Annotated in this window: 102 protein-coding genes and 1 pseudogene (1 of these 103 running past the window's edge); 46 read left to right on the top strand and 57 right to left on the bottom strand. The window is 58.7% G+C overall.

Annotated elements, in window-relative coordinates; all coding sequences use genetic code 11:
* The 8 genes from K5E40_RS18795 to K5E40_RS18760 form a co-directional block, all read left to right on the top strand.
* A protein-coding gene (locus K5E40_RS18795) for a GtrA family protein (RefSeq protein ID WP_221732135.1) crosses the window boundary here: on the top strand, positions 1–277 show its 3' portion. The gene continues 86 nt to the left of window position 1, outside the view; the window shows 277 of its 363 coding nt (coding positions 87–363); its start codon lies off the left edge, out of view; the stop codon is at positions 275–277.
* Complete coding sequence (locus K5E40_RS18790) at positions 274–1743, top strand: UbiA family prenyltransferase (protein ID WP_221732134.1); 1470 nt, start codon at positions 274–276, stop codon at positions 1741–1743. Before K5E40_RS18795 ends, K5E40_RS18790 begins: the two co-directional genes overlap by 4 nt.
* A gap of 87 nt (positions 1744–1830) precedes the next feature.
* Positions 1831–2247, top strand: coding sequence for a hypothetical protein (locus K5E40_RS18785; protein ID WP_221732133.1), 417 nt, complete (start codon positions 1831–1833; stop codon positions 2245–2247).
* Positions 2202–3338, top strand: coding sequence for a hypothetical protein (locus K5E40_RS18780; RefSeq protein WP_221732132.1), 1137 nt, complete (start codon positions 2202–2204; stop codon positions 3336–3338). Before K5E40_RS18785 ends, K5E40_RS18780 begins: the two co-directional genes overlap by 46 nt.
* A 31-nt stretch (positions 3339–3369) precedes the next feature.
* Positions 3370–4686 carry an FAD-binding oxidoreductase gene (locus K5E40_RS18775; protein WP_311775958.1) on the top strand — a complete coding sequence of 439 codons (1317 nt, stop codon included), beginning with the start codon at positions 3370–3372 and terminating at the stop codon, positions 4684–4686.
* Entirely contained in the window at positions 4683–5423 is a 741-nt protein-coding gene (locus tag K5E40_RS18770; RefSeq protein ID WP_221732130.1) for an SDR family oxidoreductase, read from the top strand. Before K5E40_RS18775 ends, K5E40_RS18770 begins: the two co-directional genes overlap by 4 nt.
* Positions 5420–6367 (top strand): lysylphosphatidylglycerol synthase transmembrane domain-containing protein, encoded by a 948-nt coding sequence (locus tag K5E40_RS18765; protein ID WP_221732129.1) that lies wholly within the window; start codon positions 5420–5422, stop codon positions 6365–6367. The genes K5E40_RS18770 and K5E40_RS18765 overlap by 4 nt, the downstream gene beginning before the upstream one ends.
* Positions 6368–6408: 41 nt before the next feature.
* Positions 6409–7830, top strand: a complete 1422-nt coding sequence (locus tag K5E40_RS18760; RefSeq protein WP_221732128.1) for a glycosyltransferase family 39 protein — start codon at positions 6409–6411, stop codon at positions 7828–7830.
* Between the two features lie 50 nt (positions 7831–7880).
* Here K5E40_RS18760 and K5E40_RS18755 read toward each other — a convergent pair whose 3' ends face one another.
* The 7 genes and pseudogenes from K5E40_RS18755 to K5E40_RS18725 form a co-directional block, all read right to left on the bottom strand.
* The gene (locus tag K5E40_RS18755) at positions 7881–9500 is read right to left on the bottom strand and encodes an FMN-binding glutamate synthase family protein (RefSeq protein ID WP_221732127.1); all 1620 of its coding nucleotides are present in this window, start codon (positions 9498–9500) and stop codon (positions 7881–7883) included.
* A gap of 83 nt (positions 9501–9583) precedes the next feature.
* Positions 9584–9748 (bottom strand): annotated as a pseudogene (locus K5E40_RS18750) (response regulator transcription factor); the annotation flags it as partial.
* Positions 9749–9810: 62 nt separating this feature from the next.
* On the bottom strand, positions 9811–11211 hold the full coding sequence (locus K5E40_RS18745; protein WP_221732126.1) for an ATP-binding protein: 1401 nt from the start codon (positions 11209–11211) through the stop codon (positions 9811–9813).
* Entirely contained in the window at positions 11208–13022 is a 1815-nt protein-coding gene (locus K5E40_RS18740) for a DAHL domain-containing protein (protein ID WP_221732125.1), read from the bottom strand. Before K5E40_RS18740 ends, K5E40_RS18745 begins: the two co-directional genes overlap by 4 nt.
* Entirely contained in the window at positions 13019–13972 is a 954-nt protein-coding gene (locus K5E40_RS18735) for a cytochrome-c peroxidase (protein ID WP_221732124.1), read from the bottom strand. Before K5E40_RS18735 ends, K5E40_RS18740 begins: the two co-directional genes overlap by 4 nt.
* A gap of 45 nt (positions 13973–14017) precedes the next feature.
* Positions 14018–15889, bottom strand: coding sequence for an EAL domain-containing protein (locus K5E40_RS18730; protein WP_221732123.1), 1872 nt, complete (start codon positions 15887–15889; stop codon positions 14018–14020).
* On the bottom strand, positions 15886–18150 hold the full coding sequence (locus tag K5E40_RS18725) for an EAL domain-containing protein (protein ID WP_221732122.1): 2265 nt from the start codon (positions 18148–18150) through the stop codon (positions 15886–15888). The genes K5E40_RS18730 and K5E40_RS18725 overlap by 4 nt, the downstream gene beginning before the upstream one ends.
* A 252-nt stretch (positions 18151–18402) precedes the next feature.
* On the opposite strand from K5E40_RS18725, the gene K5E40_RS18720 reads away from it, so the two are divergent.
* The 4 genes from K5E40_RS18720 (at position 18403) to K5E40_RS18705 (ending at position 21426) form a co-directional block, all read left to right on the top strand.
* The gene (locus K5E40_RS18720; protein WP_221732121.1) at positions 18403–19761 is read left to right on the top strand and encodes an HD domain-containing phosphohydrolase; all 1359 of its coding nucleotides are present in this window, start codon (positions 18403–18405) and stop codon (positions 19759–19761) included.
* Positions 19762–19830: 69 nt separating this feature from the next.
* Positions 19831–20265: an NUDIX domain-containing protein gene (locus K5E40_RS18715; protein ID WP_221732120.1), complete on the top strand. Its 435-nt coding sequence runs from the start codon at positions 19831–19833 to the stop codon at positions 20263–20265.
* A 23-nt stretch (positions 20266–20288) separates the two neighbouring features.
* The gene (locus K5E40_RS18710) at positions 20289–20927 is read left to right on the top strand and encodes a LysE family translocator (protein WP_221732119.1); all 639 of its coding nucleotides are present in this window, start codon (positions 20289–20291) and stop codon (positions 20925–20927) included.
* Between the two features lies 1 nt (position 20928).
* The gene (locus K5E40_RS18705; protein ID WP_221732118.1) at positions 20929–21426 is read left to right on the top strand and encodes a GNAT family N-acetyltransferase; all 498 of its coding nucleotides are present in this window, start codon (positions 20929–20931) and stop codon (positions 21424–21426) included.
* Between the two features lie 120 nt (positions 21427–21546).
* Here K5E40_RS18705 and K5E40_RS18700 read toward each other — a convergent pair whose 3' ends face one another.
* Both K5E40_RS18700 and metR read right to left on the bottom strand, forming a co-directional pair.
* A complete protein-coding gene (locus tag K5E40_RS18700) occupies positions 21547–21795 on the bottom strand; it encodes a DUF6124 family protein (protein ID WP_221732117.1) in 249 nt (82 codons plus the stop codon).
* Between the two features lie 489 nt (positions 21796–22284).
* Positions 22285–23202: a transcriptional regulator MetR gene (gene metR, locus K5E40_RS18695; RefSeq protein ID WP_221732116.1), complete on the bottom strand. Its 918-nt coding sequence runs from the start codon at positions 23200–23202 to the stop codon at positions 22285–22287.
* A gap of 111 nt (positions 23203–23313) precedes the next feature.
* Between metR and metE the strand changes: the two genes are divergently transcribed.
* Complete coding sequence (metE, locus tag K5E40_RS18690) at positions 23314–25626, top strand: 5-methyltetrahydropteroyltriglutamate--homocysteine S-methyltransferase (protein ID WP_221732115.1); 2313 nt, start codon at positions 23314–23316, stop codon at positions 25624–25626.
* Between the two features lie 72 nt (positions 25627–25698).
* Here metE and K5E40_RS18685 read toward each other — a convergent pair whose 3' ends face one another.
* The gene (locus K5E40_RS18685; RefSeq protein ID WP_221732114.1) at positions 25699–31269 is read right to left on the bottom strand and encodes a dermonecrotic toxin domain-containing protein; all 5571 of its coding nucleotides are present in this window, start codon (positions 31267–31269) and stop codon (positions 25699–25701) included.
* 206 nt (positions 31270–31475) lie between these two features.
* On the opposite strand from K5E40_RS18685, the gene K5E40_RS18680 reads away from it, so the two are divergent.
* Positions 31476–32510 carry an alpha/beta fold hydrolase gene (locus tag K5E40_RS18680; protein ID WP_221732113.1) on the top strand — a complete coding sequence of 345 codons (1035 nt, stop codon included), beginning with the start codon at positions 31476–31478 and terminating at the stop codon, positions 32508–32510.
* Positions 32511–32663: 153 nt separating this feature from the next.
* Positions 32664–33329, top strand: coding sequence for a DsbA family oxidoreductase (locus K5E40_RS18675; protein WP_221732112.1), 666 nt, complete (start codon positions 32664–32666; stop codon positions 33327–33329).
* 62 nt (positions 33330–33391) lie between these two features.
* On the opposite strand, the gene K5E40_RS18670 is transcribed toward K5E40_RS18675, so the two are convergent.
* The 9 genes from K5E40_RS18670 to K5E40_RS18630 all read right to left on the bottom strand — a co-directional run bounded on the left by K5E40_RS18670 (position 33392) and on the right by K5E40_RS18630 (position 42411).
* Positions 33392–33730, bottom strand: coding sequence for a GlpM family protein (locus K5E40_RS18670; RefSeq protein ID WP_221732111.1), 339 nt, complete (start codon positions 33728–33730; stop codon positions 33392–33394).
* The gene (locus tag K5E40_RS18665; RefSeq protein ID WP_221732110.1) at positions 33730–35058 is read right to left on the bottom strand and encodes a sigma-54 dependent transcriptional regulator; all 1329 of its coding nucleotides are present in this window, start codon (positions 35056–35058) and stop codon (positions 33730–33732) included. Before K5E40_RS18665 ends, K5E40_RS18670 begins: the two co-directional genes overlap by 1 nt.
* Positions 35055–36956 (bottom strand): ATP-binding protein, encoded by a 1902-nt coding sequence (locus K5E40_RS18660; protein WP_221732109.1) that lies wholly within the window; start codon positions 36954–36956, stop codon positions 35055–35057. Before K5E40_RS18660 ends, K5E40_RS18665 begins: the two co-directional genes overlap by 4 nt.
* Before the next feature lie 166 nt (positions 36957–37122).
* A complete protein-coding gene (locus K5E40_RS18655; protein WP_007927141.1) occupies positions 37123–37857 on the bottom strand; it encodes an amino acid ABC transporter ATP-binding protein in 735 nt (244 codons plus the stop codon).
* Positions 37854–38525 carry an amino acid ABC transporter permease gene (locus K5E40_RS18650; RefSeq protein ID WP_221732108.1) on the bottom strand — a complete coding sequence of 224 codons (672 nt, stop codon included), beginning with the start codon at positions 38523–38525 and terminating at the stop codon, positions 37854–37856. The genes K5E40_RS18655 and K5E40_RS18650 overlap by 4 nt, the downstream gene beginning before the upstream one ends.
* Positions 38525–39271, bottom strand: a complete 747-nt coding sequence (locus tag K5E40_RS18645; protein WP_221732107.1) for an amino acid ABC transporter permease — start codon at positions 39269–39271, stop codon at positions 38525–38527. The genes K5E40_RS18650 and K5E40_RS18645 overlap by 1 nt, the downstream gene beginning before the upstream one ends.
* A gap of 194 nt (positions 39272–39465) precedes the next feature.
* Positions 39466–40380 carry a glutamate/aspartate ABC transporter substrate-binding protein gene (locus tag K5E40_RS18640; RefSeq protein ID WP_221732106.1) on the bottom strand — a complete coding sequence of 305 codons (915 nt, stop codon included), beginning with the start codon at positions 40378–40380 and terminating at the stop codon, positions 39466–39468.
* 260 nt (positions 40381–40640) lie between these two features.
* Positions 40641–41063: a DUF4440 domain-containing protein gene (locus K5E40_RS18635; RefSeq protein WP_221732105.1), complete on the bottom strand. Its 423-nt coding sequence runs from the start codon at positions 41061–41063 to the stop codon at positions 40641–40643.
* The gene (locus K5E40_RS18630) at positions 41044–42411 is read right to left on the bottom strand and encodes an MFS transporter (RefSeq protein ID WP_221732104.1); all 1368 of its coding nucleotides are present in this window, start codon (positions 42409–42411) and stop codon (positions 41044–41046) included. Before K5E40_RS18630 ends, K5E40_RS18635 begins: the two co-directional genes overlap by 20 nt.
* Positions 42412–42516: 105 nt before the next feature.
* Here K5E40_RS18630 and K5E40_RS18625 point away from each other — a divergent pair, with 105 nt between their 5' ends.
* Positions 42517–43404 (top strand): LysR family transcriptional regulator, encoded by an 888-nt coding sequence (locus K5E40_RS18625; protein WP_221732155.1) that lies wholly within the window; start codon positions 42517–42519, stop codon positions 43402–43404.
* A gap of 75 nt (positions 43405–43479) precedes the next feature.
* Here K5E40_RS18625 and glpD read toward each other — a convergent pair whose 3' ends face one another.
* The 4 genes from glpD to K5E40_RS18605 form a co-directional block, all read right to left on the bottom strand.
* Positions 43480–45015, bottom strand: coding sequence for a glycerol-3-phosphate dehydrogenase (gene glpD / locus K5E40_RS18620; protein WP_221732103.1), 1536 nt, complete (start codon positions 45013–45015; stop codon positions 43480–43482).
* A 292-nt stretch (positions 45016–45307) separates the two neighbouring features.
* On the bottom strand, positions 45308–46063 hold the full coding sequence (locus K5E40_RS18615) for a DeoR/GlpR family transcriptional regulator (protein WP_007916700.1): 756 nt from the start codon (positions 46061–46063) through the stop codon (positions 45308–45310).
* A 95-nt stretch (positions 46064–46158) separates the two neighbouring features.
* Positions 46159–47661 (bottom strand): glycerol kinase GlpK, encoded by a 1503-nt coding sequence (gene glpK, locus K5E40_RS18610; protein WP_221732102.1) that lies wholly within the window; start codon positions 47659–47661, stop codon positions 46159–46161.
* Positions 47662–47738: 77 nt separating this feature from the next.
* The gene (locus tag K5E40_RS18605) at positions 47739–48590 is read right to left on the bottom strand and encodes an MIP/aquaporin family protein (RefSeq protein ID WP_221732101.1); all 852 of its coding nucleotides are present in this window, start codon (positions 48588–48590) and stop codon (positions 47739–47741) included.
* A 361-nt stretch (positions 48591–48951) separates the two neighbouring features.
* Here K5E40_RS18605 and ybaK point away from each other — a divergent pair, with 361 nt between their 5' ends.
* Positions 48952–49422 (top strand): Cys-tRNA(Pro) deacylase, encoded by a 471-nt coding sequence (gene ybaK / locus K5E40_RS18600; protein WP_221732100.1) that lies wholly within the window; start codon positions 48952–48954, stop codon positions 49420–49422.
* 95 nt (positions 49423–49517) lie between these two features.
* A complete protein-coding gene (locus K5E40_RS18595; RefSeq protein ID WP_221732099.1) occupies positions 49518–50300 on the top strand; it encodes a PhzF family phenazine biosynthesis protein in 783 nt (260 codons plus the stop codon).
* Positions 50301–50414: 114 nt separating this feature from the next.
* Here the strand turns inward: K5E40_RS18595 and K5E40_RS18590 are convergent, their stop codons facing one another.
* Positions 50415–51524 carry an ABC transporter ATP-binding protein gene (locus K5E40_RS18590; RefSeq protein WP_221732098.1) on the bottom strand — a complete coding sequence of 370 codons (1110 nt, stop codon included), beginning with the start codon at positions 51522–51524 and terminating at the stop codon, positions 50415–50417.
* The gene (gene argF, locus K5E40_RS18585) at positions 51521–52441 is read right to left on the bottom strand and encodes an ornithine carbamoyltransferase (RefSeq protein ID WP_221732097.1); all 921 of its coding nucleotides are present in this window, start codon (positions 52439–52441) and stop codon (positions 51521–51523) included. Before argF ends, K5E40_RS18590 begins: the two co-directional genes overlap by 4 nt.
* 402 nt (positions 52442–52843) lie before the next feature.
* Here argF and K5E40_RS18580 point away from each other — a divergent pair, with 402 nt between their 5' ends.
* The 3 genes from K5E40_RS18580 to grxD all read left to right on the top strand — a co-directional run bounded on the left by K5E40_RS18580 (position 52844) and on the right by grxD (position 55813).
* A complete protein-coding gene (locus K5E40_RS18580; protein ID WP_221732096.1) occupies positions 52844–53134 on the top strand; it encodes a hypothetical protein in 291 nt (96 codons plus the stop codon).
* A 134-nt stretch (positions 53135–53268) separates the two neighbouring features.
* On the top strand, positions 53269–55374 hold the full coding sequence (locus K5E40_RS18575; protein WP_221732095.1) for a molybdopterin oxidoreductase family protein: 2106 nt from the start codon (positions 53269–53271) through the stop codon (positions 55372–55374).
* Positions 55375–55471: 97 nt separating this feature from the next.
* On the top strand, positions 55472–55813 hold the full coding sequence (grxD, locus tag K5E40_RS18570; protein ID WP_221732094.1) for a Grx4 family monothiol glutaredoxin: 342 nt from the start codon (positions 55472–55474) through the stop codon (positions 55811–55813).
* A 106-nt stretch (positions 55814–55919) separates the two neighbouring features.
* Here the strand turns inward: grxD and bfr are convergent, their stop codons facing one another.
* Positions 55920–56393, bottom strand: coding sequence for a bacterioferritin (bfr, locus tag K5E40_RS18565; protein ID WP_003227727.1), 474 nt, complete (start codon positions 56391–56393; stop codon positions 55920–55922).
* A 200-nt stretch (positions 56394–56593) separates the two neighbouring features.
* Positions 56594–56812 carry a bacterioferritin-associated ferredoxin gene (locus tag K5E40_RS18560; RefSeq protein WP_003227725.1) on the bottom strand — a complete coding sequence of 73 codons (219 nt, stop codon included), beginning with the start codon at positions 56810–56812 and terminating at the stop codon, positions 56594–56596.
* A gap of 313 nt (positions 56813–57125) precedes the next feature.
* On the opposite strand from K5E40_RS18560, the gene K5E40_RS18555 reads away from it, so the two are divergent.
* Positions 57126–57728, top strand: a complete 603-nt coding sequence (locus K5E40_RS18555) for a peroxiredoxin (protein WP_003227723.1) — start codon at positions 57126–57128, stop codon at positions 57726–57728.
* Positions 57729–57802: 74 nt separating this feature from the next.
* Here the strand turns inward: K5E40_RS18555 and rnt are convergent, their stop codons facing one another.
* Both rnt and pyrC read right to left on the bottom strand, forming a co-directional pair.
* On the bottom strand, positions 57803–58480 hold the full coding sequence (gene rnt, locus K5E40_RS18550) for a ribonuclease T (RefSeq protein ID WP_095190452.1): 678 nt from the start codon (positions 58478–58480) through the stop codon (positions 57803–57805).
* Positions 58477–59523 carry a dihydroorotase gene (pyrC, locus tag K5E40_RS18545; RefSeq protein WP_221732093.1) on the bottom strand — a complete coding sequence of 349 codons (1047 nt, stop codon included), beginning with the start codon at positions 59521–59523 and terminating at the stop codon, positions 58477–58479. Before pyrC ends, rnt begins: the two co-directional genes overlap by 4 nt.
* A 159-nt stretch (positions 59524–59682) precedes the next feature.
* On the opposite strand from pyrC, the gene K5E40_RS18540 reads away from it, so the two are divergent.
* Complete coding sequence (locus K5E40_RS18540; protein WP_221732092.1) at positions 59683–60591, top strand: OmpA family protein; 909 nt, start codon at positions 59683–59685, stop codon at positions 60589–60591.
* Between the two features lie 129 nt (positions 60592–60720).
* The gene (locus K5E40_RS18535) at positions 60721–61938 is read left to right on the top strand and encodes an argininosuccinate synthase (RefSeq protein WP_186622245.1); all 1218 of its coding nucleotides are present in this window, start codon (positions 60721–60723) and stop codon (positions 61936–61938) included.
* 133 nt (positions 61939–62071) lie between these two features.
* On the opposite strand, the gene K5E40_RS18530 is transcribed toward K5E40_RS18535, so the two are convergent.
* Positions 62072–62785 (bottom strand): hypothetical protein, encoded by a 714-nt coding sequence (locus K5E40_RS18530; RefSeq protein WP_221732091.1) that lies wholly within the window; start codon positions 62783–62785, stop codon positions 62072–62074.
* A 517-nt stretch (positions 62786–63302) separates the two neighbouring features.
* Here K5E40_RS18530 and K5E40_RS18525 point away from each other — a divergent pair.
* Positions 63303–63929, top strand: coding sequence for a response regulator transcription factor (locus K5E40_RS18525; RefSeq protein WP_042560733.1), 627 nt, complete (start codon positions 63303–63305; stop codon positions 63927–63929).
* A gap of 90 nt (positions 63930–64019) precedes the next feature.
* Here K5E40_RS18525 and K5E40_RS18520 read toward each other — a convergent pair whose 3' ends face one another.
* The 8 genes from K5E40_RS18520 to metG form a co-directional block, all read right to left on the bottom strand.
* Positions 64020–64199 (bottom strand): PA3496 family putative envelope integrity protein, encoded by a 180-nt coding sequence (locus K5E40_RS18520; protein ID WP_221732090.1) that lies wholly within the window; start codon positions 64197–64199, stop codon positions 64020–64022.
* Positions 64200–64305: 106 nt separating this feature from the next.
* Positions 64306–64944, bottom strand: a complete 639-nt coding sequence (nth, locus tag K5E40_RS18515) for an endonuclease III (protein ID WP_221732089.1) — start codon at positions 64942–64944, stop codon at positions 64306–64308.
* Positions 64941–65510 (bottom strand): Rnf-Nqr domain containing protein, encoded by a 570-nt coding sequence (locus K5E40_RS18510; RefSeq protein WP_221732088.1) that lies wholly within the window; start codon positions 65508–65510, stop codon positions 64941–64943. The genes nth and K5E40_RS18510 overlap by 4 nt, the downstream gene beginning before the upstream one ends.
* Complete coding sequence (locus K5E40_RS18505) at positions 65507–66112, bottom strand: RnfABCDGE type electron transport complex subunit G (protein ID WP_221732087.1); 606 nt, start codon at positions 66110–66112, stop codon at positions 65507–65509. The genes K5E40_RS18510 and K5E40_RS18505 overlap by 4 nt, the downstream gene beginning before the upstream one ends.
* A complete protein-coding gene (locus K5E40_RS18500; RefSeq protein WP_221732086.1) occupies positions 66109–67092 on the bottom strand; it encodes an RnfABCDGE type electron transport complex subunit D in 984 nt (327 codons plus the stop codon). The genes K5E40_RS18505 and K5E40_RS18500 overlap by 4 nt, the downstream gene beginning before the upstream one ends.
* A complete protein-coding gene (rsxB, locus tag K5E40_RS18495) occupies positions 67079–68287 on the bottom strand; it encodes an electron transport complex subunit RsxB (RefSeq protein ID WP_221732085.1) in 1209 nt (402 codons plus the stop codon). The genes K5E40_RS18500 and rsxB overlap by 14 nt, the downstream gene beginning before the upstream one ends.
* Positions 68284–68853 (bottom strand): electron transport complex protein RnfA, encoded by a 570-nt coding sequence (locus tag K5E40_RS18490; protein ID WP_221732084.1) that lies wholly within the window; start codon positions 68851–68853, stop codon positions 68284–68286. Before K5E40_RS18490 ends, rsxB begins: the two co-directional genes overlap by 4 nt.
* A 131-nt stretch (positions 68854–68984) precedes the next feature.
* Entirely contained in the window at positions 68985–71036 is a 2052-nt protein-coding gene (gene metG, locus K5E40_RS18485) for a methionine--tRNA ligase (RefSeq protein ID WP_221732083.1), read from the bottom strand.
* 155 nt (positions 71037–71191) lie between these two features.
* Between metG and apbC the strand changes: the two genes are divergently transcribed.
* On the top strand, positions 71192–72286 hold the full coding sequence (gene apbC, locus K5E40_RS18480; RefSeq protein ID WP_221732082.1) for an iron-sulfur cluster carrier protein ApbC: 1095 nt from the start codon (positions 71192–71194) through the stop codon (positions 72284–72286).
* A 127-nt stretch (positions 72287–72413) separates the two neighbouring features.
* Here the strand turns inward: apbC and K5E40_RS18475 are convergent, their stop codons facing one another.
* Positions 72414–73172 (bottom strand): SDR family oxidoreductase, encoded by a 759-nt coding sequence (locus tag K5E40_RS18475; protein WP_221732081.1) that lies wholly within the window; start codon positions 73170–73172, stop codon positions 72414–72416.
* Between the two features lie 162 nt (positions 73173–73334).
* Here K5E40_RS18475 and K5E40_RS18470 point away from each other — a divergent pair, with 162 nt between their 5' ends.
* The 4 genes from K5E40_RS18470 to groL all read left to right on the top strand — a co-directional run bounded on the left by K5E40_RS18470 (position 73335) and on the right by groL (position 76858).
* The gene (locus K5E40_RS18470) at positions 73335–74066 is read left to right on the top strand and encodes a HugZ family protein (protein WP_221732080.1); all 732 of its coding nucleotides are present in this window, start codon (positions 73335–73337) and stop codon (positions 74064–74066) included.
* A gap of 65 nt (positions 74067–74131) precedes the next feature.
* Entirely contained in the window at positions 74132–74608 is a 477-nt protein-coding gene (locus K5E40_RS18465) for an FxsA family protein (RefSeq protein ID WP_034153496.1), read from the top strand.
* A 259-nt stretch (positions 74609–74867) separates the two neighbouring features.
* Positions 74868–75161 (top strand): co-chaperone GroES, encoded by a 294-nt coding sequence (locus K5E40_RS18460; protein ID WP_007916610.1) that lies wholly within the window; start codon positions 74868–74870, stop codon positions 75159–75161.
* Between the two features lie 50 nt (positions 75162–75211).
* On the top strand, positions 75212–76858 hold the full coding sequence (gene groL, locus K5E40_RS18455; protein WP_221732079.1) for a chaperonin GroEL: 1647 nt from the start codon (positions 75212–75214) through the stop codon (positions 76856–76858).
* A 109-nt stretch (positions 76859–76967) separates the two neighbouring features.
* Here groL and K5E40_RS18450 read toward each other — a convergent pair whose 3' ends face one another.
* Positions 76968–77711, bottom strand: coding sequence for a phosphatase PAP2 family protein (locus tag K5E40_RS18450; RefSeq protein ID WP_221732078.1), 744 nt, complete (start codon positions 77709–77711; stop codon positions 76968–76970).
* Between the two features lie 218 nt (positions 77712–77929).
* Here K5E40_RS18450 and colR point away from each other — a divergent pair, with 218 nt between their 5' ends.
* The 5 genes from colR to K5E40_RS18425 all read left to right on the top strand — a co-directional run bounded on the left by colR (position 77930) and on the right by K5E40_RS18425 (position 81658).
* Entirely contained in the window at positions 77930–78613 is a 684-nt protein-coding gene (colR, locus tag K5E40_RS18445) for a two-component system response regulator ColR (RefSeq protein WP_221732077.1), read from the top strand.
* The gene (locus tag K5E40_RS18440; protein WP_221732076.1) at positions 78603–79877 is read left to right on the top strand and encodes a HAMP domain-containing sensor histidine kinase; all 1275 of its coding nucleotides are present in this window, start codon (positions 78603–78605) and stop codon (positions 79875–79877) included. The genes colR and K5E40_RS18440 overlap by 11 nt, the downstream gene beginning before the upstream one ends.
* 161 nt (positions 79878–80038) lie before the next feature.
* On the top strand, positions 80039–80707 hold the full coding sequence (locus K5E40_RS18435; protein ID WP_221732075.1) for a class I SAM-dependent methyltransferase: 669 nt from the start codon (positions 80039–80041) through the stop codon (positions 80705–80707).
* A gap of 4 nt (positions 80708–80711) precedes the next feature.
* The gene (locus tag K5E40_RS18430) at positions 80712–81428 is read left to right on the top strand and encodes a lipopolysaccharide kinase InaA family protein (protein ID WP_221732074.1); all 717 of its coding nucleotides are present in this window, start codon (positions 80712–80714) and stop codon (positions 81426–81428) included.
* Between the two features lie 2 nt (positions 81429–81430).
* On the top strand, positions 81431–81658 hold the full coding sequence (locus K5E40_RS18425; RefSeq protein WP_221732073.1) for a hypothetical protein: 228 nt from the start codon (positions 81431–81433) through the stop codon (positions 81656–81658).
* An 84-nt stretch (positions 81659–81742) separates the two neighbouring features.
* On the opposite strand, the gene K5E40_RS18420 is transcribed toward K5E40_RS18425, so the two are convergent.
* From K5E40_RS18420 to K5E40_RS18375, 10 genes are all read right to left on the bottom strand, one after another.
* Complete coding sequence (locus K5E40_RS18420; RefSeq protein ID WP_221732072.1) at positions 81743–84778, bottom strand: multidrug efflux RND transporter permease subunit; 3036 nt, start codon at positions 84776–84778, stop codon at positions 81743–81745.
* Positions 84779–84791: 13 nt separating this feature from the next.
* The gene (locus K5E40_RS18415; protein ID WP_221732071.1) at positions 84792–85940 is read right to left on the bottom strand and encodes an efflux RND transporter periplasmic adaptor subunit; all 1149 of its coding nucleotides are present in this window, start codon (positions 85938–85940) and stop codon (positions 84792–84794) included.
* A 101-nt stretch (positions 85941–86041) separates the two neighbouring features.
* Positions 86042–87142: a DUF1513 domain-containing protein gene (locus tag K5E40_RS18410; protein WP_221732070.1), complete on the bottom strand. Its 1101-nt coding sequence runs from the start codon at positions 87140–87142 to the stop codon at positions 86042–86044.
* Between the two features lie 14 nt (positions 87143–87156).
* The gene (locus K5E40_RS18405) at positions 87157–88221 is read right to left on the bottom strand and encodes an imelysin family protein (RefSeq protein ID WP_221732069.1); all 1065 of its coding nucleotides are present in this window, start codon (positions 88219–88221) and stop codon (positions 87157–87159) included.
* A gap of 26 nt (positions 88222–88247) precedes the next feature.
* The gene (locus K5E40_RS18400) at positions 88248–89675 is read right to left on the bottom strand and encodes a di-heme oxidoredictase family protein (protein ID WP_221732068.1); all 1428 of its coding nucleotides are present in this window, start codon (positions 89673–89675) and stop codon (positions 88248–88250) included.
* Positions 89676–89951: 276 nt separating this feature from the next.
* A complete protein-coding gene (locus K5E40_RS18395) occupies positions 89952–91298 on the bottom strand; it encodes an imelysin family protein (protein WP_221732067.1) in 1347 nt (448 codons plus the stop codon).
* Positions 91299–91499: 201 nt separating this feature from the next.
* Positions 91500–93551 (bottom strand): bifunctional diguanylate cyclase/phosphodiesterase, encoded by a 2052-nt coding sequence (locus K5E40_RS18390; RefSeq protein ID WP_221732066.1) that lies wholly within the window; start codon positions 93549–93551, stop codon positions 91500–91502.
* A gap of 340 nt (positions 93552–93891) precedes the next feature.
* The gene (locus tag K5E40_RS18385; protein WP_016779807.1) at positions 93892–94488 is read right to left on the bottom strand and encodes a superoxide dismutase; all 597 of its coding nucleotides are present in this window, start codon (positions 94486–94488) and stop codon (positions 93892–93894) included.
* A gap of 176 nt (positions 94489–94664) precedes the next feature.
* Positions 94665–95267, bottom strand: coding sequence for a LysE/ArgO family amino acid transporter (locus K5E40_RS18380; RefSeq protein ID WP_221732065.1), 603 nt, complete (start codon positions 95265–95267; stop codon positions 94665–94667).
* Positions 95268–95272: 5 nt separating this feature from the next.
* On the bottom strand, positions 95273–95674 hold the full coding sequence (locus tag K5E40_RS18375) for an ACT domain-containing protein (protein ID WP_221732064.1): 402 nt from the start codon (positions 95672–95674) through the stop codon (positions 95273–95275).
* A 95-nt stretch (positions 95675–95769) separates the two neighbouring features.
* On the opposite strand from K5E40_RS18375, the gene K5E40_RS18370 reads away from it, so the two are divergent.
* The 4 genes from K5E40_RS18370 to K5E40_RS18355 all read left to right on the top strand — a co-directional run bounded on the left by K5E40_RS18370 (position 95770) and on the right by K5E40_RS18355 (position 99667).
* On the top strand, positions 95770–96663 hold the full coding sequence (locus K5E40_RS18370) for a LysR family transcriptional regulator ArgP (protein ID WP_221732063.1): 894 nt from the start codon (positions 95770–95772) through the stop codon (positions 96661–96663).
* Between the two features lie 54 nt (positions 96664–96717).
* Positions 96718–97710 (top strand): NAD(P)-dependent oxidoreductase, encoded by a 993-nt coding sequence (locus K5E40_RS18365; protein WP_221732062.1) that lies wholly within the window; start codon positions 96718–96720, stop codon positions 97708–97710.
* A gap of 116 nt (positions 97711–97826) precedes the next feature.
* Complete coding sequence (locus K5E40_RS18360; RefSeq protein ID WP_221732061.1) at positions 97827–98681, top strand: ATPase; 855 nt, start codon at positions 97827–97829, stop codon at positions 98679–98681.
* Between the two features lie 137 nt (positions 98682–98818).
* Entirely contained in the window at positions 98819–99667 is an 849-nt protein-coding gene (locus tag K5E40_RS18355; RefSeq protein WP_221732060.1) for a cache domain-containing protein, read from the top strand.
* A 120-nt stretch (positions 99668–99787) separates the two neighbouring features.
* Here K5E40_RS18355 and K5E40_RS18350 read toward each other — a convergent pair whose 3' ends face one another.
* The gene (locus tag K5E40_RS18350; RefSeq protein WP_221732059.1) at positions 99788–101305 is read right to left on the bottom strand and encodes an MDR family MFS transporter; all 1518 of its coding nucleotides are present in this window, start codon (positions 101303–101305) and stop codon (positions 99788–99790) included.
* A gap of 79 nt (positions 101306–101384) precedes the next feature.
* Positions 101385–102578 (bottom strand): 4-hydroxybenzoate 3-monooxygenase, encoded by a 1194-nt coding sequence (gene pobA, locus K5E40_RS18345; RefSeq protein WP_221732058.1) that lies wholly within the window; start codon positions 102576–102578, stop codon positions 101385–101387.
* 177 nt (positions 102579–102755) lie between these two features.
* Here pobA and K5E40_RS18340 point away from each other — a divergent pair, with 177 nt between their 5' ends.
* Positions 102756–103640 carry a helix-turn-helix domain-containing protein gene (locus K5E40_RS18340; RefSeq protein WP_221732057.1) on the top strand — a complete coding sequence of 295 codons (885 nt, stop codon included), beginning with the start codon at positions 102756–102758 and terminating at the stop codon, positions 103638–103640.
* Positions 103641–103696: 56 nt separating this feature from the next.
* Here the strand turns inward: K5E40_RS18340 and K5E40_RS18335 are convergent, their stop codons facing one another.
* Together K5E40_RS18335 and K5E40_RS18330 are read right to left on the bottom strand one after the other, a co-directional pair.
* Positions 103697–103873: a hypothetical protein gene (locus K5E40_RS18335; RefSeq protein ID WP_221732056.1), complete on the bottom strand. Its 177-nt coding sequence runs from the start codon at positions 103871–103873 to the stop codon at positions 103697–103699.
* Between the two features lie 120 nt (positions 103874–103993).
* Positions 103994–104899: a LysR family transcriptional regulator gene (locus K5E40_RS18330; RefSeq protein ID WP_221732055.1), complete on the bottom strand. Its 906-nt coding sequence runs from the start codon at positions 104897–104899 to the stop codon at positions 103994–103996.
* A 114-nt stretch (positions 104900–105013) separates the two neighbouring features.
* Between K5E40_RS18330 and K5E40_RS18325 the strand changes: the two genes are divergently transcribed.
* The gene (locus K5E40_RS18325; protein ID WP_221732054.1) at positions 105014–105892 is read left to right on the top strand and encodes an MBL fold metallo-hydrolase; all 879 of its coding nucleotides are present in this window, start codon (positions 105014–105016) and stop codon (positions 105890–105892) included.
* A gap of 45 nt (positions 105893–105937) precedes the next feature.
* A complete protein-coding gene (locus K5E40_RS18320; protein WP_221732053.1) occupies positions 105938–106552 on the top strand; it encodes an NAD(P)-dependent oxidoreductase in 615 nt (204 codons plus the stop codon).
* Between the two features lie 122 nt (positions 106553–106674).
* Here K5E40_RS18320 and K5E40_RS18315 read toward each other — a convergent pair whose 3' ends face one another.
* Positions 106675–107556 carry a LysR substrate-binding domain-containing protein gene (locus tag K5E40_RS18315; protein WP_221732052.1) on the bottom strand — a complete coding sequence of 294 codons (882 nt, stop codon included), beginning with the start codon at positions 107554–107556 and terminating at the stop codon, positions 106675–106677.
* Between the two features lie 146 nt (positions 107557–107702).
* Between K5E40_RS18315 and K5E40_RS18310 the strand changes: the two genes are divergently transcribed.
* Both K5E40_RS18310 and K5E40_RS18305 read left to right on the top strand, forming a co-directional pair.
* Positions 107703–109340, top strand: coding sequence for a 5-guanidino-2-oxopentanoate decarboxylase (locus tag K5E40_RS18310; RefSeq protein WP_221732051.1), 1638 nt, complete (start codon positions 107703–107705; stop codon positions 109338–109340).
* A complete protein-coding gene (locus K5E40_RS18305; protein ID WP_221732154.1) occupies positions 109340–110788 on the top strand; it encodes an aldehyde dehydrogenase family protein in 1449 nt (482 codons plus the stop codon). The genes K5E40_RS18310 and K5E40_RS18305 overlap by 1 nt, the downstream gene beginning before the upstream one ends.
* A gap of 141 nt (positions 110789–110929) precedes the next feature.
* Here K5E40_RS18305 and K5E40_RS18300 read toward each other — a convergent pair whose 3' ends face one another.
* Positions 110930–111859, bottom strand: a complete 930-nt coding sequence (locus K5E40_RS18300) for an AraC family transcriptional regulator (protein WP_221732050.1) — start codon at positions 111857–111859, stop codon at positions 110930–110932.
* Positions 111860–112195: 336 nt separating this feature from the next.
* Here K5E40_RS18300 and K5E40_RS18295 point away from each other — a divergent pair, with 336 nt between their 5' ends.
* A complete protein-coding gene (locus K5E40_RS18295; protein ID WP_221732049.1) occupies positions 112196–112549 on the top strand; it encodes an antibiotic biosynthesis monooxygenase family protein in 354 nt (117 codons plus the stop codon).
* A 43-nt stretch (positions 112550–112592) separates the two neighbouring features.
* Entirely contained in the window at positions 112593–112835 is a 243-nt protein-coding gene (locus K5E40_RS18290; RefSeq protein WP_221732048.1) for a hypothetical protein, read from the top strand.
* A gap of 4 nt (positions 112836–112839) precedes the next feature.
* On the opposite strand, the gene K5E40_RS18285 is transcribed toward K5E40_RS18290, so the two are convergent.
* Positions 112840–113469 carry a flavin reductase family protein gene (locus tag K5E40_RS18285; protein WP_221732047.1) on the bottom strand — a complete coding sequence of 210 codons (630 nt, stop codon included), beginning with the start codon at positions 113467–113469 and terminating at the stop codon, positions 112840–112842.
* Between the last annotated feature and the right edge of the window lie 389 nt (positions 113470–113858).

Genomic DNA, 113858 nt, shown 5'->3' with positions numbered 1-113858 from the left:
CGGCCTCGATCAGGCATCCAGCAATTTTGCGGCGTTTTGCGTGGCCGCTGCGTTCTCGTTTTACGTGAACGCGCTTTACACGTTCGAGAGAGAAACGTCGGTGTTCGCTTACCTGATGTTTGTCGGCGCAATGGGCGCGGTGAGTTTCGGCGTGGGCGTGATTGCCGATGCCTGTCATCTTCCCGGCTTGGTGACGGTGGCTTTTTTTTCACTGATGAATATTTTGTTGGGGTGCTGCTTTTTCCGGTTTGTGCTCTTTCGGGAGCGTCGGATATGAACGTATCAGTGACTGATTGCCTTCCAGCGTCCGAGTCTCGTGTGACTTCACAACCTTTCGTGGTCGACCTGGACGGCACTCTCCTCAAGTCCGATTTGCTGTTCGAATGCGCAATGGCCTTTGTGCGCAGCAAGCCTTTGCAATGTCTGAAACCGCTGGCCTGGCTCACTCATGGCAAAGCGTATTTGAAAGAGCAGTTGGCGCAATCAACGGACATCGATGTCGCGACCTTGCCCTACGATCCCGACGTACTCTGGATGATTGAGGCGCAACGCAACAGCGGCCGAAAAATAGTCCTCGCTACGGCCAGCCACTACTCATTGGCAGTGCGCATTGCCGAGCACCTTCAGGTGTTTGATGAGGTGTTGGGGACGACGCTTGAGCGCAACCTGTCAGGGGCGCACAAACGTGATGTGCTGGTGACGTTGTACGGTGAGGAAGGGTTCGACTACGTCGGTAATTCATTCGACGATCTGCCGATATGGCGCTCCGCCAGGCATGCCTATGTCGTCAATCCGTTCCCGGGCGTCGAGCGTGCCATTCGGCACCTGGGCAACATTGCTCAGGTGATCCGCTCTGACGCGACGACATTCAGGAGTTGGTATAAAGCCTTGCGCATTCATCAATGGGTGAAGAACGCGCTGATTTTTGTCCCTCTGCTCGCCGCCCATCAACTGGCCAATCCACTGCCGCTTTGGCACGGCGTGCTGGCTTTCGTGTTTTTCGGATTGTGTGCATCGGGTGTCTACGTCCTCAATGACCTGCTCGATCTTGCCGATGATCGCAAGCATCCAACCAAGCGCCATCGACCCTTCGCCAGTGGATCTTTGTCGATCAAGTCCGGGTTGATGGTTTTTCCTTTGCTCTTGCTGGTGTCCTTCACGGGCGCCTGGGTTTGGCTGCCTCGCTCATTCGTGGCGGTGCTCGCCTGCTATTACGTGCTGACACTGATTTATTCACTGGTGTTGAAGCGGCTGATGGCGCTCGACGTGATTACCCTGGCGCTGCTGTACACCCTGCGCATCATTGCCGGTGGCGCCGCTTTTGAACTGGAATTGACTGGCTGGATGCTGGCCTTCTCCATGTTCATGTTTTTGAGTCTGGCGCTGGTCAAACGCTATGCCGAACTGCTGGTCGCCCTGCACAGTGGCATCACCGGGAAAACCGGTGGCCGGGATTACTTTCCCGCCGATCTGGCCATGCTTTCATCATTGGGCGCTGCGTCCGGTTATCTCACCGTCATGGTGCTGGCGCTGTACATCCATGACAGCGCGACCATCGCGCTCTATGCGCATCCACGATGGATCTGGCTTGCCTGCCCTGTGTTGCTGCTGTGGATCACCCGGATCTGGCTGCTGACCCATCGCGGCCGAATGAATGACGACCCGGTGGTGTTCGCACTGCGCGATCGCTTGAGTCTGGCGATGGGGGCGGTGTTCTGCCTGATTTTCTGGGCGGCGGCATGAAACGGATCAACCAACGAACAAAGTGCCTAAGGCGATTGACAGGTCTGTTTGGGGATTCATTAATCGGGTTCGAAAAGGACTTCGCCAATGAGTGAAATAAACACCCATGTTTGCGCACGCTCACTTGTGAGCGCTTCAGGGCTATCGACTGCCCTATTGGTTTTTTTTGTACCGACAGGTTTGTTGTTTCTATCGATCCTGGTCATGAACCATGGTGTGATGATTTATACGCTGGATGATCCTTATATCCATATGGCGCTGGCCAAACATATATGGGCTGGGCATTACGGCATAAACGCTGGAGAGTATTCCGCTCCATCCTCAAGTATTATATGGCCTTTTATGCTCGCGCCTTTTTCAATGTGGGGGCGTGCGTTTTTTTATGTACCGTTGGTGATCAATGTTGTTTTTGCGTTTCTGACATTTCTGTTGGTGGTTGATTTGTTGAAGCGTCTGAGATGTCAGTTTCCTCTGGTGGTGACGTGTGGGCTTTTTTTTCAATAAATATTTTCGGGCTGATTTTTAACGGGATGGAGCATAGCCTGCAAGTTTATCTGACGAGCTTGATTGCCGCCGGCATGGTGCGCAAGGAGTTTATTGAAGAGACAAAGTTGCCAAATATTCTCTACCTGGCGATTTTTTTACTGCCATTGGTACGCTACGAAGGTTTGGCGATTTCATTGCCCACATTGGTTTATCTCTTGTTGAATGGTGAACGCAGCAGACCATTGTATTGCGGTATCGCGATACTGCTGGCCCTGGCATCCTTCAGCTTTTTCCTGAACAGCCTGGGGCTGGGGTTATTACCCTCTTCGGTACTGGCAAAGTCGGATATTTCTGGCCTGCAATCCCTTGCCGAACATGCGCTGGATCAATGCAGGCAAGGTGGGTGGGTTATCTTCGCCGTCTTGATGTTCTGCTGGTATTACTCAGGTAGAACGTCGCTGATCATGCTGCTGTTAAGTGTCACTCTATGTCATACACTATTTGGCAAGACGGGGTGGTACGGTCGATATGAGATTTATTGGCTTGCTTTTATTGCCATGTTTTTTCTAGCGGCCTGTAGCAGGCATCTCAGTGATCGCTGCATGGTGATGGTTTTCAGTTGTTTGCCATTGGCCTTTACTGGGCTTTTTTACGTGACGTTGAGTACCCCATGGGCGTCGGCGAATATCAATAACCAGCAATACGTAATGTCAAAAATTGCCTCTCGGTTGAATGAGCCGTTGGCAGTTAATGATCTCGGGCTTGTTTCATTGGCGACCGATCAATATGTATTGGATCTTGGCGGTCTGGCGAGTTATGAGGCGTTGCAATTGAAGCGCGCGGAAAGCAACTCGCTTTGGATTGGCGCTTTGATGAAGCAACACAATGTTAAATACGCTTTTATTTATGATGGCTGGTTCCGTCAGCGGCCCGCGAATTTTATAAAGATTGCCCGTCTGAAACTGGCTGTTCCGAATATCACTTCAGCGCAGGACTCTGTCTCTCTTTATGCCGTGGACGCTGCATCCGCTGACAAGCTTAAGTCGGTGCTGACGGAGTTTCGTGCGCTGAATTCGAGCGATAAGTTTGAGATCAACTATGTCGAGTAATTCAGCGAAAGCCGGTTATGAACGAGCGCGCGTGGCCTTGTCACTCTCGTCATGGGGCAATTTCCCCTTTGCCCCGCAAACCGGCCACCCCTGCCACTGGCAAACTGACGTCGGATCGCAGTGGCAGCGGTTGATCGAAACCCACGGCACAACGTTGCCGTTCGGCAATGGCCGCAGCTATGGCGACAGCTGTCTGGCCGTCAGTGATCATGTGTTGCAGTTACGTCCCTTGAGTCGCTTCATCGAGGCTGACTGGGAGAACGGTGAGATTTGCGCCGAGGCCGGAGTGACCTTGGGCGAGATTTTGCTGCTGTCTATCCCCCATGGCTGGTTTTTGCAGGTCACACCCGGGACGCGGCATGTCACGCTGGGCGGAGCCGTGGCCAATGATGTACACGGCAAGAACCATCACCGGTGCGGTACGTTTGCCCATTCGGTGGTGAGTTTTGGTTTACACCGATCCATGCAACCGCCGATGGTCTGTTCCCCAAAAGAGAATCCCCAGTGGTTTGCCGCCACCCTGGGTGGCCTGGGCCTGACGGGCGTCATCACTTGGGTGAAGATCCGTCTACGCAAGATCCAGTCCAGTCTGATCGACACCACGCGGGTTCGTTTTGAGGGGCTGAATGACTTCTTTGCCTTATCCGCCGAGATGGATGCCCGCCACGAATACAGCGTTGCATGGATCGACTGTCTGGCCACTGGCAATGCGCGAGGGCGCGGTGTTTTTACCGCTGGCGATCATCGCGAAACGGGTGCACTTCAGGCCGCAGTACCGCGTTCGCTGCACATGCCGATTCGGCCACCGGTGTCGCTGATCAATCCGCTCACTTTGAAACTGTTCAACCGTCATTACTGGCAGCGACAACCGGCCAGCAGACAATATCGGACGGTCGCCTACAGTCCGTTTTTCTATCCACTGGATGGCATCGAACACTGGAACCGCATCTACGGACGCAAGGGCTTCCAGCAGTTTCAGTGTGTTTTGCCAAGCTCGGTGGCGCAAGCAGCCTTGTCCGAGCTACTCAATTCCATCGCCCGCAGCGGTTCCGGCTCCTTTCTCGCTGTACTCAAGCGCTGCGGCGATATGGCGTCCCCCGGGCTGCTGTCCTTTCCAATGCCGGGCACTTCACTGGCATTGGATTTTGCGCAGAACAATGCCCTGACGAAAAAGCTCTTGCCGCGTCTGGATGCCATCGTCCGCGAAGCGCATGGCCGTTTGTACCCAGCGAAAGACGCCCACATGAGCGGCAGTGATTTTCGCCAAGCCTATCCCGCCTGGGAGCAAGTGGAAGCACTGCGCGACCCGGCCCTGATTTCCCGTTTCTGGCAGCGAGTTCTGCGATGAAAAAAATATTGATTGTGGGCGCCACATCGGCCATTGCCAGCGCCTGCGCGCGACTGTGGGCGGCTGAACGGAGCGAGTTTTTTCTCGTCGCCAGGGATGGGCAAAAGCTGCAGCAAACCTGCGCTGATCTGCAGGCCCGAGGTGCGCGAGCGGTGACACCGCATGTGATGGACGTCAGCAATACCGCCGAACACACCGTCATGTTCGAGCGCTGCCTGACGACGTTGCAGACAGTGGATATCTGCCTGATTGCCTACGGCACCTTGCCGAATCAACGTGAGTGCGAACAATCCGTTGAGATGACTGCGAAGGCATTTGCCAATAACGCCACTTCAGTGATTACCCTGCTGACGCTGTTGGCTAATGGCATGGCCGTTCAGCGCCGTGGCACGTTAGCCGTCATTTCATCCGTTGCCGGCGATCGCGGACGCCCTTCCAATTATGTGTATGGCGCAGCCAAAGCGGCGGTTACCGCGTTTTGCGAGGGGTTGCGCGCACGCTTGTTCAAATCGGGAGTGCACGTGATCACTATCAAACCCGGTTTTGTCGATACGCCGATGACTCAAGGGCTGGCGATACCGGCGCTGCTGATTGCGCAACCGGATGCCGTTGCCCGACGAATCGTTTCAGGTATTGAACGCAAGAGGACGGTGCTTTATGTACCCGGATTCTGGGCGTGGATCATGTGGTTGATTCGGGCCATACCGCAGCCGATTTTCAAGAGGCTGAATCTATGAACCAGGCGCTGATGCTCTCCGGGTGGCGCTATCGGGTGCTGATCGGTTCGGTGGTCTGCTCCGCCCTCGCGTACCTGGCTGTTTCCCTGTGGGGTGGGTGGTCGGCCGTGAGCGCGGCCGTCAGTCGAGTGGGGTGGTGGCAGGGTGGGCAAATCGTCGGGCTGGTTCTACTTGGCTACGGTTTGCGATTTTTGCGTTGGCAGATCTATCTCAATGCCCTGCGCCATCCACTGCCTTGGTGGCCGAGTCTGAAAATCTATCTGGCAGGATTCGCCTTGACCACCACCCCCGGCAAGGCTGGCGAGGCGTTGCGCGGGGTTTTGCTCAGGCGGTGGGACGTGCCTTATCCACACAGTTTTGCCGCGCTGTTCAGTGAGCGCCTGTCGGATTTGCTGGCGATGGTGGCATTGGCCTTGTTCGGCCTGAGCGCGCATCCCGAATGGTTGTCGATGATCGTCGCCTGTCTGGTGCTATTGGCGTGCAGCGTCTTGCTGGTGTCCCGACCAGGTCTTGTCAGTGCCCTTGATCGGCGGGTCGAACAAAGGAGCGGCTGGTTTCCCCGCCTGTTGCGTCATGTCGTTCATGTGTTGCACCAGTCCCACAGTTGCCACACCCCACGTCGCCAGATCGGCGCGACGTTGTTGAGTCTTCTGACCTGGGGGCTGGAAGCGCTGGCGTTTTACTGGATTCTCAATGCCATGGGCGCGGGTATACCTCTGACATTCGCGATGTTCATTTATGCCGTTTCCATGTTGGCCGGGGCATTAAGTTTTATGCCCGGCGGGTTGGGCAGTGCCGAAGCGGTGATGGTGACGTTACTGGTGTCGGGTGACGTGGCGTTGCCGGATGCGATTGCGGCGACGATGTTGTTGCGGTTGGCGACGTTGTGGCTCGCGGTTGGGGTAGGCGCTGTGGCGTTGTCGAGAATAAAGGTCGATATATAGGGAATGATCAAGTCGCGTGACTAATCAGGAGCAATAAGGGAATGAAGTTTAAACTTGAGAGCAGACCGCTAGCGGTTTATATGTCACTGGTAGCAGCGATGTTGGTAGGGGTTTATTTGCGATTGCGTCATATTGATTCTGGAGGTCTCTGGCTTGATGAGGCCTTTAGCGTTTCGGTCAGTGATCCTGATCATCATTTTGTTGATGTTTATCGCGCGACTTTAAGTGACGTTCATCCCCCGTGTTATCAGGTTTTGCTATGGGTCTATTATCATTGCTTTGGCTTTGGGGAGTTTACAGGGCGATATCTGTCAGCTTCCCTCGGTGTGTTATTGATTCCGAGTGTGTTTTTTTTGGGGCGCAAACTGTTTGATCAACAGGTAGGTGTTCTGTTTGCCTGGCTTGTGGCAGTTAATTATTTCCTGATTCGATACTCTAATGAAACTCGCTCTTATGCGCTTTTGGTGTTTTTAACGGTTGTGTCCTTTTGGCTATTTATACGTTGTGTCAGGCAGTCCGGATTTATTGATTTTTTGGGTTATTTTGTTGTTTCTGCCATGTTGGTAAATACCCATTATTTTGGTTATCTGGCGGTGTTTTCTCAGGCGTGTCTTGCACTCTACATGTTGCTGAAAAAAGACCTTGCCCTCGATATTTTTTATAGGTTTTTGGGCGCAGGTTTTTTTACCGTTTTAACCGTCCTTCCGGGGCTGTCGTATACGGAAATGGCCTTCGGTCGCCAAGACTTCTGGATTCGCCCCCCGGGCGAAACTTTTTTCTTTGTGGTTTTTTCTGAATATTTTGGCAATGCATTTTTGGCATTCATGGCGGCAATAATGTTCATTGCCGGATTCGTGTCGCTGACAGTAAGTGAGCGAAAAAAAGAAGCCTTTCGGCTGCTGGCGTTCTGGTTGATGTTAGGTGTGGTGGTGCCGTATGTATGCTCTGTTTATTTTACGCCTGTGACAACCGTTCGAAATTTTATTGTTTTACTGCCGGTTGTATTGTTGTTGATTGCTTTTGCTATCGAGGGTATCGAAGATAAAGCAGTCAGGATGTTAGTGCTTGTTGTGTTTTTATGCTTTTCTGCAACACCGGTGTTTAAGGGCGGCAGTAAATTTGTGCAGGGGCAGAACCCGGCTTTTAATAGTATGCAAATGCGTGAAATTGTCGAGTCGGCTATCAGTAAAGGTCATGGTGTTCCGGTTTATTCGAGTGATGATATTCAGTTTGGAGTGTATTTCAAGTTGCTAGGGTCCCCTGTGCATGTTGGAGATTTCAAAAAAATTGCGTCCGACCTGAACGCTATGCGGTCGCCGGAAAAATTTTATGTTCTGGAAACAACATATATTCCAAGCCTGGAGTCGGATGAGGTTTTTTTAAAGCAGTTCAACGCTGTACTTATCAGCAAGGAAGAACTGAATGAGGTGCGCTTGTTGGAGTTTCGCTCACTGAAACCATAGGCTCGGAGAGGGGCGTACCTACTCAATAGCGTAGGTACGCCAAAGTGCAATTACGGCACTGCCACTTCCATCGGCTCAAAACTGTCTGCCCGCGCCATCTGCCACATCCGCGAGTAAAACTCGCCGTTCACTTCCCCGGTGAGCAATTCCCCCGGCTTCAAAAACACATGCAGTTGCGAGAACAGTTTGATCTCGGTCGCCGACATGCGTCGTACCAGGTGCTTGGCCGACAGTTGCGAAGGGTGTTCCAGTCCGGCCGCTGCGAGCATTTCCGCCAAAGCCTTCAACGTGTTGCGATGGAAGTTGAACACACGCTGCGCCTTGTCCGGCACGACCAGTGCGCGTTGGCGCAAGGCATCCTGAGTGGCGACGCCGGTCGGGCATTTATTGGTGTGGCAGCTTTGCGACTGGATGCAGCCGATGGCGAACATGAAGCCGCGCGCGGAGTTGGCCCAATCGGCGCCGATGGCCAGCACGCTGGCGATGTCGAAGGCGCTGACGATCTTGCCGCTGGCGCCGAGTTTGATCTTGTCGCGCAGGTTCAGGCCGACCAGGGTGTTGTGGACGAACAGCAGACCTTCGCGCATCGGCACGCCGATGTGGTCGGTGAATTCCACAGGGGCCGCGCCGGTGCCGCCTTCCTTGCCGTCGACGACGATGAAGTCGGGAAGGATGCCGGTTTCGAGCATGGCTTTGGCGATGCCCATGAACTCCCACGGGTGGCCGAGGCAGAACTTGAAGCCCACCGGTTTGCCGCCGGACAGTTCACGCAGTTGCTGGATGAAATGCATCATTTCGATTGGCGTGGAAAACGCACTGTGGCGTGACGGCGAGACGCAGTCTTCGCCCATCATGATGCCGCGAGTCTCGGCGATTTCCCGGGTGACTTTGTGCTTGGGCAGAATCCCGCCGTGGCCGGGTTTGGCGCCTTGGCTCATCTTGATTTCGATCATCCGCACTTGCGGGTTTTGCGCTTGCGTGGCGAAGCGTTCCGGGTCGAAACGGCCGTCGCTGGTGCGGCAACCGAAGTAGCCGCTGCCCAGTTCCCAGGTCAGGTCGCCGCCGTTTTCGCGGTGATACGGGCTGATGCTGCCTTCACCGGTGTCGTGGGCGAAGTTGCCGAGTTTCGCGCCCTGATTGAGTGCGCGAATCGCGTTGGCGCTGAGCGAGCCGAAGCTCATCGCCGAGATGTTGAACACCGACGCCGAGTACGGTTGAGTGCACTGCGGGCCGCCGACGGTGACGCGGAAACTGCTGGGGTCGCTCAACGGCGCCGGGCGCATCGAGTGGCCGATGAATTCGAAACCCGATTGATACACGTCGATCAGCGTGCCGAACGGTTTGTCGGCGCTTTCATTCTTCGCCCGCGAGTACACCAGCGAACGCTGGGCGCGGGAGAAGGGCAGGGCGTCGCTGTCGGACTCGAGCAGGTATTGGCGAATTTCCGGGCGGATGCCTTCGACCAGGTATCGAATGTTGCCCAGGATCGGGTAATTGCGGCGTACCGCGTGCGGGCTCTGCATCAAGTCGAACAGGCCGACCAGGCTCAATACGCCGGTCACGGCAGTGATCGGCCAAAGCCAGTCGTGTTCGAGGAAAGGCAGGCTGGCGAGAGTGAATATCACGCAGACGGCAAAGAAGGCGTAGCGGCTCAGGAGGGACAGGCTCATACGGGTTCCTTGGTTCGGACTCAATGGATGTGGCCCGCCGCAGATTCTCTGTGGCTGCGGGCTTGCTCGTGAAAGCGCTGCAATCAGGCGTTCTGCGCCTGAAGAGCAATCGAAAACAGCTCGGCCCGGGAGGTGATCCCCGGTTTGCTGTACCGGTGTTTCTTATGGGCTTTCACGGTTTATACGGCGATTTCCAGCTTACGGGCGAATTCTTTGCTGGAGCAACCGCTGAGCATCAAACGCCCGACGGCGCGGTGGCAGGTGATGGTGTCAATCGAAAGTGTCACGCCTAGGCCCTTTCCCGCAGGGATCAGGCGGCAGACGGGGTCTGGCGCATCGGCAGTTCGATGCGAAAGGTTGTACCTACGCCCAACTCGCTGCGCACCGAAATGTCTCCGCCATGCTTTTTCACAATGCCGTAGGACAGGGATAAACCGAGACCAGTCCCCTGGCCGACCGGTTTGGTGGTGAAGAAGGGGTCGAAGATTTTTTGCAGGGTGTCCGGTGCGATACCTGATCCGGTATCGGCCACTTCAACCCAGGCGATGTCGGCCTGCTGCCCGGTGCGCAGGGTGATGATGCCGCGTTCCTGCCCCATGGCCTGAGCCGCGTTGACCACCAGGTTCATGATGACCTGATTGATTTGCGACGGCAGGCACTCGATGTCTGGCAACGGCTGATACTCCTTGATCACGTCGGCCTTGTATTTGAGTTCGCTGGCGACGATGTTCAGGGTCGACTCGATGCCTTGTTGCAGATTGGCCCACTGCCATTGCTGGTTGGAGTCGACCCGGGAGAAATCTTTCAGGTCCTTGACGATCTGCCCGACCCGGCCGATACCGTCCTTGGATTCGCGGATCAGCACGGGAATGTCCTCGAGCAGAAAATCCAGTTCGACGTCTTTGCGCAATTGCTCCAGCCGTGCCGCCGATTCGCTGTCCGTGGCGTGCCCGAGCGTCTGGTAGGCGTCGAGCATGGTCAGCAATTGTTTGAAGTAGCCGTCCAGTGTGCCGAGGTTGGAGGTGATGAAGCCGATCGGGTTATTGATTTCATGGGCCACGCCCGCCGCCAGTTGCCCCAGTGAAGCGAGTTTTTCCGATTGCACCAGTTGTCCTTCCAATTGCTTGCGTTCGTCGACTTCTCTCTGCAGTTCTTCGCTGGCCTGCTTGAACTGGGCGGTGCGCTGATCCACCAGATGTTCCAGATTGTGCATATGCAGGGAGGCCCGTTCAGTCATCTGCCATTTGGTGAGCAGGGTGTTGGCCATCTGTTGCACTTCGATGTTGTCGAACGGTTTTTTCAGGATCAGCAATCGATCATGAGCGTGCAGGCGTTCCAGCAGTTCGTCCCAGGAGTAATCCGAGTACGCGGTACACACCACCACCTGCAACTGCGGATCCTCTTTCCACAGGTGTTCGATGGTTTTCGCACCGTCCCAGCCATCGGGCATGCGCATATCGACGAAAGCCAGCGCGTAGGGGCGCTGCTCTTGCATGGCCTGAACCAGTTTGCCCAGACCTTCCTCGCCGCCATAGGCCGAATCCAGCTCGAACCGAGGACGCTCGGTTCGGGCCGGGGTGCCGAACAGTGCGGCCTCCATTTCGTCCAGTTCCACCGACTGTGCCGCCGGAGCGAGGATCTTGCGAAAGTCTTCATGAATCGAAGGCATGTCGTCGATCAGTAGAATGCGGCGATTCGAAAGCTCACTCATGCGTTCTCCGTTACGTTGATCAGGGGGATCTGCAGGGTGAATAACGCACCCTTGCCCGGCCCGTCGCTGTGGGCGGTGAGATGGCCGTTCATCTCGATGGCCGCCAGGGCGCAGCTGTGCAGGCCGAACCCGTGGCCTTCCTTGCGGGTGGTGAAACCATGGGCAAAGATGCGCGTCATGTTCTGCGGCTCTATGCCCTCGCCATCGTCCCGGACGCTGATTTCGAGGAAGTTTTCATCCGCGATTCTGACCCCCAGGGTCATGGTGCGTGGGCGGTTGCTGAGGTCCGACATCGCGTATTTGGCATTGCTGATGAGGTTGATCAGGATCAGTAGCAAGCGATGTTTGTCGCCCATCACTTGCGGCACTTCGGCGTATTCCTTGACCACCGTGACGTGATGCCGGGTCAGGGCTCCGGCGTTCATGCGCAGGGCGTCTTCGAGCAGTTCGTTGATGAACAGCGGCTCGGTCATGCTGTTGGCCCCGGCATAGGACTGCTGGGTGGCGACGATGTCCTTGATGTGGTCGACGCTTTTGTTCATCTGGTTCAATTCGTCGACCATTTCCTGCTGTTCCTGAGAGATCGCGCCGACCAGTTGATTGAGGTAACCGGGCAGCAATTTGCCCTTGGCGTCCTCGCTGAGGAAATAACCGAGGTCGTGCGGATGTTCGTTGATCAATTGCATGGCCTTGCCCAATCCCAGTGACTTGCTGGCGCGCAGCTTTCGCGCGATCAGATCGCTAGAGATGTTCACACTGTTGAGCACATTGCCGACGTTGTGCAGCACGTTGGTCGCGATCTCCGCCATACCGGCCTGGCGCGCGGCGTCGAGCAATTCGCTCTGGGCGTTCTTGAGCTCGCGGGTGCGCTCCTCGACCCGGTGCTCGAGCGCATCGTTGGCCGTCTGCAAGGCGCTATTGACCCGATTGATTTCGGCGAAACTGCGGATCAGGCGAACGGCCAGCCATATCAGCGACATCATCAACAGCACGGAAAACAGCAGCAGGTAGAAGTGGTATTTCCTTTCGATGACTTCGACCCGTTGCTGATCCAGGTCAAGCATGGTGGTGATGTTGTCCAGACGTTCGGCCACTGGAATGGCTTCGATGTTTTCGAGCAACTGATTGACCCGTGGTTGCTCGCGCGCAATCAGGGCGATGTGATTGCTCATGATCCTGATCGGGCTTTGAAACTCCGCGGGCAGGCGTTGTGCATTCACTGCCAGTTTGTTCAACCCTAACTCGATGTCGGCAGCTTTGTCGGCGGAGGTGACTTGGGCGAACTCCAGGGCACTGAGTAGCAGGTCGTAGGTATCGGTGGTGATGTTCTGCAACTGCAACTTGTCGAAATCAGGCAGATTGGCCAGTTGCGCCTGGATGTCGTCTTCGGCGGTTGGCAAAAAGGCCAGAGAGTTGCGCAACAGGGCGTTGTGCGACTTGAACTGTTCGACCAGGCTGATTTTTTCCTGCATGGCGTGCAGGAATCCCTCATGGGCGTCGTTCCATTGTGCGGAGTCGTTGCGACCATGCCCGGACTCCAGGGAGTCGAAGCGCTCCCAGAGCCGGGTCATCTCGTTCATTGGCGATACCAGGGGGTCGTAGTTGTGCGAGATCGCCACCCTGGCTTTGAGAATCTCGTTTTCCCACAGAGCGTTCTGCTGTTTGATCTGCCGGACCAGGTCCCTTGACTCGGTGTACGTCATGGTTTGTTCGGAGCTTGACTTGAAATAAAGAAACAGCAGGATCGAGGCCAGCACCACCGCAACCAGTGTGAGCAACAGCAGGCTGGTGTGGCGTGAGATGTTCTTCATGGCTTGCCCTCCCATTGGCCGGTCAGGGTCTTGAGAAACAGGATGATCAGGGTCTTGTCTTCGTCGCTCGGCATGCGCCCCAGTTGGTACTGGAACATCACGTCCACCGCCCGTTCGAGGGTGGGCGCCGAGCCGTCGTGAAAGTACGGCGCGGTCATTGCGACATTGCGCAGGCTCGGCACTTTGAACACGGCACGATCCGCTTCGTCGCCAGTGACATTGAAACGTCCCTGGTCGGCCACTGTCGGGTTGCCGCGATCGGCAATGTAGTCGCCGAACACACCGAATTTCTGGAACATGTTGCCGCCGATGTTCACCCCTTGGTGGCAGGCAATGCAGCCGTATTCCTTGAAGCGCTGGTAGCCGTACTTCTCCTCCAGAGTCAGGATGTCCGTGTTGCCCAGCAGGTATTGATCGAAGCGGGAATTGCGGGTTAGCAAGGTGCGTTCATAGGTGGACAGCGCTTGCTGGATATTGGCCTTGGTCACGCCGCCCGGGAAGGTCGCGGCGAAGTCCCGGCGGTAGTCGGCGTCGTTGGCGATGCGTTCGACGACGGTGCTCCAGTCGTTGCCCATTTCATGGGGGCTGGTAATGACTACGTCGCTTTGTTCCTCGAGCGTCTCGACGCGGCCGTCCCAGAACTGGCGGAAGTTCAGGCTGGCGTTGAACACCGTCGGTGTGTTGACGGCCACCGGTTTGCCGTCGAAACCCAGTGACAAGGCACGATTGTCGGCACCGTTCTTGTCCAATTGGTGGCAACTGGTGCAGGACAGGCTGTTGTTGATCGATAACCGTGGCTCGTGGAATAACCGGCGACCAAGTTCAACGCGCCGGGCATCCTGCAACGGCGCTGCGGGCAGGGGGATGAGCGGTTCGTCCAGCGGCTCGGCGTGGGCACCGATACAGAGTCCACAAAGCAGCAACGCCATGGCAGGGGGGTAAAGGCTCATCGGCAATCGTCTCCTTGACTCTCGTGGCCGGTTTCGGGGCGTGGATCAAACTGTCCAGGGCGGTGGGGACGTGGCGGCCAGCAAGTGCGCAAAAGCGTCGGCGGGCAGGGCTTTGCTGAAGTAGTAGCCTTGGCCTTCTTCGCAGTGGTGGGCCTTGAGAAAGGCCAGTTGTTCTGCGGTTTCGATGCCTTCGGCGATGACGTTCAATCCCAGACTTTTTCCCAGGCTGATGATGGCGCTGACGAGGGCGGCATCATTGCTGTCGTTGCTCAGACCGCGAATGAACGATTGATCGATCTTCAGCACATCAATGGGAAACCGGCGCAGGTAGCTCAGGCTTGAATAACCGGTGCCGAAGTCGTCGATGGACAGTCGTGTACCCAGTGCCTGCAGGCGATTGAGTGCGGTCATCGTCGCTTCGACGTTTTGCATCAGTACACCTTCAGTGATTTCCAGCTCCAGCCAGTCGGCGTCCAGCCCGGTCTGCTTGAGCACTTGCTCGACGCCTTCGACGAAGTCGCGCTGGCGAATATCGATGGGCGAGATGTTCACCGACATGCGGATCGGCGGCAGTCCCGCCACTTGCCACGCCCGAGTCTGACGACAGGCCTCGGCCAGCACCCATTGGGTCAGTGGCACGATCAGTCCGCTGTCCTCGGCCACCGGAATGAAGTCGCAGGGATAGACCCAGCCATGCCCCGGTTTCTGCCAGCGCACCAGCGCCTCGGCACCGACCACTCTGGCGCTGCGCAGGTCGATTTTCGGTTGGTAGTGCAGGACGAACTCTTGCCGTTTCAACGCCCGACGAATGCCCGATTCGATGCTTTGCTGTTCGCGTGCGCGCTGGTTCATCGCGTCGATGAAAAAACCGATGTCGTTGGGGCCGTTTTCCTTGACGTTACGCATCGCGGTTTCGGCCTTCTTGATCAACTCGATGGCATCCAGTCCGTCTTCGGGATAGACGCTGATGCCCAGGCTGGCGGTGACGCTGACGTCATGGCCGGCAATCGTCTGCGGCAGGCGAATGGCCGCGAGTACTTTTTCGGCGATGCCGTGGGTCTGCTGTGGATGGCTGATGTCGGTGAGGATCACCACGAATTCGTCGGAACCGTAGCGAAAGACCGAGTCTGATCCGCGTATACACAGCAACAGTTGCTGTCCGACGCGTTTGAGCATTTCGTCGCCCGCCGGATGGCCCAACGCATTATTGATGCGCTTGAACCGGTCCAGTCCGAGGAACATCACCACCAGTTGCTTGTCATGGCGCCGGCAGACGGCCAGGGCCTGGCTCAGGCGATCACCGAGCAAGGTGCTGTTGGGCAAACCGGTGAGGGTGTCGTATTGCAGCAGGCGCGACACCTTCAACAACTCGTGAACCCGCGCCTCGATGGTTCGCTCAAGGCTGAGCATTTTCAGTGCCGCGTCCTGGGCCAGTTGCCATTTCCAGGTCAGGGCATTGGCCATCTGGCGGATTTCCAGGCTGTCGAACGGTTTTTTGAGAATCAGTAACTGGTCGCCGAACTCTAGCCGCTCGGCCATGGCCTCCCAGCTGTAATCGCTATGCGCGGTGCACAAGGCAATTTGCAGGTTCGGATCGGCCTGCCACAGTTGCTCGATGGTTTCCAGACCATCCCATCCCGGCGGCATGCGCATATCGATGAATGCAAGGGCATAAGGGTTGCCATCGGCCAGCGCGCGCAGGACCAAAGCCAAGGCTTCCTGGCCCTGGTAGGCGGAGTCTAGCTGGAAGTTCAGGGGCGGCGACTGACGGGTACCGAACAGCGTCTGTTCGAGGTGATTCAAATCGGCCTCTTCTGGCGCCTTCGGGGCGAGGATCTTGCGGAAGTCGTCGTGAATCGCCGGTGTGTCATCGATGATCAGGATGCGCCGGTTGGATTGCGGGAATGGTGTTTTCATTCCTCATCCTCCTCCGGGGACAGGGCCACCTTGAGTCCGTCCCTCAGCAGTTGGCCTGCCTGCTCGGCGCTGACCGCCTCACTGAAATAGAGCCCCTGTGCGCTGGGCAAGGCGGCTGCGGCGGACGGCGCGGGATGCCGCCCCGGCGTCTGGTGGCCTTCGGCAATGATGCCGATGTCCAGATCCCGGGCGAAATTGACGATCGCCCGCAGTGCGCTGGCACCGGCTGCATCTTGAGTCGCGCTATCGATGACGCTTTGAGCAAGCTTGAGGTGATTGACGCGGTAGGTTTTCAGGTAATCGAACGATGAATATTCGGTGCCGAAATCATCGATGGCGATGGTCACGCCCAGTTCACGCAGGCGTGGCAATACATCGTTGTGGGTCCACTTGGTCTGGGCCAGCGTCGCCTCGGTGACATCGAAGCGCAAATCCCAGGGCGCAAGCTGCCAGCGTGCGGTGGTGCGCAGAACGTCGTAGATCAGTTCGGGACCGCTCTTGAGTTGCGCCAGAGAGAGCTTGATTGCCATCATCGGCGGTGCCACGCCTTCGTCGCGCCAGATCTGCATCTGGTGGCAGGCGCGATCCAGCACCCAACGCCCCAGAGGAATGATCGCGCCGGTTCTTTCCGCCGCCGGTACGAAGGCGGATGCCGGCAGCAGACCGCGCCGCGGATGCTGCCAGAGGATTTGCGCCTCCATGCCTAGAATCCTGTCGTTGTGCAGATCCATTTCCGGCGCGTAATGCAGTCTCAGCTCATCGCCCTCGAGCGCGGTCATCAACTCGCTGACGATGGTCATGCGTTCGGCGACTTCCCGAGAGATCTCCTCCGAGTGGAAGTGATACTGGTTGCGCCCCATTTCCTTGGCGCGGTACAGCGCCATGTCGGCCTGTCCCAGCAGGCTGTCAGCGTCGAGGCTGGTCGCGCTGTAACTGCTGATGCCGATACTGACCGAAATATGCAGCGCATTACCGGCCAGGGTGTAGGGCGCCATCAGTGCGTCGCGGATATGGGTCGCCAGCGCGGCCGATTGGGTCGGGTCGCTGACGTCCAGTTGCAGGATCGCGAACTCGTCGCCGCCCAGGCGCGCCACCACATCGTTTTCTCGCACGCGCGCCTTGATGCGTTGGGCGACTTCCTGCAACAGCAGGTCGCCGACCGGGTGCCCCAGGGTGTCATTGATTCGCTTGAAGTGATCCAGGTCGAGGTAAAACACCGCGAACGGCATGGCGTCACGACGCGCGGCCGCAAACGCCTGGTGCAGGCGCTCGATCAATGTGGCGCGGTTGGCCAGCCCCGTCAGGCTGTCGGAACGGGCCATTAACGCCAGTTTCTCCTCGACCAGACGACGTTCGGTGATGTCCAGAATGATGCCTTCGACTTCCTGCAGCCGCCCGTCATGATCGCGCACCGGTATATAGCGGTTTTCCACCCAGCGCCAAGTGCCCTGGCCGGTGCGCAGGCGAAATTCGATCGAAGCGCCCGACGCATGCCGATCCAGCACCCTGGCCATGGCCGTATCGACGTTCGCTTGGTCGTCCGGGTGAATCAGCTCCTGAGCCCAGTTCGACGAGCGCACCAGATCCGCGGCGACATGACCATAGCGAGTGATGTTGTGGGAGATGTACATCAGTGCAAACGAGGGGTCGCCGCGCAGCCGATAAAGGATGGTCGGGCTGTTCTGCACGATGATATTGGCGTCGGACAATTCCCGGGTGCGTTCCTGAACCGCTTGCTCCAGCTCATTGAGCTTCAGTGCGGCGTCTTCGGTCATTTGCCATTTGACCGTAAGGGCGCTGGCCATCTGGCGGATCTCGATTGCGTCGAAGGGCTTTTTCAGAATCAGCAAACGGTCGTTCAGCGCCAGACGCCGGTCGATGTCTTCCCACGAATAGTCGGAATAGGCTGTGCACAGCGCGACCTGCAACTTGGGATCGACTTGCCACAGCCGTTCGATGGTTTCCAGCCCGTCCCATCCCGGTGGCATGCGCATGTCAATGAAGGCCATGGCATAGGGGCGCTCATCGGCCAGCGCAGCTTCGAGTTTATCGAGTGCTTCCCGGCCCTGAAATGCCGAGTCAAGTTCGAAGTGCTGTGCCTGTGTTGCAGTCGGGGTGCCGAACAATAGACTCTCGGTCTCGCCGAGGCCGTCGTCCTCGGGGGTGGCAGGGCAGAGAATCTTGGCGAAATCGCCATGAATCGCCGGGGTGTCGTCGACGATGAGCACGCGGCGATTGATGTATAGGGGGGGCGCCGTCATACCGCGCGGTCCACGGGGTCACATGCTGTTGTCATCGGGAGCATCCTTTCCCTCACTACATGCCTGTTCGAAGGCCGATGGAGTCCGCCTGCGAGTTGAGCATAGTCGCGCCCTTGGCACTTCGCCTGTGCACTCGGGCTGAAGATTTGCGTGAGCGCTGCAGAAAATCATCTAGCCTTCAGTCAGGCACAGGCAAGCGAGGCGGTAGGCCAGTGCGTCGTTTACGTTCACTGTTTTGCTTGAGGTCACGCCATGGAAGAGCAATCCGCCCCGACTCTGCCTCACCGCCCCACAGTGCTGCTGGTCGATGACGAGGAGTCGATCCTCAACAGCTTGCGCCGCCTGTTGCGGGGCCAACCCTACGATGTCCTGCTGGCCACGAGCGGCGCCCAGGCACTGGAGATGCTGGAACAGCAGGCAGTGGACCTGGTCATGAGCGATGCTCGTATGCCCAATATGGACGGCGCCTCGTTGCTGGCTCATGTTCGCCAACGTCATCCGGCGACCGTGCGCATCATGCTCACGGGCTACGCCGACCCGTCCGCGATCATAAAGGCGATCAATGACGGGCAGATTCATCGTTACATCAGCAAACCGTGGAATGACGAAGAGTTGCTGCTGATCCTGCGTCAGTCCCTGGAGCATCAGCACTCCGAGCGAGAACGTCAGCGCCTGGAACAGTTGGCCCGGGTGCAAAACGATCAGCTCAAACTACTCAACAGCACCCTGGAAAAACATGTCGCGGCGCGCACCGCCGAGCTGCAACAAACCGCCGACATGCTTGATCTGGCTTACGAAGAACTCAAGCGCAGCTATGTCACCGGCACCGAAGTGTTCTCGTTGCTGGCCAATCTGCGCTTGCCCCCGGCCAAACAGACCAACCGGCAGATCATCGAACTGGTGCGCAGCTACTGCAAACACCATGACCTGGACGAAGCCACCAGCCGTGACCTGACCATGGCGGCGGCGCTCTACAATGTCGGCAAACTGAGCTGGACCGACGGCATGATGATTACGCCTTCGGATTTGCTGCGTCATACCGATCAAGAGCGCTATCGCGGGTATCCGAAGCAGAGCGAGTCATTGCTGATGACGCTGGACCCGATGAAAGATGCCGCACGCTTGATCCTGCATCACCAGGAGCGATGGGACGGCAGCGGCTTTCCCGACCGCCTCAAGGGCGAGGCAATTCCCTTCGGCTCGCGGTTACTGAAACTGGCGGTGGACTTCGTCGAGTTGCAACGCGGCCTGATTCTTGAGCGGCAGATGAACAGCGACGAAGCGTTGCTGTACCTGCGCCAGTACGCCGCACGCCTGTACGATCCGGAACTGGTCGAAGATTTCATTCAAGTGTGTGCGGCCTTCCTCAGCGATGTCACGCTGGCCGATCCGACGGTCAAGGTATTGACCACGCGGGATCTGGCGCCGGGAATGATTCTGGCGCGCAATCTCAACGCTGATAACGGCATGTTGCTGCTCAATGCTGGCAAAACCCTCAGCGGCCTGTTGGTGGAAAAGCTGATTGCTTTCGAAGCCATGGAAGGCGGCAAATACAAGATTTTCGTTAAAGTGCCTGAGGAGGTCGACGAGCAACTCAAGGCTCAGGGTTAGCGATCTGTAAGGTGACGTCCTTGGGCAGGCATGGGATCCTTGCGGTTTTTTCAGGCCGGTGGCTGACCCATGACCTCTGCATCCGTTGTCTCCCCACGCATCATTCGTATCGCCGCCGCGCTGCTGCTCGGCGCTGACGGTCGCACCCTGCTGGTACGCAAGCGCGGTACCACGGCGTTCATGCAACCGGGCGGCAAGATCGAGCCCCACGAACGGCCGCTGCATGCACTGGCCCGTGAACTGGAGGAAGAGTTGGGATTGCGCATCGACCCGGCGCAGGCGACATTCCTCGGCCAGTTCTGCGCCCCCGCCGCCAACGAGCCAGGGTTTGTCGTACAGGCTGAAATCTTTCAACTGACCATCGACACCGAAGTCACCCCTGCCGCCGAAATCGAAGAGGTGGTCTGGATCGACCCTGCCACCGACGGCGATGTTGAACTGGCGCCATTGACACGCGACCTGATCCTGCCGTTTTATCGGGCCTCGCTCACCGCCATCGCCTGATCATCCACGCAAAGGACTTTGCCATGATCCCGCTTCAAGACCTGCTGATTTTCGCCGCCGCCGCGTTGCTGATGGTACTGACGCCGGGGCCGAACATGATCTACCTGATCTCGCGTTCGATCTGCCAGGGGCGCAAGGCCGGTGTGACCTCGTTGCTGGGCGTGGTGGCCGGTTTTTTTGTGCACATGTTTGCAGCGGCCGCCGGTTTGACGGCGGTGTTTCTCGCGGTGCCGATGGCTTATGAGGTGTTGAAGTGGGCTGGCGCGCTGTATCTGCTGTGGCTGGCCTGGCAAGCGGTGAAACCCGGCGCACGTTCACCTTTCCAGGCGCAGCAACTGCCACCGGACTCATCGCGCAAACTGATCACCATGGGCTTTCTCACCAGCGCGCTGAACCCGAAAATTGCGGTGTTCTACCTCTCGGTATTTCCGCAATTCATCACGCCTGAACATGGCTCGGTATTCACCCAGAGCGTCATTCTTGGCCTGACCCAAATCAGCGTCAGTTTTTCCGTCAATCTGTTGATCGCACTGTTCGCGGCGGGCATCGCATCGTGGTTCGTGCGTAACCCGACGTGGCTGGCGGTGCAGCGTTACTTCATGGGCCTGGTACTCGGTGGTCTGGCCGTGCGGTTGATGCTTGAACAACGGCGAGGGGCTTGAGATGTGGATCGAACGGCTGGACGCCAGCCATGCCCTGGCCTATCGCGAGCTGATGCTCCAGGCCTATGACCGCCATCCGCAAGCCTTCACCTCCAGCGTGCGCGAACGGGCAGTGATGCCGTTGAGCTGGTGGGAAGCGCGGCTGACCAGCAAGCTCGATGTGGTGCTCGGTGCGTTCGAGGACGGCGTATTGGCGGGCATCGTCGGTCTGGCGTTCGAGCCTCGTGAGAAGGCCCGACACAAGGCCACGTTATTCGGCATGTACGTGTCGGCGGATTTTCGTCAGCACGGCTTGGGTTATGAACTGGTGCAAGCCGCGCTGAGCGAAGGCCAAAACCATCCCGAGCTGAAACTCATCCAGCTCACCGTCACCGCTGGCAACGACGCGGCGTTCAAGCTGTATCAACGCTGCGGTTTTATCCAGTTCGGCCTCGAACCGTTGGCCGTGCGGGTCGGTGAAGACTATTTCGACAAGATCCACATGTGGCGTGAACTCTGACCCACCATTGTTTCACCCTGTAGGAGCGAGGCCTGCTCGCGATAGCGGTGTATCAGTCACCTGGACGCTGACTGAAAGATCGCTATCGCGAGCAGGCTCGTTCCCACAGGAGTTTGTGTTTCAGGCGCGGGGATCGAGGTTATCCAGCGCACGGTTTACCGTCAGTTCGCCGAGCATCACCACCTGTTGAATACCGAGCAGGGTGTTGCGATGCGGCGTGTCGAGCAGGCCGGCGAAATCACTGAGCATCACGCTCGCCGAGGCGAGGGATTCACAGGCGTGGGCGAGCAGGGTTTCGTTGGCGGTGTCGGGGCTGACGTGGAATAAGGTGCTGCGGAGGCGAGGCGGGTTGGGCGTTACCTTGAACATGGCGAATCTCCTTGTACCGGATGAAACCTCCAATACTTGTCGCTAAACAAGTAAGGGTGGCAGCTGCACGCAGGTTAGCGAACCGGGGGTACAAGAGCCCGGCAGGCCCGAAGGCCTCCCACGCACAGCTGCCATAACATTAGTTGCAGAAAGAACACCTGCAAAAAAACTGGATCGCTGTCGCTCTTGTACCGTTCGAGTCGCTAAACCCGATCGCTGAATGTGTCAGCGACCGACAAACGATAGAGACCCGGCCCAAGGCGCACAAGCCGGCGGATTCTGGCGTAGCTGTAGGCCGTGACGCAAGGTTGCGTAGCCTGAGTCCATGTCTGGACATGTCAGTTAAACAGCACTGTTTAGTCTGCCCAAAACTCTGAAAACACCCGGATCACTGTGGGAGCGGGCTTGCTCGCGAATACGGTCGGTCAGATAAGGATTGCTCAACGGACAAACCGCTTTCGCGAGCAAGCCTGGAGGGTGTGGTGGTGATCAACGCACCGCGCTAACACCATCCAGCGTCGAAAACGAAGTGTCCTTGGCCGTCAGCAGAAAGTCGCGCATGTACGGCGCATCGAGCATATCGGCGCGAATCCCGGCGTACAGCGTGGCAAACAAGCCTTTCTCCCCCAGCCGTTTGCCCTTCACGTAACCGCGTGAGCTGTATTCATGCAGCGCCCAGTGCGGCATGCCGCAGACGCCACGGCCGCTGGCGACCAGTTGCATCATCATCACTGTCAGTTCCGAGGTGCGTACCTGCGCCGGCTCGATGTCGGCGGGTTCGAGGAAGCGGGTGAAGATGTCCAGGCGGTCGCGTTCCACCGGGTAGGTGATCAGCGTTTCGGTCAGCAAGTCTTCGGGGACGATGTAGGGTTTGTTCGCCAACGGGTGCTGATTGGCCACCGCTAACATGGCTTCGTAGGTGAACAGCGGCACGTAGGTGATGCCGGCGATGTCCAGCGGATCAGAGGTCACCACCAGATCCAGATCGCCACGGGCCAGGGCCGGCAGCGGGGCGAAGGAGAAGCCCGAGGCGAGGTCGAGTTCGACTTCCGGCCAGGCATCGCGGAACTGGTCGATGGTCGGCATCAGCCACTGAAAGCAGCTATGGCATTCGATGGCCATGTGCAGGCGCCCGGCGGTGCCGCCGGCCAGTCGGGCGATGTCGCGTTCGGCGGCGCGCAGCAGCGGCAGGGTGGCGTCGGCCAGTTGCAGCAGGCGCAGACCGGCGCTGGTGAAACGCACCGGTTTGGTCTTGCGCACGAACAATTGCATGCCCATACGCTCCTCCAGCTCCTTGAACTGGTGGGACAGCGCCGATTGGGTCAGGTGCAAACGGTCGGCGGCATCGACCAGGCTGTCCGCCTCGCGCAATGCGTGCAGGGTTTTGAGGTGACGGATTTCAAGCACCGGCTGGCTCCATGAGGAAAACTTGTGATCAACACGAAAAGGTTGAGTTTGTCTCATGTTGGCTTGGCTGTCGACAATGGCGCCATCTTTTACTCATGGAGCACATTCGACATGGCCGTGGCCCACACCCTTGGTTTTCCGCGCATTGGCGCCGACCGCGAACTGAAAAAAGCCCTCGAAGCCTATTGGAAAGGCGATCTCGATCAGGCCGCGCTGAACCAGGTTGGCCGTGATTTGCGCGCCACTCACTGGCAGTTGCAGAAAGCGGCCGGCATCGACTTGCTGCCGGTCGGCGACTTCGCCTGGTACGACCAGGTGCTGACTCACTCGCTGACCTTCGGCGTGATCCCCGAGCGTTTCGACGGTGTGCGCGATGAGCATGGCCAGCCGAGCCTCGACACCCTGTTCGCCATGGCCCGTGGCGCTACCTCGAACTGCTGCGGTAGTGACCACGGCCAAACCCGATATGCCCAAGAACTGACCAAGTGGTTCGACACCAATTATCACTACCTCGTCCCGGAATTCAGCGCTGATCAACAGTTCAAGCTGAGTTGGGAGCAGTTGTTCGATGAAGTCGAAGAGGCCCAGGCGTTGGGCCACAACGTCAAACCGGTGATCATCGGCCCGTTGACGTTTCTGTGGCTGGGCAAGGCCAAAGGCAACGATTTCGACAAGCTCGATTTGCTGGAGCGTCTGCTGCCGGTCTACAACCAGATCCTCGTGCGCCTTGCCGAGCAAGGCGTGGAATGGGTGCAGATCGACGAGCCGATCCTCACCCTCGATCTGCCGCAAGCGTGGAAGAGCGCCTTTGAGCGCGCCTATCACATCCTTCAGTATTCGCCGTTGAAAAAACTCGTGGCGACCTACTTCAGTGGCCTGCAAGACAACCTTGGTCTGGCTGTCGGCCTGCCGGTACAAGGGCTGCACATTGATGCGGTGCGTGCGCCGGAGCAACTCGGTCAAGTGCTGGATCGCCTGCCGACCTACAAGATTCTTTCGGTGGGCCTGGTCAATGGGCGCAACGTCTGGCGCTGTGAACTGGAGCAGGCGCTGGCGCAATTGCAACCGGCGCAGGAGCGTTTCGGCGACAACCTGTGGGTCAGCAGTTCCTGCTCGTTGCTGCACAGCCCGGTGGATGTCGAGCGTGAAGACAAGCTCGATCCGGAACTCAAGAACTGGCTGGCATTTGCCGTGCAGAAGTGCAGCGAAATCTCCGTGCTGCGCGATGCCTTGAACGACCCGCAAGCGCCCAAGGTACAAACCGCACTGGCCCAAAGCCGGGCGATTCAGGCAAGCCGGGCGCAGTCACCGCGCATTCACAAAACCCAGGTGCAGGCGCGGATCAACGCGATCAATGCCAGCGACAGCCAGCGTCATTCGCCGTTTGCCAAACGCATCGGCAAGCAACAGGCGCGCCTGCAATTGCCAACGTTCCCGACCACCACCATCGGCTCGTTCCCGCAGACCGCTTCGATTCGTCTGGCGCGTCAGGCCTTTAAGCAGGGCAAGCTGTCGGCCAACGATTACCACGATGCCATGCGCAGCGAAATTCGCCACGCCGTGCAGGTGCAGGAACGCCTGGGGCTGGATGTGCTGGTACACGGCGAGGCCGAGCGCAACGACATGGTCGAGTACTTCGCCGAGCAACTCGACGGTTACCTGTTCACCCGTTTCGGCTGGGTGCAGAGCTACGGTTCGCGCTGTGTGAAACCGGCAGTGATTTACGGCGACCTGAGCCGGCCGCACGCCATGACGGTGGACTGGATCAGCTACGCGCAAAGCCTCACCGACAAAGTCATGAAAGGCATGCTGACCGGTCCCGTGACCATGCTGATGTGGTCGTTCCCCCGCGAAGACGTGTCGCGCAAAGTCCAGGCGCAGCAATTGGCGTTGGCTCTGCGTGATGAAGTGGTGGATCTGGAAAACGCCGGGATCAAGATTGTGCAGATCGACGAAGCGGCGTTCCGCGAAGGCCTGCCGTTACGCCGCGCGCAATGGCAGGAATACCTCGACTGGGCGGTTGAGGCGTTCCGCTTGACGGCTTCGGGCGTCAAGGACGAAACGCAGATCCACACCCACATGTGCTACAGCGAATTCAATGACGTGATCAAAGCGATTGCCGACATGGACGCCGACGTCATCACCCTCGAGACCTCGCGCTCGGACATGGAACTGCTCGAAGCCTTCGAGGCGTTTGATTACCCCAATGACATTGGCCCGGGTGTCTACGACATCCACTCGCCACGGGTGCCGGACACCGCCGAGATGGTCAAGTTGATGAGCAAAGCGGTGCAGCGGATTCCGGCCGAACGGTTGTGGGTCAACCCCGATTGCGGCTTGAAGACCCGGGCGTGGCCGGAAACCGAAGCAGCGCTGGTGAACATGGTGGCCGCCGCGCGGCAGTTGCGCGCCCGGTTGGCGTAAGCGCTCGGGGTGATCGAAAGCCTGCGTGGCGAGAGAGTCGATCTCTCGCCACAGGCATCCCTTGCCGCCGCGTCAGTTAACGTCTGGCAGCATCAAAAAGTAATCGAGGATGGTCGATCCCCTGCCAATCTGCCCGGCAGGCAGGTCGGGGTTTTCGGCGCGGGTGACAAAGCGGTGTTCGGGCAGTTTCAAATGCGCTTTTTCGAAATCCCTGAACGGCACGCTCGGCCTTCGATAGTGAAAGTGGGCGTACCAAAGCAATTGTGCAGGGTCCAGCGATATGTCCCAGATCTCGTACTCCTGCATATGATCTGGTTTGTTCGGGGTTTTGGTGAGGTTCTGCAGGGGGCTGACCCTGCGGATCTCCACGACGTCGTGATCGATAAGATCCTGCAACATGCCATCGGTAGGCTGTTGGCTGGTCAATGATCGCTGGGTGCGTATGGATCGGCCGGTGACAATCAATTCGTCGGCCTTATTGCGCAGTTGCTCAATGATCGGGTGCTGTGCCGACTTGGCCTGAATCAGGTTGGCGCGTTGATTCAGCTCGGCGGCCTGACTGACCATCATATGTTCCAGATCAACGGGGAGCATGCCCAGATCGGCATTGCTTTCAACCGTGGCCCGGTAGGCTGTCTGGGCGTCCAGACGCCGTTGCGCATCGCTTACAAGGAGGGCGAGCGCCACCTGTGGCGGTGTGGGGGGCGCAATGTTTTGCGGGTTCGTCAGACGGATTTTGCCGTCGGCGCCTTGTTCCCAGATTTCCTTGTATCCCCCGCGCCCGGTGAACACGTACTGGCGCGCCTGGGTCTGCGGATGCCATTGCTCAACGCCGTACAACACCTGATTGTCGGCAGTGGTGAAGACCCGCTGCACTGCCTGCCCTGTGCGCCTTGGCGCAGGCGGATCAATGATGCCCCGGCGGGCACGGTCGCCCAAACGTTCGATCCCGCTCAACAACGGTTCAACCACATCCAGATGGAAGTGTTGCGGATAGTTGGTGGTCCAGATCGTCATTTCGAGGCGAAACCGGGAGTACAGGTTGAGGCAATTTTGCAGAATCCGGCTGCGTTCGGCCGGTGACGCAATGATGTTCGGCAGGTTGTGCTGCGTGTACAAAGCCAGGTCAACATCGTCGCGAAGTTCGCGTGCCTGGGATAACAGGTAGAACCACGACAAATCATCCGTGCCGCCATAGTTCTTGACCATTTCCAGCCGATGGGAGGTTTTCAGATACAGCAGGTTGGCATCGCTGTGGTTGGTATTGAGCTCCTCGACCAGGTGGATCATGTGTTGTTTGTCCGCTCTGACGCGGATGCGGTCATACCAGAGGTTGACATGCCCCCTGAGCGCCTCCATCTGCTCCAGCAATTGCACCATCTGTACACGCAACGTGCGGGTTTCTTCGAGCATCATCAACCGTTGGTGAAGCGTGTCGGGCAGTAGATCGTCCATCGCATCACTCAGCACTTTGATTCTTTCTGACAAGGCTTTGGCTCTGTATGAAAGGTGCAACGCGCGGCGCCTGTGCCGGTCAGTGATCAACCATGCGGTCTTGCTCTGCATTTCGATCAAAGTCCGTTGCTTGTTGCCATGGGTCAGTGGCATCAGCTCAACCAGTGTCTGATAGCGTTTGCTCGCTAATTGGATATCGCCGACACAGGCGGCTTCGACAGCCGGTTGCAGGACCGCTCGATCCGCCACCGAGGCGCTAGCGTATTTGTTGATCAAGGCATCGCTGATCGCTCCCCGGGCCTGGAGTTGGTCGGCCAGGTCGTCAACCGCCAGAGTCAATTGATGATGGCGGCGAAACGTACGGCTGGCCCACCATTGCGGCAGTCGTTGTCGAATGGGGTCTGGCCAGAGCGGATCAAGCGCATCGGCCAGATGTCCGATGACGTTGCCGCCGCCGAGCACGCCGCCTTCCAGGGTGGTGCCATACACGCCGAACCAGGTATCCCACTGGCCGGTTTCGTCCAGGGCGATGGGTTGTTTGTAGGTTTTTTGCGAGGTGCCACGCAATCGCCAATTGCGTGAATCGGTGCTGGGCTGAACTTCATAAATCCGCCCCTGACGTACGATGAAGTCACCGTCGGCGTGGCGGTAAACGCCGCGATAAAGGCCGCTGGTTCCCGGCTCCAGCCCGGCCAGGGAAATCGGACGTTGATACTCGTAGCCGGCAAAACGCGCGATCAAGTGGCGGGCCTGACGCCGCGAAGACCTGTGCATCGCCGCCGCCGAGGTCGCCAGTGCTCGGGCCTGGCGTGCCCGCACCAATGAGCGAACCCCGCGCGAGACTCCCGAAAACACCACTTCACCGGGTAACAGGTCCATGGCAGCGTCAATCAATGACACCAGTACCGACTCGATTTCCGCCAAGCCGTCACCCACGTCTGCGCGCAAAAAAGCCGCCACGGCCTGATTCGCCGCCGTCCAGGCATCGTAGAGCGCCAGAGCGCTGCCGATGAAAGGCAACATGCCCAAGGCCATTTTGATGTAGTTGAATGCTCGCGGCCCTTTCAGGGCATAACGCTCCATGTACAACGCATCGTTGGAGCGTGAGGTCGAACGATGCGCTTCGATCAATCGGCCCATGTGCGCATCGAGCAGATGGGCAGCAAACGAAGTCGTGGCCGGCCAGCGCACGCCGACGCCGATAATGGCGTCAAAACGCTTGAGCAAGGCCTGCGCAATCCGGCCTTCATGTGCCCGCACGGTGCCTTGCAATGCCCGGCCGGCCAGATAAGAGGTCCACTTGTCTGTCTGACACAGCGTGTACAGGCCCAGGCGGGCGGCTTCCAGGTTGTCGTAACGGCGCAGAAATCGTTCATCGGGGCTGTCGGGCAGATACAGCAAGGTCGTGCCGCTGACTTGCTCTTCAATGAAGGTCACCCCGGACAATGTCGCGGGGCCCTCGTTGTGCGTGTCCTTGCCACCCGCGCTCAGATAGGCCGGGCGGATCACCACACGTTTGTTATCGGCATGCCAGGCTTCAGCGGTGTGGGCGTCGATGGCAATGTTCAGAATCTGCAACTCGTCCAGGCTGATCTGCTTTTGCAGATGGGCGAATTCACCTTGCAGTTTGAGCATGATCTGCCAGGGCTCGATCAGGCATTCGCGGCGATGTTCGCGGACATAAGCGGACTCATCCACCGACCCTGTGAAGGTATCGCGAATGAGTTTTTCGTAGGCGTTGGGCAGATCCAGTTCCGGAATGACACGTTTGAGGTACGCAAAGGTAATGCCGTCCTCCAGCGTCTGGCGTTCGGTGGCATCGGTGGAGGTGACTTCGGTCTGGACGAAATTCAAACGCAACGAAAGCGGTTCGAGTTGCATGGACGGGGTGTTGTCGATGTTGAGCTGAGCAAACTCCACCAGGGGCATTTTGCTGCGGGCGGTACTGGGCACCATCACCAGTTCATAACCGGAATGTCCCGGGGCGGGCTTGAAGCGTTTTTCGTATTTCACAGACTCGGGCAGGTCGAGCGTCACCTCGAAATCGCCCTTGATCGAAAAATCATCGCCCAGTCGCTTCAGCAAATGTTTGCGGGTGAATTCGTCTCGCGATTCCAGCGCCAGCGCCAGTTGTTTATGGCTGCGGTGCATCGCCGAAATAAAGCGCTGGATCAGGTCCTTGAGTGCGCCTCGGTCTGTCTCGGACAGGTGCTTGAGCCAGCCTGGCAGACGGGTGGCGAGCGTGTCGCTGCGATCCTGCTCCAGCACATGAGCGAAGGTCAGGTTGCGCGCGGCGTTGACCGGCACCTGCAAGGCGGCGAGGGTGCGTTTACGCAGGATTTCCAGCTTGTCGGCGTGTTCGCTGCGGCCACGCAGTGCGGTGGCGTTCGACTCGAACTCGCTGATCTGCGCATCAAGGCTCAAGTGCAGGGGATCGGTGTCGATCCGGTTCAACAGCAGTGCCAGTTCGGGGTCCTTTTCCTGGATCTTGAAGACCTCGCGTTCCAGTTCGCGGCGATTGGCAAAGCGTTGCAAGCCGCCGCCACTGCCGGGCCAGTAAAGCAACACACTGCCTGTCGAGTCTGCGTCGAGAAGCGCGGCTTGCCGCATCACAACAAGCGGGCCCTTGAGTGTTTCGGTCTGAGTGGTGGCGGTCTGGTCAGACGTTTCAGTCATTGTCAGGGTCAGGCTGGCAACCGTGAGATCAGCATCGCGTTCGGCTGCGAGGGGCGTGTCCAGAATCGCCTTGAGCAGATTGTGCTCAGCGCTATCGAGCTGACCCAGTGCCAATTGCACTGTTGCCTCGGCGTGCAAGCCGTCCTTGTGCGCCTGATGAATCTGATTGAACGCTGTATTGAACGTGCTCAGGTCCTGTGGTCGCGCTCGATACAGCAGGGCCGTCGCGGCCGTGTCGCAGGTTTTTTCTGCTGCTTCCAGGGCTTTGAGTGCGTCTTTGCACTCTTGCTGACGATGTCCCGTGCCGTCGGTTTCCAGCAATGCATCGAGTGCGTCGCGCGCTCGTTTCAGCGCCGCATGTCGCACCGACAACGGGATTGCTGCACGCAGGCTGCCGAACAGCGACTGTTCGTCGGTTTCGATATCGAGTTGTGCAGGTACCGGGTTTGGCGGCAACGCCACGATGATCGCTTTGCGGCGCTGGCTATCGAGCAGGTCTGCCTGAACAAGCGATTGCGCGCCATGCGCCATCAGCCCGGGCTTGCCGTGGTTGGCGTTGCGTAACGCGCTGATCTGAGCCTGTTGGCGATCGGCAAACAGGTCGCTTGAGCCGGTAATCATTGGGTCGGTGGCGGCGCTGTAGACAAAGCGCAGGTCCTTGGTTGGCAAACCGGTCGGGACAAGCGCCTGGCCGGTCAGCCAGTCTTCCAGGACTTGGCGTGTGCTGAACGCCTGGATGGCAACAGGGCGGGAGGGCAGATACAGCAAAGGACTGGCTTTGGCCGGATCGCCCACGCTGATGACCCACGCGCCTTTGAGTTTGACTTTGCTGTTATTGCTCAGCAGCAGCGCCAGTTGTTCCGTGTGGATGGGCTGACCGTCCAGTGTCAGTACCCCGGTGCGGGTATCGATGATCTGTTGCAACGGTTTGAGTTGTTCTGCGGTCAGGGTCCTGCGGGCGAATGCCACCTGGGCTGTGGCTTCGAAGTGATCACGGTAAAGCTGGATTGCCCGTTCGCGTTGAGTCACTGGGGTGCCGCGCGCGCGCGCGTCCCAAAAACTCAACCAACGAGCCTGGTGCGCCTGTTCGGTGCTCATGGCCTTGAGCAGTTCGAGCATTTGCAGCGGCTTCAAGGTGGCCAGCGGATGAGCCACAGGCACGCCGGTCACCCGGCTGTGCAGATCGACCGTCGCCTCCAGCGTCGGGTGTTGCAAGACAAAAGCACAGGCATCGGTGAGGCAGACAAAACGTTCTGGCTGGGTATCCGTGGCGGTCGAGCGCAGGCCGGCGTGCTCGCCATCAAGATTCAGTTGTTGGCGCAACAGTTCATTGATCGAGTCGCGCAGTGCAGGCGTCGCGGCAACCAATTCGCGCAAGCCTTGGCTGCTTTCGCGCCAGCGGGCCGTGGCCTGCTGCAACAGGCTGTCATCAAGATGTTTGGGCAGTGGGGCGGCGGGGGGCAGCGCCAGCGGTGGCGGGTAAGGCAGATTGGGGAAAAGGCTATCGGGCATGGCGGCATATCTCGCAATGGGAGCGGCGGTTCCACTCCTTGAGCAAGCCATTTAAGAGGGATCGCGAAGCACCATGGCGGTAGATAGTTATGGCATTGACGACCGCTCAGCACTCTTCATCAAACTGTCATCGAACTGTGGCAGCGCGCTTGTACAAACTTCATCAGACTCGCGCTCTACTGGGGTTCTGCGTTTCGGTGTTTTTCATGTACAAGGTTTTTCTATCAGTCGCGGCCATGTTGGCCGCGCTTTTGTTCGGTTTACCGGCATCTGCGGCGTCGCGTTGCGATGTGAATGTGCCGACCGAGCGGGTTGATCTGGCGCAGGTAAGCCTTGCTTACCAGAGCATCGGTCGTGCCTCCGACCCGGCGCTGTTGCTGGTGATGGGCCTGGGCGGGCAATTGATTCATTGGCCGGATGAGGTGGTGGTGGCGCTGTGTCAGCAGGGCTTTCGAGTGATCCGCTATGACAACCGCGATGTCGGCTTGTCGACCTGGCGGCAGGCACCAGCGGAGGCCAACCTGACCTTTGAAGTGCTGCGTTACAAACTCGGTCTGCCGGTGGCGGCGCCTTACAGCCTGACCGACATGGCCGAGGATTCACTGGGTTTGATGGATGCGCTGCACATCGAGCAATTCCATGTGCTGGGCGCGAGCATGGGCGGGATGATCGCCCAGCACATCGCCGCCATGGTGCCGCAGCGGGTGGAAAGCCTGACGCTGATCATGACCAGCTCCGGCGCTGAAGGTTTGCCGGCGCCGAGTGCAGCATTGGTGCAACTATTGTCGCGGCGCAGCGCACCGAACCGTGAAGTGGCATTGGAACAACAGGCGGATTTGCTGGCGGCGCTGGGCAGCCCTTCGGTCACCGATGATCGGCAGGCGTTGTTGCATCAGGCGGCGGTGTCCTATGACCGGGCGTTCAATCCCGAAGGCGTGAAGCGGCAGATCATGGCGATCCTGGCCGAGCCGAGCCGGGTGGCGCTGCTCAATCAACTGCGCGTGCCAACGCTGGTGGTGCATGGCACGGCTGATCCGTTGTTGCCGGTGATGCACGGCGTGCACCTGGCGGCGCATATTCGTGGCAGTCAGTTGAAACTGATTCCGGGATTGGCCCACCGGTTTCAGGAGGCGTTCAAGGCGCCATTGCTGGCGGCGGTGTTGCCGTATTTGCAGGCGCATCGTGAGGACGCGTCGCATTGGGCGCAGATCGAACCGGTGGCGGCGGGGAATCTGTTGTAGCTGAGGTTTCGCGGGGCCCCCTCCGGGAGCAAGCTCCCTCCCAAAGGGGAACGCATTGCCAATGTGGGAGGGGGCTTGCTCCCGAAAGGGCCAGCACTGTCGCCGCAAGACCGGACAGGTGTATCGTCTGGGTTTTGCGGCGTGAGGTGGCTCATGAATTCCACTCTGAAAATCGATTTTGTCAGCGACGTGTCCTGCCCATGGTGCGTCGTCGGTCTGTATGGCTTGTTGCAGGCGCTTGAAATCCTGCGCAACGAAGTGCAGGCAGAGATTCATTTCCAGCCGTTCGAGCTGAATCCGAAAATGGGCCCCGGCGGGCAGAACATCGCCGAGCATATCCAGGAAAAATACGGTTCGACCCCGGAGCAGTCGCAGAAAAATCGCGAAGCCATCCGTGCCCGTGGCGCTGAGCTGGGGTTTGCCTTTCGCACCGATGGCAACAGCCGGATCTACAACACCTTCGATGCCCACCGCTTGCTGCATTGGGCGGGGCTGGAGGGTTTGCAGTTGCCGTTCAAGGAGGCGTTGTTCAAGGCGTATTTCACTGATGGCGGTAATCCGTCGGATCACGCGCAATTGGCGCAGATTGCTGAAGGTGTCGGGCTGGATCGGCAACGCGCCGAGGTGATTCTGGCGTCGGACGAGTTTGTCGGGCCGGTGCGCGAAGAAGAGCAGGTATGGCTGCAGCGCGGGGTGAGTTCGGTGCCAACCGTTGTGTTCAACGGTCAGTACGCGGTGACGGGCGGGCAGCCGGTGGAGACCTTTGTCGGGGCGATCCGGCAGATCATGGCCGAGTCCAAGGGTGGCACAGTCAACTGATGAGCGACGAGCCCCTCGCTGAAGACCTCTCCCGGAGGGAGAGGGGCTGACAGGCTTTGATCTTAGCTGTGAAGGCGCACCCAAACGGTCACCAACACCGTCGCCGCCATCAACCACGCCACCGCCGCGACCGCCAGCGAAGCCTCCAGGCGCATTCGATCGACCATCACATACAACGTCGCCAGATACACGAAGTAAGGAATGATCGACCACATGCCGAACACGATCGTGGTCTTCAGGTCATCGACCGATCGCCCCTTGCCGACGATGTAATGCGCAATCAAGGCGAACGTCGGAAACAGCGGCACCAGTCCGGCGATGTAATAGTTTCTGGTCTTGGCCAGCGCCGCCAGAATCACGACAACGGCGGCACCGAGTGCAGCTTTCAGTAGCAGATCCATCAGTGGCTCAACCCGTACTTTTTCACTTTGTCGAACAGCGTGGTCTTGGCCATTCCCAGTTCCAGACTGGCCTGGGTCAGGTTGCCGCCGCTGCGGTGCAACGCGTCGTTGAGCAGATTGCGTTCAAAGGCTTCCACCGCTTCGGCAAATGCCAGACCCTGGCTACCGCTGCTGGCGCCGGACTTCTTGAAGGCCGGCAAGCCGAGGGCGAAGCGTTCGGCGACGTTACGCAGTTCGCGCACGTTGCCCGGCCAGTCATGGCTCATCAGGTTCGACAGGGTCTGGTTGTCCAGTTCCGGCAGGGCGCGGTCGAAACGCAGGGCTGACTGCTGGGTGAAGTGTTCGAACAGTTGCAGGATGTCTTCACGGCGTTCGCGCAGTGGTGGCAGTTCAAGGGTCACCACGTTGAGGCGGTAATACAGGTCGCTGCGGAACTCGCCAGCCTTGCTCGATTCATCGAGGTCGGACTTGGTTGCCGCAATCACCCGGCAATCCACCGCCACGCTCTGGTTCGAGCCGAGCCGTTCGAGGGTGCGTTCCTGCAACACGCGCAGCAGTTTGATCTGCAACGGCAGCGGCATGCTTTCCACTTCATCGAGAAACAGCGTGCCGCCGTCAGCGTGTTCGATCTTGCCGATGCGTCGCTTGCCGGCGCCGGTGAAGGCGTTAGCCTCGTGACCGAAGATCTCGCTTTCAAAGAGGTTTTCCGGCAGACCGCCGCAGTTCAGCGCGACGAACTGCTTGCTGTGGCGCCGACTGAAATCGTGCAGGCAACGGGCAACCAGTTCTTTGCCGGTGCCGGTTTCGCCCTCGATCAGGACGTTGGCCGAAGTGTCGGCGACGTTGGCGATCAGTTCGCGAAGGTTCTGCATCGCCGGCGAGCGACCGATGATCCGGCCTTCAAGGGAGTCACGTTCGGCCAGTTGCCGACGCAGCGACGAGACTTCGCGCGCGAGGCTGCGTTGCTCCAGCGCACGCCGCGCAACGTCCACCAGCCGCTCCGGCGAGAACGGTTTTTCCATGAAGTCGTAGGCGCCTTTCTGCATCGCGCCAACGGCCATGGAGATGTCGCCATGGCCGGTGATCAGCACCACCGGCAGGCTGCGGTCACGCTGCTTGAGACGAGTCAACAACTCCAGGCCATCGATGCCCGGCAGACGAATGTCGCTGATGACGATCCCGGCGAAGTTGTCGCCGACCCGCTCCAGCGCCTCTTCGGCACTGCCGACGCCGATGCAGGGAATGTCTTCCAGCGTCAGCGCCTGTTGGCAGCCGAGCAGGACATGGGGGTCGTCTTCGACGATCAGCACACTAAGGTCGTGGTTCATATTGGCTCGGCAGGAGTAGGGCTTACCAACGGTAAACTGAGGACGAAGGTGGTACCACCGCTGGCCGGGTGTTCGACACCCAGATGCCCGCCGGTGGCGGCCGCGAGGCTGGCAGAAAGGGTCAGGCCCAGACCCAGGCCTTGCTCGCCCGGTTTGGTGGTGAAGAACGGTTCGAACAGATGCTTGCGTACTTGGGTGTCGACACCATGGCCGTTGTCGCGCACCCGCAGGCGATATTTGCCGTTGAACTCTTCACCCTCCAGCCACAGCTCCGGCAGCGGCTGCGCTTGCATGGCGTCGAGGGCGTTGCCGATCAGGTTGACCAGAATCTGTTCGAGGCGGGTCTGGTCGATCTGTACCTGCACATCAGTGAACTGCCGGTGCAGTTGCAGCGCCGAGCTATCCAGGCGTGCGCCGAGTAATTGCAGGGCCGCCTCCACGGCTTTGCCGAGGCTGGCCTGGCCCTGATTGTCACCTCGCCGGGCAAAAGAACGCAGGCTGGCGGTGATCCGGCCCATGCGGTCGATCAAGTCATTGATGGTCTTGAGATTGGTACTGGCGACATCGAGTTGCCCGCGCTCAAGGAAGCGAACGGTGTTGCCCGACAGCGTGCGCATGGCCGCCAGCGGCTGGTTCAATTCGTGGGCGATGCTGGTGGACATCTGGCCGATCGCGGCGAGTTTGCCCGCCTGCACCAGCTCATCCTGAGCCCGGCGCAACGTCTCTTCGGCCTGACGCCGTTCGCGGATCTGGCTCTTGAGGCGATCGTTGCTGGCGCGCAGGTCAGCGGTGCGTTCGGTAATCCGACGCTCCAGTTGATTGTTGGCTTGCTGCAAGGCTTCGCGGGCCGCGAGGCGGGTGGCGATGACCTTGCGCCGCTCGTTCCAGGCAATCAGCAGGAAGGCGACCAAGGCAAACGCGACGGCGACCAGAATGCCCTGATTGATGGCTTCGCGGCGCAGATCCTGAAGCGGCGTGAGCAGGGTGAAATTCCACGGTGTGTCGCTTAAGGGGCGGGTCTGCGCCAGATAACTGATGTTCTCGTCATCGGACTGCAATTCACTGTTGGCCGGGAACGTGAGTTTTTCCACGCCTTCGGCCAGGGTTTCCCGGGCCAGCGGTTGCAGTTCGTTGAGCGGAAACCAGTAGTACTGCAGGCTGCGGGCGAGTTTTTCCTTGGTCTCGTCGCTCAGCGGTACCACCGATTTGAGCCGTCGGGCCGGATCGCTGGAGAGAATGATGATGCCGTTTTCGTCGCTGACAAATGCTTCGAGACGCGCCCGTTGCCAGCGCTCTTCCATGGCTTCGAGCCTGACTTTGACGACGGCAACGCCGATGATCGTGCCGTGTTCTTCCAGGCCATGGGCCAGGTAATAACCGGGTTCGCCGTTGGTGCTGCCGATCCCGTAGAAACGTCCGGGTTCGCCGCGAACGGCTTTCTGGAAGTAGGCGCGAAAGGACAGGTCTTCACCGAGGTAACTGTCGACATCGCGCCAGTTGCTGGTGGCCATGACGCGGCCGGTGGTGTCCATGACGTAGATGGCCCGACTGCGACTGCGCCGGTTCAGGCCTTCAAGGTATTGGTTGACCGTTTGCCGATGTTCCGGGGTCGGGTCGGCCAGCAGTTGCGGGACACTGGTTTCCAGTTCCAGCAGGCTGGGCAGGTAGGTGTATTTGCTGATCTCGCTTTCGACCGCGCGTGCGTGCAGTTCGAGCTGACGCTGGCCGTTCTCGCCGAGGCTGCGGATACCGAAGTGTTCACTGGTCCAGAAGCCGATGTAACCCAATCCGATCATCAGGGCGATGACCAGCGGCGGCAGGAACAAATGACGAATCAGACGGGGCTTCACGGCAAGTGATGGCGGCGCGGCGCGATAGAGAGTGGGGTCGCATTTCATCACAGATGCCTTGGGTCAACCACAACACAAATCTCAGGATCATCATTGATCCAATGTGGGAGCGGGCTTGCTCGCGAAAGCGGTGGGGCAGTCAACGATGATGTTGAAAGTGCCGGCCTCTTCGCGAACAAGCCCGATCCCACAGTTGGGGAGCGGTGTGTTGCTTTTAGTGCTGCAGAATCTTCTCGAGGAAATGCTGCGCACGTTCGGAGCGGGCATTGATGTCGCCGAAGAACTCCTCCTTCGGGCAGTCTTCGATGATCTTGCCGGCGTCCATGAAGATCACGCGGTCGGCCACTTTGCGAGCGAAGCCCATTTCGTGGGTCACGCACATCATGGTCATGCCTTCGTGGGCCAGTTGCACCATTACGTCGAGTACTTCGTTGACCATTTCCGGATCGAGCGCCGAGGTCGGCTCGTCGAACAGCATGACGATCGGGTCCATCGCCAGCGCACGGGCAATCGCCACACGCTGTTGCTGACCACCGGACAGTTGCCCCGGGTGCTTGTGGGCGTGGGCCGACAGACCGACGCGCTCAAGCAGTTGCAGACCTTTCTTGGTCGCCTCTTCCTTGCTGCGGCCCAGCACCTTGATCTGCGCGATGGTCAGGTTTTCGGTGATGGTCAGGTGCGGGAACAGTTCGAAATGCTGGAACACCATGCCGACGCGTGAACGCAGTTTCGGCAGGTTGGTCTTCGGATCGGCAATGGAGGTGCCGTCCACGACGATGTCACCTTTCTGGAACGGTTCCAGCGCGTTGACGCACTTGATCAGGGTCGATTTGCCGGAACCCGACGGGCCGCAAACCACGATCACTTCGCCTTTTTTGACCTCGGTGCTGCAATCAGTCAGCACCTGGAAGTCGCCATACCACTTGTTGATGTTCTTGATGGAGATCATACGGCAAACCTTTTTTGCAGACGCTTGACCAGCAGCGAGGCGGCAAAGCTGATTGTGAAGTACACGACACCGGCAATAATCAGGAACTCATTGGAACGGCCAATGATGTCGCCACTGGCGCGGGACGCGTTGAGGAAGTCCACCAGGCCCACGGTGTAAACCAGCGAGGTGTCCTGGAACAGAATGATGCTCTGTTGCAGCAGCAGCGGGGTCATCTTGCGAAAGGCCTGCGGCAGGATGATCAGACGCATCATCTGGCCGTAGGTCATGCCCAGTGCCTGCGCCGCACCCATCTGGCCTTTGGGGATCGACTGCACACCCGCCCGGACGATTTCGCAGAAGTACGCCGCTTCGAACATCATGAACGCCACGATGCAGGAGGCGAACGCACCGATCGGGGTGTCTTCACCGGTGATCCAGCGCAGTACGAACGGCACCGCCAGATAGAACCAGGTGATCACCAGCAGCAGCGGGATCGAACGGAAGTAGTTGACGTACGCGCCAGCGATGCTTGAAAGCAGCTTGTTATGCGACAGACGCATCAGCGCCAGAAGGGTGCCGAGAATGATCCCGCCGACCACACCCATGGCCATCAGCTTGAGGGTCATCACCATGCCGTTCCACAAACCGGGAATGGCCGGGACGATGCCACTGAAATCGAATTCCATTATTTACCCCCCACGGAGATCAGGCCGGGCACGGCAACTTTCTTCTCGATCACGCGCATCAGCAACATCAGGCTCATGTTCAGGGTGAAATAGATCAGGGTCGCCAGGGTGAAGGCTTCAAAGAGGTTGGCCGAGAACTCGGCTGTCTGTTTGGTCTGAGCGAGCAGCTCCATCAGACCGATCAGCGAGGCCACGGAGGAGTTTTTGAACACGTTCAAAAATTCCGAGGTGAGCGGGGGAATGATGATCCGGTAGGCCTGCGGCAGCAGCACGTTCCAGTAGATCTGTGGCAGCTTGAAACCCATGGCACGGGCGGCCGATTCCTGGCCACGAGGCAGCGCCTGGATACCGGTGCGCACTTGTTCGCAGACCCGCGCGGCGGTGAACAGGCCAAGGCACACGACAACACTCAGGTAGGCCGAGGTGGTCGGGTTCAGGTCCTGCTTGTACCACTCTTGCAGATCTGGCGGCAGCAGGTCGGGTACCAGGAAGTACCAGATGAACAGTTGAACCAGCAGCGGCACGTTACGGAACAGCTCGACGTAGCAGGTCGCGATGCCCGACACGATGCGGTTCGGCACGGTACGCATGACGCCCAGGATCGAGCCCAGCAGCAGGGCGATGATCCAGGCGACGATGGCGATGGCGATGGTCCAGCCCAGCCCGGAAATGAACCAGTCGAGATAGGTCTCGCTGCCCACGCCGGTGGACTTGAAGAACACGCCCCAGTCCCAGTTGTAATTCATTAGGGTCTCCCCTCGATTCGATCGATGTACAAGTGCCCGCCTGGGGAAACTCCGTTCCCAGCCTGATCTTGACGGTCAGGCACACGCGATCGGCTCGACAGACACCGGTTCGAGTGTTTCCAAAAAATGCCAGCAGGGAGTGACCATCCCCTGAAGAGGCAGGCGCCTCTTCAGGGGATAAGGTTAGTCAGAAATCAGGACTTCTTGTCGTCAGCCGCTTTGTCGGTCGGATTGGCGATCAGGGCCTTGAGCTCGTTGCTCATCGGGAAGTTCAGGTTCAGGCCTTTTGGTGGAATCGGCTGCATGAACCACTTGTCGTAGATGTTGTTGATCGCGCCCGAGGCGTAGGTAGCCTTGATGGCGTCATCGACAGCCTTTTTGAACGGCTCGTCGCCTTTACGCATCATGCAGCCATAGATTTCGTACGACTGTGGAGTGCCGGTCACTTCCCAGTCAGTCGCTTTCTTGGCCTTGGCGGCTTCACCGGCCAGCAACGCGTCATCCATCATGAACGCTACGGCACGGCCCGACTCCAGCATCTGGAAGGACTCGCCGTGGTCTTTGGCGGAGATGACGTTCATGCCCATCTGCTTGTCGGCATTCATCGACTTGAGAATGCGCTCGGACGTGGTGCCAGCGGTGGTCACGACGTTCTTGCCTTTGAGGTCGTCGAAATCTTTGTACTTGGAGTCTTTCTTGGACAGAAGACGGGTACCGATTTCGAAGATGCCGACAGAGAAGTCAACTTGCTGCTGACGTTCGACGTTGTTGGTGGTCGAGCCGCACTCGATGTCCACGGTGCCGTTCTGCACCAGTGGAATACGGGTCTGCGAGGTCACCAGGTTGTATTTGACCTGCAGGTCTGGAAGGTCGAGGTCTTTCTTGATCGCTTCGACGATGGCCATTTGGATATCGTGCGAGTAGCCGACCGGTTTGCCGGACGCATCAGCGATGTAGGAAAAAGGAATAGAAGCGTCGCGGTGGCCCAGGGTGATCACACCGGACTCTTTGATTTTCTTCAGGGTGCCGGTGAGTTCGGCGGCGAAAACTGGCGTGCTGATCAGAGCGGCAGCAATGGCTGCGCCCAGGATATGGGGAACGATGCGCATCAAATTTTCCTCGACATTGTTTTTTTTATGGAGCCAGTTTGTCGGCCCTTTTGTGCTTCGAATGCCTGACGGCTCCTGAAGGATTGGCTCAACAGACATTCGTCGAGAGAGTGTAGAGCATGAGTCGTGCCAAACCAGTCGACAGTGGTTAACTGCTTGATCTGCTTGGTTATTAAGTTTTTGTGTCGGTGTTATTCGGGATAACTGATCCGGTTATCCGAATCGACCGGAAGGTCGCGTTCGGAAAACCGAATGATCTTTTACCGTGTGGTTCCGCTCTGCGGGGTGAATGCCGTTTCATGCAGGTACTGCCATTCAACGCCACCTGCCTGAACCCGAAGAATCGCCACCGAGACACGCGAAGTGACGTTGTCGCCCTGGCGATGAGTTTCGGTGTAGCTCAGTGCCACCGTTTCGTCTTCCTGCCAGACCGTGTGCAAATCGGTGATGATGATTTTCAGCCCCGGTCGGCCACCCACCGAGCTCCTGAACAACTGCTCGACCTGGGACCGATCAACCGTCGTCGCCGAAGTGGTGACCATACGGAAGTCCTTGGCGAAGGCCTTCATCAGCTCCGTGATACTGGCTTCGCCGTTGCCGTCGGCATGGGTAAACACACGGTGAATCAGTTCGTGCACGTAATGGATACTGTGTTGCGCTTGTTCAATCTGGTTGTTGTTCATGGTTTGCCTTTACAGGGTTCAATTGACTCATCAAAAACAGCGGAAACAGCCCGACCAGCGCCGCAATCGCGAAGGTCGCGTGATAGGCCGCCGTGGTGTCGAACGGCTTGAGCAGCAGGTTGAAGATCATCAGAAACAGCGCGGCACCGAGGCTGAACGACATTTGCCGGTTGATATTCCAGATCACGCTGGCCTTGTGCGTGTCGCCGCCGGCAAAATCCATCAGCGAAGTGGTTTGCGCGGTGTTGGCGCCGATGCCGCCACCGATGCCCATCAGGCTGTAAGCAATCACGATCACCCACAGATCCGTCGGCGCATTCACCAGCATCAGCGTGGCGATGCCCGCGCTGTGCAAGAGCATGCCGAGGATGAACAGGCGTTTGGCGCCCACGCGGTTGTAGACCCGGCCACAGATCGTCATCGCGATGAATGCGCCGATGGCATAGAGGATCATGAACATCCCGGTCAGCCGGGCGCTGAAGTGCAGGGTGTTCTGCAGGAAGAAAATGCTCATCAGGTTGACCCCGGTGAACACCCCCGGAATCGCGTAATAGATGAAGATCGAAGTGCTGAGTTTTTTGCTCTTGAGCAGGTTCAGTTCGATGATCGCGTGGCTGGAGCGACGGTAATGCGCCAGGTACAACGCGATGAACACCAGGCCTGCCACGAGGCACGCAACGGCGGCCGCTGCCGGGTAGTCGCCGCCATACAGCGACATGCCCATCAGCAGGCTGGCCAGTGCTGCGCTGACCAGCAACAGGCCCTTGATGTCCGGGCGGGGCAGGCTGGCGGGTTTGCTTTCCTTGATCCAGAACCACGACAGCCCGGCAGCGATCAACGAGAACGGGATGTTGCTGTAGAACACCCAGCGCCACGAACTGCTGTCGACGATGATGCCGCCGACGGTGGGCGAAATCGCCGGGGCGATCAGCGCCACCGCCATGACCAGCGTAGAGATTTTTGCCCGCTGCTCGCCCTGGAACAGATTGAAGGTCAGTGCCTGACCGACCGGAATCAACAGCCCGCCGCCGATGCCTTGGATGAAACGCCAGATCACCAGTTCAAGGAAACTGTCGGACAAACCACACATCCACACTGAACCGGTGAAAACCAGCATCGAGGCGGTGAGAATCTCCCGGCTGCCGAAGCGACCGGCCAGCCAGGTGCTCACTGGGATAATCAGTGTCAGCCCTAGAATATAAGCATTGGCGACCCAGGCCACCGATGAAGTACTGACTTGCAAAGTTGCCGATATACTGGGCAATGCCACAGCCGACATGAATATATTAATGCAATCAATAAAGAAACCGATCAGAAAGATCAACGCGATTTTATAGCGATAGTTCATGTTGTATCCCCTTTGTCGCGCAGCATAGGGGCGGTGGACTTGAAGTGTCGATACGACTATGCTGAAAACAATGTTTGACAGGATTTAACAGTGAACCACAGCGCTATGCACGCTCATCTTAATCGGGTTCAGACGTTTCTCGCGGTGGTTGATTTTGGTTCTTATACCAAGGCTGCCAACTACCTCAGTATCAGCAAAGCCATGGCCAGTCTGCATGTCAAGGCACTGGAGGAGGTTTTGTCAGCGACGTTGCTGATTCGAAATACGCGCAATGTATCGCTGACGGAAATTGGGCAGGACTTTTATGACGAGTTCAAGGGAATAGTCGCGGACATCGATAATGCCTTCGATAACGTATTGAAGGGTAATAATCGGGTGTCAGGAAAGTTGCGGATTAGTTCGACCAGTGAATACGGTGAAAAATATATTCTGCCGCTGATTCCACTGTTCTCTGAACGTTATCCGGACATTCGATTGTGCTACAACTTCAACTCTTCATTGAATGATCTGGTGGCGGAAAAGCTTGATCTGGTGATTCGCCTGGGTAACTTGGCAGACTCGGCATTCAAAAGCCGCAAGCTGGCGGATTACGAAATCGTGATGGTCGCCAGTGAAACGTTTCTCGCCCGTTATCCAGTGAATGAGCCGCAGGATCTGAACAATGTGCCGTGGATCGCCAACAGCAATCTGCAGGCACCGACTCAGTGGAACTTGCGTGACAGGCAGGGGCAGGGCGTCGAGATCAACGGCATCAATCACTTCGAATCGAATTCCTCCACGGCGATCCGTTCGATGACGCTGTCGTCGCTGGGCGTCTCGGTGTTGCCGGCGTGGGTGGTCGAGGATGACATCGCCAGCGGACGTCTGGTGCGCTTGTTGTCTGAGTACGCGCTGCCTTCGCAATCAATCAACGTGGTGTTCCCCAACACCCCGCACCTGCCGCACAAGTCGCGGGCGTTTATTGATTTTCTGTTGTTGCATTTGGCTGAGTGATAACGAAACCCGACCCTCCAACAAAAAGCCCCTGAATCTCGCGATTCAGGGGCTTTCGTTCAAACGGTGCTGGAATCAGGCCGCTTCGATTTTGCGGTTCTGCTCGACCTTGCCCAGATACGCTGCGAGTTTTTCCTGCTCGGCTGGGGTCGTGAACAGACCCAACTTGCTACGGCGCCAAAGAATGTCGTGCGCGGTGGTCGCCCATTCCTCGCTGCACAGGTAATCGACTTCACGGGTGTAGAGGCCGCCGCCGAGGTGTTCGCCCATGTCGTTGAGCGATTGCACGCCTTCGAGCATGCGCCAGGTGCGGCTGCCGTAGTGGGTGGCCCAGCGGCGGGCGATTTCGGTTGGCACGAAGTCGAACTTGTCGCGGATCAACGCGCTCAAGGCCTGTGGGGTGGTCATGTCTTCGCCGCCGGGCAGGGTCGCCGTGGCGGTCCAGCTCGGGCGCATCTGGGTGAAAAACGGTGCCAGTTGGCTCATCGCCGACTCGGCGAGTTTGCGGTAGGTGGTCAGTTTGCCGCCGAACACCGACAGCAACGGCGCTTCTTCGCCGCCACCAGACAGCGCCAAGGTGTAATCACGGGTCACGGCCGATGGGTTGTCGGATTCGTCGTTGCACAGCGGGCGTACGCCCGAATAGCTGTGCTGGATGTCGTCTCGGCTGATCTGCTTCTTGAAGTGGGCGTTGACCACTTTCAGCAGGTAATCGGTTTCGGCCTCGGTGATCGCCACTTTGGCCGGATCGCCGGTGTATTCACGGTCGGTGGTGCCAATCAGCGTGAAATGGTTCAGGTAAGGAATCGTGAAGACGATGCGCTGATCTTCGTTTTGCAAGATATGCGCATGTTCGCCTTCGTACAGTTTCGGCACGATGATGTGGCTGCCCTGAATCAGACGGATGCCGTACGGCGATTCCATCTTCAGGTCATCACGAATGAACTTGGCGACCCACGGGCCGGCGGCGTTTACCAGCGCCTTGGCGGTGATCGAAAACAGGCTGCCGTCGGCGCGTTCCAGGTTCAGATGCCACAAGCCTTTGGCGCGACGGGCGTTGACGCAACGGGTCTGGGTGTGGACGTGGGCGCCTTTCTCCCGAGCGGCCATGGCGTTCAGAACAACCAGACGGGCGTCATCGACCCAGCAGTCTGAGTATTCAAAGCCTTTTTTGATTTCGCTTTTCAATGCGCTGTCGGCGCCGAACTTCAGGCTTTTGGAACCTGGCAGCTTTTCGCGCTTGCCCAGGTTGTCATAGAGAAACAGGCCAGCGCGGATCATCCACGCCGGACGCAGGTGCGGGCGGTGCGGCAGCACGAAACGCATGGGCTTGACGATGTGCGGCGCCTTGGCCAGCAGCACTTCGCGCTCGGCCAGCGCTTCGCGCACCAGACGGAATTCGTAATGTTCGAGGTAGCGCAGGCCACCGTGGATCAGCTTGCTGCTGGCCGACGAGGTATGGCTGGCCAAGTCATCCTTTTCGCAAAGGAATACAGAGAGACCGCGACCGGCGGCATCCGCTGCGATCCCCACCCCATTGATCCCGCCGCCGATGACGGCAAGGTCGTAGATCTCGGAGATAGGGGGCGTACGCAAGGTAGATGTGGACATCGGCTGGCCTCGGGCTCTTTTGATATTCTGTATTGGAAATCGAACATTAATGTTCATTTCCGAAAATGGTAGCTCATAAAGACGCGCACAGCCAGTCGACTTCGATTGAAAAAACTCATCGAAGGGCGGTTAAAAGAAAATATTCGAACATTAAGTGCGCGCAAGGGCGCGAGTGATGTGCTGTTTGTGAGGGCCTCTTCGCGAGCAAGCCCGCTCCCACGAGGGGAGCGCTTTCCAAATGTGTGCGGGCTTGCTCGCGAAGGCGCCGGTACAGCCGATGAGTATTTGAGGGTTAAACGACTTCCAGGCGAATTTTGTGCTGACTTAGCAACTGCGCCAACGCGGGCACTGGCTGCTGATCAGTCACCAGGCAATCAATCAGGCTGATCGGGCCGAGACGAATCATCGCATTGCGCCCGAACTTGCTTGAGTCCGCCGCGAGGATCACCTGGCGGGCGTTGGCGATGATCGCTTGGGAAACCCGTACTTCCTGATAATCGAAGTCGAGCAGGCTGCCGTCCTCGTCGATACCGCTGATACCGACCAGGGCGAAATCGACCTTGAACTGATTGATGAAATCCACGCTCGCCTGACCGACAACCCCGCCGTCACGGCGAACATTGCCGCCCGTCAGCAATACATCAAAGTCATCCTTGGCACTGAGCATCGAAGCCACATGCAAGTTGTTGGTGATGATTTTCAGGTGGTTGTGATTGAGCAGGGCGCGGGCAATCGATTCGGTGGTGGTGCCGATGTTGATGAACAGCGAGGCGTGATCGGGGATCTGGGCGGCGATGGCTTCACCGATGCGTTGTTTTTCATCGCGCATCTGATCGGCGCGCATCGCATAAGCTGTGTTTTCGACGCTGGAGTCATAGGCGGCGCCGCCATGGTAGCGACGAAGCAGATTGGCTTCCGCGAGTTGATTGATGTCGCGGCGAATGGTTTGCGGGGTAACAACGAACAGCGTGGCCATTTCCTCGATACTCACATAGCCGCGTTCGCGGACCAGTTCGAGGATTTGCTGCTGACGGGGAGGCAGATTCATGGGGCTTCCTTTGGGCTGCCGTGCAAAATTTGCCCATGATGCCGCAGGAATCCGCTCCCTACCAGTTAGAACCCTATAAGGATCCCGAGACTGTCTTATTCAGCGTCTTCGCGCTCCCAGTCACGGGTACGGCTGACGGCTTTTTTCCAGCCTTTATAGAGCTTCTCTTTCGCCACTTCGTCCAGGCTCGGTTCGAATTCGCGTTCGATGACCGCTTTGCCGCGCAGTTCGTCCAGGCTGCCCCAGAAACCGCACGCCAGACCCGCCAGATACGCAGCGCCCAGGGCTGTGGTTTCGCGCATTTGCGGGCGCTCGACCTGGGTGCCGAGGATGTCGGCCTGGAACTGCATGAGGAAGTTGTTGGCAACCGCGCCGCCGTCCACGCGCAGGGCCTTGAGGCGTTCGCCGGAGTCCTGTTGCATGGCGTCGAGTACGTCTCGGGTCTGGTAGGCAATCGATTCCAGCGCGGCACGGATGATGTGATCCACGCGCACGCCACGGGTCAGACCGAACAGGGCGCCACGGGCATACGGGTCCCAGTACGGCGCGCCCAGGCCGGTGAAGGCTGGCACCAGATACACGCCGTTGCTGTCTTTGACTTTATTGGCGAAGTATTCGGTGTCGTGGGCGTCGTTGATGATCTTCAGTTCATCACGCAGCCACTGCACGGTGGAACCGCCGTTGAACACCGCGCCTTCGAGCGCGTAAGCCACTTCGCCACGCGGACCGCAAGCGATGGTGGTGAGCATGCCGTGCTTGGATTTCACCGCTTTGTCACCGGTGTTCATCAGCAGGAAGCAACCGGTGCCGTAGGTGTTTTTCGCTTGACCCGGCTCGACGCACATTTGGCCGAACAGCGCCGCTTGCTGGTCGCCGGCGATACCGCCGATGGCGATGCCGCTCTTGGTGCGACCGTAGATTTCCGAGGAGGCTTTGACTTGCGGCAGCATTTCGCGGGGGATGTCTAGGATCTCCAGCATCTTCGAATCCCATTCAAGCGAATGGATGTTGAAGAGCATGGTGCGCGAGGCGTTGGTGTAGTCGGTGACGTGAACCTTGCCGCCAGTGAATTTCCAGATCAGCCAGCTATCGATGGTGCCGAACAGCAGTTCGCCGTTGCGCGCACGTTCGCGGCTGCCTTCAACGTTGTCGAGGATCCACTTCAGTTTGGTGCCGGAGAAGTACGGGTCGGTGACCAGGCCCGTGGTGTCGCGGATGTAGTCTTCATGGCCGTCACGCTTGAGCTGCTGACAGATCTCGGTGCTGCGGCGGCACTGCCAGACGATCGCGTTGTACACCGGCCGGCCGGTGGTCTTGTCCCAGACCACGGTGGTTTCACGCTGGTTGGTGATGCCGATGGCGGCCACCTGATCATGATGCAAACCGGCCTGAGCCAGCGCCTCAACCATCACCGCGCTTTGAGTGGCGAAGATTTCCATCGGGTCGTGTTCAACCCAACCGGCTTGTGGGTAATGCTGGGCGAATTCGCGCTGCGCGGTGCAGACCACGTTCGCGTCGCGGTCAAAAATGATCGCGCGCGAGCTGGTCGTACCCTGATCGAGGGCAATGATGTAGTTCTTATTCTCAATGTCGGTCATGTCGATTGCCTTGGACGAAAAAAGGGAGAGTGGGCCTTGGCGCAGGCTCTATTGGGCAGGAGCCTGCGCCGACTGTTTCAAGAAGTTCTTGGTTTGCCTTCAATGGCCGGTTCTGCATCCTTTGTAGCAGGTGTGGCGCCGGTCAGGTGACGGGCGATGAGCCCGCGATACCCGGCAGCGCCGAGGCAGGCACCGACAATCGGTGCAAAAATCGGAATCAGGAAGTACGGAATGTCGCGACCGCCAGTGAAGGAAATTTCACCCCAGCCGGCGAAGAAAGTCATCAGCTTCGGACCGAAGTCACGGGCCGGGTTCATCGCGAAGCCAGTCAGCGGGCCCATCGAGCTGCCAATCACCGCAATCAGCAAACCGATCAGCAGCGGCGCCATCGGGCCTCTTGGCAGGCCGTTGTTGTCGTCGGTCAGGGCCATGATCACGCCCATCAGGATGGCGGTGATGATCATCTCGACCAAGAATGCCTGGGCGGTGGACAGCACCGGGTTCGGGAAGGTGGAGAACACCGACGCCAACTCAAGGCTGGCCGCCGAGCCACGCACCATTTGATGAGTTTGTTCGAAATCGAAGAAGAGATTGCTGTACAGCGTGTAAACCAACAGCGCGCCGCAGAAGGCGCCGGCAATCTGCGAAAGAATGTAGAACGGCAGTTTGCGCTTTTCGAAGTCAGCGAAGATTGTCAGCGCGATGCTCACCGCCGGATTCAGGTGCGCGCCGGAAACGCCTGCGGTGAGGTAGATCGCCATGCTCACGCCTACGCCCCAGATGATGCTGATTTCCCACAGACCGAAGCTGGCGCCCGCGACTTTGAGCGCGGCGACACAACCGGTACCGAAAAAGATCAGGAGTGCAGTGCCCAGGAACTCGGCCATGCATTGGCCTGAAAGCGATGGTTGCTGTAAAGCAGTTGTCATTGAAAACCTCGATTTTTGTTGTTGTCTGGCGCACTGCCGACAGGGCAAGGCGCGATTTTCACCGAGGCGGGATCCCCATCCCGTTCTCGGTTTACTGCTGGGTGCTGCCGTGATCATAATTCTTACATTATTCAGATTCGAAAAAATATAGACAAGAAACAAACCTGTCAAAGGTCGAAAGTGAACTATTGGTCACAATAAAACTATCAGTGCGGTGAATGATCCTTTTTGGAGGATGGAAGTTTTTTCGGTTGTTCGCCTGCAGGCCACGGGAAACGTGGCTCGTGCTAGAGCCTTTTAGCCGGCGATGGCCTAGAATTCTGCGCAGGATTTTTCTGTCACTGCCGAGCCTGGAGCTGTCATGACCCCTGCGTTGGACTTGTTGAAAAAAGTTCGTGCCGAACATCGCGTGCACAGTTACGAACATGATCCGAAGGCCGCCTCTTACGGGCTGGAGGCCGCGGAAAAACTGGGGCTTGAGCCTGCACAGGTGTTCAAGACGCTGCTGGCTGCCAGTGAAAAGGGTGAATTGCTGGTAGCCGTGGTGCCGGTCGTCGGAAGTCTCGATCTAAAAGGTCTGGCACACGCCGCCGGTGTCAAAAAAGTCGAAATGGCTGATCCGGCGGCGGCACAGCGTTCTACGGGTTATCTGTTGGGTGGCATCAGCCCTCTGGGGCAGAAGAAACGCTTGCGCACCTTTATTGATCACTCGGCTCAGGGTTTTGCGACCATTTACGTCAGTGCCGGCCGACGCGGGCTTGAGGTCGAGTTGGCGCCTGCCGTGTTGGCCGAACATACCCAGGCCACATTTGCCGACATCGGTCGCGCATGACCATCTGCACTGTATGAAGAAAATTGGCCGGTTCTGTCACTGGCGCGGATCAGGTGTCAGTTGCATGCTCAATCGACGGACTGAGGGAGAAGGTTATGCAACTCGAGTTTCATCAGGTCGACGCGTTCAGTGATCGGCCGTTCAGTGGCAATCCAGCGATGGTTTATCGGCTCGACGCCTGGCTGGCGGACGAGTTGATGCAGAAAATCGCCGCCGAACACAATCTGGCGGAAACTGCGTTTCTGGTACGCGAAGGTCAGGCTTGGCATATCCGCTGGTTCACCCCGACCACCGAAGTGCCGTTGTGCGGTCACGCCACGTTGGCCAGTGCCTATGTGCTATTCGAAATCTACAAGGAAACCGTCGAACGCCTGGATTTTATCTGTCAGTCCGGGCCGCTGAGCGTCAGTCGTGAGGGGCGGCGATTGTGGCTGGACTTCCCGTCGATCGTGCCTTGCGAGATTGGCGTGACGCAGGATGTCGAGCGGGCGTTGGGTGTCGAGGCGGTGGATGTGCTCGGTTCCAGTGAGCTGTTTGTGGTGCTGGAGTCGGAACAGGCCGTTCTGGATTGCAAGCCGGATATGGTCGCGCTGGCCAAGCTGCCGTGGTTGGGTGCGATCGTTACTGCTCGCGGCAATCAACACGATTTCGTCTCGCGCTACTTTGCGCCGGCGATTGGTATCAATGAAGACCCGGTGACCGGTTCGACCCATTGCAGCTTGATTCCGTACTGGTCAAAGAGATTGGGCAAATCGAGCCTGACCGCATGCCAGCGTTCGGCGCGGGGCGGGGAGTTGTTTTGTCGGCTGGAAGGTGAGCGGGTGAAGATTGGCGGTCATGCGACGCTTGTTGCGAGCGGCACACTGCGCCTGGGTTAACACGAAAACCAATGTGTGAGCGGGCTTGCTCGCGAAGGCTGTGTATCAGCAAACACTCGTGCTGAATGACACGACGCTTTCGCGAGCAAGCCCCACATTTTCTATCGTGTTGAATCAGAGCGCGCTGTTGTAGCGACGAACGCCGTTTTCCACTGCCGGAATCTGTGCTGCCGTGCTACCGGATGCCTGGAACAACACCAGATGTTCGGCTGCAACACGAATCCCCACCTCTGCGCCAACCTGATGATCTGCATGACTCGGGAAGATCGATTCCAACTGGGCACCGGTCGGCAGTTGCAGGCGATACAGGGTTGAGGCACCCAGGAACGTCTTGCCCACAATCCGTGCTTTCAAAGCACTGTCCGGCGCATAAACGATGTCATCCGGACGCAACAGCACATCCACCGCACCGCCCACCGGCCACGTATAGGCACGATTGCCGCGCAGTTCACCCAGTTCGGTCTGCACCGATTCCGGGCTGCCGAGTTGGCCGCGAATGAAGTAGCCCTGACCGATGAAACTGGCCACAAAAGGCGTCGCCGGTTCGTGGTAAAGGTTGTACGGCGTGTCCCACTGCTCCAGTCGCCCCTCTTTGAAAACACCGACGTGATCACTCACGGCAAAGGCTTCTTCCTGATCGTGGGTCACCAGTATCGCGCTGGTACCACGAGCCTTGAGGATGTCGCGTACTTCATGGCTGAGTTTGCGGCGCAGTTCGCCATCGAGGTTCGAAAAGGGCTCGTCGAGCAGCAGCAGTTGCGGTTCCGGCGCCAAGGCTCGGGCGAGGGCGACACGCTGTTGCTGGCCGCCGGACAACTCGTGCGGGAAGCGCTTGCCAAGGTTTTTCAGGTTGACCAGTTCCAGCAACTCCTCGGTCACGCGCTCCTTGTGCGGATGCTTGCGAATGCCAAAGGCGATGTTGTCCGCGACACTCAGGTGTGGGAACAGCGCGTAGTCCTGGAACACCATGCCGATCCGGCGTTTCTCCGGTGCCAGGGTGAAACCAGGGCTGGAAAGGGTCTCGCCACCGAGGGTGATTTCACCTTCGTGCACCGGCTCGAAACCGGCGATGGCGCGCAGGGTGGTGGTCTTGCCGCACCCTGATGAGCCGAGCAGGCAGCCGATGTCGCCGGCGTTGAGGTGCAGATTGAGGTTCTGCACCACACGTTGATCTTGATAACCGCAAGCGAGGTTGCGCAGGTTCAGCAGTAATTCATGGCTCATGCGTGGTGATATGCCGGTTCGACGAGGAACTCGAGCAGGGCCTTCTGTGCGTGGAGACGGTTTTCTGCCTGATCCCAAGCGACCGAGCGCGGGTCATCAAGCAGGTCGAGACTGATTTCTTCGCCACGGTGCGCGGGCAGGCAGTGCATGAACAGCACGTCCTCGGCGGCCAGATCGAGCAGGGCACGATTGACCTGGAACGGGGTGAACAGTTTGAGACGCTTGGCGGTTTCTTCTTCCTGGCCCATGGAGGTCCAGACGTCGGTACTCACCAGATGCGCGCCACGCACGGCGTCCTTTGGGTCGCGGACGATGGTCACGCGGTCGCCGGCCTTGGCGACGAACTCCGGGTTCGGCTCGTAGCCTTCCGGGCAGGCGACGCGCAATTGGAAGTCGAACTGGATCGCGGCCTCTATATAGCTGTTGCACATATTGTTGCCGTCGCCGATCCAGGCAACGGTTTTGCCCTGGATCGAGCCGCGATGTTCGAGGAACGTCTGCATGTCGGCCAGCAACTGGCACGGGTGCAGGTCATCGGACAGGCCGTTGATCACGGGCACGCGGGAGTTGGCAGCGAATTCGGTCAGGGTGCTGTGGGCAAAGGTACGGATCATCACCGCATCAAGCATGCTCGATATGACGATGGCGCAATCGCCGATCGGTTCGCCACGGCCCAGTTGGGTGTCGCGTGGCGAAAGGAAGATCGCCTGGCCACCGAGCTGGATCATGCCGGCTTCGAAGGAGATCCGGGTGCGCGTCGAGGATTTCTCGAAGATCATGCCCAGCACGCGGTTTTTCAGGGGCTCGAACAGTACGCCGCGGTTACGCAGGTCCTTGAGCTCAACGCCTCGACGGATCACGCTGACCAGCTCTTCGGGCGTGCAATCCATCAGGGAGAGAAAGTGCCTTGCGCTCATCATTGACTACCTTTTGCTACACACCGCAGATGCTCAAAGCCTTGTTTAACGGAACAACGGGCGAGACCTGCGGCGTAAGCCGCACGGGGCGACGAAAATGGGGGAGGCGCGATATTGACACTAAATGTCGCGTTTTTCCAATAGGCTACGGTTTTTGCGGGATTCGGAGGGCGGACTTGGAGTTGCAGTCGCGCATTTGAAGCCGGGTTCAGCACAGCAGCGAGCCTCTTTGTACACTGGCCCCAAGGGGCTTGGCAATCGGCTGTGGCGCAGATGGCGCTGCTTTGGTCGGTTTACGACCGCCGCGCCACGAATCGCTTGGTCGGGTGCTCGGGCTGAAACATTTGCTAAAGCAAAGTGCTGAGTTATAAATACGTTTCGAGCGACGCAGGAAGCCTCCGCATGGAATCGAAAGAACAACTGTTAATGGAATTGCTGAGCCACACGGCTCGCTCACTGACCCATCTCACCGCCTCGGTCACCTCGATGTCCTTCGAGCTGCTGCGCAGCGAGGACGAAGTGGTCAAGACTGCCGGTCGCCACATGATCGATCGGATGGCGACCATTAGCGCCGGGCTCGATGAGCATTGGCGTCTGATCGGCGAACTCACTGGCGTGCATGTCGCCCACGAACAGATCGAAACCATCCAGGAAATTCAGTTGCAACCGCCGCCCCAGCTGCCATCGAACTGATCGCGCCAGGCTATCGGCTCGCCTGATAACCGTCGATTCACAAGACGAACGTCGCTGGCGCCCGGCCGACGCACGGGCCATAGTTTTGTTCCCGCAGGCGTATTGCCCGCCCCAGAACAAGACAGAGACTGGCCATGACCAAGACTCTCCATCACCGTGCCTGCCACCTGTGTGAAGCCATCTGTGGCCTGACCATCGAGACCACCGAAACCGATGGCAATGTTGCGATCACGTCGATCAAGGGCGATGCCCTCGACACGTTCAGCCGTGGGCACATCTGCCCCAAGGCCGTGGCTTTGCAAGATATTCAGAATGACCCCGATCGCTTGCGCCAGCCAATGCGCCGGGTTGGCAGTGAATGGCTGCCGATCGAGTGGGATGAGGCATTTACGCTGGTGGCCGAGCGCCTGGCGGCGATTCAGGAGCGCCATGGGCAAAACGCGGTGGCGGTCTATCAGGGCAACCCGAGCGTGCACAACTACGGGTTGATGACCCACAGCAACTACTTCCTCGGTTTGCTGAAGACGCGCAATCGCTTCTCGGCGACCTCGGTCGATCAGTTGCCTCATCACCTGAGCAGTTATCTGATGTACGGCCACGGTTTGCTGTTGCCGATTCCGGATATTGATCACACCGATTTCATGCTGATTCTGGGCGCTAATCCGTTGGCGTCCAACGGCAGCATCATGACCGTACCTGACGTCGAAAAGCGCCTCAAAGCAATTCAGGCCCGGGGCGGCAAAGTGGTGGTGGTCGATCCACGGCGCAGCGAAACGGCGGTGATCGCTGATCAACATCTGTTTGTGAGGCCTGGGGGCGATGCGGCTCTGCTGTTTGGTGTACTCAACACGTTGTTTGGCGAAGGCTTGACCCGCGACGGTCACTTGCCGGTCGACGGCCTGGACGAGGTGCGCGCCGCCGTAGCGACGTTCACCGCAGAAGCCATGAGCCCGTTGTGCGCCGTGCCCGCCGAACAGATCCGCCAGTTGGCCCGCGATTTTGCCGCCGCGCCCAGCGCGGTGTGCTACGGGCGAATGGGCGTTTCAACGCAAGCGTTCGGTACCTTGTGCCACTGGGTGGTGCAGTTGATCAATCTGGTGACCGGCAACCTTGATCGCGTCGGCGGGACGCTGTGCACGGAGCCTGCGGTGGATCTGGTGGCATCGACCTCGGGCGGGCATTTCAATAAATGGCAAAGCCGTGTGTCGGGCCGTCCCGAGTACGGCGGCGAGTTGCCGGTGTCGGCGCTGGCCGAAGAGATGCTCACCGACGGCGAGGGGCAGGTCCGTGCGCTGATCACTGTCGCCGGCAACCCGGTGCTGTCGACGCCTAACGGGCGACAACTGGAGCAGGCACTGGACGGCCTGGAGTTCATGGTCAGCATTGACCTGTACATCAACGAAACCACGCGTTATGCCGACCTGATCCTGCCGTCGACTTCGGCGCTGGAGAACGATCACTACGACACCACGTTCAATCTGTTCGCGGTGCGCAATGTCACCCGTTTCAATCGCGCAATCCTCGCCAAACCCGAGGGCGCCTTGCATGACTGGGAGATCTTCGTCGGCCTGGCCAAAGCGTTTGCCGAAAAAACCGGCAAGGAACTGAAGCCGACAATGCCGCCGGCGAAGATGATCGACATGGGCCTGCGCATGGGAATGTACGGTGACGCGTGCGCGCACAAACTGTCGCTGGCAACGCTCTTCGATCATCCGCACGGAATTGACCTTGGCGCATTGAAACCCAATCTCACTGCACGCCTGAAAACGCCGAATCAACACGTGCAGGCAGCGCCACCTGAGATCCTCGCCGACCTCGCACGGTTCGCCGCATTGCAGGCGCCCGACACCGATGAATTGCTGATGATCGGCCGCCGTCATGTGCGCAGTAACAACTCCTGGATGCACAATTACCATCGACTGGTGAAGGGCAAGCCAAGGCATCAATTGCTGATGCACCCGGATGATCTCGCCAGCCGTGGGCTTGAAGATGGTCAGTTGGTGCGCGTCAGTTCGCGGGTCGGGCAGATCGAAGTCCAAGTGCTCGGCAGTCTGGACATGATGAAAGGCGTGGTGAGCTTGCCTCACGGCTGGGGTCATGCGCGTCCCGGTGTACAGATGGCGATTGCCAGCAGTCAGCCGGGTTCCAGTGCCAACGACCTGACCGATGAATGTCAGCTTGACGAGCTGTCGGGCAATGCGGCGCTCAATGGCGTTCCGGTGACCGTGGCAGCGGCTTGAGCGTGTCTGTCGGGGAGACCGAGCATGGCGCTCGGGATTCCGTTACAATGCGCCACCGTGCCGACCCATGAGTCGGAAAGTTCAGCCGAGGTGCTCCATGGATATCATCGAAACGATTAAAGAGCAGATTGCCAACAACACCATTCTGCTTTACATGAAAGGCTCGCCGAATGCCCCACAGTGTGGCTTCTCTGCGAAAGCTGCGCAGGCTGTGATGGCGTGTGGCGAAAAGTTTGCGTACGTGGACATCCTGCAGAACCCGGAAATCCGCGCCAACCTGCCAAAATACGCCAACTGGCCGACTTTCCCGCAACTGTGGGTGGGCGGTGAACTGGTCGGCGGTAGCGACATCATGACCGAGATGGCTGCAGACGGTTCGCTGCTAAGCACCATCAAGGCGGCTGTCGAAGCGGCTGCTGCGAACAAGTCCGAAGCCTGATCGGCTTTTGCGGGTTTCGGCCAATGCTGAAACCTGGGCAGTAAAAAGCCCCGCGCCTCAAAAGAGGGCGGGGCTTTTTAGTGTCTCGCGTTTACCGGGCGCTAACTTACTCTTCACCCATCTGCGATTGCAGATAGTTCTCAAGACCGACTTTATCGATCAGGCCCAGTTGGGTTTCCAGCCAGTCGATATGTTCTTCTTCGGATTCGAGAATGTCTTCGAGCAGTTCGCGGCTGCCGAAATCGCCAACGGATTCACAATGTGCGATCGCCGCTTTTAGGTCAGCGTGGCCGGTCTTCTCGATACGCAGGTCGCACTCCAGCATTTCCTGGGTATGCTCGCCGATGTGCAGCTTGCCCAGATCCTGCACGTTTGGCAGGCCTTCGAGGAACAGGATGCGCTTGATCAGCTTGTCCGCGTGTTTCATCTCGTCGATGGACTCGTGGTACTCGTGCTTGCCCAGCTTGTTCAGGCCCCAATCTTCGTACATGCGTGCATGCAGGAAGTACTGATTGATCGCGACCAGTTCATTGGCAAGGATCTTGTTGAGATGCTGGATGACTGTAATGTCGCCTTTCATGATGGGAGTCCTGCCCTGTATTAGCTGTATATAGGCGGAGTTTGAGCTGCACTTTTATAAGTGTCAAACCTAAGTTATTGAATAATAAATGAAAATAAATCTGAATAAGAATGTTTGTGTTCCGCGTCTGGAGCCTAACCAGTTGATTTTCAGGCATAAAAAAACCGGACACTAAGTCCGGTTCTTTGAAATCAGGGTAATTACGCGGCAGTAAATTCGACTGGATAGGGGATCGCGGCCTGTGCGGTTTGCAGCTTGGTCAAGGTTTCGCGAACCACTTCCTTGGCCAGGCAGGCACATTTGCCACATTGGCTGGCGACGCCGGTGGCCTGGCGAACTTCTTTGTAGCTGCAGCAACCTTCATAGATCGCTTCGCGGATCTGTCCGTCGGTGACGCCAGTGCAGAGACAAACATACATAAGTAAGAACCGTCGCTGGTTGTGACTCAATTGCGATGGATCTTAATGTTAACGAGAATGATTGTCAAAGTGCTTTCGCAAAGCTTTTGGCCAGAATGGCCAGTGACTGACGAACGGTGAAAAGTGGCTATTTGCCTGGCCCTGTAAATGCAGCGTCCTATTCGCCAGCCTCAAAAAACCTTTAAGGACAGGCCAAAAACGCAGTGTATGATGGTCGGCCCTTGCGAAGGGGGTTCGTGTCACAGGGCTGTCGCCTGAGGGTGGCAGGCTGGCCCGGACCCTGAACTTCAAGTTTTTACACCAGGAGATATCAATGAGCGTACTCGTAGGCAAACAAGCCCCTGACTTCACCGTACCGGCCGTACTCGGCAATGGCGAGATCGTTGACAGCTTCACCCTGTCCTCGGCCATTAAAGGCAAATACGGCCTGGTGTTCTTCTACCCACTGGACTTCACCTTCGTCTGCCCGTCCGAGCTGATCGCTCTGGACAACCGTATGGCAGACTTCAAGGCACGCAACGTTGAAGTGATCGCGGTTTCGATCGACTCGCACTTCACCCACAACGCCTGGCGCAACACCCCAGTCAACAATGGCGGCATCGGTCAGGTGAAATACACCATGGCTGCCGACATGAAGCACGACATCGCCAAGGCTTACGATGTTGAGTCCGAAGGCGGCGTGGCGTTCCGTGGTGCCTTCCTGATCGACGACAAAGGCGTTGTCCGCTCGCAGATCATCAACGACCTGCCGCTGGGCCGTAACATGGAAGAGCTGATCCGTCTGGTCGACGCTCTGCAATTCCACGAAGAGCACGGCGAAGTCTGCCCTGCCAACTGGAAGAAAGGCGACAAAGGCATGAACGCTTCGCCAGAAGGCGTTGCGGCTTACCTGACCGAGAACGCTGCTGCCCTGTAAGGCGCAACGTCAAGGTACAAAAAAACCGGCTCACGTAGCCGGTTTTTTCATGCGCGGGATTTATTCGAGAACCATCAGTCGTCGAAATCTTCCCAGCCACCCATCTGCTTCCAGCGATTGACGATGCCGCAGAACAGCTCAGCGGTTTTCTCGGTGTCGTAGCGTGCGGAGTGCGCCTCACGGCCGTCGAAATCGATGTCGGCTGCCTGACAGGCTTTCGCCAGTACGGTTTGACCATAAGCCAGACCGGCCAGTGTCGCAGTGTCGAAACTGGAGAATGGGTGGAACGGATTGCGCTTCATATCCAGTCGCGCAACAGCGGCATTCAGGAAGCCGAGGTCGAAGCTGCTGTTATGGCCGACCAGAATCGCCCGTTTGCAGCCGTTGGCTTTCAACGCCTTGCGGATGCCACGGAAGATATCGGTCAGCGCCGTTTCTTCGCTGACGGCCATGCGCAACGGGTGATCAAGCTTGATTCCGGTGAACTCCAGTGCCGCCGCTTCGATGTTGGCCCCTTCAAAAGGCTCAACGCGGAAGAAGTAGGTGTGATCTGGGTAAACAAAACCCTTTTCATCCATGGCGATGGTGGTCGCGGCAATCTCCAGCAATGCATCGGTGGCCGAGTTGAAGCCACCGGTTTCTACGTCGACGACAACCGGCAGGTAACCGCGAAAACGCGCTGCCATTGGATGACGGGAACCGCCGCCGCCACCTTGACCTTCCAGTTCGTCGTCGAAATGGTCTTCACTCACGCGTGTTCCTCCAGCAGACGCCAGCGCAGCTTTTCACCGGCGCGCAGCGGGATAACGGTCAACTCGCCAAACGGCAGGCTGGTCGGGGCGGTCCATTCTTCGCGAACCAAAGTGATGCGGTCGGTATTGGCCGGCAGGCCGTAGAAGCGTGGCCCGTTGAGGCTGGCGAACGCTTCTAGCTTGTCCAGCGCATTACGCTGTTCGAAGGCTTCGGCGTACAACTCGATGGCGGCGTACGCGGTGTAGCAGCCGGCGCAGCCGCAGGCGGCTTCCTTGGCGTGCTGGGCGTGCGGTGCCGAGTCGGTGCCGAGGAAGAACTTCGCACTGCCGCTGGTGGCGGCGTCGAGCAGGGCTTCCTGATGGGTATTGCGCTTGAGGATCGGCAGGCAATAGAAGTGCGGGCGGATCCCGCCAACCAGCATGTGGTTGCGGTTGTACAGCAGGTGATGCGCGGTGATGGTTGCGCCGACGTTGGCCGAAGCCTCGTTGACGAACTGCACGGCGTCGCCGGTGGTGATGTGTTCGAACACCACTTTGAGCGTCGGGAAACGCTCGACCACACGGCGCATGTGCTCATCGATGAAGATTTTTTCGCGGTCGAACACGTCGACATCGCCACGAGTGACTTCACCGTGGATCAGCAGCGGCATGCCGACTTCGGCCATGGCCTCCAGCGCCGGGAAGATCTTGTCGATGCTGGTCACTCCGGAATCGGAGTTGGTGGTCGCGCCGGCCGGGTACAGTTTGGCGGCGTGCACGAAACCGCTGGCCTTGGCCTCACGAATTTCTTCGGGTTGGGTGCGGTCGGTGAGGTACAGCACCATCAACGGCTCGAAACCACTGCCGGCCGGGCGAGCAGCGAGAATCCGCTGGCGATAGCCGTCGGCTTCAGCGGCGTTGCGCACCGGAGGTACCAGGTTGGGCATGATGATGGCGCGACCGAAGGTGCGCGCAACATCGGCAACGGTATTGGTCAACACAGCACCATCGCGAAGATGAATGTGCCAGTCGTCGGGACGCAGCAGGGTCAGGCGGTCGGACATGAGGGGATTCCAGGCGGGTCAAACTGAGGGGAATGCTACCCGAAAAGACTCTTGCAGGCACTCGCTATCAAGTTTTGCAGGAACCTTCCGATATCCCATAGGTATGCCGTAAACATGTGTGTATCGGTCTTTTTGTTGCAGAAGCCAATGGAGCCTCCCGTGCGCCAGCGTTATTTAGCCTTGCTCAGTGTGTTTGCCAGCCTTCCCGCGATGGCGCTTACCTACCAGACCCGACTGGAGAACATTGAGTGGACGGTCGCCGGCGATAAATTCGAGTGCCGTCTGACGCAGCCGATCACTGATTTCGGTTCGGGTGAGTTCGTGCGCAGGGCCGGTGAGCAGGCAATATTCCGTTTGAACGCCTATAACGCCATGCTGGGCGGCGGTTCGGCGACGTTGCTCGCGGCAGCCGCGCCATGGCAGCCGGGGCGCGGCGACATTAATCTGGGCTCTGTCAGGCTGGGCAGCGGCAACATTCTGTTCAGCAGTTCGCAGTCTCAGGCAGGTGGTCTGATGAGCGGCCTGATGGACGGGCGCAGCCCTGTTGTACGCCGTGCCTCGGGCGATGGCCGGGTTTCGGAAGTGCGCCTGTTACCGGTCAAGTTCAGCAAGGCGTTCAACGAATACCAGAGTTGTGTGGCGAAATTGCTGCCACAGAACTTCGATCAGATTAAACAGTCGCAGGTCGGCTTCCCTGGCGAAGGCATTGATCTTGATGCCGCCGCCAAGGCCAAGCTGCAGGTCATGCTCGACTATATGAAGGCCGATCCGACGGTCAATCACATCGAGCTTGACGGCCACTCGGACAACAGCGGTAATCGCCTGACCAACCGTGAGTTGTCGCGCCGCCGGGCATTGGCTGTGGTCGACTTCTTCAAGGCCAACGGCATTCAGGAATCGCAGATCACTGTGCGTTTCCACGGTGAACGTTATCCACTGGTGCCGAACACCAATGCGGCCAATCGGGCGAAGAACCGCCGGGTGAATGTACATTTGACGCGCGTGGCCCCGACCACCGCTCCAGCGCCTCAGGCCAGCACTCCCGCCAATACCGCGGCGACTTCCTGACCTGCCGGTCATCGTCGCGCTCTCGACAGATTCTGTCGCTTTGTCGTCTTAAGCTGTCGCGCCTCTGTAAATTATCGCGTTTGAGCGGTAGACTCCTCGGCTTTCCGTAGAACCCCGTGGAGTGATGGCATGGCGGACGTAAACAAGGTCGTTCTGGCGTATTCCGGCGGCCTGGACACTTCGGTGATCCTCAAGTGGCTGCAGGATACTTATAACTGTGAAGTGGTGACCTTCACCGCTGATCTCGGTCAAGGCGAAGAGGTCGAGCCGGCCCGCGCCAAGGCTCAGGCCATGGGCGTCAAAGAAATCTACATTGATGACCTGCGCGAAGAGTTCGTGCGTGATTTCGTGTTCCCGATGTTCCGCGCCAACACCGTTTACGAGGGCGAGTACCTGCTGGGTACTTCCATCGCACGCCCACTGATCGCCAAGCGCTTGATCGAAATCGCCAACGAAACCGGCGCTGACGCCATTTCCCATGGCGCCACCGGCAAGGGCAACGACCAGGTTCGTTTCGAGTTGGGCGCGTACGCGCTCAAGCCAGGCGTGAAAGTGATTGCTCCTTGGCGCGAGTGGGACCTGCTGTCCCGCGAGAAGCTGATGGACTACGCCGAGAAGCACGCGATCCCGATCGAGCGCCACGGCAAGAAAAAATCCCCGTACTCGATGGATGCCAACTTGCTGCACATCTCCTATGAAGGTGGCGTGCTGGAAGATACCTGGACCGAGCACGAAGAAGACATGTGGCGTTGGACCGTCTCCCCGGAGAACGCTCCCGACACCCCGCAGTATCTGGAACTGACCTACCGCAACGGCGACATTGTTGCGCTGGATGGCGTCGAAATGACCCCGGCCACTGTTCTGGCGACACTGAACAAGATCGGTGGCGAGCACGGCATCGGCCGTCTGGACATCGTCGAAAACCGTTACGTGGGCATGAAGTCCCGTGGTTGCTACGAAACCCCGGGTGGCACCATCATGCTGCGCGCTCACCGCGCCATCGAGTCGATCACTCTGGACCGCGAAGTCGCTCACCTCAAAGACGAACTGATGCCGAAATACGCCAGCCTGATCTACACCGGCTACTGGTGGAGTCCTGAGCGTCTGATGCTGCAACAGATGATCGACGCTTCCCAGGTCAACGTGAACGGTGTGGTTCGCCTGAAGCTGTACAAGGGCAACGTGATCGTGACCGGCCGCAAGTCCGACGATTCGCTGTTCGACGCCAACATCGCAACGTTCGAAGAGGACGGTGGTGCTTACAATCAGGCCGACGCGGCGGGCTTCATCAAGCTCAACGCGCTGCGCATGCGCATTGCTGCCAACAAGGGCCGCAAACTGTTCTGAGATTGTTCAGACAGATGCGCAATGAAAAGGCGGCCTTGTCTTTGAGACAAGGCCGCCTTTTTTATCAATTCGTTGTTTGGTGCTAATCAAGCAATGTTCCTGGTCTGTCTGCTTCTGCGGTAGTCCTCACCCCTCAAACCCGCCCCAGCAGCGTTACCGCTTGCGAGCACAGGTTGTAAACAATACAAAGCGTTGTACCCGAGCCTTTCTTCGCTTGCCTGATTTGCAATAACGCACTCTTGGTCAGAGAAACGTCTGACACATGATTGGAAAGAAATACGATGGCTCGGGCAGTTTTCTTGTCGGTACGGCGGATCCTTTCCAGAATCGTGTTCAGTTCTCTCGAAGCATCAGTATTCCTTGCATCGATGATGTGCAGGTGGCTGATGGAGACCGGCAAGTGAATATTGTGTTGAACCGTCAGGTTCGGCGTTGAGCCTATGTCTGGTGGCGGGTCGGGCGCGTTATGGATTTTGCACGACTCCTTGCCTTGGGCTGCGCCGGGTTCGCTGGGCACGATGAAACTTGATATTCCGAAAGTACCTTGGGGTGGATCCTGCTGTGATGTGTTTCGCTTGTTATCGCGATAATTATTGTTGATGACTTTTAAGAAGCTCTTGTCCTTGCCGAAATCAGAGGGTGAATAGAGTGAGCGGTAGTTGAAGTTTAAAGTGATAAAGAAAAGAAACAACAAGTAGAACGGGAAGCTTATCAGGAACCAGACGTAAATTTCGCGATCCTCGCTATCAAGGAATGGCAAAGAAACAGCGGCGGAGGCCTCGGATATAGCGGCGAATATAGCGATGATCGTCATCGGGTTGGAGATTTTGTTTTTTATCTTTAACATTTAAGTTCTCTTTTGTTTGAATGGTTTTGTTATGGGTGGTTTGTGTTTTGTTGTTTGTTGGGTAAGTGTGCTGTTGATGTTTATATTTATAGCAAAAGTGTTTGCTTAAGTATAAATATCTTGTTTCAAGTGTTTATAATTCGGTCGTTTGTATATTGAGGTTGTAGGAGATTGCCGTCATTGCATGATGTTTCTGATTTGCAATGTATTCGTGTTGTGGCACTGGTATTCGACTCCGATCCCGCAGGTTGGATGCAGTGATGCCCGGCTGTGAGACGGCTTTGCGCTGAAGTCGGTCGCAAGCGGTTACAGGTAAAAAGCAGCAATGTTGCAGGGAAGTGAGCGAGGTGCTTTGTCGGATATTTAGAGAAGAGTGAGGTTTTTGTAGGATTAATCCTCAATGCTCGTAGGGTATGTCTCTCGATGCAAGTGCGTGAGAGCGCTGGCATGCCATAAGGCAAGTGACTGGGCTATTGTGCGTGTTCTAAAAATTCGAACAGCGAAACTGGACTTGCCCATGAATAAAGTGCTGATCGTGGATGACCACCCCGTCATTCGTCTTGCGGTACGTATGCTGATGGAACGTCATGGCTACGAAGTCATTGCAGAAACTGATAACGGTGTAGATGCATTACAACTTGCTCGTGAACAAATGCCCGATATTGTTATTCTGGATATTGGAATACCGAAGCTTGATGGTCTGGAAGTTATTGCGCGCCTGACTTCGGTCGCGATGCCCATAAAAGTTTTGGTACTGACTTCTCAGGCGCCCGGGCATTTTTCAATGCGTTGCATGCAATCGGGGGCGGCGGGTTATGTATGTAAACAGCAGGATCTGACCGAGTTGCTCAGCGCGATCAAAGCTGTTTTGTCCGGCTACAGCTATTTTCCCAATCAGGCGTTGCATACAGTGCGGACCAGTCTGGGCAATGCCAGCGAAGCCGACATGGTGGATCGCCTTTCCGGGCGGGAAATGATGGTTTTGCAACAGTTGGCGCGGGGCAAGACCAACAAGGAAATCGCCGATGGCATGTTTTTGAGCAACAAGACAGTGAGCACCTACAAGACTCGCTTGCTGCTGAAACTCAATGCGCGCTCGCTGGTTGATCTGATCGAGTTGGCGCAACGTAATGGGCTTGTCTGAATGCCTCAGTAAGCTGATGGGGTCATGGGCCGATCGAATTCAGCTAGTTATAGAAAGTGAAAAGCCTCCGGTTCGGGAGGCTTTCAAGTGTCAGAGATCAAAATCGTAATCGGCCAATTGCTTTTGCAGTCGGCGCTCCTCCAGCAGGTTGTCGATCGTGCGGCGCTTGCTCAGATTGGTTTTGGCGACTTCCACGACCGGTTCCTCTGGTTCAGCGTCTGCGGTGTCAACGTCGTCTTCTATGTCCAGTTGTTCTTTGTCGCTACTCATAAGGTTAACTCCGGCTAAGACTGCCTTTGGCGCTCCTTATATCGGTAATGCAGCGACGGGTAAAAAAGATTTTTTCAATCGACCAATCAATAAAGCTAATAGCCGCTCAATCGTCCGATGTTTTGGCCTTGTACTCGCACAAGTCCTCAATCCGACAGCTACCACAGCGTGGCTTGCGCGCCAGACACACATAGCGGCCAAGAAGAATCAGCCAATGGTGGGAGTCGAGCAGGAATTCCTTTGGCACAAACTTCATCAGCTTCTTTTCCACCTCGACGACATTCTTGCCCGGCGCAATGCCTGTGCGATTGCTGACGCGGAAAATGTGCGTGTCGACCGCCATGGTCAACTGGCGAAACGCGGTATTGAGTACGACGTTGGCGGTCTTGCGGCCAACGCCGGGCAAGGCTTCCAGCGCTTCGCGCGTCTTTGGTACTTCACTGTCGTGGCGTTCGACCAGCAGACGGCAGGTCTCGATGACGTTTTTCGCCTTGCTGTTGTAGAGGCCGATCGTCTTGATGTATTCGGACAATCCTTCGACGCCCAAGGCATGGATCGCTGCTGGCGTATTGGCCACCGGGAACAGTTTTGCCGTGGCCTTGTTGACGCCAACGTCGGTGGACTGCGCCGAGAGAATCACTGCAATCAGCAGTTCGAAGGGCGAGGAGTAGGCCAGTTCAGTCTTCGGCTCGGGATTGTCTTCATGCAGTCTGCGAAAAATCTCATGACGTTTTGCGGCGTTCATGGGCGATGCGATTCCTTGGAAATAGAGTTCGAGCGAGTCCACGCCTGACAGGCCGCGAGCAGCAGCCCCAGCACGATGAAGGCGCCGGGAACCATGGTTGGCAGATGCAGGCCATCGTTGAGCAAAACAAGACCTTGCCAGTGTTCGGATAGCCCGCGACCGAGACTGCCGTAACCGATGAGTTCACGCAGTGCGGCGAGTACCAGCATGAGCCCGCCAAACAGGCCCGCTAGCTTGAAGCGCTTGGCCGGCGGTTGCTGGAAGAAGCCATTGTGCTCCAGCACCACACACTGCAAGGCGATCAGGCCCGTATAGAAACCGAACGCCTGATGCCATGGCAGCAACCAGCGCTGCGCAAGAATGTCGGCACAACTGGTCAGCGAAGCGGCGAGCAGCAAACTGGCCAGCAATGCACTAGTCCCTGTCAGTCGCGAGCGCACCAGCAGCATGCACACACCATAAACGCCCACGACAGTGACAAGCATCAGTAGCGTGCCCAGCGCGGCGGCCAGCGTTTGCGTGGCGCCAAGCAGCAGCACCAGCATCAAAGCGTTCGACAGCTTCATGCTCCACTCCCCAGCAACGCCACCCGATGCTCATCGAAGTAACGCAGCGCATCATGGATCGCGTTGATCGCTGCGCGGGAGGTGATGGTCGCCCCGGCCATTTGATCAAATTGCCCGTGATCCTTTTTCAACGCCCAGCCTGCGATCGTCGGCTCATGGTTCGATTTGCCGGCGAACGCTTGCAGCCAGGCATTTGGCCAGTCACCAATGACGCCACCCAGCGCTGGGGTTTCGGTTTGCTTCAAAGTTTTCACTCCGAGCAATTTTCCATTGGCATCAATGGCGATCAGCAGTTCGATGACACCGGCATATCCCTCGGTCAAACTACGCAGCAGCACCGCTACCGGTTGCCCGCCTTTGGTCGCGCGATAGCCGCCCGCCAGCGTGCTGTGGCTTAAGGCAATGTCGGTCAAGGCCAGTGGTTGTTCCAGCGGTTGATTGTCGTAAGACTCGGCCGGGATTACATCCAGTAATTTGCGGTTATCGATCAGGCGCTGCTCGGCGGCGATCTGGGGCGCATTGCTGCGCTGCACGAGATACGTCGCGCCGATACCGATGAAGGCCAACAACAACAGCGTGATGCTGCTGATCGTTCGGTTCATGGGCTCACCTGTGTCTGGCGGGCGGCGGCGAAGCGTTCCAGTGCGGGCACGCACAGATTCATCAGCAACACGGCAAACGCCACACCGTCGGGGTAACCGCCCCATGTGCGAATCAGATAAGTCAGCAGGCCGACGCCGACGCCAAACAGCAGGCGGGCGAACGGGTTTTTAGCCCCGGACACCGGCTCGGTAATGATGAAAAATGCACCGAGCATGGTCGCGCCGCTCAGTAGATGAAATAACGGCGATCCGTGGGAATTAGAGCCTGAGCCGTTCCAGCACAACAGGCTGACGACAAACAGAGTGGCGAGCATGCCGACGGGTGCCTGCCAGCCAATCACTCGGCGTTGCAGCAGGAACAGTCCGCCGGCGAGAAACGCCAGGTTGACCCATTCCACGCCACGCCCGCCGAAACCACCGAACGCCGGATTGGCGGCGAACAGTTCATCGATAGTCAGGCTTTTGTTGATGCGCAAGCTGTCCAGCGCCGTAGCCTGAACCCAGGCATCCGGCGCCGAGCCCATGTTGAATACCTGTTGCAGGGCGGACAGAACATCCATGCCATGGGCCGGCCAATGAGTCATTGGCTGTGGGAACAACACGATGGCCAAGACAAATCCGAGCATCGCCGGATTGAACGGGTTTTTTCCGACGCCACCGTACAAGTGCTTGCCGAAGAGCAGGCCAGAAGCAATCGCTGTGACCGTCAGCCACCACGGACAGTAAGGGGGCATGGCGGCCGCTAGCAGTGTCGCGCTGACCACCGCGCTGCCATCGATCAGGGTTGACTGAATTGGTTGATGACGTAAGCGTGTGACCGCCGCTTCGACGACCAATGCGGTGGTAATCGCCAGGATCAGATTGATCAGCACGCCCCAACCGTAGAACCAGAACAATGCCAGCAACCCAGGCAGCGTCGCGAGCAGCACCTGTTTCATCGCCTGTTGCAGGCGATCGTCCGGCGTCTCAAGGGGCGACATGGTCTTGCACCTGACGCTCGGCTTCTTGCAGGCGAGCGCGGGCCTTGTCGAGTGTTTTGGTTGGGGTGTCGGTGTGGCGTTCCAGTTTGTTGAGGTCGGCGCGAGCGTAGGCCAATTCGGTTTTCAACTTCCGAAGCTGGCTGTCGATCGGACGTTTTTCCACGCGCACTAGATCAGGCACAGGCTGATCACTGCAGGCTTCGGCGGCATGCAGGGCTTGCTCGGCGTCACGCAGCGCCTGTTCCAGCGTCGCGATTTGCTTCGTTGAAGCCTCGGCGGTTTGTGCTTTTTTCAGTTCGGCGCGGCGCATGGCTAACTGGATTTTCGCCCGTTTCAGGTCAGCGTCTTTTGCCGGGGCAGGTGCTGGCGGAGCGCTAGGAGCAGTGCTTTCGAGTGATGCCAGCGCCTGCTCAGCCGCTTCGAATTGTTGCTGCAATACAATCAATTGCGCCTGCTGCTCGAACGTCGGCGGATGGCCGAAGGCTTTCAGCGACTTGTGCAATTGCGCCCGGCTCATCGCGACATCGATCTTGGCTTTCTTCAACGCGGCATCGGCGGTGGCCACTTTCTGTGCGCGGACACGTTCCAGCGCAGCCTGCACCGGGTCGAGTGTGGTGATTTCAGGTTGCGCGGCCTTTTTGGCTCGCGCCTCGCGCTCGGCCTGTTTCTGCTGCTCTTCGCGTTCGAGGCGGGCATTGCGTCGCTCGAAACGCTGGCGCGCGTGATCGCGTTTGGCCGCGCGCTCGCGCTGTTCCACGAGACTGAACGCCAGACCGCCCACCACTGGCAACGTAGTCGGCGGCAGCGGATGCATCTCGATGCAATCTACCGGGCACGGCGCCACACAGAGGTCGCAACCGGTGCACTCATCGATTAACACGGTGTGCATCAGTTTCGCTGCACCGACGATGGCATCGATCGGACAGGCCTGAATGCACTTGGTACAGCCGATGCATTCGGCCTCGCGAATGTAGGCCACTTGTGGCGGCGCCGAACCTCGACTGATATCCAGCTCCAGCACGGGTACTTTCAACAATCCGGCCAGCGCCGCGATGGTTTCGTCACCCCCCGGCGGGCACTTGTTGATCGGCTCGCCATTGGCGATACCTTCAGCGTAGGGCTTGCATCCGGGATGGCCACATTTGCCACATTGGGTCTGAGGCAGCAGGGCATCGATGCGTTGAATCAGACTCATGTTTTGATCAGTCCACTGAATCCGAGAAAAATCACTGCCATCAGTCCGGCGCTGATCAGATCGATCGGCAAGCCGCGAAAGGGCAGGGGAATATCGTTGCCAGCGGTGCGCTCGCGCAAATCGCTGAACAGGCTCAATACCAGCCAGAAGCCCAGGCCTGCGCCGAGGCTCAGCGCTGCCGCATGCAACAGCCCCTGATCATTCTGCGCATTGATCAGCGCCAGTCCAAGTACGCCGGCATTGCACAGCAAGAGCGGCCATAAACTGTCGAATGGCCAGTCGGGCAGCCCGCGCGCCAGCCATTTCAGCAGCGGAGCGATCAGCAACACACTCAACGGCAGAAACACGAACAAGCGCAGAGCTTCAAGTTGCAGTGGTACCAGCAGCCAGTGCCAGATGGCGTACCCCATCACGCCGACGATCAGCATCATGCACAACGTCGCCAGTCCCAGCGCATGCACCTGACGTCGACTGCCCGCCAACAGCGGATCGACGCCCAGCGGCCAGTGCGACACGAAGTTGTTGAGCAGCGCAGCACTGAAAAGCGTAAGCACGAGTTCGGTCATGGTTCTGCCAGTAAAACGGGCGGATGTCTCATAAGGTTAGGCATTATCCGGCAGCCACGATGGTGGGGCCAGATATGAAAAATCCCACAGGCATGCGGGGCACGCCTGTGGGATCGATTTACCGCACCGTCTTACTTGATGCGCTGACCTGGCTTGGCGCCGCTGTCCGGGCTTAGCAGGTAGATTTCTTCACCGCCGGGGCCGGCCGCCATCACCATGCCTTCGGAGATGCCGAACTTCATTTTCCGTGGTTTGAGGTTGGCGATCATCATGGTCAGGCGACCGTCGAGCTTGGACGGATCCGGGTAGGCGCTCTTGATCCCGGAGAACACGTTGCGTTGCTCGTCACCGATGTCGAGGGTCAGGCGCAGCAGTTTGTCTGCCCCTTCAACGGCTTCAGCCTTGACGATCAGCGCCACCCGCAGGTCGACGGCGGCAAAGGTGTCGAAGTCGATTTCCGGCGACAGCGGATCCTTTGCCAGTTCGCCGTTGCCCGCAGGTGCGGCGGCACCGGTGTCAGTCTGGCTGGCGGTCAGGTCTTCTTTCGAGGCATCGCTCATGGCTTGGACTTTTACCGGGTCGATGCGGGTCATCAACGGTTTGAATTCATTAAGCTGATGGTTGGCCAGCAGGGTGGTGTGGTCGTTCCAGGTCAGCGGGGCAACGTTGAGGAACGCCTCGGCATCGGCGGCCAGCAGCGGCAGCACCGGTTTGAGGAAAATCACCAGTTGGCGGAACAGGTTGATGCCGGTGGCGCAGATCGCCTGGACTTCATCCTGCTTGCCTTCCTGCTTGTTCAGCGACCACGGTGCCTTGTCGGCGATCCACGCGTTGGCGCGGTCGGCCAGGGCCATGGTTTCACGCATGGCGCGGGCGAAGTCGCGGGCTTCATAGGCGTCGGCAATGCTTGGCGCTGCGGCCAGGAACGCTTCGGTCAGCTCTGGCGCGGCATTGTTGTCGACCAGCAGGCCGGCGTTGCCCTTGTGGATAAAACCGGCGCAACGGCTGGCGATGTTGACCACTTTGCCGACGAGGTCGGAGTTGACCTTCTGCACGAAGTCTTCGAGGTTCAGGTCGAGGTCATCGACGCCACGGCCCAGCTTGGCCGCGTAGTAATAGCGCAGGTATTCCGGCGACAGGTGATCCAGATAAGTACGCGCCTTGATGAAGGTGCCACGGGACTTGGACATCTTCTGGCCGTTGACGGTCAGGTAGCCGTGGACGTTGATCGCGGTCGGTTTACGGAAACCGGCACCTTCGAGCATGGCTGGCCAGAACAGCGCGTGGAAGTTGACGATGTCCTTGCCGATGAAGTGGTACAGCTCGGCGGTGGAGTCCTTGCCCCAGAACGCGTCGAAATCAAGCGCAGGCGTGCGCTCGCAAAGGTTCTTGAAGCTGGCCATGTAGCCGATTGGTGCGTCCAGCCACACGTAGAAATACTTGCCAGGCTCGCCCGGGATCTCGAAACCGAAGTACGGCGCATCGCGGGAGATGTCCCACTGCTGCAGGCCAGCGTCCAGCCACTCGGCAATCTTGTTGGCGACCGCGTCTTGCAGGGTGCCGCTGCGGGTCCAGGCCTGCAGCATTTCCTGGAAGTCCGGCAGCTTGAAGAAGAAGTGCTGGGAATCCTTGAGCACCGGAGTGGCGCCAGAGATCGCCGACTTCGGATCCTTCAGGTCAGTTGGTGCGTAGGTCGCACCGCATTTTTCGCAGTTGTCGCCGTACTGGTCTTCGGTGCCGCATTTCGGGCAGGTGCCCTTGATGAAGCGGTCGGCCAGGAACATTTTCTTTTCCGGGTCGAAATACTGGGTGATCGAGCGTTGGGCAATGTGCCCGGCGTCACGCAGCTTGATATAGATCTGGCTCGACAGCTCACGGTTTTCTTCGGCGTGAGTGGAGTGGAAGTTGTCGAAATCGACCAGGAACTCGGCAAAGTCGGCGCTGTGTTCAGCCTGCACGTTGGCGATCAGTTGTTCCGGAGTGATGCCTTCCTTTTCTGCGCGCAGCATGATCGCCGAACCATGAGCGTCATCGGCGCAGACATAGATGCATTGATTGCCGCGATGCTTCTGGAAGCGCACCCACATATCGGTCTGGATATATTCCAGCATGTGGCCAAGGTGGATCGAACCATTGGCGTAGGGCAGGGCGCTGGTGACGAGGATCTTGCGTGGCTCGGACATGTGGGGCTTCGCTACTTGATGAAACGGAGGTCGGCCACTATAAAGCGCCGGGAAAGATATTTCACCCCTGCAAAAAGTTACAAGGCATGCCGTCAGGAGGGCAGAAGGGGTAGGATACCTGCCATCTTTTTCAAGTCTTGTTATCGGAGTTGCCCATGAGTGCCGTCACTCGCGCAGCGGTGGAAGCCGTCCTCAGCCAGTACACCGACCCTTACCTGAACCAGGACCCGGTCAGCGTCGGTTGCGTGAAGAACATCGAAATCATCGGTGACCGCGTCAATGTTCAGCTGGAAATCGGCTATGCCGCCGGTCTGTTCAAGAGTGGCTGGGCACAATTGCTGCAACTGGCCATCGAGAATATCGACGGCGTGGTCATCGCCAAGGTCGAGGTCAGCAGCGTGATTGCCGCGCACAAGGCCCAGGCACAGATTCCGGGCTTGGCCAATGTCAAGAACGTGGTCGCCGTGGCGTCGGGCAAGGGCGGCGTGGGTAAGTCGACCACCGCGGCCAACCTCGCGCTGGCACTGGCCCGTGAAGGCGCCAAGGTCGGGATTCTCGATGCCGACATCTATGGTCCGAGCCAAGGCATCATGTTCGGCATCCCGGAGCGCACCCGCCCTGAGGTCAAGGATCAGAAGTGGTTCGTGCCACTCAAGGCCCACGGTGTGGAAGTCATGTCGATGGCGTTCCTGACCGACGACAACACGCCGATGGTCTGGCGCGGGCCGATGGTTTCCGGCGCGCTGCTGCAGCTTGTCACGCAAACTGCGTGGGGCGATCTGGATTATCTGGTGATCGACATGCCGCCAGGCACCGGTGACATTCAGTTGACCCTGGCGCAGAAAGTCCCGGTGGCCGGTGCGGTGATTGTCACCACGCCGCAGGATCTGGCATTGCTCGACGCGCGCAAAGGCGTGGAAATGTTCCGCAAGGTCAACATTCCGGTGCTGGGCGTCGTGGAAAACATGGCCGTGCACATCTGCTCGAACTGCGGCCATGCCGAGCATCTGTTCGGTGAGGGTGGAGGCGAGAAACTGGCGACTCAATACGGCGTCGAGCTATTGGCTTCGCTGCCGTTGTCGATGCTGATCCGCGAGCAGGCCGATGGCGGCAAGCCGACAGTGATTGCCGAGCCGGACAGCCAGATTGCCATGGTGTATCAGGAACTGGCCCGCCACGTCGGCGCGCGGATTGTGTTGCAGGAAGCTGCCACGCCGGCAATGCCGAACATCACCATCAGCGACGATTGATGGCCTGAAACACAATCAACTGTGGGAGCGGGCTTGCTCGCGAAGGTGGTGTGTCAGTCGACGAAAATGTTGCCTGACACACCACCTTCGCGAGCAAGCCCGCTCCCACACTGGTTTTGTGTTGGGGTTAGATACGCAAGCCGCCATCCATCTCCAGAATCCGGCCGGTGTAGTAGTCGTTTTCGAAGATGTATGCCGCCGAATGGGCGATTTCTTCCGGTTTGCCCATGCGTTTGAGCGGAATCCCTGACGTCATCTTCTCCAGCGCTTCGGGCTTCATGCCCAGGGTCATCTCGGTTTCGATGAAGCCCGGCGCAATGCCCGCCACGCGAATGCCGTAACGCGCCAGTTCTTTGGCCCAGGTCACGGTCGCCGCGGCAACGCCGGCCTTGGCGGCAGAATAGTTGGTCTGGCCAACGTTACCCGCCCGCGAAATCGACGAAATGTTGATGATCGCGCCGCTGTTTTTCAGCTCGACCATTTTCGCCGCCACTTCACGGGTGCACAGGAACACGCCGGTCAGGTTGACGTCGATCACCGCCTGCCATTGGGCCAGGCTCATCTTGGTCATTTCGCCGTCCTTGACCTTAAGCAGCAGGCCATCACGCAGGATCCCGGCGTTGTTGATCAGGCCGTGGATCGCACCAAAATCGGCGGCAACCTGGGCGACCATGTGCTCAACCTGTTCTTCATTGGCAACGTTGCACAGATAGCTGCGCGCTTGGACACCCTTGGCTTTGCAAGCCGCGACGGCGTCGTCGAGTTTTTCCTGGTTCAGATCGACCAAGGCAAGCTTGGCGCCTTTGCCTGCGAAATACTCGGCCATGGAACGGCCCAAACCCTGGCAACCGCCCGTGATAATGATTACTTTGTCGTTGAGTTGCATTCGCATGCCCCGATAGCAGGTCAGAGTGGTTTTCCCTTAGAGAGCCTCTCGATCTGCGCCCGACGTGGCCTGGCCGCACATGAGAATTGCCCCGAGAGTGAGCGGGACTTATCCCGTTCATCTGTCCGTTTTTTCGACGGATTCTTTTTAAGGAGTCATAAATTGAGCGTTGAAGTGGCCAAGAATGCCCGAGAATTGCTTCTCAAGGAATACCGGGGAGTGCTGTCGACCCACTCCAAATCGATGCCCGGTTTTCCCTTTGGCTCTGTGGTGCCCTATTGCCTCGATGAGCAGGGCCGGCCGCTGATCCTGATCAGCCGCATCGCCCAGCACACCCACAACCTGCAAAAAGACCCTAAATGCTCGATGTTGGTGGGCGAGCGTGACGCTGATGATGTGCAAGCCGTTGGTCGCCTGACCTATCTGGGCGAAGCGCAAAAACTCGAAGACGCTGCGGCCATTGAAGCGGCCGCCGAGCGCTACTACCGCTACTTCCCCGATTCGCAGAACTACCACAAGGCTCACGATTTCGATTTCTGGGTGCTCAAACCGGTGCGCCATCGTTACATCGGCGGTTTTGGCGCGATTCACTGGATCGACGAGCTGACCTTGGCCAATCCGTTCGCCGGCAAGGCTGAAATCAGCATGGTCGAGCACATGAACAGCGACCACGCCAAAGCCATTGCGCACTACGCCGAACTCGCCGGGCTGCCGAATAGCGTGCCCGCGCAACTGGCCGGGATCGACACCGAAGGCATGCATCTGCGGATCGGTCAGGCCCTTTACTGGCTACCGTTTCAAGCGCCATGTCATACGCCGATACAAGTGCGCGAAGCCTTGGTTTCTCTGGCTCACGCCCAGGTGTGGCCAAAAAATGCAGTGGCTGATGCTTGAATTCACGAAAGGGCGACGTCATCTAGGGCTTACTGCAAGGCATTTCTTGCGTTGAGGAATTTTTGATGCGCCCTTTTTTGTTGCTCTTTCTGCTGTTTCCGGTGCTGGAGCTATTCGTATTCGTCAAAGTGGCAGGCGCCATCGGGTTCTTCCCGGCCCTGCTGCTGATCATTCTCGGCTCGATGTTCGGCGTGTTCGTGCTGCGCGTCGCCGGTCTGGCAACGGCGCTGCGTGCCCGTGAAAGCCTGAACCGCGGCGAACTGCCTGCGCAAACCATGCTGGAAGGCTTGATGCTGGCCCTGGCCGGCGGCCTGCTGATCCTGCCGGGTTTCATCAGCGACGTGGTCGGTCTGGTGATGCTGTTGCCGTTCACTCGTCGCCTGCTGGCCAACAAGATGCGCCAGCGTGCTGAAGAACAAGCCATGCGCCAGCGTGCGTTCGCCGATGACCTGCAACCTCGTGGTGGTCCTGCACCGCGACAGCCTCTGGGCCGCGAGGGCGATGTGATCGAAGGTGAGTTCGAGCATCGCGACTCCAAGTAGCGCTTGTATCGACACGGCACCTTCGGGTGCCGTGCTCGTTTACGGGCTGCTTTTGTGAAGAACATCAGTAAAATTTTTTAGCGGCGCCCTTGTAATAAGCTTATGCGCCCTTATGTATCGGTCACCGAAAGGTTTCCGATATTTGAGTCGGACAGACTTGCGCGGCTCGCTCGACGAACCGCAACCGGCGCAGGCCGGATTTGTTAAACCCGCCGGGACTACACCGGCCGATGAAAACCACAATTAGGAGAGATCGACAATGAAGCTTCGTCCTCTGCATGACCGCGTCGTTATCCGTCGTAGCGAAGAAGAAAAGAAAACCGCTGGCGGTATCGTCCTGCCAGGTTCGGCTGCTGAAAAAGCCAACCACGGTGTGATTCTCGCTGTAGGCCCGGGCAAAGCTCTGGAAAACGGCGAAGTGCGCGCACTTTCCGTGAAGGAAGGCGACAAGGTTGTGTTCGGTCCTTACTCCGGCAGCAACACTGTGAAAGTCGACGGCGAAGACCTGTTGGTAATGAGCGAGAACGAAATCCTCGCTGTTATCGAAGGCTGATACCTCCGTTCATTTTCCCGCTACTACAAAGTATTTAAGGAATATCGATCATGGCTGCTAAAGAAGTTAAATTCGGCGATTCCGCCCGCAAGAAAATGCTGGTTGGCGTTAACATCCTGGCTGACGCAGTAAAAGCGACCCTGGGCCCGAAAGGCCGTAACGTGATCATCGAGAAGAGCTTCGGCGCTCCGACCATCACCAAGGACGGCGTTTCCGTCGCCAAAGAAATCGAACTCGAAGACCGTTTCGAAAACATGGGCGCGCAGCTGGTCAAAGACGTTGCCTCCCGTGCTAACGATGACGCAGGTGACGGTACTACCACCGCGACCGTTCTGGCTCAGTCGATCGTCAACGAAGGCCTGAAAGCCGTCGCTGCCGGCATGAACCCGATGGACCTCAAGCGCGGTATCGACAAGGCGACCATCGCCATTGTCAAAGAGCTGAAAAACCTGTCCAAGCCATGCGCTGACACCAAGGCAATTGCTCAGGTAGGCACCATCTCCGCCAACTCCGACACCTCCATCGGCGACATCATTGCCGAAGCCATGGAAAAAGTCGGTAAAGAAGGCGTGATCACCGTTGAAGAAGGCACTGGCCTGGAAAACGAACTGTCGGTTGTAGAGGGCATGCAGTTCGACCGCGGCTACCTGTCGCCGTACTTCGTCAACAAGCCGGAAACCATGGTTGCCGAACTGGACAACCCATTGGTTCTGCTGGTCGACAAAAAGATCTCGAACATCCGCGAAATGCTGCCAGTGCTGGAAGCCGTTGCCAAAGCGGGCCGTCCACTGCTGATCGTATCCGAAGACGTTGAAGGCGAAGCCTTGGCGACTCTGGTTGTGAACAACATGCGTGGCATCGTTAAAGTCGCAGCCGTCAAGGCTCCAGGCTTCGGCGATCGTCGCAAGGCCATGCTGCAGGACATCGCTGTTCTGACCGGCGGTACCGTTATCTCCGAAGAGATCGGCCTGAGCCTGGAAGCCGCTACCCTGGAAAACCTGGGCAGCGCCAAGCGCGTGACCATCTCCAAGGAAACCACCATCATCGTTGATGGTGCTGGCGTAGCGGGCGACATCGAAGCCCGCATCGCTCAGATCCGTGCTCAGGTTGCCGAAACTTCCTCGGACTACGACCGTGAAAAACTGCAAGAGCGTCTGGCCAAACTGTCCGGCGGCGTTGCAGTGATCAAGGTTGGCGCTGGTTCCGAAGTCGAAATGAAAGAGAAGAAAGCCCGCGTTGAAGACGCCCTGCACGCAACCCGCGCAGCCGTTGAAGAAGGCGTGGTACCTGGCGGTGGCGTAGCGCTGATCCGTGCTCTGGAAGCCTTGGTCGACCTGAAAGGCGACAACGCTGACCAGAACGTCGGTATCGCTGTATTGCGTCGCGCCGTTGAGTCTCCACTGCGCCAGATCGCTTCCAACAGCGGCGACGAGCCAAGTGTGGTGGTCAACGAAGTCAAGAACGGTAAAGGTAACTACGGTTACAACGCTGCAACGAGCGAATACGGCGACATGGTCGAAATGGGCATCCTGGACCCAACCAAGGTTACCCGTTCGGCATTGCAGGCAGCTGCGTCGATTGCGGGTCTGCTGCTGACCACCGAAGTCGGGATCGCTGAGAAGCCGAAGGCAGAAGGCTCGGCTGGCGGCGGTATGCCAGACATGGGCGGTATGGGTGGCATGGGCGGCATGATGTAAGCCAGCCTTACCCCCTGTAACGAAAAACCCCGCCTGCGATGAGCAGGCGGGGTTTTTTATTGCCCGCAATTCAGGTCCACACCACCCCTCTGTGGGGGGGGGCTGTGTTTCAGGTGCCGACGGGTTGTGCTTTCGCTGCCGCTTCAGCCTTGAGCGCCGGGCGATACAGCACCCAGTAATACGACCCCAGACAAATCAGCCAGCAGAAAATCGCTGTCCACACGTTGTGCGAAAAGAAGTGCGCGCCCTGCATCATCCGGCTGACCGAAAATACTGAACCCAGCGTAAAGGCAAAGATGAACGCTTGTCTGGCCAGGCGCGGACGTCGATCACGCAGCACGAAGAACAGCGCAAACAAGGTGAACCCCGTCGCCGCATGACCCCCAGGCCAGCAACGGCCCGGTTTGTTGGTTGGCGGACGATGATCAAGTAACTTGCTGTAGGTTTCATGGCCGCCGAATTGCTCCAGGCTCCATGGGCATTGCACGGCAGTGACGGCTTTGACCGGCGTCACGAACGAAGTGGCCAGCCCGAGGGACAGCACCAGACAGCCCAATTCCCGCTTGAACGGCTTGAGCCGTGCGATGAAGAACGACCCGATGAAGCCGAGAATGGCAAACACCGAGAACGCGATCACCACCTGCTTGGCTCGATCATGAAGGATGTCTTCAAGGAAAAAACTGTGTCGGCCGATGAAGTCGCCAGCGACCGGATCGTAGAACAGCCTGGCCAGGTCCATGTCCAGATCGGTCAGTTCGAGCAGCAGCAGAATAATTGCCGCGAAGGTGGGTATACCCAGGCACAACCAGAAATTCAGAGGCCGTGAAGCGGGGCGGGCAGAGGTCGACACCATGGTAATTCCCTGGTCGGTTAGTGTGTTCGATGAGCGCAACCGCGCGGAGTCTGCACCCGCTGGCGTCGGCGATTTGTTAACCGAAAGTGAAAAAAACGTTGGCTGGCATAATCAGCATCCTTGTCGGTAAACAATCCGACGCATGCCTAGCCCTGAGCCGCACTTGGCCGTAAGCTGCGCGGGCCATCACGGCTGTTACTGTGTACGAAGAGGTGCCCATGCGAATTCTATTGGTCGAAGACAACCGCGATATCCTGGCCAATCTGGCCGATTACCTGGGGCTCAAGGGTTATACCGTCGATTGCGCCCAGGACGGTCTGTCGGGCCTGCATCTGGCGGCCACCGAGCATTATGACCTGATCGTGCTCGACATCATGCTGCCCGGCATCGACGGCTACACCCTGTGCAAACGCCTTCGCGAAGATGCCCGTCGGGACACGCCGGTGATCATGCTGACCGCCCGGGATCAACTGGACGATCGTCTTCAGGGCTTCAAGTCGGGGGCTGACGATTACCTGGTCAAGCCATTTGCCTTGTCTGAGCTCGCTGCACGGATCGAGGCGGTGATGCGCCGTGCCCAGGGCGGCGGACGCCGTGCCCTGCAAGTCGGTGACTTGAGTTATGACCTCGACACCCTGGAAGTGACCCGTGAAGGCAAACTGCTGAAGCTCAACCCGGTCGGCCTCAAGCTGCTGGCGGTGTTGATGCAGAAGAGCCCGCATGTGCTGCGCCGTGAAGTCCTCGAGGAGGCGCTGTGGGGCGATGACTGTCCGGACAGCGACAGCCTGCGCAGTCACGTTCACCAATTGCGTCAGGTGATCGACAAGCCGTTTGCCAAGCCACTGCTGCATACCGTGCACGGCGTGGGTTACCGTTTGGCCGAGGGGCGTGATGGAGTTTAAGCAAAGCCTTTCACAGCGCATCATCATTGCCTTTGCGTTGATGAGCGCACTGGTGGCCGGTGCTTTCGCCATGGGCATTGTCGCCACGGTGCATCTGGTGGAGGAAAAACTGATTTCGGCAGGGCTGGGCGGCGATCTGCAGCGCCTGTTGCTGATGGACAGTGTTTCCGACTGGAGCCATCGCCCGGAACCGGATCAATTGTTCTACTTCAGTGGCGGCCCCGGCGATTTCGAGCTGCCCAAGGACTTGCGTCACCTCGATTCCGGATTCCACGAAGTGTTCCGCGAGCAGCTTTCGTATCATGCAATGGTCGAGGTCGTCGATGGGCGGCGGTATGTGCTGCTGCAGGATCAAAGCGATTTCGAAGAGCGCGAGCGCGTGCTGTTTGCCGTGGTGCTGGTGGGTTTCGTGCTCAGCCTGGCATTGGCGGTTTTCCTCGGTTGGGTGCTCGCGCGCAAAGTGATGGCTCCGGTGGTTCGGCTGGCGCGTCAGGTTCGTCATCGCGACCAATTGCTCGGACTGGCACCACCGCTGGCGCCGGACTACGCGGCTGATGAAGTCGGCGAACTAGCGGTGGCGTTCGATGCCACGCTGGGGCGTTTGCGACAGGCATTGACCCGCGAGCGGCTGTTCACCAGCGATGTCAGCCACGAATTGCGTACACCGCTGATGGTGCTGGCGAGTTCCTGCGAACTGCTGCTGGAAAACCCGGCAATCGACACGCGCGGTCGTGCACAGGTCGAGCGTATTGCGCGGGCCAGTGAGGAAATGCGCGAACTGGTGCAGACCTTCCTGATGCTCGCCCGCGCCCAACGCGAAGACGCGGGGGTGGCGCCGCAACAAAACCTCAGTCAGGTCGCTGGCAGTCTGCTTTGCGTATGGCGCGAATCGATCGAAAGCAAAGGTTTGACGTTGCAGTTCGAGCCCGGTAATCCACCCGCCACCTGCTACAACGCAACGCTGTTGACGGCGGTGATGGGTAACCTGTTGCGTAACGCTTGCCATTACACCGAGCAGGGTTTCATTCGCCTGACGCTCAATGCCAACGGGTTTGTCGTCGAGGATTCCGGTGTGGGTATTCCCGAGGAAAAACGCGAGGCGATGTTCGAGCCGTTTGTGCGCGGCGGTGAAAAGCGCGGTGAAGGCCTGGGGCTTGGATTGTCGCTGGTGCAGCGCATTTGCGAGAACCAGGGCTGGAGTGTCAGCTTGAGTACGATGCAACCCAATGGCTGTCGCTTCGAAGTTGATCTAGGCAAAATCTGACGCAAATAGTGGCTCGATGATACTCCCGCCAACCTGTCTGAATCCTGTATAACGCTGCAATACTTTGTCGGTTGGCCTTACGAAATTTTCACAGCTGGATGACCTGACGCTGACACACCTCGCCTTAAGGTGGTGACATCAGTAATTCAGGAGTTCTGGTGATGGCCGGCCCGATCAAGCTCGATTTTTCCGAAAAGTACGATGATCAACATGCGCAGAAATACCTGCGCAAGCATAAAGACAGCCTTGGCCGTCGGCTCTCCCACTGGCGTGACGAACAGTTGGCTCGCAAAGCGCTGGCGCTGGCCGGTGAGCCGGGGCTGGTGCTGGATCTGCCTTGCGGTGCGGGGCGTTTCTGGCCATTGCTGGGTGAAAAAGCCAATCGCGTGATCATAGGGGCGGACAATTCCGAATCGATGATCCAGACGGCCATGCAGGCGCAACCCGCCGATGTGGTGAAACGGGTACAACCCTTGCACACTTCTGCGTTCGACATCGCCTTGCCTGATAACGCCGTCGACAGCATTTTCTGTATGCGCCTGCTCCATCACATCGGAGACGCCGAGCATCGTCGGGCCATTCTGCGTGAATTCGAGCGCGTCACCCGTGACAGCGTGATCATTTCATTGTGGGTCGATGGCAATTTCAAGGCCTGGAAACGCCAGCGCGCCGAGAAGAAACGTGCCAGTCGCGATTATCAGAATCGCTTTGTGTTACCGGCTGCTACGGTCGAAAAAGAATTTGAAGAGGCGGGTTTCCGCATTCAGGAACAACTGGACTTTATTCCGCTCTATGCGATGTGGCGGGTTTACGTATTACGCAAGAGGTAACAGGATGGCAGTGCAATTTGCAGCAGAAACGGAAGTCGCTCCGCAGGACCGCTTCGACTACTACTGGGCTCAGCGCGGTGAATGGGTGGAAGAGCCCAACGTGCGCCGTGGTGGCGAAAGTGGTGTGCAACGGATCGTGGGCAAGGACGGCCAATTGCTGTACGCCAAACGCCAGACCGGACACATTTATCGCAGTTGGTTGCACCCGTTTGGGCGTCCGACTGTCTTGCGCGAGCTTGATGCACTGACCGGCGTCAGCAAACTGGGTGTGCGAGTACCGCAAATCGTTTTCTGTGGTGCCCAGCCTGATCCGCAGCACAAGTGGCGAGCACTGCTGGTGACCAAGTCTCTGGATGGTTTCCAGGAACTGGAACATTGGCTGGCGGCAGCCGGTGGGCGCGATCAGTGTGGCGATGTGATCTATGAGCGTGTGCTCAAGGATCTCGCCGAAAACCTGGCGCGCATGCACAAGGGCCGCTGGCAGCACAGCTGCATTTACATCAAACATGTGTTTGTGCGAGTGACCGGCGAAGGCGAACCCGCCAAGGTCGAAGTGGCCTTGATCGACCTGGAGAAATGCCGCCAGCGTCTGACTGCCTATCGCGCCGCCTCTCACGACATGAAGCAATTGCGTCGCCATTCGTCGTTCCGGGATACGGACTGGAAAAAACTCGTCTACTTTTATGAGACGGCGTTTGGCAGCGCTATCAAAGGTTTATAGCGATGAAACTCGAAATTGCACGAGGTTTGTTTTTGGTTGGAGCCTTGGCAGTTGCATCACTCGCGGTGGCTGCCTGGGAGCAGCCACGCATGCAGGTTATCGGTGCATCCCTAGCGGATGCCCATTGCGTGGTGCCACGGGCGGCTAAAGCCTCCGTGGCGACCGAACCCGATCATGATTTGCTGTTGTTCATGTTCGGACTTTCTCAAGGGATGAGGCCACAGAGTTGAACCGATTGAAGCCCAAGTAAAAGGCCTCGCCGTTGCGAGGCCTTTTTTATTGTGCAGATTTCGGGAATTGCTCCCACAGGGGGGTTATGCGGTTTTCTTTGGATCCGGCTTGGCCAGCAAGGTGTAAACGCAGGGCAGGACGAACAAGGTAAACAACGTCCCGATCGACATCCCTGTCGCAATCACCATCCCGATATCAAACCGGCTGACCGCCCCGGCACCTGTTGCCAGAATCAGTGGCACCATGCCGAAGACCATCGCGGCGGTGGTCATCAACACCGGCCGTAAGCGAATCGCCGCCGCTTCCTCCACCGCCTCACGCACCGACAGGCCCTTATCCTTACGCAACTGGTTAGCGAACTCGACGATCAGGATCCCGTGCTTGCTGATCAACCCGATCAGCGTCACCAGGCCCACTTGGGTGTAGATGTTCATGCTCGACCAGCCAAGGAATAACGGGATCAGCGCCCCGCAGATCGACAACGGCACCGTCACCAGAATCACCAGCGGATCGCGGAAGCTCTCGAACTGCGCCGCCAGCACCAGAAAGATGATCGCCAGCGCCAATGCGAACGTCACCCACAATGCGCTGCCTTCCTGGACGAACTGGCGCGACGCGCCGCCATAGTCGAAGGCAAAACCGGCCGGTGCTTCTTCCCGGGCGATCTGCAAGACAGTGTCGATGGCTTCACCCATGCTCACCAATGGGAACCCGGACAGCTTCGCGGCGTTGAGTTGCTGGAATTGGTTCAGTTGTCGCGGGCGCGCCCGGTCAGTCACGGTGATCAACGTTGACAGCGGCAACAACTCGCCCTGGGTGTTTTTCACGTAATAGTTGTTCAGCCAGCCCGGATTGTCGCGGTAAGCCCGTTCAACCTGAGCGATGACCTTGTAGCTGCGTCCTTCAATGGTGAAACGGTTGATTTCAGCCTCACCGAGCAGGGTGGCCAGCGTGCCCCCCAGATCCTGCATCGAAACGCCCATCTGCGCCGCTTTGGCACGGTCGATGTCGACCACCACCTCTGGTTTGTCGAATGCCAGATCGAGGTCGACGAACGCAAATTTGCCCGATTCCATGGCGCGTTTCTTGATCCGGTCAGCCACTTGCAACAACTGCTCGTAGTCGTTGGCGGTATTGATCACGAAATCAAACGGTAAGCCTTCACCGGTGCCGGGCAGAGAGGGCAGATTGAAGCCGAAAATCTGCACGCCTGGGATGTTTTGAAGCTTGCCCTGAACCTCGGGAAGTATTTGCATCTGTGTGCGACTGCGTTCGTTCCACGGTTTGAGCAGGAAACCACCGATGCCGGACTGCACGCCGTTGTAGCCGTTGATCTGGAACGAGGAGTAGTACTCCGGGAATTGCTTGAAGATCTTGATGAATTCGTCGGTGTAGGTGTTCAGGTAATTGAGGTTGGTCGGCTGCGGGGCGTTGGCAATCATGAAAATGATGCCCTGATCCTCGTCCGGTGCCAGTTCCGATTTGGTGAACTTGAGGAACACCGGAATCAGGCACAGCACGATCACCGCAAAGACCAATACCACCGGCCGCGTATTGAGCGTGCCGTGCAACAGGCTTTGGTAGCGGCGCTTGAGGCCGTCAAAGATGCGGTCGAGGCGATGGGCCAGGCCACTGGGGTTCTCATCGTGACGCAGTAAAAAGGCGCACATCATTGGCGACAGCGTCAGGGCAACGACGCCGGAAATCACCACGGCGCCGGCCAGGGTCAAGGCAAACTCCTTGAACAACGCCCCGGTCAGCCCGGTGAGGAAACCGATCGGCGCGTACACCGCCGCCAGGGTGATGGTCATCGACACCACCGGCATGGCGATTTCCCGTGCGCCTTCCAAGGCGGCATCAAACGGCGTCTTGCCTTCCTCGATATGCCGGTGGATGTTTTCCACCACCACGATCGCATCGTCGACCACCAACCCGATCGCCAGCACCATCGCCAGCAAGGTCAGCAGGTTGATCGAATAGCCCATCATTTGCATGAAGAACATCACGCCGATCATCGACAGCGGAATGGTCACAACCGGGATCACCACCGAACGCAGCGCGCCGAGGAACAGGAACACGACGACGATCACGATCAGCACCGCTTCGAACAGGGTTTTCACCACTTCGTCGATGGAGGCCTGAATGAACAGGGTGGCGTCGTAGGCAATTTCGCTTTTGAGGTTCGGCGGTAGCTGGGCTTCGAGCTGCGGCATGATCTTGCGCACTTCCTTGATCACGTCCAGCGGGTTGGCGCCGGGCGTGGCCTTGATGCCGATATACACCGACGGAGTGCCGCCGAAGGAGCTGATGGAGTTGTAGTTCTCCGCGCCCATTTCGACCCGCGCCACATCACTGAGCAATACGCGGCTGTCGCCACTGACCTTGAGCGGAATCGCCGCGAACGCTTCGGCGGATTTCAGTTCGGTGTTGGCGTTGATGCTGGTGACCACGTACTCGCCTTTCACTTCGCCTGCGGCGGAGAGGAAGTTGTACTGGCGCACCGCGTTGGTGACGTCGCTGGCGCTGAGGCCGAACCCGGCGAGCTTGACCGGGTCGAGCCACAGGCGCATGGCAAACACCTGATTGCCGAGAATCTCGGCTTCGGCCATGCCCGGCAGGGTCGCCAGTTTTGGCTGGATGACCCGTGACAGGTAGTCGGTGATCTGTGGGTTGCTCAAATCCTTACTGAAGAAACTGATGTACATCAGCGCCGAGGCATCGGCGGATTCCTTGCTCAGCACCGGATCTTCGGCATCTTGTGGCAGTTTGTTTTTCACCTCGTTGGCCTTGGCCAACAACTCGGTGAAGAGGCGGTCGCTGTTGGAGCCGATGCGCGCGTAGATCGAGATCACCGAGAAGTTCTGGCGACTGACAGAGGTCATGTAGTCGATACCCTCGGCACTGGCCAGGCTCTGTTGCATCGGCTGGGTGATGTAGCCCTGGATGGTTTCGGCGTTGGCCCCCGGGTAGGCGGTGGTCACCGTGATCAGGGCATTTTCCAATTGCGGGTATTGGCGCAGCGGCAGTTTGCTCCAGGCCTGGAAGCCCAGCAGCACAATCAACAGGCTGACCACGGTGGCGAGCACCGGGCGGCGGATGAACGGATCGGTAAAAGCCATGGGGATTCCTTGATCAGTCGGCGCGGGGCGGACTGTTCTGCTCGCCGAGGGTCTTGTCGTCGCTGATGGCAATGTGTGCGCCGTTGTCCAGTTTGATCTGGCCAGCGGTCACCACTTGTTCGCCTTTCTGCACGCCCTTGTTGATCATCACCAGGCCATCGCGGCGCTCGCCGGTTTCGATGAAGCGGCGCTCGGCAATCAGCACCGGTTGGCCCTTGTCGTCTTTTTCGACGCTGCCGTCCTCGGCTTTCTTCTGCCCGACCACGTACAGCGAGTTGCCGTACAGGGTGTAGGTGATTGCGCTCTCTGGCACCACGACGTGTGTCTGCGGATCCGGTAACAATACGTCGAGGCTGGTGAACATGCCCGGCAGCAATTTGCCGTCAGGGTTGGCCAGGGTGGCGCGTACCAGAATGTTGCGCGTCGTGCTTTCGACAATCGGATTGATTGCGCTGATCTTGCCCGCGAAGTTTTGCTCGGGGTAGGCGGACACCGAGATTTGTACCGGTTGCCCGATGGCCAGTTTCGGCACCGATTGTTCCGGTAAATAGAAGTCGGCGTAGAGGCTGCTCAGATTCTGCAGTGTGGCGATTTTGGTGCCGCTGGCGAGGTAGTCGCCGACATCGACCTGACGAATGCCGATGGTGCCGCTGAACGGCGCGAGGATGCGTTTTTTGGCCAGCGAGGCATTGAGCTGATTGACCGTCGCGCGGTTTTTTTGCAAAACCGCCGAGAGCCGGTCGTATTCGCCTTTGGAGATGGCCCGACTGTCGATCAGTTGGCTGCCGCGACCGAAGTCCAGTTGCGCCAGTCCCAGATCGGCCTTGGCGGTTTCCAGCAGGGCGGTTTCGACAGCGCTGTCGAGTTGCAGCAACGGTTGCCCGGCCTTGACCTTCTGCCCTGATTCGAACTTGAGGTCGGTGACGGTACCGGCGACTTCCAGGCTCAGGTCGACGCCTTGCAGTGCCTTGAGGGTGCCGACGGTGGGTAAACGCATCTGCCACGGGCGTTCCGTGGCAATGGCCACGGCGACGCTGATCGCTGGTTTCGGCTTGGAAAAGCCCTGGACCATCGTGTAGATCGAAAAGGCTTTGTACCCGCCCAGCACCAGGACGACCAGCAAAACAACACCCAACATGATCAGCATGCGGCGACGCAGCATATTTCCAGTTCCTTGGATAAATCAGGTGAGACAGGCGGGCACATTACTCCGAGTACAGGGGGTATTCCAACTGGCAGTTTCTGCAAAGCAATAAAGGCATTTCACGCCATCAAGTGCAGATGGTTGTCCCAGAGCCCTGCCGGCAATTCCAGCGGTTTGGCCAACAGATCATCCTGACGGCAGTCGTAGTAGCGGCAGCGCCCTTGACCGGAGGTCACGACAAAGCCGTCCTTCACCGCACCCACGCCGGCACAATCGGGCAATGGCGCATCAAGGCGCACTTCGCCGCTGTCCAGATCCCAGATGAAGAAGCGATTGCCACGCGGGGCCGTCAAGGCGACCAGACGCAGATCACTGTGCACCGCAACGCTGGCGGTGTAATGCCCCATCGACTGCAACTGGTGCTCTGGCACCGGGAATGCCACGAACGGCTGCCCGGGGCGCTTGATTGCCAGCAGTTCCGAGCGTTCGTGGGACGCGCCCATGAATTGCTGACCGGCGACAATAGTGCCGTCGCTGGCGATGCCCAGATGGCGCACGCTGTTCATTTGCTGGGCGAGGGTTTCCTTGCTCAGCAAGGTGCCGTCGCGCTGCATCAGCACCAGGCTCGGTTCCATGGCGTTGAGATTCATGTCGACGCGGCTTTCGGCTTCGGTACGAATGCCGCCGTTGGCCACCACCAGCGTCTCGCCATCGGGCATCCACGACACCTGATGCGGGCCGAGGCCGTGGGTGGAAATCTCGCCGCTGTGTACCAGCCGTTCGCCCTCGAACCGGTACACCCCGAGCAGGCCACGGCCTGGGTCAGTGGTGTCGTTTTCGGTGGCGTACAGGTACTCGCCGTCCTTGTGAATCACCGCGTGGCCGTAGAAGTGCCGGTTCGGCTGCGACGTCACGGTTTGCAGCAACGTACCGTCGCGCAGGTCGATCAGGTAGCTTTCGGTGCCCGGACGACGGGCGACGAACAACGCAATCGGTAGCGTCGGGTGGTTGATGATGTCGTGGCAACGCAGGCCGACTTCGGTAGCAAACACCCGTGTGCCATCGAGCCGATAGCCGACGGCGTAGTGCTTGCCGTCGGTGTCATCGCGCGCCGAGAGCAACAGCGGGCTCTGATCCTTGCGCTTGAACAGCGTCCAGCCGCCCAGTGTCACTGCTCCCAGCAGCAAACTACCTAAAGTCAGAGCCTGGCGTCGCAGCATGGCACTTGCCCTCATCAGTCACCGTCGTTGGCGTTGAAGCCCAGTTGAATGCCCAGCGCCTTGGCCAGTTCGCCTTCGTGCAGGCGATGGACGACGTTGAGGCTGTCGTAGATGTCGTTCAGTTGCTGACGACCGGCGTCGTCTTCGAGCATTTCGCCGAGCGAGCGCTGGGTGCTGGCGAACAGTTTCAGCGAGGCGGCATAAGCGGCGTCGATCTTGTCCGCCAAAGGCTTCTGATCGCTTGGCAGCAGGCTGCGCAGGCCTTTGTTGTCGACACCTTCCCAAACGGTTTTGGCGGCGGCGAGGCTGGCTTCCAACGCTGTCAGCGACGACTGGCTGCGCCATGCATCGGCCTGGAATGGCTGCGGCACGCCTTTGCTCTGGCGGCCCATTGGGGTGCCGAGCTTTTTCTTCAGGGTGTCGAGTGCGGTGACTTGTACACGCAGCAGATCGGCAATCGCTTCGTGGGAATCGGCGTAGCGCTGGTTCGGGAACTTGGTCATCTGCGCGAGCATGCCGTCGGTGTTGTTCCAGCTCTGCAGAATCTCCTCGGCCAGTTGCTTCTGGCGTTCGCCAATGGCGATCAGCAATGGGCAGTACTTGGCTTTCTGGTCGGCGTTGGCGACGTCAGGCTTGGCGTCGAACAGGATGTACTCGTAAGCCGACAGCCCCTGAACCACCACGCTCGATTTGGCCAATGCGCCAGCATCGATCTGCGGCTGGGCGACGACCAGTTGCTCGACCTGACGGCCGACGAGGTTTTTCTTGTCCGGCCAGAACTGCACTTGCCACGAGCGGTTGCCTTCGGCCAGCGGGCCGATCAGCAGCGGTTGCAGTTCGGCCCAGGCTTTTTGCGCGTGCAGGAAGTCGGCGCGAGCGGTTTCCAGCGTCTCTTTGCCCTGGCAGTAGGCGAGGGCGCTGACCGCCAGTTGCTTGTCGGCTTCGACCCAGCGGGTGTACGTCGGCAGAATCACCGATTTGGCGATAGCGGCCGAAGTGACGGCTTGCGGATCCTGCGGCGAGCAAGCGCCGAGGGCGAGCGCGGCAAGGCTGGTGAACAGTAGCTTGGGACGGAACATGTCGGGCTCCCGATTCTTTTAAGTGTTTAAAGTGAATTCAGAAACGCCAGCAACGCGGTGCGCTGCTCGGCATTGAAAGACAAAACCTGTTGCTGCGCCGCTTGCGCTTCGCCACCGTGCCAAAGCACGGCTTCAAGCAGATTGCGTGCGCGGCCGTCATGCAAAAACTGCGTGTGGCCACTGACCGCTTGCGTCAGTCCGATGCCCCACAACGGCGGCGTGCGCCAGTCGCGGCCGGAAGCCTGGAATTCAGTGCGGTTGTCAGCCAGACCGTCGCCCATGTCATGCAGCAGCAGATCGCTGTACGGGCGAATCACTTGATTGGCCAGTTCAGGTTCGGCGGCGTTGGCGGCGGTGGTGTATTTCGGTGTGTGACACGACTGGCAGCCGGCCTGGTAAAACAGGTTCTTGCCGGCCAGTACTTGGGTGTCGCTGACGCCACGGCGCGCGGGGACGGCGAGGTTGCGGCTATAGAACAGCACCAGCCGCAGGATGTTGTCGCTGACTTCCGGCTCACCGTCCGGGCCATTGCCGTTCGGCGCCTGTTTGCAGGCGGTTTGCGCTTCGGTGCAGTCATCGAACGGTCGCATGCTGGTCGTGAGGCCCATATCCCCGGCAAACGCATGAACATTTTGTTGGTTGAGGGTCGGTTGCCCGGCTTTCCAGCCAAATCGACCGATCACGGTTTTCTGCAGGACGTCATCCCAGACCTGGTTCGGTCGGCCGTTGATGCCGTTCTTCTCTTTGGCCTGAGCGGTGGCATTGGCGAGAATCGCTTCTTCGGGGATCGCTTCGAGCAGGCCGAGGCCGATCATGGGGGGAGCGATGCGTGCGGAGAAACGCGTGTCCGGGTGCATCGGCCCGTAACCGAGTTGAGTGATTCGCAGCTCCGGTTTACGCAGTTCGACTTCGGTGCCGTCCTTGAAGCGCACCGGCACCGGTGTGTACTCGACGCGAACCTTGCCTTCCGGAACCATCCCAGGCACGGCCATGTCCTGGAGCTGGCCGCCGTAGACCGGCTCCGGCACCACGCCGACCTGCTCGATGACTTTGGCCAGTTCCGGGGTGTTGGGGATCGACAGTCTTACCAGCATCGACACTGCATTGTTTGCCTGCGGTGTCGGTGGATGACCGCGACCGTCCTTGATGTGGCAGTTCTGGCAGGCGTTGGTGTTGAACAACGGGCCGAGGCCGTCACGAGCGGTGGTGGTCGATGGGGCGATCACCCAGGGGCTGCGGAAGAAGCTGTTGCCGACGCTGAAATCCACCCTGCGCGATGGCGGCAGGTTGGCCGAGGGCAGGGAAAACGCGTTCTGATCGGTCTTGCGCACGGTCGCCGCACCGCCTGAGCGTGCTTCACCGGGCTCGGCTTTGGTGAAGCGCGGGGCGTCATCGCAGGCACTCAGGCCCAAGGCCAGAAACAGTGCGGACAAACGAAGAGGCAGCGAGGGCATAGACATCCTGCGGACGGGCAAAAACAAAGGCGCAAAGTCTAACAGGGCGCAGGAGTTTGAATAAGAGGAATTATCGTTTACTTGATGTGAGGCAGTGATTTAGAGAAACGCAGCCTCCTTGTGGGAGCGGGCTTGTTCGCGAAAGCGGTGTGTCAGTCAATTCATCTGTGTCTGCCCCACCGCTTTCGCGAGCAAGCCCGATCCCACAGGGTTTTGTGCATGGCAGGTATGAAAAAGGCGACCCGAAGGTCGCCTTTTTCAGTCAGACAAGCTTGATCAGAATTCGTGATCAGCGCTGTCCGGGTTCAGGTCAGTGATGCCCAGTTTGCCGGCCGCCGCTTCGATCGAACCGGTCTGCTTGACCAGCGAGGCGATGGCGTCACGCACGATCTGGTTGCCAGCGGTGTTGCCGGCTGCGATCAATTGGTCGTAGTGCTCACCCTTGTTGGCGTGGTCGACCATGACCTGGATCTTGGCTTCGGTCGCGGCCAGATCGGCTTTCAGCGCGGTGTCGGCGGCCGGATCGGCCTTGGCCACCAGCGACGACAGGCTGGCGCCGGTCATTTTGGTGCCGTCGACACGGGTGTACTCGCCCAGGTAAACGTTACGAACGCCTTTGGCATCGTAGAAGTGCGAGTTGTGGGTGTTGTCGCTGAAGCAATCCTGTTCGTCTTCAGGGGAGTTGGCTTCCAGGGACACCTTCATGCGCTCGCCCGCCAGTTCGCCCAGGGACAGACTGCCCATACCGAAGAGCATTTTGCGCAGGCCGTTTTCGCCCGGTTCGGCTTCCAGGGTGGCGCGGTAGTTGTCAGCCACGTTCGGCTTCCAGTTACCGACCATTTCTTCCAGGTCGCTGACCAGCAGTTGGGTCACGGATTTGAGGTAGGCACGACGACGATCGTTGTGACCGCCGGTAGCGCCGGCGCCTTCCAGGTAGTCGGAAGCAGGGCGGTTGCCCGCGCCAGGACCGGTACCGTTCAGGTCTTGGCCCCACAGCAGGAATTCGATGGCGTGGTAGCCGGTGGCAACGTTGGCCTCGGAACCGCCCAGCTCGTTCAGGCTGGCGAGTTTTTCCGGGGTGATGTCTTTCACGTCGACCTTGTCTTCGCCGACCTGGACTTCGGTGTTGGCGATGATGTTGGCACTGGCGCCCGGATTACCCAGTGCGTGTTCGTAGGATTTGTCGACGTAGTCGATCAGACCCTCGTCCAGTGGCCAGGCGTTAACCTGACCTTCCCAGTCGTCGATGATGGTGTTGCCGAAGCGGAACACTTCGCTCTGCAGATACGGAACGCGTGCAGCGACCCAGGCAGCCTTGGCGGCGTTCAGGGTGTCGGCGTTCGGCTTGGCAAGGAATGCGTCGACGGCGGTTTGCAGGGTTTTCGCGGTGGATTCGGCATCGCTGTAAACGGCGAAGACCATGTCGGCGTAATGCGCGACCACAGCCTTGGCGGCGGCGTCGTCGATTTTAGCGGCTGTGGCAGGTGCAGCGGCAGGAGCGGTGGTGCTGGCGGCTGGAGTCGGCGTGGTCGGGGCGGCGGGCTTGTCTTTGCCTTCGCCGCAACCGGCGAGGGAAATGGCGATGGCCAGCAGACTGGCGGTAGCCAGAGGCATACGAATCATGGCGAACATCCTGCTTCGGTAGTTGAGTGGACTCGCGCTGGGGGCGCAAAACTGCGACATAATGCAAATCTTTCGCATTATCTGTAAAGGGATGTGCTTGGAAATATTTCTTATTCGTGTATTGAGATCAAAAGATCACAGCCTCTCGGCAACGCTTACAGGCGAATGGGATTCACGAGAGCTGCCAAAGGCTGCGAACTTTTAAAGGATGGCCGCGTTGCTGCGTTGCGCCTGCTTGAGGTAGGCGCTCAACTCGCGCGCCGGCAGCGGTTTGCTGTAGTGGTAGCCCTGACCTTCGTGGCAGCCTTCGGAAATGATGTACGACTCCTGCTCGGCGGTTTCTACGCCTTCAGCAATTACCTGCATGCCCAAGCTCTTGCCCAGTTGAATGATCGCGCGAACGATGGTCGCATCGTCGTCGTCATCCAGCAGATCCTGCACGAAGCTCTTGTCGATCTTGATCTTGTCCAGCGGCAGACTTTTCAGATAACTGAGCGATGAATACCCGGTGCCGAAGTCGTCGATGGCAATCAGCGCGCCGGAGCGGCGCAGGCTCAGCAAGTGCTGGGCGGCGGTGCTGATGTCTTCCATCAGGCCGGTTTCGGTGACTTCCAGCTCCAGACTGCGCGGTGGCAAGCGGTACATCTGCAGCAGATTGTTAACCACCCGCGGCAGTTCGGCGTGGTGCAGTTGCACGGTGGACAGGTTGACCGCCATGCGCAGGTCGACAAAGCCCTGATCGTGCCATTCGCGCAATTGTTTGCAGGCCTGATCGAGCACCCATTCACCGATGGCGATGATCGTACCGTTCTGTTCGGCCAGCGGAATGAACAGGTCGGGCGGGACCAGACCGTGTTCAGGGTGTTGCCAGCGAATCAACGCCTCGACGCCAACCACGCGGTGATCGCGGTAGCTGATCTGCGGTTGATAAACGAGGTAGAACTGATCGCGCAACAAGGCATCGCGCAGGTCTTTTTCCAGTTCGCGACGGCGACGCATCTCGCTGTCGACGCTGGCGATGTAGAACTGATAACGATTGCGCGAGCGGGTCTTGGCCAAGGTCATGGTCTGCTCGGCCTTCTGTAACAGCTTTTCGGTGCTGTCGCCGTCCTCCGGGAACAGGGTGATGCCGATGGTTGCACGCAGGCGGATTTCCTGGTCGTCGAGGGCGAACGGCGCCTCCAGATCATCAAGAATGCTTTGTGCCAGCTCCGCCGCTTCGTAAGGCTGTTCGATATCGGCCTGCACCAGGGCGAACTGGTCGCCACCCAAACGGGCGAGGGCACCGAGGCGGCCGCTGTGGGCGCGCAAGCGATCAGCCAACGCCAGCAACAATTGATCGCCGGTCTGGTAGCTGAACTGTTCGTTGATACCTTTGAAATCATCCAGCCCCACGCACAACACCGCGACGCGGCGTTGCAGCTTGCCGGCGTCGACGAGGATCTTGTCCAGTTGCTGCTGCAGTTGCTGGCGGTTTGGCAGACCGGTGAGGAAATCGTATTGAGCCATGCGCAGCAGGCTGTTTTCCGCTTCGTGGCGCAGGTGGGTATTGCGTTCGATGGATTCGAGCAACTGGTTGGCGGTGTTGATCCAGATTCCCAGTTCGTTTTTCTCGTGGCCCTTGAGTTGCGGAATCTTGTGTTCGCTGGGTCGATCCGGATTGATTTCGGTCAGGTGTTCGATGATCCGCGACAGCGGTTTGGTCAGCAGCCAGTGATAGACCAGATAAAGCACCAGGCCCAGGGCCAGGGCACGCAATACACCGGAAATGAAAATGATCACCGAACTGACGATAAAACTCTCGCCATAGGTAGCCGTGTCGAGGGTGATGCTCAAGTCGCCGTAGTACTCGCTGTAGGGGCCGCGACCCACCAGTTGCGTGGTGAAGGTGCGCTCCTGACCCAGAATAAGGTCGGTCAGCCAGCGGCTGTTGGAATGCTGTAACTCACGGGATTTTTGCGCGAGCATCGCTTCATTGGGATGGCCGATGGAGGCCTGGCGCACGGCGTCGTCCTGGAACAGGCCTTCGATCACCTGCATGCCCATCTCCCGGTCCAGGCTGTAGACGGCCTGAGTGGAGGGGTCGCGGAACATGTCGAGGATCCGTTCGGCGTCACCGACAACGGCCTGGCGTGTTTTATAGGCATCGAAAACAATTTGCGCGCAGCTCAAGACCACGCCCACGATCAATGCCGACAGGAGCACGACCCGGAGCAACTTCACCGACAAGCTGTTCTTGAGTTCCAGCTTCAAAGGGTTATTCCTTGTTCCGTGCGGGTAGCGTCAAGTTGCCGTGAGTATTGGCAATCCGGTGTTGGCAGTCAAAGGGACAATCAGGCTCAGAATAAATTGCCTGTGGCCTGGGCCGAAATGCTGCTGACTAGAGTATTAGTCCTATTTGTACTGTGTCGGTAGTTTCTGCTCTCAACTTGAGCGTTGCGGGACATTTTTTCTTTTTTTTGATGGTAGCCCTCTGTGAGAGGGCGGCAAGCGGCGGCAGACAGATTTAAATCTGAGAAAAGCGCTATCTCGTACCTGAATCAAAGGCATAAAAAAACCCGACATCAGCCGGGTTTCTTCTCTGGCGCGCAGCTTAAGCGGTGAAGGTTTTGCCTTCGAACTGCTCAGCGACGAACTTCCAGTTGACCAGGTTCCAGAACGCTTCGACATACTTGGGACGAACGTTGCGGTAGTCGATGTAGTAAGCGTGTTCCCAGACATCGCAAGTCAGCAGCGGGGTGTCGCCGCTGGTCAGCGGGTTGCCGGCGCCGATGGTGCTGGCCAGCGCCAGGGAACCGTCAGCCTTTTTCACCAGCCAGCCCCAGCCGGAACCGAAGGTGCCGATCGAGGTTTTGCTGAATTCTTCCTTGAATTTGTCGAACGAACCGAAGGCTGCGTTGATTGCATCAGCCAGCGCGCCGGTTGGTTGACCGCCGGCGTTTGGCGCCAGGCAGTTCCAGTAGAACGTGTGGTTCCAGACCTGAGCGGCGTTGTTGAAGATGCCGCCCGAGGAAGTCTTGACGATTTCTTCCAGGGTCTTGCCTTCGAACTCGGTGCCCGGCACCAGGTTGTTCAGGTTCACGACATAGGTGTTGTGGTGCTTGTCGTGGTGAAATTCCAGGGTTTCCTTGGAAATGTGCGGCTGCAGGGCATCGTGTGCGTAAGGCAGCGGCGGCAATTCGAAAGCCATGATGATTCTCCTAATCAGGTCTGTTGCGGTGAGCGCAAGGCCGATCACGGGCGGCCAGAAATGCGACGACGAGTTTTTACTCTTTGCGGCGCAGGGTTCGGATCATAGCACCGGGGTTGCGGCTTAACCACGCAACAACTGTGTGGGATAGAGGTTCCAGAGCCTTTTGGAATAAATCACGGAGCGAGTATCAATTGTCCTGCCACCGCGAACATCATCACCGCCACCAGCAGATCGAGGATCCGCCACGTACTCGGCCGAGCCAGCCACGGCGCGAGCCACGCCGCACCCAGCGCCAGCGTGAAAAACCACAGCAACGACGCACTGGCTGCGCCCACCACATAAGCGCCCGGCACCGATTGTTGCGCGCCAAGAGAGCCGATCAACAACACGGTATCCAGATAAACGTGCGGGTTGAGCAAGGTCACTGCCAAGGCGCTGAGCATCACTGCCCGCAGCGAGCGCACGGTCTGGTTTTCGCCTTGATTCAGGCTCTGTTTCGAGAACGCCCGGCGCAGCGCCTGGCTGCCGTACCAGATCAGGAACACCGCGCCACCCCAGCGCGCCACCGCCAGCAATGTCGGGTTCTGTGCCAGTACGGTGGCAAGGCCGAACACCCCAGCGGCCACCAGCAGCGCGTCGCACGCAACGCATAGCGCGGCGACCGGCAAGTGATGCTCACGACGCAGACTTTGTGCCAGTACAAAAGCATTCTGGGTGCCGATCGCCATGATCAGCCCCAACGCCACCAGCAAACCGTTCACATAGCTTTGCCACATAAGATTCACTCCGCGTTGGCTGCGAGATCGCGCAGCACTTGCATGGCGCGTTCGGCGTCGGCCTGACCGACAAACAGGTGATCGTGGTAGTAACCGGCGATCACGTTGCAACTGATCCCGGCCTTGCCCAGTGCGGTGGCGAATGCGGCAGTGAGGCCGACGGCTTCCAGCGCCGAATGCACGTTAAGGGTGATCCACGCGGCCACGTAATCGAAACTGAAGCCGGCCCGCTCGGCCAGTGAGCGATGCACAATCACGGTCAGGCCTTCTTGTTCACGAAAGCAGCCGACAATCTCCAGGCCATTTGGCAGATGCCCGTCGGGCAAGGTGCAAAACACATAGTCGCCGGCGTTGAGCTGCGGGCTCATGCTGCGCAGCAGAGTCGAGAGTGAGGTTTCGCCAGCCATGGAAAGGTCCTTGAGAGAGAGTGCTTGCTGGCTATTCTCCAGTCGGACGCGTTATAAGAAAAACCAATAATGCTGATCGCTCATTAGGAAAAGTGATGTTCGATTACAAATTGCTGTCTGCTTTGGCCGCCGTGGTCGAGCAAGCCGGATTCGAGCGCGCGGCGCAGGTGTTGGGCCTGTCGCAATCGGCGGTCTCGCAGCGGATCAAACTCCTTGAGGCGAGGGTCGGCCAACCCGTGCTGGTGCGTGGTACGCCGCCGTCGCCGACCGAGATTGGCCGGCGACTGCTCAACCATGTGCAACAGGTACGTTTGCTTGAACGTGATTTGCAGACCCTCGTGCCGGCGTTGGACGAAGAAGGTCTACCCGAGCGTCTGCGCATTGCGATCAATGCCGACAGCCTCGCCACCTGGTGGGCGGAAGCCGTGGGTGATTTCTGTGCTGAACAGCATTTGTTGCTGGATCTGGTGGTGGAGGATCAGACCGTCGGCCTCAAACGCATGCGCGCCGGTGAAGTGGCGGCGTGTGTTTGCGCCAGCGAGCGGCCGGTGGCCGGCGCCCGCAGCGTCTTGCTCGGGGCCATGCGGTATCGCGCGCTGGCCAGCCCGGCGTTCATCGCCCGGCATTTCCCCGATGGCGTGCGCGCCGAACAACTGCCGCGCACCCCGGCGCTGGTGTTCGGTCCGGATGATTTTCTTCAGCATCGCTACCTCGCTTCCCTCGGCGTCGACGGCGGTTTCGAGCACCATTTGTGCCCATCCTCCGAAGGTTTTATCCGCCTGACCGAGGCCGGGCTGGGCTGGGGGCTGGTGCCGGAACTGCAAGTGCGTGAGCAATTGCAACGCGGTGTACTGCGCGAACTGTTGCCAGATAAACCGATCGACGTGCCGCTCTACTGGCATCATTGGCGCAACGGCGGTCAGTTGCTGGGCTTGCTGACCGAGCAATTGGTGCGATCTTCGCCACAATGGCTGGTGCCGTTGGACTGACAGCCAGCGTCAAGACACACGAATCAGGCAAATCGAAAGACAGCGGAGCTTTACATGAAAATTCTGGTCACCGGCGCAAGCGGTTTCATTGGCGGACGCTTTGCGCGTTTCGCTCTGGAGCAGGGCCTGGATGTGCGGGTCAACGGCCGCCGGGCCGAGAGCGTCGAGCATCTGGTACGCCGTGGCGCCGAGTTTGTCCCCGGCGATCTGACTGACCCGGATCTGGTGCGCGAACTCTGCACCGACGTCGAGGCCGTGGTGCATTGCGCCGGTGCCGTCGGGCTGTGGGGTCGCTATCAGGATTTTCATCAAGGTAACGTGCAGATCACCGAAAACGTTGTTGAGGCCTGCCTGAAGCGACGGGTTCGACGGCTGGTGCATTTGTCGTCACCGTCGATCTACTTCGATGGCCGCGACCACCTGAACCTGACCGAAGAACAAGTGCCCAAGCGCTTCAAGCATCACTACGCGGCGACCAAATATCTGGCCGAGCAAAAGGTTTTCGGCGCGCAGGAATTCGGTCTGGAAACCATCGCCCTGCGCCCGCGCTTCGTCACCGGTGCCGGCGACATGAGCATCTTCCCGCGCCTGTTGAACATGCAGCGCAAGGGCCGTCTGGCAATCATTGGCAATGGCCTGAACAAGGTCGATTTCACCAGCGTGCAAAACCTCAACGAAGCCATGCTCAGCAGTTTGCTGGCCGCCGGTTCCGCGCTGGGCAAGGCCTACAACATCAGCAACGGTACGCCGGTGCCGCTGTGGGATGTGGTCAATTACGTGATGCGCAAAATGGAGATCCCAGAGGTCACCCGGTATCGCTCCTACGGTCTGGCCTACAGCGTGGCCGCGCTCAATGAAGGGGCGTGCAAGCTCTGGCCGGGACGTCCGGAGCCGACGCTGTCGCGGCTGGGGATGCAAGTGATGAACAAAAATTTCACCCTCGACATCAGTCGCGCCCGGCATTATCTGGACTACGATCCGAAAGTCAGTCTGTGGACCGCCCTCGACGAGTTCTGCGGTTGGTGGAAAGCTCAGGACATTCGTTGAAACGAATCGGCCGACCGGCAATGAACCGCACTACAGGTTGAGGGTCAATCCCTGCGGCTGTGGGGTTTATACTTCGCCCCAATCTGCCATCACCGCGTTTCACAAAGGTTGCCTCAATGTCCATGCGTAATGATGCCCACGACGATTTCGATGATGTACCGAGCCTGCGTGCCGACACTTTCGACGACGATGACATTCCGACCACCGCCCGCACCTCCGTGCACTCGCGCACGCCGCCCGTGGTCAGGGTCAAAGCGGCGAGCACCGGGCCTTTGTGGGCGCTGGTTGGCGCTTTGTTTTTCGCCTTCATCGGCCTTGCCTGGTGGAGCTTTCAGCAGATCTCGCTGATGGAGCAGCAACTGGTCGCAACCCAGGAAAGCTTCGCGCGCATCAGCGAAGAAGCCGCGGGGCGCCTGCAAGATATTTCCGGCAAGGTCGTCGCCAGTCAATCCAATGTCACCAGCGACAGCGAAGCGTTGAAGTTGCAGATCAAGCAACTGGAAGGCAAGTTGCTCGATCAGAGCAAACAGCAGCAGGGCGTTGCCGGCCAGACCAGTGAGCTGGACAAGCGTCTGGCGCAGATGAGCGCCCAGACCACCGAGCAACAAAACGCCAACAGCCAGTTACAGGCGCAGGTCAAAGCCCTGAGCGCAGAGCTGACCACGCTGAAAAACGCCCCGGCCGATACCAGCAAGGTCGACGCCCAGCTCAAGGGTTTCGATGCGCAGTTCAAGAGCCTCGGCGCGGACATCGCCGCACTGAAGAAACAGGGCAATCCGAGCGCGGCGATTGATCGTCTGGAGCAGGAAATCGTGGTCCTCAAAAGCGAACAGGAGAACCGCCCGGCAGCACCGCAAAGTGCCGCCAATACCGCCGAGTTCGATGCGTTCCGTCGCCAGATGACCCGTAACATCAACACGCTTCAGGCGCAGATCCAGAACTTGCAGCAGCAGATCAATGCCCGGCCTTAAAGCCTGATCAAACGTGTGGCGAGTGGGCACGTTCCCTCGCCACAACACGGTGTAATCTCCAGAAACCTTCTGAATATCCCTACATCATCCCAAGCCGTCTACGCTCTTGAAACACCAACAAGAACGAGGGATGCGCTATGGGTTTTTTGCATAAAGTGGCCTGGCTCGGCGTGATGCTCTTGGCCGGGTTCGGCCTGGCCAACGCCGCGACCACTGCCAAGGATGACAGCCAGGCCGCCATCGCCTTGCTGGAAAAAGCACTGGCCTACTACCACGACAACGGCGACAAGGCGTTCGCCGCGTTCAGTCGCCAGGGCGAGTTTGTCGACAAGGATCGCTATGTGTTTGTGCTCGACACCAAGGGCGTCATGCTCGCCAGCGGCGGGCCCTCGTCGGCGTTGATCGGCCGTGATGTGAGCGAGGTGCTCGGGCCTGACCTGCAGAAAGCCTTCAAAAATGCCTTGAAAGTGCCGGAGGGCAACGGCATCCAGCAAGCCGAGTACCGTTGGCAGAATTGGTCGGATGGCAAGGTCGAGCGCAAGCATGTGTTTTACCAGCGCATCGGCCAACGGATTCTGGCGGTCGGTTATTACCTGCCGCGGGCGTCGTCGGAGCAGGCGATGGCGTTGCTGAACAAGGCTGCTACCGATCTGGGCAAAGACGAGAAGGGCACATTGACGGCGATCAACTCGCTCAAGGGCGGCTATTTGCAGGATGACCTGTATGTGTTTGTCGTCGACCTCGATACCCGGCGCTATGTCGCCCATGGCACCAATCTGCGCTTGATCAATACCGACTTCAGCAAGGTCAAGGACCCGGAAGGCAAACCGGTGGGTGAGCCGATACTGGCGCTGATTGCCAAACAGGATGATGGCGAATACGAATACCGCTGGAAAAACCCGGTGACCGGCAAGGTCGAGGACAAGCATGCCTACCTGAAGAAGGTCGGCCATTTTCTGGTAGCGGTCGGTTACTACAGCCCTTGATCACCCACATCCTGTGGGAGCGGGCTTGCTCGCGAAGCGGTGTGTCATCCAGCATTGTTGTCGACTGACACTGCGCATTCGCGAGCAAGCCCGCTCCCAAAGGGTTCTCTGGTATGGCTGCTATTGGGTGCCGTGCTCTCTGCCGCGCAGCAAGTTGTTCGGCATCGCAATCGCCGCCGTCAGCCCCAGCACCGACACCGCCGCACTGACCCACAGCAAATGCCGGAAGGTCACCGAAAGCTCCGCGCGCAAAGCGTTCCGAGCATCACTCGGCGCCGCGTTCAAACCATCAAGCAACACATTGCCCGAATGCCCCTCGCTCATCAGCGAACTGCTCGCCAGATGGGCGAAACTGGCGTCCTGTAAAAATGCCAGTAACAGCGCCGACATCAACGCCACGCCCACCGCGCCGCCGAGCGAGCGGAACAGGTTGGTGGTGCTGGTGGCCACGCCAATGTCGCGTTGCGCCACCGAGTTCTGCGTGCCGACCAGGGAGGTAGGGAACTGCATGCCGCCGGCAATCCCGCTGAGCAACATGAACAAGCCGCTAAGCAAAGTGGCCTCTGGCGGACTGAAGGCCATGCCCAGGATCGAGATCGGCATCAACATCGCGCCGGTCAGAATCTGCGGCTTGTAGCGCCCGGTTACTGAGGTGCGACGCCCAGCAAAGTAGGCGCCGATCGGCAGGCCCATGGCCAATGGCAGCAAGTGCAACGCGGCGCTGTCGGCCCCGGCCCCGGTGACGCTTTGAAAGCGCAGCGGCATCAGCACAATCAGCGAAATCGCCTGGAAACTGGTGAAGAAAATCGTGCACCAGCACAGCAGGGCATTGCGGTTGGCGAACAGGTGCATCGGCAGCAAGGGCTCACGCGTGCGGCGTTCATGCCAGACAAACAGCGCCAGCACCAGCACCGCGCAAACGAACAGCCCAAGCACTTCGCTGCTGCGCCACGAATGACCCTGACCAACCTGGGTGATGCCGAGCAACAGGGCGGTCAGGCCGATGATCATCAGCAATGTGCCGAGGTAATCGATGATCGGTTTGCGCTGCGGGATCGGCAGGCCGCGCAGGTTACGCCGCGCCACCCAATAAGCGCCCAGACCCAGCGGCAGGTTGATCAGAAACACCCATCGCCACGACAGGTACTCGGTCATGTAGCCGCCCAACACCGGCCCGGCGACGCTGGCCACCGCGTACATGCTGCTGAAGTAACCCTGATAGCGTCCGCGTTCGCGTGGCGGCACGATGTCGCCGATGATCGCCTGACTGACCGAAATCATCCCGCCGGCCCCGATGCCCTGGAGAATCCGCGCCAGCACCAGTTGCTCCATGCTTTGCGCCATGCCGCAAAACAATGAGGCGAGGGTGAACAGGCCCATGCCGAACAGCATCAGTTTGCGCCGGCCGTACAAATCACCGAGCTTGCCGTAGATCGGCACCGCCACGGTCATCGCCACCATGTACCCGGAAATCACCCAGGCCAACAGGTTGACGTCTTTGAATTGAGCGGAAATGGCCGGCATCGACACGGCGACAATGGTCTGATCCAGTGCGCCAAGAAAGATCGCCATCATCAGCGCGACCAGCACGCTGCGAATGGCCGGTTTGGGCGTTTCAGGATGATTGAGATGGGTCACGGACAACACCTGCGGGCAGTGAAAATCCCGCAAATGACCTGGCAAGCGGGGAGGCTTGCCAGTGTAAGTCGGTAGGAAGCTATTCGATAGCCTCGTAAGGAAGTCCGACGTAATTTTCTGCAATGGTTTTTCGCCCCGCTTGCGAGCTGACAAAGTAGTCCAGTTCCGAGGCGCTGATGCGCTGGCTGAAATCATCGTGATCGTCGAAGCGATGCAGCATCGACGTCATCCACCAGGAAAATCGCTCGGCTTTCCACACCCGACGCAGGCAGATTTCGGAATATTTATCGAGCAGGTCGACGCGTCCTTCGCGATAAACCTTCTGCAGAATATTGAACAGTGTGCTGACATCGCTGGCCGCCAGATTCAAACCCTTGGCGCCGGTAGGCGGGACGATGTGCGCGGCATCGCCGACCAGAAACATCCGTCCGTGTTGCATCGGTTCGACCACAAAACTGCGCAACGGCGCGATGCTTTTCTCGATCGACGGCCCAGCGACCAGTTGTTCTGCAAGCGCCATGGGCAGGCGGGACTTCAGTTCATCCCAGAAGCGCTGATCGCTCCAGTCATCGACGTTTTCATCCGCCGGCACTTGCAGGTAATAACGGGTACGCGTCGTTGAACGCATGCTGCACAGGGCGAAGCCGCGTTCGTGGCGGGCGTAAACCAGTTCTTCATGCACCGGCGGCGTGTCGGCCAGAATCCCCAGCCAGCCGAACGGATAAACCCGTTCGAAGACTTTCAGGCAGTCAGCCGGAATCGACTGCCGGGCGACGCCGTGGAAACCGTCGCAACCGGCGATGTAATCACAATCGACGCGCCAGGTTTCGCCGTCCTTTTCAAAGGTGACAAAGGCTTCGTCGGTTTTCATGCCGTGAGGAACGACATTGCTCGCCTGATAAATCGTCGGTGCGCCCGCGTCCCGACGAGCGGCCATCAGGTCACGGGTGACTTCGGTCTGGCCGTAGATCATCACGGTTTTGCCTCCGGTCAACGCGTGCAGGTCGATGTGCACCTGGCGCCCGTCCAGCGCCAGATCGAAACCACCGTGAACCAGACCTTCGGCGTCCATCCGTTGACTCACGCCAGCCTGGCGCAACAGCTCTACCATGCCTTGTTCAAGCACACCGGCGCGGATGCGGCCGAGGACATAATCGGGTGTCTGGCGCTCGAGGATGAGGGTGTCGATGCCAGCGTTGTGCAGCAACTGGCCGAGGAGCAATCCGGATGGACCGGCGCCGATGATGGCGACTTGGGTTTTCAGCGTTTTCATTGTTTTTATGACTCGCAAGCTTCACACGGCCAAGGCCGTTGAATGATTTTTATGGATCGAGTGCTTGCATTTTTCCCTTGCGGGTCTGTCAATTGAAGGTGAAAACTGAGCCGATACCTGTACATTCTGCCAATCGGTGCGATTATCGCCCACTACCCCGAGGCCTGGATTGAAGTGATGAACAAGCCTGAGCTGCCTTCGATTCCGGTGTTCAAGCTCTACGGTGAAAGCCTGGACTGGCCAACCCCTGACTTGCTGCACTGTGAAACCATTTCCTCACGCAGTCGCGAACATCAATGGGAAATCAAACCCCACCGCCACGCCGATTTGTGCCAATTGCTCTTCGTCTTCAATGGTCAGGCAGAGCTTGAAATCGAAGGTCAACGCACACAACTGCAGACGCCCGCGATTCAGGTGCTGCCACCGCTGTCGGTGCACGGCTTCCGTTTTTCCGAGAACGTCGAAGGATTTATCGTCACCCTCGCCACGCCGCTGATCCATCATTTGCAGGCGCAACTGGGCGATTCGGTACACGCCCTGGCCCTGGCTGAAAGCTATTCGGCGGGCAAGGACGGCGATTATCTGAACAGCCTGTTTACCGCGTTGCAGGCCGAGTACAACGGCCACCAACCGGCGCGGGAAATGCTCATGCATTCGCTGGTCAGCGTGATCATGGTCTGGGTCAGTCGTCAGGCGATCGTGCGCCATAACGCCAGCCAGCGGCCGCAGCGCCAGCGCGAATACCTCAACGGTTTTATCCAATTGGTGGAAGAAACGTACCGCCAGCATGTGAAGGTCGAAGATCTGGCGCATCGGTTGGGGATCTCGGTGTCACACCTCAACGGCACTTGCCGTGAACTGGCGGGGCAGCCGGCGTTGCAGATCATGCACGAGCGTCAGTTACTGGAAGCCAAGCGCTTGCTGACCTACACCAGCATGACGATTTACGAGATGTCGGAGTTGTTGGGGTTTTCCGATCCGACCAACTTCACGCGCCTGTTCCGGCGGCGGGTGGGGATTTCGCCAAAGGCTTTCCGCGACCGCCTGAAGGCCGAGCAGTAAACCTGTAAACACCTCAATCCCTGTTTGGGAGCGGGCCGCGTTTGCGCGTTGTTACATCAACGCAACGCACTCAGCGTGGCATTGTGCGGAATGCAGTGCTCCACGTTGCAACTGGCGTATTCCCGAGGCAGTTGTCGCAGTTGCTCGACCCGCCAGGCTGCAGTGCCGTACAACGCCAGTGTGGCGGCGCAGGTGATGAAAATTGCGAGGTATCTTCTTGTTTTGATGTTCATGGTGTCCGACCTCTGACCGAATACCCTTGGGTATTACTTTGAGCATAGGTCAGCGGTGGGGACTTGCCAGCCCCAGCGTTTGCGCATCTATCGTGACATTCAGAGCCGTTATGACCGGGGTTACAGGTCGATATCCCACGCCGGGTTTTCGGGGAATCTGAGTACCAGAAAATCCAGCATGCTGCGCAGCGCCGCCGGCATGTGTTTGCGCGAGGCATAGACCGCGTAGATGTTCATCTGCCGCGGTTCGGCGTGGGGCAACAAGCGAATCAACTCTCCCGCATGAATATGCACCCCGGCCTGATAGGTCGGCAGCATCGCGACCCCCGCGCCGGCCAGCGTCGCGCGCAATAATGTGCTGGCCTCGTTGGCGCTGATGCTGCCCTGTACCGGCACCGAAACCGGTTCGCCATCCTCTTGGAAATGCCACAGGCTCTTGCCGAAATACGAGTGGGTCAGGCAGTTGTGTTGATTCAGTTCTTCCACCCGTTGCGGCGCCGGATGTTCCTGAAGGTACGCGGGAGCTGCGCAGACCACCGAACGGCAAACGGTCAGGCGTCGGGCGATCAGGTTCGGGTCCAGATCATTGCTGGTGCGGATCGCCAGATCGATACGCTCATCCACCAGATTCACCGTGCGGTCGAGCATCTGCATATCGATGCTGACGCCGGGGTAGCGCTTGACGTAGGCGGCCATCGCGTCGGCCAGTTGTGCCTGGCCGAACGAGGTGCTGACGCTGATCCGCAGCAACCCGCGGGGTGCATCGTGGGGCTCGCTGACAGCGGCCTGCATATCGGTCGACAGCTCGATCATCTGCCGGCAGCGCGGCAGGATTTCACTGCCGGCGGCGGTCAGGCTCAACTTGCGCGTGGTGCGGTGCATCAGACGTGCGCCGACCCAGTCCTCCAGTTCCGCCAGATAACGCGAAACCACCGGGCGTGAAAGGTCCAGATGATCGGCCGCCGCTGACTGGCTGCCCAGATCCACCACCGTGACGAACACCCTCATTGCTTGGAGACGATCCATGATTTGCCCGCTTTCAGAAACAAACTATGTCCAAGCATCGCATTTTTTGTACTGACTCAGGCAACTAAGCTCTGTCCCATCGCCAGACACGGCATTCGGACACCGGAGCAACAGATGATCGGCTTCACCACTCTCAAACGCGTTTTGCTTGCCACTGCCACCCTCGGTTTCGCCGCGCATGCCGCTGCTGCCAACCTGACCCTCGATGTCTACAATCCTGGCACTCAAGCCATTTTCCCGGTGACTTCGGTACTGGTCAGTGGCGAAAAGGACGCGATCCTGGTCGACGCGCAGTTTGGTAAATCCCAGGCCGAGCAAGTCGTCGAAAAGATCCGCGCCAGCGGTAAAAAACTCACCACCATTTACATCAGCCACGGTGATCCGGATTACTACTTCGGCCTCGATACCCTGACCAAAGCCTTTCCTGACGCCAAGGTGCTGGCTTCGCAGCCGACTGTCGATCACATCAATCAAACCGTCGCCGGCAAACTCGCGTTCTGGGGGCCGAAAATGGGCGCCGACGTACCGGCTAAAACCATTGTGCCGGGCGTGCTCAAGGGCGACAGCCTGATGCTGGAAGGGCAGAAATTGCAGGTGATCGGGCTGGACGGCAAGCAACCGGATCGCAGCTTTGTGTGGATTCCGTCGCTCAAGGCTGTGGTTGGTGGTGTGGTTGTCGCCGAGAATATCCACGTCTGGATGGCCGATACCCAGATCGCGCAATCCCACGCCGACTGGCTCCAGACCCTGCATTCGATTCAAACCCTGAAGCCGAAAATCGTAGTGCCGGGTCACTACCTCGGTGACAGCAGCCGTTCGTTGGCCAGCGTGAAATTCACCGCCGACTACATTAAGGCTTTCGACACAGAAACCGCCAAGGCCAAAGACTCCACCGCATTGATCGCCGCGATGAAAAAGCGCTACCCGAAACTGGGTGAAGAAAGCTCACTGGAGCTGAGCGCCAAAGTCGCCAAGGGCGAGATGCAGTGGTAACCCAACGCTGAAAACGCAGCACTCTCAAGCCAACTGGAGAATGTCATGAGCAAGATCGCAATCATTGGTGCCACCGGTCGTGCCGGTAGCCAATTGCTGGAAGAAGCCCTGCGCCGCGGCCACAGCGTCACCGCCATCGCTCGCGATACCTCGAAGATCGGCGCCCGTGCCGGTGTGGCCAGCAAGAATGTCGATGTGCTGGATTCGGCGGCGCTGCAAGATGCCGTTGCCGGTCACGACGTGGTCATCACCGCCGCGCACTTCACCACGGTGCCGGCCAGCGCGATTGTCGGGCCGGTGAAGCAGGCGGGGGCGAAGCGTCTGTTGGTGGTTGGCGGTGCCGGTTCGCTATTGCTGCCGGACGACACGCGGGTGATCGACAGCGCTGGTTTTCCGGCAGAGTACAAAGTCGAAGCCAGCGCCGGTGCCGAGTTTCTGGATGCGCTGCGTCAGGAGATGGAACTGGACTGGACGTTCCTGTCGCCGTCGGCGGAGTTTGTCGAAGGTGAGCGCACGGGCACATTTCGAGTCGGCAAGGATCACTTGCTGGTAAGTGCCGAAGGTCGTAGCTGGATCACGTTTGCCGATTACGCGATTGCGCTGATCGACGAAGTTGAGGCGCCGAAGCATTCGCGTCAGCGGTTTACGGTCGGTTACTAAGCAACAGCGCAGAACAAATGTGGGAGCGGGCTTGTTCGCGAAGAGGGAGTATCAGTCAACATGTTGGGTGACGGATACACCGCTTTCGCGAGCAAGCCCGCGCCCACATTCGATTAGGGTGTTCAGCGGGTGTGGGCCTGCTCCACTAGCCAGATCATCAGTTCTTCCAGCTTCGGTGATGGCTCCCCGCCTTGCGGCAACACCACGTAATACGCCAACCCCGTCTTCACCTTCAGCTCGAACGGCATCACCAGTCGTCCGGCACGCAAGTCATCGCCGATCAGCGACCAATCCCCGATCGCCACACCCGTCCCGTGGGACGCCATCGACATTGCCTGATCCAGCGTCTCGAAATGCTGGCCCATGTACTCATTGCTCAATTGCAGATGGGCGGCCGTCAGCCACACCGTCCAGTCCTGAGTGTCGGGGGTCGGATGCAGCAGCAGATGATGTTGCAGATCGGACGGGGCGGATAACGCCGGAGGGCCTTTCAGCAATGCGGGCGAACAGACCGGTGTCAGTTGCTCATCAAACAGATGCAGAGCTGTGGTGGAGTTGTCCGGCGGCGCTCCATAAATCACCGCCGCATCGAATGGCTCGCGCTGGAAGTCAACGCCGTGGGCCAGTGTGGTGGTCAGTTTGACCGGCACGTCCGGGCGTTCCCTCTGCCATTGCAACAGACGCGGTACCAGCCAGCGCATCACGCAACTTGGCGCTTTGATTTGCAGGGTTTGGCGCTTGAGCCCGATCTGCTCGGTACCTTCGCTGATCAGAGTGAAGATTTTCTCCACCCGTGGCAGCCATTCACGACCTTCACTCGTCAGCGCCAGGCCACGGGCCTGACGAATGAACAACTCATAACCCAGATGATCCTCAAGCCCGGCGATCTGTCGGCTCACCGCTCCTTGGGTGATGTGCAACTGCTCGGCCGCCCGGGTGAAGTTGCAGCACTGCGCAGTGATCAGAAAGGTGTGCAGGGCGGGCAGGGGGGGCAATCGCTTCATTGGGATCCAAGGTATGACGTGAGGACATGGCTAGTATGACTTTTAATCGATTGTTGCCGCTACCTGCCGCCCGTTCAATGAGCCCATTCCACGGCCCGCTCCCACCCAGGGCCCTGTGTTTCAACTGAATATAAAGGGCAATCGACATGGCGACGTGTGGCGAAGTACTGGTCAAGTTACTCGAAGGTTACGGGGTCGAGCAGGTGTTTGGCATTCCCGGGGTACACACCGTGGAGCTGTATCGCGGGCTGGCCCGTTCGAGCATCAACCACGTCACCCCTCGGCATGAGCAGGGCGCCGGGTTCATGGCCGACGGCTACGCCCGCACCAGCGGTAAACCGGGTGTGTGCTTCATCATCACCGGCCCCGGCATGACCAACATCACTACGGCGATGGGCCAGGCTTACGCCGATTCGATTCCGATGCTGGTGATCTCCAGCGTGCAGTCGCGCAGTCAGTTGGGGGGCGGGCGTGGCAAGCTTCATGAATTGCCGAACCAGAGCGCATTGGTCGGCGGCGTTGCGGCGTTCTCCCACACGCTGATGTCGGCCGCTGAGTTGCCGGTGGTGCTGGCGCGCGCCTTTGCGCTGTTTCAGGCCGGGCGACCGCGTCCGGTGCATATCGAAATCCCGTTGGATGTGCTCGTCGAGGAGGCCGATGACTTGCTCGCCAGCGTCCCGGTCAATGTCGACCGTGCCGGTGCTGCGCCGGCCGCCGTGAGCCGCATGACCGAACTGCTGGCCGGCGCCCAGCGTCCATTGATTCTCGCTGGAGGCGGTGCCATTGATGCTGCCGCTGAACTCACCGAACTGGCCGAGTTGCTCGACGCGCCAGTGGCGCTGACCATCAACGCCAAAGGCATGCTGGCGTCCAGTCATCCGCTGTTGATTGGCTCGACGCAAAGCCTGGTTGCCACTCGCGCACTGGTCGCCGATGCCGATGTGGTGCTGGCGATCGGCACCGAACTGGCCGAGACCGATTACGACGTCACGTTCGCCGGCGGGTTTGATATTCCCGGCAAGCTGCTGCGCATTGATATCGATGCCGATCAGACGGTGCGCAACTACCCGCCACATGTCGCGTTGGTCGCCGATTCGCGCAACGCGGCACAAGCACTGCTCAGCGCGTTGTCGCACAAACCATTGGCCGAGCGCCGCAACGATTGGGGCCAGATGCGTGCGGCACGTCTGCGCGAAGAACTGGCCGCCACTTGGGATGCACCGACCCAGGCTCAGACGCGTTTCCTCGAAACCGTCCTGTACGAATTGCCGGACGCGGTGTTCGTCGGCGACTCCACGCAACCGGTGTACACCGGTAACCTGACCTTCAATCCGGAGCGTCCGCGCCGCTGGTTCAACTCGTCGACCGGTTACGGTACCCTCGGTTACGCCTTGCCGGCGGCCATCGGTGCATGGCTTGGCGGTCACTGCGACAAAGGTGCGCGCCCGCCAGTGGTGTGCCTGATCGGCGACGGCGGTTTGCAATTTACCCTGCCGGAACTGGCCAGCGCCGTCGAAGCGCGCACGCCAGTGATCGTCCTGCTGTGGAATAACCAGGGTTACGAAGAGATCAAAAAATACATGGTCAACCGCGCCATCGAGCCGGTCGGCGTCGATATCTACACCCCGGACTTCATTGGTGTGGCCAAGGCGTTGGGCTGTGCAGCCGAGGCGATCAGCTCGGTTGAGCAATTGCGTGGTGCGCTGCGCGCCGCGACGGATCGTCAGGGGCCGAGCGTGATCGAAATCGACCAGCATCAATGGATGCAGGCGGTGGCCAAATGATGAGTTTTCCAACCACACTCGACGGCCTCTACATCGGCGGCCAATGGTCAGCCGGTCGCGAGCATTTGCGCGTGATCAACCCGGCCACCGAAGCGCTGCTGACCACGGTCAATGGCGGTGATGAGCGGGCCGTCGATCACGCGGTGACCGTGGCCGCCGAAGCCTTCAAGAATTGGTCGACCACCACGGGCGCCGAACGCGGCGTGATCCTGCGCAACATCGCCAACGGCGTGCGCAATGGTCGCGAGGACTTGATGAAGTTGCAATCGAGCAACAACGGCAAACCGCAATTCGAAGCGGGCATTGATGTCGACGACGTGATCGCCACCTTCGAGTATTACGCGGAACTGGCCGAGGGCCTCGACGCGAAACAAGACACTGATGTGCCGCTGCCCAGCGATGATTTCAGCGCACGTCTACGCCGCGAACCGTGCGGTGTGGTCGGGCTGATCGTGCCGTGGAATTTTCCGATGGTCACCACTGCCTGGAAACTTGCGCCGGCCCTGGCCGCCGGTTGCTGTGTGGTGCTCAAACCGTCGGAAGTCACGCCGTTGCCGGAGCTGGAACTGGCGGCAATCATCGCTGAATCGGGCCTGCCCAAAGGCGTCTTCAACGTGGTCTGCGGTACCGGTATGGCCGTGGGGGCGCCGCTGTCGGCGGATCCGCGTATCGCCAAGATTTCCTTCACCGGTAGCAACGCTGTCGGTGTGCAAGTGATGCAGCGCGCCGCCGAAAGCGTGAAGGGCGTTAGTCTGGAGCTTGGCGGTAAATCTTCGCTGCTGGTGCTCGAAGATGCTGATCTTGATTTGGCTGTCGAACTGGCCTGTGGCGGCGGTTTCTTCAACGCCGGGCAGATGTGCTCGGCCACCAGCCGAGTGTTGGTCGCCGATGAATTGGCAGATGATTTTCTCGTGCGCCTGAAGGCGCGCGCGGAAAAAATCCGCGTGGCCGGGCCGTTCGACCCGGACGTGGAAATGGGCGCACTGGTCAATCAGGCGCAGTACCAGCGTGTGCTCGGCCACATCGACCGTGGGTTGAGTGCCGGGGCGAAGCTGATCTGCGGCGGCCATCGTCCGGCGGATCTGCCGCGCGGCTATTTTTTGCAGCCGACCGTATTCACCGACGTGCCCCTCGACAGTGCGTTGTGGTGTGAAGAGATTTTCGGCCCGGTGCTGTGCGTGCGCCGTTTCAGCAGTGAGGCCGAGGCGATCGCCTTGGCTAACGACAGTCCATTCGGTCTGGTCGCCAGTGTGGTGACGCGTCAAGCCGAGACCGCCGACCGGGTCGCCAACGCCCTGCAAGCGGGGCTCGTTTGGCTCAACGCGCCGCAGGTGATCTTCCCGCAGACGGCGTGGGGCGGTTACAAACAGAGCAGCATCGGCCGCGAATTGGGGCCGTGGGGCCTGGCGGCGTTTCAGGAGATCAAGCATGTGATCCGGGCGCTCTGAAATTGAGTGGCCCGGACTGACGCCATCGCTAGCAGGCTAGCTCCCACAGGAGTTCGTAGTGAACACAGATGTTGTGGACACCACCACTGTGGGAGCCAGCCTGCTGGCGATGAGGGCAGCGAACACAGTAAAAACTCTGGATCAGACGGACAGACGCAACCGCGCCAGATCCCGCAACGGCGGCGCGCCGAACAAGCGGCTGTACTCACGGCTGAACTGCGACGGGCTTTCATACCCCACCCGATACCCTGCCGCCGACGCTTCCAGCCCTTCGGCCAGCATCAGACGCCGCGCCTCTTGCAGGCGCAATTGCTTCTGATACTGCAACGGGCTCATCGCCGTCATCGCTTTGAAACGATGGTGCAGCGTCGACACGCTGAGGTTCACTGCCTTGGCCAGATCATCAATGCGCAGCGGTTGCTCGAAGTTGCCGTTAAGCCATTTGATGGCCTGGCTGATGCGGTGGCTCTGACTGTTGGCAATCGCGATTTCATACAGTCGATGGCCCTGCGGGCTGCGCAGCAGGCGATAGAGAATCTCTCGACGGATCAGCGGCGCGAGCATGGCGATGTCTTTTGGCGCATCCAGCAATCGGGCCAGACGCAGCACCGCGTCGAGCATCGCGCTGTCGATTTTTTCAACGTACAAGCCGCGTCCGGTCGGCCGGGTCGGCACACCGAGCGGTCCGGCGTCGGCGATCAGTGCGGTGATCTCAGCCGGGTCGATGTCCAGGCGCACGGCGAGGATCGGATCTTGCGGCGACACGTTGACCACGCGCCCGCTCAACGGCATCGAGACCGAGACCACCAGATAATTCAGCGGATCGTAATTGAAGAACTCGTCGACCAGTCGCACCTCTTTACGACCCTGAGCCATGATGCACAGGGCGGGTTGTGCCAGCACCGGTGCGAAGTCATGGGACTTTGTGTGGCGCGACATGAACAGCGAGCCGATGGCCGTGGCGTAACTGCCATCGTCGGTGGTGTTGCGGCGAATGATCGCCGCCAGTTCAGCGCGTTGCTTTTCCATGTCGGCGTCGAGTGGGGCTTGAATCGGATCGAATGACGTCATGCACGGCATCCTCGGCAAGGGATGTGGAATGGAGCAGAGCATATGTTTGTGCAAGTGTGAACGGTAGACACATTCTGCGAAATGCTTGCCTGATTCTGCACGGTGTTGCTCATGTTCCCAGCCATAGCGGGACGCACAGCGTGGAACTTGCTTGAAACGCATGTGACAGCCATGTGACGAGGTTTTGCAGACTGTTGCAGCGACAACGCGCAGTCTCGCAGGATTGTGCAACGCGACGGCAGGAATCGACTAACGGCCTCTGGCGCTCGACCCATAATCTTGGATCCTGTCGCAGCCCGTCCCCGGCTGCCACGCGACTCCCTGGGAGGGTTGAACATGTCCAAGCAGATTCCCGTCAGTCATATGGCCTTCGTTCGAGCGCGCGCCGGACGCTCGGCGGAACTCGGTGTGCGCCTGAGCGCATTGATCGAACCGTCCCGCGCCGCGCCCGGTTGCCTGAGCTTTGCCTTGCAGCATTCGCAGTGTGATCCCGAGTTGTGGCTGGTCTGCGGTTTCTGGAGCAATCAGCAGATGATGACCGCGTATTTCAGCAGTCCGTCGATGGAAATCTTCGCCGAGTTGGTGCAGGAGTTGGTGGTCAACAGTCTGGATTTCCACACCTTCAAGGATGTCTCGGCAGCCCAGGCCCTTGGCCAGTGTTCGGCACCGGTACACAAACTCGCCGGTTGAGGGTTTAATGTCCGGCTTAATTGACTGAGCCAGGACTTGCGACATGGCACGTAAAGAGTTCGAACACTTCGAAGCAGTATCCGCAGTCGTCCCCGTCGAACTGGGTGGCAACAAGGGTTATTACGCGGCAATCGCGGTCAAGGCCCTGGTGGATGGCGGTGCACCGCGCTTTCACAAATTGCTGGCTGATCAGGTGTTCCCCGGCGCCATCGCCGCCGATGACGCCGCCATCAATGAGCTGGATCGCCTCAAGGGCGTCACTGAAGACGCCGAGCTGATCTGGTAATCCGTTACTTGGCCGCCCCCGGTCGCCACATCTTGAACAGGGCTTCAGGCCCCAGCTGGAAATAATCCGCCGGCCCGCCGCCGCGCAGAATCGGTTCTGCCGCGGCGGTGTCGTAGATCCCATCCTTCAACAGCCACTTGGCGATATGCACGGCGACCACTTCGCCCAGAATCAGCCAGCTCGGCACTGTCTCGCCATCGGCACGTTGCAACTGAATGATCTGCGTGACCTTGCACTCGAAGGACACCGGGCTTTCGGCGACGCGTGGCACGGAAATCACCTTTGACGCGACTGTCGTCAGGCCTGCCAATTCAAACTCGTTGACCTCAGGTGCAACCATCGCGCAGCTCTGGTTCATCTGCTCGGCCAGCGGGCGGGTGGCGAGGTTCCAGACGAATTCGCCAGTCTGTTCGATGTTGTTCAGGCTGTCTTTGCGTCCGACGCTGGAGAAACCAATGATTGGCGGAATGTAGTTGAAGGCGTTGAAGAAGCTGTAGGGCGCCAGATTCAACTGGCCGTTGGCATCCTGCGAAGAAATCCAGCCGATAGGGCGCGGACCGACGATGGCATTGAACGGATCGTGGGGCAGACCGTGGCCGTGGGCGGGTTCGTAGAAATGGATGTCATCGGGCATGGCTTGGGATCCTGGAGTGCATTGGGTAGGGGCAATAGTGCAAGCCGGGTGATGCAATTTCCAGACAAATGCAAATCTTGTGGAGTGGGCTTGTTTGCGAAGAGGTCGTGTCAGTTGCCATCAGTATTGACTGAACGGACGCCTTCGCGAGCAAGCCCGCTCCCACAGGTTTTTTGTGTGGAACCTTATATTTTGTTTGCCCCAGAAATGACTAAGCCCGGCCGAAGCCGGGCTGTGCGCTGGTTAATGAATTATCAGCTGATCGAAGCGGATTGGGTGCGGTCGTAGCCGTCTTGGGCGACGGTGGCGGAGCCGGTGCGGTCGTAGCCGTCTTGGGCGACGGTGGCGGAGCCGGTGCGGTCGTAGCCGTCTTGGGCGACGGTGGCGGA

The organism is Pseudomonas baetica, assembly GCF_019733355.1.
GTDB classification, from domain to species: Bacteria; Pseudomonadota; Gammaproteobacteria; order Pseudomonadales; family Pseudomonadaceae; genus Aquipseudomonas; species Aquipseudomonas baetica_A.
This window is presented reverse-complemented; position numbering and strand designations above follow the sequence as displayed.

Excerpts from the sequence above, each read along its gene's own strand:
- K5E40_RS18790 (WP_221732134.1), top strand. The coding sequence starts at position 274 with ATGAACGTATCAGTGACTGATTGCCTTCCAGCGTCCGAGTCTCGTGTG.
- K5E40_RS18785 (WP_221732133.1), top strand. The coding sequence starts at position 1,831 with ATGAGTGAAATAAACACCCATGTTTGCGCACGCTCACTTGTGAGCGCT.
- K5E40_RS18780 (WP_221732132.1), top strand. The coding sequence starts at position 2,202 with ATGTCAGTTTCCTCTGGTGGTGACGTGTGGGCTTTTTTTTCAATAAAT.
- K5E40_RS18770 (WP_221732130.1), top strand. The coding sequence starts at position 4,683 with ATGAAAAAAATATTGATTGTGGGCGCCACATCGGCCATTGCCAGCGCC.
- K5E40_RS18765 (WP_221732129.1), top strand. The coding sequence starts at position 5,420 with ATGAACCAGGCGCTGATGCTCTCCGGGTGGCGCTATCGGGTGCTGATC.
- K5E40_RS18760 (WP_221732128.1), top strand. The coding sequence starts at position 6,409 with ATGAAGTTTAAACTTGAGAGCAGACCGCTAGCGGTTTATATGTCACTG.
- K5E40_RS18755 (WP_221732127.1), bottom strand. The coding sequence starts at position 9,500 with ATGAGCCTGTCCCTCCTGAGCCGCTACGCCTTCTTTGCCGTCTGCGTG.
- K5E40_RS18745 (WP_221732126.1), bottom strand. The coding sequence starts at position 11,211 with ATGAGTGAGCTTTCGAATCGCCGCATTCTACTGATCGACGACATGCCT.
- K5E40_RS18740 (WP_221732125.1), bottom strand. The coding sequence starts at position 13,022 with ATGAAGAACATCTCACGCCACACCAGCCTGCTGTTGCTCACACTGGTT.
- K5E40_RS18735 (WP_221732124.1), bottom strand. The coding sequence starts at position 13,972 with ATGAGCCTTTACCCCCCTGCCATGGCGTTGCTGCTTTGTGGACTCTGT.
- K5E40_RS18730 (WP_221732123.1), bottom strand. The coding sequence starts at position 15,889 with ATGAAAACACCATTCCCGCAATCCAACCGGCGCATCCTGATCATCGAT.
- K5E40_RS18725 (WP_221732122.1), bottom strand. The coding sequence starts at position 18,150 with ATGACGGCGCCCCCCCTATACATCAATCGCCGCGTGCTCATCGTCGAC.
- K5E40_RS18720 (WP_221732121.1), top strand. The coding sequence starts at position 18,403 with ATGGAAGAGCAATCCGCCCCGACTCTGCCTCACCGCCCCACAGTGCTG.
- K5E40_RS18715 (WP_221732120.1), top strand. The coding sequence starts at position 19,831 with ATGACCTCTGCATCCGTTGTCTCCCCACGCATCATTCGTATCGCCGCC.
- K5E40_RS18710 (WP_221732119.1), top strand. The coding sequence starts at position 20,289 with ATGATCCCGCTTCAAGACCTGCTGATTTTCGCCGCCGCCGCGTTGCTG.
- K5E40_RS18705 (WP_221732118.1), top strand. The coding sequence starts at position 20,929 with ATGTGGATCGAACGGCTGGACGCCAGCCATGCCCTGGCCTATCGCGAG.
- K5E40_RS18700 (WP_221732117.1), bottom strand. The coding sequence starts at position 21,795 with ATGTTCAAGGTAACGCCCAACCCGCCTCGCCTCCGCAGCACCTTATTC.
- metE (WP_221732115.1), top strand. The coding sequence starts at position 23,314 with ATGGCCGTGGCCCACACCCTTGGTTTTCCGCGCATTGGCGCCGACCGC.
- K5E40_RS18685 (WP_221732114.1), bottom strand. The coding sequence starts at position 31,269 with ATGCCCGATAGCCTTTTCCCCAATCTGCCTTACCCGCCACCGCTGGCG.
- K5E40_RS18680 (WP_221732113.1), top strand. The coding sequence starts at position 31,476 with ATGTACAAGGTTTTTCTATCAGTCGCGGCCATGTTGGCCGCGCTTTTG.
- K5E40_RS18675 (WP_221732112.1), top strand. The coding sequence starts at position 32,664 with ATGAATTCCACTCTGAAAATCGATTTTGTCAGCGACGTGTCCTGCCCA.
- K5E40_RS18670 (WP_221732111.1), bottom strand. The coding sequence starts at position 33,730 with ATGGATCTGCTACTGAAAGCTGCACTCGGTGCCGCCGTTGTCGTGATT.
- K5E40_RS18665 (WP_221732110.1), bottom strand. The coding sequence starts at position 35,058 with ATGAACCACGACCTTAGTGTGCTGATCGTCGAAGACGACCCCCATGTC.
- K5E40_RS18660 (WP_221732109.1), bottom strand. The coding sequence starts at position 36,956 with ATGAAATGCGACCCCACTCTCTATCGCGCCGCGCCGCCATCACTTGCC.
- K5E40_RS18655 (WP_007927141.1), bottom strand. The coding sequence starts at position 37,857 with ATGATCTCCATCAAGAACATCAACAAGTGGTATGGCGACTTCCAGGTG.
- K5E40_RS18650 (WP_221732108.1), bottom strand. The coding sequence starts at position 38,525 with ATGGAATTCGATTTCAGTGGCATCGTCCCGGCCATTCCCGGTTTGTGG.
- K5E40_RS18645 (WP_221732107.1), bottom strand. The coding sequence starts at position 39,271 with ATGAATTACAACTGGGACTGGGGCGTGTTCTTCAAGTCCACCGGCGTG.
- K5E40_RS18640 (WP_221732106.1), bottom strand. The coding sequence starts at position 40,380 with ATGCGCATCGTTCCCCATATCCTGGGCGCAGCCATTGCTGCCGCTCTG.
- K5E40_RS18635 (WP_221732105.1), bottom strand. The coding sequence starts at position 41,063 with ATGAACAACAACCAGATTGAACAAGCGCAACACAGTATCCATTACGTG.
- K5E40_RS18630 (WP_221732104.1), bottom strand. The coding sequence starts at position 42,411 with ATGAACTATCGCTATAAAATCGCGTTGATCTTTCTGATCGGTTTCTTT.
- K5E40_RS18625 (WP_221732155.1), top strand. The coding sequence starts at position 42,517 with ATGCACGCTCATCTTAATCGGGTTCAGACGTTTCTCGCGGTGGTTGAT.
- glpD (WP_221732103.1), bottom strand. The coding sequence starts at position 45,015 with ATGTCCACATCTACCTTGCGTACGCCCCCTATCTCCGAGATCTACGAC.
- K5E40_RS18615 (WP_007916700.1), bottom strand. The coding sequence starts at position 46,063 with ATGAATCTGCCTCCCCGTCAGCAGCAAATCCTCGAACTGGTCCGCGAA.
- glpK (WP_221732102.1), bottom strand. The coding sequence starts at position 47,661 with ATGACCGACATTGAGAATAAGAACTACATCATTGCCCTCGATCAGGGT.
- K5E40_RS18605 (WP_221732101.1), bottom strand. The coding sequence starts at position 48,590 with ATGACAACTGCTTTACAGCAACCATCGCTTTCAGGCCAATGCATGGCC.
- ybaK (WP_221732100.1), top strand. The coding sequence starts at position 48,952 with ATGACCCCTGCGTTGGACTTGTTGAAAAAAGTTCGTGCCGAACATCGC.
- K5E40_RS18595 (WP_221732099.1), top strand. The coding sequence starts at position 49,518 with ATGCAACTCGAGTTTCATCAGGTCGACGCGTTCAGTGATCGGCCGTTC.
- K5E40_RS18590 (WP_221732098.1), bottom strand. The coding sequence starts at position 51,524 with ATGAGCCATGAATTACTGCTGAACCTGCGCAACCTCGCTTGCGGTTAT.
- argF (WP_221732097.1), bottom strand. The coding sequence starts at position 52,441 with ATGAGCGCAAGGCACTTTCTCTCCCTGATGGATTGCACGCCCGAAGAG.
- K5E40_RS18580 (WP_221732096.1), top strand. The coding sequence starts at position 52,844 with ATGGAATCGAAAGAACAACTGTTAATGGAATTGCTGAGCCACACGGCT.
- K5E40_RS18575 (WP_221732095.1), top strand. The coding sequence starts at position 53,269 with ATGACCAAGACTCTCCATCACCGTGCCTGCCACCTGTGTGAAGCCATC.
- grxD (WP_221732094.1), top strand. The coding sequence starts at position 55,472 with ATGGATATCATCGAAACGATTAAAGAGCAGATTGCCAACAACACCATT.
- bfr (WP_003227727.1), bottom strand. The coding sequence starts at position 56,393 with ATGAAAGGCGACATTACAGTCATCCAGCATCTCAACAAGATCCTTGCC.
- K5E40_RS18560 (WP_003227725.1), bottom strand. The coding sequence starts at position 56,812 with ATGTATGTTTGTCTCTGCACTGGCGTCACCGACGGACAGATCCGCGAA.
- K5E40_RS18555 (WP_003227723.1), top strand. The coding sequence starts at position 57,126 with ATGAGCGTACTCGTAGGCAAACAAGCCCCTGACTTCACCGTACCGGCC.
- pyrC (WP_221732093.1), bottom strand. The coding sequence starts at position 59,523 with ATGTCCGACCGCCTGACCCTGCTGCGTCCCGACGACTGGCACATTCAT.
- K5E40_RS18535 (WP_186622245.1), top strand. The coding sequence starts at position 60,721 with ATGGCGGACGTAAACAAGGTCGTTCTGGCGTATTCCGGCGGCCTGGAC.
- K5E40_RS18530 (WP_221732091.1), bottom strand. The coding sequence starts at position 62,785 with ATGTTAAAGATAAAAAACAAAATCTCCAACCCGATGACGATCATCGCT.
- K5E40_RS18525 (WP_042560733.1), top strand. The coding sequence starts at position 63,303 with ATGAATAAAGTGCTGATCGTGGATGACCACCCCGTCATTCGTCTTGCG.
- K5E40_RS18520 (WP_221732090.1), bottom strand. The coding sequence starts at position 64,199 with ATGAGTAGCGACAAAGAACAACTGGACATAGAAGACGACGTTGACACC.
- nth (WP_221732089.1), bottom strand. The coding sequence starts at position 64,944 with ATGAACGCCGCAAAACGTCATGAGATTTTTCGCAGACTGCATGAAGAC.
- K5E40_RS18510 (WP_221732088.1), bottom strand. The coding sequence starts at position 65,510 with ATGAAGCTGTCGAACGCTTTGATGCTGGTGCTGCTGCTTGGCGCCACG.
- K5E40_RS18505 (WP_221732087.1), bottom strand. The coding sequence starts at position 66,112 with ATGAACCGAACGATCAGCAGCATCACGCTGTTGTTGTTGGCCTTCATC.
- K5E40_RS18500 (WP_221732086.1), bottom strand. The coding sequence starts at position 67,092 with ATGTCGCCCCTTGAGACGCCGGACGATCGCCTGCAACAGGCGATGAAA.
- rsxB (WP_221732085.1), bottom strand. The coding sequence starts at position 68,287 with ATGAGTCTGATTCAACGCATCGATGCCCTGCTGCCTCAGACCCAATGT.
- K5E40_RS18490 (WP_221732084.1), bottom strand. The coding sequence starts at position 68,853 with ATGACCGAACTCGTGCTTACGCTTTTCAGTGCTGCGCTGCTCAACAAC.
- metG (WP_221732083.1), bottom strand. The coding sequence starts at position 71,036 with ATGTCCGAGCCACGCAAGATCCTCGTCACCAGCGCCCTGCCCTACGCC.
- apbC (WP_221732082.1), top strand. The coding sequence starts at position 71,192 with ATGAGTGCCGTCACTCGCGCAGCGGTGGAAGCCGTCCTCAGCCAGTAC.
- K5E40_RS18475 (WP_221732081.1), bottom strand. The coding sequence starts at position 73,172 with ATGCAACTCAACGACAAAGTAATCATTATCACGGGCGGTTGCCAGGGT.
- K5E40_RS18465 (WP_034153496.1), top strand. The coding sequence starts at position 74,132 with ATGCGCCCTTTTTTGTTGCTCTTTCTGCTGTTTCCGGTGCTGGAGCTA.
- K5E40_RS18460 (WP_007916610.1), top strand. The coding sequence starts at position 74,868 with ATGAAGCTTCGTCCTCTGCATGACCGCGTCGTTATCCGTCGTAGCGAA.
- groL (WP_221732079.1), top strand. The coding sequence starts at position 75,212 with ATGGCTGCTAAAGAAGTTAAATTCGGCGATTCCGCCCGCAAGAAAATG.
- K5E40_RS18450 (WP_221732078.1), bottom strand. The coding sequence starts at position 77,711 with ATGGTGTCGACCTCTGCCCGCCCCGCTTCACGGCCTCTGAATTTCTGG.
- colR (WP_221732077.1), top strand. The coding sequence starts at position 77,930 with ATGCGAATTCTATTGGTCGAAGACAACCGCGATATCCTGGCCAATCTG.
- K5E40_RS18440 (WP_221732076.1), top strand. The coding sequence starts at position 78,603 with ATGGAGTTTAAGCAAAGCCTTTCACAGCGCATCATCATTGCCTTTGCG.
- K5E40_RS18435 (WP_221732075.1), top strand. The coding sequence starts at position 80,039 with ATGGCCGGCCCGATCAAGCTCGATTTTTCCGAAAAGTACGATGATCAA.
- K5E40_RS18430 (WP_221732074.1), top strand. The coding sequence starts at position 80,712 with ATGGCAGTGCAATTTGCAGCAGAAACGGAAGTCGCTCCGCAGGACCGC.
- K5E40_RS18425 (WP_221732073.1), top strand. The coding sequence starts at position 81,431 with ATGAAACTCGAAATTGCACGAGGTTTGTTTTTGGTTGGAGCCTTGGCA.
- K5E40_RS18420 (WP_221732072.1), bottom strand. The coding sequence starts at position 84,778 with ATGGCTTTTACCGATCCGTTCATCCGCCGCCCGGTGCTCGCCACCGTG.
- K5E40_RS18415 (WP_221732071.1), bottom strand. The coding sequence starts at position 85,940 with ATGCTGCGTCGCCGCATGCTGATCATGTTGGGTGTTGTTTTGCTGGTC.
- K5E40_RS18410 (WP_221732070.1), bottom strand. The coding sequence starts at position 87,142 with ATGCTGCGACGCCAGGCTCTGACTTTAGGTAGTTTGCTGCTGGGAGCA.
- K5E40_RS18405 (WP_221732069.1), bottom strand. The coding sequence starts at position 88,221 with ATGTTCCGTCCCAAGCTACTGTTCACCAGCCTTGCCGCGCTCGCCCTC.
- K5E40_RS18400 (WP_221732068.1), bottom strand. The coding sequence starts at position 89,675 with ATGCCCTCGCTGCCTCTTCGTTTGTCCGCACTGTTTCTGGCCTTGGGC.
- K5E40_RS18395 (WP_221732067.1), bottom strand. The coding sequence starts at position 91,298 with ATGATTCGTATGCCTCTGGCTACCGCCAGTCTGCTGGCCATCGCCATT.
- K5E40_RS18385 (WP_016779807.1), bottom strand. The coding sequence starts at position 94,488 with ATGGCTTTCGAATTGCCGCCGCTGCCTTACGCACACGATGCCCTGCAG.
- K5E40_RS18380 (WP_221732065.1), bottom strand. The coding sequence starts at position 95,267 with ATGTGGCAAAGCTATGTGAACGGTTTGCTGGTGGCGTTGGGGCTGATC.
- K5E40_RS18375 (WP_221732064.1), bottom strand. The coding sequence starts at position 95,674 with ATGGCTGGCGAAACCTCACTCTCGACTCTGCTGCGCAGCATGAGCCCG.
- K5E40_RS18370 (WP_221732063.1), top strand. The coding sequence starts at position 95,770 with ATGTTCGATTACAAATTGCTGTCTGCTTTGGCCGCCGTGGTCGAGCAA.
- K5E40_RS18365 (WP_221732062.1), top strand. The coding sequence starts at position 96,718 with ATGAAAATTCTGGTCACCGGCGCAAGCGGTTTCATTGGCGGACGCTTT.
- K5E40_RS18360 (WP_221732061.1), top strand. The coding sequence starts at position 97,827 with ATGTCCATGCGTAATGATGCCCACGACGATTTCGATGATGTACCGAGC.
- K5E40_RS18355 (WP_221732060.1), top strand. The coding sequence starts at position 98,819 with ATGGGTTTTTTGCATAAAGTGGCCTGGCTCGGCGTGATGCTCTTGGCC.
- pobA (WP_221732058.1), bottom strand. The coding sequence starts at position 102,578 with ATGAAAACGCTGAAAACCCAAGTCGCCATCATCGGCGCCGGTCCATCC.
- K5E40_RS18340 (WP_221732057.1), top strand. The coding sequence starts at position 102,756 with ATGAACAAGCCTGAGCTGCCTTCGATTCCGGTGTTCAAGCTCTACGGT.
- K5E40_RS18335 (WP_221732056.1), bottom strand. The coding sequence starts at position 103,873 with ATGAACATCAAAACAAGAAGATACCTCGCAATTTTCATCACCTGCGCC.
- K5E40_RS18330 (WP_221732055.1), bottom strand. The coding sequence starts at position 104,899 with ATGGATCGTCTCCAAGCAATGAGGGTGTTCGTCACGGTGGTGGATCTG.
- K5E40_RS18325 (WP_221732054.1), top strand. The coding sequence starts at position 105,014 with ATGATCGGCTTCACCACTCTCAAACGCGTTTTGCTTGCCACTGCCACC.
- K5E40_RS18320 (WP_221732053.1), top strand. The coding sequence starts at position 105,938 with ATGAGCAAGATCGCAATCATTGGTGCCACCGGTCGTGCCGGTAGCCAA.
- K5E40_RS18315 (WP_221732052.1), bottom strand. The coding sequence starts at position 107,556 with ATGAAGCGATTGCCCCCCCTGCCCGCCCTGCACACCTTTCTGATCACT.
- K5E40_RS18310 (WP_221732051.1), top strand. The coding sequence starts at position 107,703 with ATGGCGACGTGTGGCGAAGTACTGGTCAAGTTACTCGAAGGTTACGGG.
- K5E40_RS18305 (WP_221732154.1), top strand. The coding sequence starts at position 109,340 with ATGAGTTTTCCAACCACACTCGACGGCCTCTACATCGGCGGCCAATGG.
- K5E40_RS18300 (WP_221732050.1), bottom strand. The coding sequence starts at position 111,859 with ATGACGTCATTCGATCCGATTCAAGCCCCACTCGACGCCGACATGGAA.
- K5E40_RS18295 (WP_221732049.1), top strand. The coding sequence starts at position 112,196 with ATGTCCAAGCAGATTCCCGTCAGTCATATGGCCTTCGTTCGAGCGCGC.
- K5E40_RS18290 (WP_221732048.1), top strand. The coding sequence starts at position 112,593 with ATGGCACGTAAAGAGTTCGAACACTTCGAAGCAGTATCCGCAGTCGTC.
- K5E40_RS18285 (WP_221732047.1), bottom strand. The coding sequence starts at position 113,469 with ATGCCCGATGACATCCATTTCTACGAACCCGCCCACGGCCACGGTCTG.